Below are 115,343 nucleotides of genomic sequence, written 5' to 3'. Positions count from 1 at the left end.
GAACCTCACGCTGCGCGATGTCCGGATCGTCAAAGCTGAGCAGCACGTCTGGCCGTCCCCTCTTCGCTGGCTCCCGGCAGGAGCACGTACATGTATCCGGCCCCTCGCGGCGAGACACCGTGATCGAGCCACAAGGTGTGAAAGATCCGCCGAACCTCGACCTCGTCGCCCGCCGTGGAGGCCCCGACGTCGATCGCGTGCCAGGTCCCCGCGCGCTCCTCGCGCAGCGACACCAGATCGGCGCCGCCGGGGAACACGTAGCCGCCGACGCCTTCCAGATAAGCCCACTGCACGCCGAGGTACCGCCGCTCCACGCCCAACTCAGGGTTCTGTGGAACGCCGTCCACGACGAACCGCCGGCCCGCGTCCGTACGCAGATTCCGGTTCTCCACGATCGTCTCGATCCGGCGGCCGTCGGAGGACGAGATGTCCGTCCCGAGCGCCACCACGGCGTCGTCGAGGAAGTGCCACGTCTTGTGCGCGCGCAGCGTGCTGCCCTCGCCGTAGAGGTCGAGCTCCGCGGTACCGAACCCGCCCTCGACCGGGCTCCCGCCGGCGATCCGGTTCGGTGCCATGATCGCGCCGGTGCCCTGTCCCGAACCGCGCCCGACGTCTTCGCGGCGCCGCGTGTCGACCGTCGTCCCGGGCAGCCGGTACGGATCGACCGTCGGCCAGTACTCGTCCGTGTAGTGGCCCGGATCGTCGAGGTCGTAGATGGAGAGCATGCCGTCGCCGGTGTACCAGCCGTGCAGGTTCTCGCCGTTGCCGCACTCGTAGCGCGCGACGCGTTCCGAGGACAGGGACAGCGCGGCGGCCCAGCGCGGTCGGTGATGCACCACGCGGTCCATCGCGCCGAACACCCGAAACCCGTCCGGTCGCCGCAGCTCGCGCCACCGCGAGGCGTACTCGGCGGGAGCGCTGTCCGCCAGCAGCCGGATCGCGTCGAGCGTCGCCGCGCCGATGTCCAGGTCCCGCGAATGCTGCCGCGCGATGGCCCGGCCCCGCACCGCGTCCATCATCCGGCCCTCGAACAGGAACGGCAGGAACGACCGCTCGACCGCGTCGAAGACCACTGACACCCCGGGGCCGGTGACCTCCCAGGGCGAACCGTGCAGCAGTGCCAGGATCTCGGCGACCGAGGTCAGCAACACCACGCCGTACGATCCGGTGTACGCGACCGTGTCGTGTTGGATGAACGAGCCGTCCTCGTAGAAGCCGTCGCCGGACGTCACGTACTGGAACAGGCTCGACAAGCCGTCGCGCGCCAGCGCCACCCGCTCGGAATCGCCCGCGAGCAGCCCGGCCAGCGCCACGATCAGGGCTTTGTCGGTGCGGTTCGCGCCGGTCTCGGTGACCGGCGAAGACGGTGACCGCGCACCGGTTTTGGTCCGCCGGTCGGGGTCCGGGCAGAACCGCCGCACCGTCGCGAGGTAGTCGGCGAGGTCCGCCTCGGGAATCTCGGCGCGCAGCAGGACACAGATGTCCAGCAGGATGCGCGGCGTCCCGATCTCCCAGTGCCACCAGTTGCCGGTCTCCTCGGCGTCGGGGCGGTAGGCCTTCTCATGCAGGAAGCGCAGGGCGTCTACAACTGTGGTGGCCGCGCCGTCCTGTGCCAACGCCAGCGTCCGCAGCCGCGCGTAGCTCAAGGTGGTGCGTGCCTCGTCCGACACGTCAAGGTCCAGCCGGGTCTCGGCGACCTCGGTCCGTCGGCGGAGCAACCGCTCGTAGCGTACGAGCGGTTCCTCGAATATCGCTTCCCGCATGAGCGGCTGCATGAAGGCGGTCCGTCCTCAGCTCTTCGGCGCGCCGGCGTAGGCCTGCTCGAACTCCGAGCGGATCTGGTCGCCGCCGTTGCCGCGCCAGGTCTTCACCGCGCTGTCGAACGCGCTCATGCTCGACTGGCCGCCGATCACCTGCGTCACGGTGTCCGAGACCGCCTTGTACAGCGAGACGCCCTGCTTGCCGTACGTCGGCGAGTACAGCGTCGCGGTCGGGTCCGCCAGTGCGATCGGCACGAGCTCGGTGTAGGCCTGGTGCACCGCGTCCGTCAGAGCATTGACACCGGGGTTGTAGGTGACCAGCTGCGGCGCGGCGACGTACTTCCAGGTGACGTTCGAGTCGTTCTTGCCCTGCGCGGTCTGCACCGGGTTGTGGTTGGCGTCCAACGTGTAGTCGGTGCCCTCGACGCCGTAGGTCTTCAGCAGGTACTCCTCGGTGCCGAACGGCGCGGCGAGGAAGTCGGCGATCTTCAGCACCTCGGCCAGTTTCGCCGGGTCCGCCTTCTTCAGCATGGTGCCGGCGAAGACCACGTTGTCCTGCCAGGCGACGCCGGGGCCGCCGGTGGCGCCGAACGGGACGAACGGCATCAGCTTGGCGTTCGGGTCGATCTTCTGCGCGGTGGCCCACACGCTGGTGGACAGCGCCGGCAGGCCGTCGTAGACGAGCGCGGCCTTGCCGGACTGGAACGCGTCCTCCATCTTGGCCTTGGTCCACCCCTGCGAGCCCGGATAGAAACAGCCGGCCTTGGCCGCCTTCACCATGAACTCCAGCGCGGCCTTGAACTCGTCGGTCTCGATGTCCGCGGTCAGCTTGCCGGCGCCGTCGACCCGCCACTTGTTCGGGACCCCGAAGATCTGCTCGAAGATCGCGCCGGAGTAGCCGCCGTTGCCCGCGTTGCCGGCCAGCGCGTACCGGTCCTTGCCCGGGTTCGTCAGTTCCTTGAGAAGGGCCAGGAAGTCGTCGGCGTTCTTGATGTCCTTGGTGCTGGTGACGCCCGCGGCGGCGAACAGGTCCTGCCGGTAGAGTCCGGCGCCGGCGCTGATGCCGCGCGGGATCGGGATGAAGTACAGGCTCCCGGCGACCGTGCACTGCTCCCAGAACACCTTCGGGATGGCCGCCAGGTGCGGGTAGTCCTTGACCTTGTCGCCGCCGATCAGCGGCGTGAGGTCGGCGATCTGCGAGTCCAGGAACTGCGGCAGGTTGCTGATGGTCGGCACGCCGGCGAGGCCGTCGTACTGGATCAGGTCCGGCAGGCCGCCGCCGGCGATCAGCGTGGAGAGCTTGGTGTCGAAGTCGTCGCCGACCACCATCGTGATGTCCACGCTCGCGCCGAGCTTCTTCTCCACCGCCTGCCACGCCGGGTTCGAGCCCCGGCCCGGCGGCGGCGCGGTGAACAGCGGCGTCATCGCCGAGAACTTGCCGCCGGACAGCGGCGGGCTGGTGAAGGCGGCGGTCGGCGAGGCCGGGTAGTTGTAGAAGCCGGCCGGGACGCCGGCGTCGGTGCCCGGCAGGTCCGGCGTCGGGCCGTTGCTCAGCGGCGTGTAGGTCGGCAGCTGGACCTGCGCCGCGCTGCCGGCCTTGTTCTCGGCCGCGGCCTTGCCGCTGCCGCACGCGGCCAGCGTGGAGCCGCCCGCGGTCAGGGCCGCCGCGGCGCCGACGCCGCGCAGGAACCCGCGGCGCCCGAGGCCGAGGCTGGTGGGTGTGTGCATGCTTCTCCTTCGATGGGTGCGGTCGATGGGTGCGGTCGATGGGTGCGGTCGTGGGATGCGATGCCAGATGTGGTGCGGAACGGGCTCAGCCCTTGACGGCGCCGGTGAGCACGCCCTTGGTGAAGTAGCGCTGCAGGAAGGGGTAGACCGCGGCGATCGGCACGACGCTCACCACGACCACCGCCATCTGCACCGCCTGCTGCGGCACGACCCCCTCGTTGGCCGCGCTGGTCGCCTCGCCGCCGATCACCAGGCCGCGCAGCACCAGGGCCAGCGGCCACTTGCTGGTGTCGTTCAGGTACAGCAGGGCGTTGAAGAAGGCGTTCCAGTAGGACACCGCGTAGAACAGCGCCACCACCGCGAGCACCGCCTTGGACAGCGGCAGCACCACGCGGGTCAGGATGCCCCAGTCGCCGAGGCCGTCGATCCGGGCCGCGTCCAGCAGTTCGGCCGGCAGGTTCATGAAGAACGAGCGCAGCACCACCAGGTTGAAGGCGCTGACCAGGCTGGGCACCACGAGCGAGGCCAGGGTGTTGTACAGCCCGAGCTTCTGCACGGTCAGGAACATCGGGATGACGCCGGGCGTGAACAGCATCGTGAACAGCGCGGTGGCCAGGAAGAACCGGCCGCCGACCACGCCGCGCCGGGACAGCCCGTACGCCATCCCGATCGTGGCCGCCATGCTCAGCGCCGTGCCGACGACGGTGACCAGGAAGCTGATCCACAGCGCCTGCGAGACGATGCCGCCGCTGAAGACGTAGCGGTACGCGTCGAACGTCGGGTGCGAGGGCCAGATCACCAGCCCGCCGGAGGCCGCGATGTCGGACTCCGAGGACAGGCTGGTGGCCACCACCGCCAGGAACGGGTAGACCACCACGACGGTGATCAGCGCGACCGCCAGGATCTTCCCACCGCGTCCCAGCCGGCTCGGCCGCTCCATCCACGGCGGCCGGCCGGTGCCGCGTATCAGTTTCGCGTCCACATCAACGGTCGCCACGGCTGTAGATCCCTTCCTGTCCGAAGCGGTGCGCGAGCTTGTTGGCGCCGAGCACCAACACCAGCCCCACGACGGCCTTGATCAGGCCGGCCGCCGCGGCCGTGCCCCATTGCTGGGTGGCCACGCCGTGGTAGTACACATAGGTGTCCAGGACCTCGCCGGCCTTGGCGCCGACGGTGTCGCGCTGCAGCAGGATCTGCTCGAAGCCGACCGACAGGATCGTGCCCAGGCGCAGGATCAGCAGCAGGATGACGACCGGCATGATCCCCGGCAGCGTGACGCTGCGGAAGCGGCGCCAGCGGCCCGCGCCGTCGACCGCCGCGGCCTCGTAGAGCCCCTGGTCGATGGACAGCAGCGCGGCCAGGAAGATGATCGTGCCCCAACCGCAGTCCTTCCAGATCGCCTGGATCGCCACCAGCCACGGGAAGAACCCGGGGTCGGACATGAAGTCGAAGCGCGGCAGGCCGACCGACGACATCATGTGCTGCACCGCGCCGGTCGGGCCCAGCACCTCCTGGAAGATGGAGACGATCACCACCCAGCCGATGAAGTGCGGCAGGTAGACCACGCTCTGCACGAACTTGCGGATCCGCCCGGAGGCCACCGAGTTCAGCAGCAGCGCCAGGCCGATCGGCGCCGGGAAGAACAGGATCAGCTGGATCAGGCTGATGACGAAGGTGTTGGTCAGCGCGGACCAGAACGCCTGGTCGGCGAACAGGTCCGTGAAGTTCTGCAGGCCCACCCACGTGCTGTGGACGAAGCCGGTGTACGGCTGGTAGTCCTCGAACGCGGCCAGATAGCCGAACAGCGGCGCGTAGCTGAAGACCGCGAAGTACAGGAAGCCCGGGAGCATCAGGGCGAGCAGCACTTTGTCGCGCTTGATCCGCTGCCAGAGGGTTAGCGAGGGGCGTGCGGCGGTGCTCGCGGTCCGCCGGCCGCGCCAGGAACGGACGTGGGGACGGACGCCGGGACGGCCGCCGACTGCGGCCTGGTCAAGCACGTCAGGCACGGATCTGGGAGCCGGGCGGTCCGCGGCGCGTATTTCGGTCAACGTGCTCTCCCGCCGGTAATCGCTTACTAATGTGATGAGCTGGACAGGAGTATTCGACTGAGCTGCATCTCTGTCAACCCCCCGGTATCCGTGTAGTTTCCTCGCAGTTCCCGGCGTTGTGGTCTTGCGCCAAGACTGTAGTAAGCGTGTACCATCCCCAGCGACACACTGCGGAGGGGGAGATCATCCTGACCACGTCCCACACGGCCGCGCACTTCCCGGCCCCGGCCCTCGCGCCGGACCGTCCGACCCTGCTTCTGGCTGTGACCGCCGAGGAATCCGCGCTGGTACTGGACGCCGAGAGCCGCGAGCGCCTGGCCGCGACCGCGAGCATCCTGCCCGGCGGCGACGTCCCGAGCCTGGCCGAGCCGGCGTTCGCGGCCGCGCTGGCCGGGACCGAGGTCCTGCTGACGTCGTGGTCCTCGCCGCGCATCGACGCCGACCTGCTCGCCGCCGCGCCGCGGCTGCGCCTGGTGGTGCACGCCGCCGGCACCGTGAAGTTCCTGATGGCGCCGGAGGCCTTCGCCCGCGGCGTGCGGGTCTGCTCGGCGGCCGAGGCGAACGCCGTCCCGGTCGCCGAGTACACGCTGGCCGCGATCATCCTGGGCGCCAAGCGCGCCTTCACCGCCGCCGCCCGCTACCGGCGCGGCCTGCGCTCCTCCGACGGCACCCACCGCAACCTGGACGGCATCAGCCCGATCGGCACCCACCGGATGACCGTCGGCGTCGTCGGCGCCTCCCGCATCGGCCGCAAGGTGGTGCGCCTGGTGCGCGACGTGCTCGACGCGGACGTGCTGATCTACGACCCCTACGGTGCCGGCGAGCTGACCGCCGACCCGGGCGTGCGCCTGACCTCGCTGGAGGAGCTGCTGGCCGCCAGCGACGTGGTCAGCCTGCACGCCCCGCTGACCCCGGAGACCCGCCGCATGCTCGACGCGCGCGGCCTGGCCCTGATGCCCGACGGCGCCGTCCTGGTGAACACCGCGCGCGGCGGCATCGTCGACCAGACGGCGCTCACCGCCGAACTCGTTTCCGGTCGGATCGACGCCGTCCTGGACGTCACCGAAGCCGAACCGCTGCCGCCGGAATCGGTGCTGTTCACGCTGCCGAACGTCTTCCTGACCCCGCACATCGCCGGCGCGCTCGGCGGCGAGGTGCTGCGCTTGGGGCGCCTGGCGGTGGAAGAGGTGGAACGGTACGTAGCCGGTCTGCCACTACGGTATGAGGTGCTTCCCGACCAGCTGGACAGGTTGGCGTGAGGCCACAGCCGAAGAGCAGGACGAGAGGAGCGGTCAGGGTGCCGACGCCGCAGGGCAAACCGTCGCGGACACCACGGGCGCCACGGACGCCGCGGGAGACCGCCGGCCCCAAGCGCGCCACCGTCCAGGAGGTCGCCGAAGCAGCGGGGGTGTCCACCGCCACTGTCTCCCGGGTGTTGAACGGCAACTACCCGGTCGCCGCCGAGACCCGCCGCAAGGTGGAGCAGGCCGTGCGCACGCTGGGCTACGTGGTCAACGCGCACGCCCGCGCGCTGGCCGGCTCCCGGACCCGCACGGTCGGCATCATCGTCCAGGACATCATCGACCCCTTCTACACGTTCATCGCGCACGGCGTGCAGCGCCAGGCCGCCGAGGACGGGAAGCTGTGCCTGGTGTGCAGCACCTACGGCGTGGTCGGCGGCGAGCTGGACCTCATCGACGCCCTGCACGAGCAGCGCGCGGACGCCGTGATCCTGGTCGGCGGCGGTGTCGACGACCCCGCCTACCGGCGCAAGCTCGCCGACCGCGCGCGAGCGCTGAACCGCGAGGGCTCGTGGCTGGTGCTGTGCGGACGGCCTGCGCTGGAGTCCGGCGCCCCGGCAGGCGTGGTCGACTACGACAACACCGGCGGCGCGCACGCGATCACGGAGTATCTGCTGGGGCTCGGGCACCGGCGGATCCTGTACGTCGGCGGGCCCGAACAGCTGTCGGTCCACCAGGCGCGCGTGGCCGGATTCCGGCGCGCGCACGCCAGCCGGGGGCTGGAGGTCGACAAGCGGCTGGTCCAGCCGGGCACCTTCAGCCGCCGCTTCGGCTACGAGCGGACCGCCCAGCTGCTGCGTGACGGTTCGGCCGGGGAGTTCACCGCGGTCTTCGGCGCGAACGACGGCGTCGCCGTCGGCGCCATGCAGGCGCTGCGCGAGGCCGGGCTGCGGGTTCCGCAGGACGTGTCAGTCGTCGGCTACGACGACATCCCGCTGGCCGCCGAGGTCACGCCGACGCTGACCACCGTGCACCTGCCGCTGGAGCAGATGGGACGGGAAGCGGTGCGGCTGGCGGTCGCGCTGCGCGGGGAGTCCGACGGCCCGACCGACACCCGGCACGTCGGGACGCACGTGGTGATCCGGGATTCGACGGCGCCGCCGCCGGCTTCCGCTGTTACTTGATCGAAACCGGATCGAAAGGCTCGACCCTTGTTCTCACGCGCCGTGCCCTCCCGCGCCGACTGGGAAGCCGAAGCCGACCGCTGGCTGCTGACCGCTCGCAAGCACGCGATCCACGGCGGGGCGCTGATCTGCCCGCCGGGGCCGCCGTCGCAGAGCGGCCTGCTCAGCGACGGAATCGAAGGCTTCGCTCGCAGCTTCCTGATCGCCGGCGCTCGACTCGGCGGGGGCGAGGGCGATCCGCTCGGGCACGCCGAGTGGTACGCCGAAGGCCTCGCCGCCGCGATGGATCCCTCCGAGCCGGGGGTCTGGCCGCGGGCCGTCGGGTTCGAGGACTGGCCGCACGCCGGGATCACGCAGCCGGCCGTGGAGGCCGCGAACCTGGCGTTCGGCCTGGCGTTGTGTCGGGAGCAGGTGTGGGATCAGCTTCCTGATCCGGTGCGCGAACGGCTGGCCGAGTGGCTTGCGCACCACGCACGGCTGCGGGTGTGGCAGCACAACAACTGGCTGCTGTTCCCGGCGGTGATCGAGGCGTTCCTGGAGTCGGTCGGGGTTCCGGTCGACGGCGGGCACGGCGCGGAGAACGTCGAACGCATCGAATCCTGGTATCTCGGCGACGGCTGGTACAACGACGGACCGCCGGCTGCGCCGGGACGGAATCTCGACCACTACAACTCGTGGGTTTTCCAGCCCTTCTTATGGCAGTGGTATCTGTTGCGCGGGAACGCCGAGCCGCAGTGGCGGGTCGAGCGGTTCCGAGCGCGGTTGGCGGAGTTCGCGGCGTCGTATGCGCTGCTGTTCGGCGATGATGGCGGGCCGTTGCAGATGGGACGTTCGCTGGCCTATCGGCACGCGGTGCTCGGCGGGTTGTGGACTGCGGGGCTGGCCGGGATCGATTCCCCCGGACCGGGAGTGGTCCGGGGGATCGCCGGGCGAACGCTGGACTACTTCCAGCGGCTCGGCGTGGACGGCACCGAGGCACCGAGTCTCGGCTGGCGCGCGCGGGAGTGCCTTCCGGCAGTGCAGGAGTACAGCGGCCCGGGTTCTTCCTACTTCGCCGGGATGGGGTTCCTCGGCCTGGCGGCTCCGGCTTCCCATCCCTTGTGGTCTGCCACCGAAACGGCGGAATCGCCTACCGGGCCCTCGGTCGCGATCTTCCCCTCCCTCGGCTGGGCGGTGCAGCACGGCCGGGACGACGGGATCGTGCGCGTCGTCAACCACGGCAGCGACCACGCCACCTCCGCCGACGACCCCGGCGACCCGCACTACGCGAAGTTCGCGTACGCGACGCGCACCGCTCCCGGTACCGGCGTCGCGTGGTCGGATCGCGCGTGGGCGACCGGCGTGGACGGCCACGCGGCGCTCGTCGACGAGTGGGGCCGGGCGACGCGGCGCGGCCGGATCATGGGGAACGCGGCGGGGGAGGGGTACGTCGCGTCGTGGCATGTGCCGCGGCTCGGGGCCTCGGGGCGGGAACTCGCCGGGGCGCGGATCGTGACGGCTTCGCTGGTGACGGCCGCGTTCGAGCTGCGCTGTCATCTGGTGACGGCGCCTGCCGGGTGGTCGTTGCGGGAGGGCGGACACGCGGTCGCCTCGGATGTCGAGCTCGACTGCGAGTCCGACGCGTCCGGCGCCTGGGCGGTCGGCGACGGGGTGCGGTCGATGGTGCTTGGCGCCTTCGGATACGAGTCGGCCGGGGTCGCGCGCTATGAAGGCGCGAACGCGTTGGGGACGTACAGTGCCGCGCCGTATCTGTTCGCGCGGGCTTCGTCGGGGGAGTCGGTCCACATCGCGCTGCATGTCCTGGATTCCGGCGCCGGCATCGGACTCGCTGATGTGGTCGAGGTCGAGGTGTCCGATACCCAGGTGACGGCGCGCTGGGCTGAGGGGTCTACTGTCACGGTCAACCTGGGCGGCCTTTTCCCATCCCGGAGCACCGATGCCACACCTTGAGCTGGTCCGCGCCGACCACGCGGAGGCCCTGCTCGCGTTCGAGCGCGAGAACCGCGCGTACTTCGCAGCCGTGATCCCCGACCGCGGCGACCAGTACTTCGCCGAGTTCGCCGCCCGCCACGCCCAGCTCCTGGAATGGCAGGCCGCCGGCACGGACTACTTCCACGTCCTGGTGACCGACACCGGCGAGATCGTCGGCCGCGTCAACCTCGTCGAGGTGAAGGACGCCTCGGCCGAGCTCGGCTACCGCATCGCGGAAGCCGCAGCCGGCCGGGGCCTGGCTACCGCCGCCGTGGCCGAGGTCCGCAAACTCGCCGTGACCGCCTACGGCCTCACCAGCCTGCGCGCCAAAGTGACGCTCGACAACCCGGCCTCGCACCGCGTGCTGGAGCGCAACGGATTCGTGGCCACCGGCGAGCGGATGCTCAACGGGAAGCCCGCGGTGACGTACTTGTGCGAGCTCGGCTGACGGCTGCCGGGTGCCAGCCTTCCGGCCGGACGTTCCTGTGCGAGCTTGCCTGACGCCCGCCGGGTTCCAGCTTTCCAGCCGCACGTTCCTGTGCGAGCTTGCCTGATGCCCGCCGGGCTCCAGCCTTCCAGCCGCACGTACCTGTGCGAGCTCGGCTGACGCTCGCCGGTTCTAGCCGTCCGCCCGCACGATCCGCTCCACCATCGCCCCCACCGCCTCGCGTATCGCCGCCTGCTCCAACGTCGCGCTCGGATTCGCCGTGACGCCGAACGGGAACGCCGGCGACCAGGCCGTCGCCAGCGCCATGACTGCCATCAGCAGCAGCTCGGGCGGTACGCCGCCGTTCACCGCTCCGGCGCTCTGCTGTTCGCGGATCAGCGGGATCTTGCGGTCGTGCTCCTTCTCGCGCGCCGGGGGCCGCGCCGCCGTGCGCTCCAGGGTGGCCCAGGCCAGGAGCCGGTAGACGTCCGGGTTCGCCTGCGCGTAGTCGAAGACGCGGCGGGACAGGTCGGGGAGGTTCTCGGGGGTGAACTCCAGGCCCGCGTAGGCGTCGGCGAGGTGCTGGTCCAGGACCGTGGCGAAGAGGTTTTCCTTGCTGTCGAAGTAGACGTAGATCAGGTTCTTGTTGCAGCCGGCGTTCTTCGCGATGCGGTCCACGCGGGCACCGGCCACGCCGTACTCGGCGAACTCTTGGAAGGCGGAGGCGAGGATGCGTGCCTTGGTTTCCTGTGCGGCCATGCTGTCAGCTTATCGGTTGACTAACCGGTTAGTGAAGCCCTAGATTTGACTAACCGGATGGTTAAGCAACGATCGAAGGATCTCCCATGAACCACATCACTGCCGCCGGACGGCTCGCATGACCGGGTTGGCGCTGGTCACCGGCGCTTCCTCCGGGATCGGGCAGGCTTTCGCGCGGCGCCTCGGCGGCCTCGGGTACGACCTGATCGTCGTCGGCCGCCGCCGCGACCGTCTGGAAGCGCTCGCCGAGGAGCTGCCGCAGGTCAAGGTGCGTCCGCTGGTCGCCGACCTGGCGACCGACGAGGGCGTCGCGGTCGTCGCCGACGTCTGCGCGGCCGAGGCGCTGACGCTGCTGGTCAACAACGCCGGCGTGGCGCACTACATGCCGTTCGCCGAGCTGCCGGCCGCCAAGGCCGCGGAGCTGGTGCACGTGAAGGTCGCCGCGCCGATCATGCTGTCCCGCGCCGCCGTCCCCGGCATGCTGGCCCGCGGCGAGGGCACGATCATCAACGTCGCCGGCATGATCGCCTTCAGCGGCCCGGCCACGCTGGAGCAGACCCCGGTACGCCGTGCGGTGTACGCGGGGACGCTGGCCGGCAGCGTCGCCTTCTCCCAGGTGCTGCACGAGGAGGTCAAGGCACAGGGGCTGCGGGTGCAGGTGCTGTGCCCCGGCGTCGTCGCGACGGAGTTCCACGAGCGGCAGGGCATGGACCTCAGTGCGGTGCCGCGCATGTCGGCCGACGACGTGGTGACGGCCAGCTTGCGCGGGCTGGAGCTCGGCGAGGTGGTGTGCGCGCCCGGCGTGGAGCGGGCCGAGCTGCTGGACGCGGTGTTCGCCGCCGACCTCGCGGCGTTCGGTGCTCAGTCGCCGGAGCTCGCTCAGCGCTATCGCGACTGACGAGCGCGCGCCCGAAAACTCCTAACGCTCCAGCTGGCGAAGGCGACGAGGTCCCGTCCTGGGGCCTGTATCCCCGAGGCCTCTATCCCCGGGCCTCTATCCCTCAAGGAACTTCGCCAGCCGGAGCGTGTCGTCCAAATACCGCTCGTACGGAAAACCCGCCTCGACCAGCGCGTTCCGCAGCTCGTCGTGGAGCGGCTTCCCGCTGTCGTGGAACGCCTTGCGGCCCGCTTCGGTCGTCTCGACCAGCCGCCGCCGCGCGTGCTCGGGATCGACGCTCACCTGCACCATCCCCGCCGCCTCCAGCGGCCGCAGCGCCCGGCTGATCGCCGGATCGGACACCGACAGCGCCTGCGCCAGCTGGTGCTGCGTCGCCGGCTCGATGTCCTCCAGCGTGCCGAGCAGCCGCATCTGGCTGTAGCTCAACGCGTCGGGGCCTTCGGTCCGCTTCTTCGTGGCCTCCCCGAGCAGGTAGACCACACGATGCAACAAGTCGGGGAGCCCGTCGTCCATGGGGTGAGCCTACCAGAGAGTTGCGTGGTTAATATTAACCATGCAAGACTCGATGTCATGAGCCACACGACCTACGCGATGAAGACCGCCTTCCCCGCCATCTGGATCCTGATCGCCGTCATCGGCGCCTTCCTCCGCACCCGGCACAGCGCCGGCCGGCATGCCGCCCTGGAGACCTGGCAGCGCTGGTGGGCCGTCGCCGCCCTCGGCTGCGGCAGCCTGTGGATGACGATCAGCTTCCTGGCCGGCCAGCAGACGATGGCCGACGCGATCGGCTTCACCCGCAGCCCCTTCCAGTTCGAGATCGCCTTCGCCAACCTCGCCCTGGCCGTCATGGCCTTCCGCGTCGCCCGCCCCGGCACCACGCCGCGCGAGCGCATCACCGTCGGCCTCGGTGCCGGCATGTTCCTGTGGGGCGCCGCCTTCGGCCACGTCTACCAGTGGTTCGCCAACGGCGACCACCAGCCCGGCAACACCGGCGGCGTGCTGGCGGCCGACGTCCTGTTCCCGGCGGTGCTGATCGTCCTGGCCCGGCGCCAGCAGCGGCTGGACGCCGAATCGGTCACACATCCGATCTCTGAGACGCAGTGCGCGAGCTAATGTGGCTATTTCCGCACCCGGGGTTGACAGACATCCGAGGAATCATCAGGGTGACGCGTGATGAGTAAAGGATGTTAACGGAGGTGACGGATGATCAGGGTTCGAAGACGAGCCGGGCGCGTCGCGGCGGCGCTCGGCGCGGCCGCGGCACTCGCCGCCGGCACCACGGCGGCGGCGTCGACGGCGTCGACGGCGTCGAGTGCGGGCAGCGGCCCCGACAACCACCGGGTCACCACGGTGTTCGTCTCCCCGTGGGGCAACGACCGGGACAGCGGCACGAACCCCGGCCGCGCCGTCCACTCGCTCCAGCGCGCACAGCAGATCGTCCGGTCGCTGGACTCCGCGATGCGCGGCGACATCCGCGTCGAACTCGCCGACGGCACCTACCAGCTGGCGCAACCGCTGGCCCTGGACGCCCGCGACTCCGGGACGAACGGCCACACCGTGATCTGGACGGCCGCCCCCGGCGCGCATCCGGTCATCAGCGGCGGGACGCGGGTCAGCGGGTTCCGGCCCTCGGGCCGGACGTCGGGCGGCGCGCAGATCTGGTCGGCTCCGGCGCCGGCCGGGCTGCCATCGCGCGAGATGTACGTCGACGGGAACCGCGCGCAGCGCGCGTCCGGGGTGGTGCCGGTGACGCTGACCGCGACGCCGACCGGCTACACCGCGTCCTCGGATCTGATGGCGTCGTGGGGGAATCCGACTGACATCGAGTTCGTGTACAGCGGCGGCGACGGGTACTGGTCGCTGCACACCGGCGGGCTCGGCGCCTGGACCGAGCCGCGCTGCCCGATCGCGTCCATATCCGGCACGACGATCACCATGGCAGAACCCTGCTGGAACAACTCGACCCAGCGGGTGATGCGGACCGACGGCTCCGGACGGACCGTGAACCTCGTCGGCCCGGCCTCGGTCGGCAACCACGAACTGCCGACCTCGGTGGAGAACGCGCGCGAACTGCTGCAACAGCCGGGCCAGTTCTACTACGACGCCAAGGCCGGACGCGTGGACTACGTCCCGCTGCCGGGGGAGAGGCTGAACCACGCCGACGTCGAACTCGCGACCGCGCAGACGCTGGTCAGCGGGACCGGCACGGCTGACGTGCCGGTCCACGACATCGCGTTCTCCGGTCTACAGTTCTCCTACGGGACGTGGGACCAGCCGAGCTCTCCCGAGGGCTTCTCGGAGATCCAGGCCGGTTACACGATCACCGGCGTCGACGGATACGCCACGCAGGGGCTGTGCCAGTTCATCGCCGGCGGCACCTGTCCGTTCGGGAACTGGACCAAGGAGCCGGGCAACATCTCGTTCAACCACGACCAGCGGATCTCGTTCACCGGCGACGTCTTCACGCACCTGGGTGCCGCGGGCCTCGATCTCGGCGACGGATCGCAGAACGCCACGGTGCGGGGCTCGGTGTTCACCGACATCTCCGGCAACGGCCTGGAACTCGGCGGCGTCGACGACCCGCAGCCGGCCGTCGCGGGCGACCACACCGTCGGGAATCAGATCACTGACAACCACATCTTCTCCACCTCGGTGGAGTACCGCAGCGGCGTCGGGATCGACGTGGGCTACGCGGAGAACTCGCTGATCTCGCACAACCAGCTCGACCACACCCCCTACACCGCGATCTCGCTGGGCTGGGGCGGCTGGCCGGACAAGATCAAGGCGCCGGCGATCGCCGACTCCAGCCACGGCAACGTGGTCTCGGACAACCTGATCTTCGACGCCATGCAGTACCTCGCCGACGGCGGCGCGATCTACACGCAGGGCATCACCGGGACCTCGCTGGCCGACGGCGAGCAGATCACCGGCAACGTCATCCACGACATCCTCGACCACGGACACGCGATCTACTGCGACAACGGCTCGACGTTCATGACCATCACCTCGAACGTCGAGTACGACAACCAGAACGACTGGGGCAGCCGGCACGCCGACTACGTGCCGCCGGCGACCGGCGCGACCGACGACCCGCTGGACGTCGAGCACAACTACTGGCAGCAGGGAGACCAGGATTCGACCGCCCGGAACGTGACGGTCGCGGCCAACACGATCATCACCGGTCCGCAGGACGCGCCGAGCGCCATCGTGAACGCGGCCGGGCTGGAGCCGCGGTACCGGGGACTGCTGAGCGTGGATCCGGGACGCGGCCACGGTGCGGTGCCCTACGCCCCGCAGCAGGCGGCGGCGTTCGCGGGGGAGGGGGCGGCGTATGTGTCGTTCACGCCGACGTTCTTCGATCAGGGGCGGCCGGTGGTTTCGTACACGGTGACCGCTTCGCCTGGGGACAAGCAGGTGACGGTGGATGCTGCGGCGTATCTGAAGACGTTCTATGTGCTGGTTCCGGGGCTGACGGATGGGACGGCGTATACGTTCACTGTTACAGCCGACACGTCCGCTTGGGCTGGCACGCACAGCGCGCCGTCGCTGCCGACCGGTGCTGTGACCCCGGGACCGACGACTGCTCTGCCGGCGGCACCTGCTTCGGCTTCGCTCGATGTCGGGGTCGGGGACGTGAGCGTGCACTGGAATCCGGAAACCGTGGCGAGCGGCACGACGCCGACCCTGTCCTACGACGTGACGCTGACCGATCAGAAGACCGGCACGGTCACCACGGTCACCGAGACCGGCAAGACGGAGGTCTGGGCGACTAAGGGCCGTGACACGTTCGCGGTCGTCGGCGGGCTGGCGCATGGCGACGCGTACGCCGTGACCGTCGCGGCCCGGAACGCTGCCGGGCTCGGACCTGCGGCGTCGGCGGGGGTGGTGACGGTCGGCTAGTCGGCCGGCGTACTGGATCGCGCGGCGGTCGGGGTAGCTGGGGCGGTCGGGGCGGCCAGGGCATCCTGGTAGAGCTCCGGCCGCCTCGCTTTCATCCACCACCGTCCGACCGAGCCGGAGACCAGATCCAGATCGACGTCGGCGCTGACCATGTCGTCCCCGATCGCCCGGCTCTCGGCGATGATCCGGCCGCAGGGGTCGACGACCATCGCGGCGCCGGTGCGCACCTCGTCGTCGTCGCGCCCGACGCCGTTGCTGAACACGATGAACAGGCCGTTGTCGTGGGCTCGGGCGGGGAGGTGGAGCTGGAGCCAGTGGCGTCCGGTCGGGCCCGCGAACGCCTCGCGGACCGCGTCGGGGTCGGCGGCGCGGCTCTCCCACAGCGACAGCGGGAGCGGGTTCTCGCCGAAGGGGACGATCGTGTGCGTCCCACCGGTCTGGTGCGGCGCCAGCAGGACCTGCGCGCCGAGCAGCGCGGTGGCGCGGACGTTCTCCACGATGTTGTTGTCGAAGCAGATCAGGACGCCGAGGCGGACGCCCCAGGGGGTGTCGAAGACGGTGAAGCCGTCCCCATCGGAGATCCCGTTGTAGCCGGCGGTGTGCAGCTTGCGGTGGATGTGGACGTCGCCGTCCGGGAGGCAGACCGCGTAGGCGTTGAACAGCCGGCCTTCGCGCTCGGTGAGCAGTCCGACCGCGATGCCGATACCGAGCTGTTGTGACAGCTTTCTGATGGCGGCGATCGAGGTGCCGTCTTCGGGTTCTGCGATATCGCGCAGTTCTTCTTCCGACAGTTTGGTCAGGTGCCGGTTCCCGACCAGGCACAGTTCGGGGAAGGCGATGAGCTGGACGGCGTCTTCGGCCGCGGCGGCGGCGAAGTGCTCGACGCGGGCGAGGTTGTAGGTCTTGTCGGCGGGGCGGGGCTCGAACTGGACGGTGGCGATTCTGATCGTCATGGGTCCATCGAAGTTCCGTCGCTTCGATGCGTCCAATGAATGTTCTACGGCGATCGATAAGTGGGGGGAATGGAAAGCTCTCCCGCGTGTCGCAGCGCTCGTAGGGTTGAAGCGCCTCGCGGGGCGCAATGATCGGAGGGTGGAGAGTGCGGCGCCGCAGCGCGTGGTCGTGGTCGGCAGCATCAACGTCGACGAGGTGCTGGGGGTCGCGGAGTTGCCGGCGCCGGGGGAGACGGTGCTCGGGCGGGAGCGGGCGACCGGGCTTGGTGGGAAGGGTGCGAATCAGGCGGTGGCAGCTGCAGTTGCCGGCACTGGGGCTGGGGCCGGATCCGGGGTCGCGCTTTTCGGAGCGGTCGGCGCGGACGCGCGCGGCGCGGGGGCGCTGGAGGAGCTGGCCAAGTACGGGGTCGACACGGCGAGGGTGGCGACGCTCGACGACGTGGCCACCGGCCGTGCGCTGGTGATACTGAGTGAGGCCGGGGAGAACGAGATCATCGTGGTCGGCGGAGCGAATCAGGCCTTGGATGTCGGGACCCTGACTCGCGATGTGCTGCGCGATGCGGCGGCGGTGGCGCTGCAAGGCGAGGTGGCGCCCGAGGTGAACCGTGCCGCGCTGCGGTTGGCGGCGGAGCTCGGGGTGCGGGCGGTGGTGAACCTCGCGCCGGTTCAGGACCTGGGCGGCGACCTCGCGCAGGCGGATCCGTTGGTGGTCAACGAGATCGAGGCCGGTCAGCTCATCGGTGCCGAGCTGGCGACCGTGCAGGACGTCACCGCCGCGGCGCCGCGGCTGCGCGCGCTGGCACGCTCGGTCTTGGTGACGCTTGGCGCGTCGGGGGCCGTCCTCATCACTCCCGAAGCGCTCGACCACGTCCCCGCGCCACGGCCCGACCGGGTCGTCGACACCACCGGCGCGGGCGACGCGCTGGTCGGCGTCCTCGCCGCCGCGCTCGCGCAGGGCTTCGAACTGCGTGCGGCGGTGCAGCGCGCGGTGCGGGCGGCGAGTCTTTCGGTCACGGAGGTCGGGGCGGCCGCGAGCTACGAGGCGTTTCGGGGGCGGCTGGATGAGGGGGCTGTCACGCCTTAGCGGGCCTTAGCGGCACCTTCAGCTTGCTGGTGCCGGGTGGGACGGTGCTTGATGTCGGCGCACTGCCGGGTATCGGTTGTTCCGCTACCCCACCCGATGCAAGCTCGACGTCCGCACCACCAGCTCCGGCTGCAACACCACCGCGCGATGCTCGTGCCCACTCCTGCCGCCGCGGCCGTCGTCCCCGCCGTCCCCGCTGCCGTCGCTCCCGTCCTCGCCCGGCGCGTCGGCCTCGGCCAGCAGCATCCGCGCCGCCAGTCGCCCCATCTCTGCGGCCGGCTGCCGTACCGAGGTCAGCGGCACCGCGACCGCTGAGGCGAACTCGATGTCGTCGTAGCCGACGATCGCCACCTCCTCCGGCACCTTCACCCCCGCCGCGTACAGTGCCTGCTCCAGGCCGAGGGCCAGGAGGTCGTTCGCGCAGAACACGGCGGTCGGGCGGTCGGCCAGGCCGAGGAGGCGGGCGGCGGCGTCGCGGCCGGCGGCGATGGTCATGTGGGCCGTCGGGAGTTCGTGGAGGGTTTCCGGGGGGAGGCCGGCGGCGGCGATCGCGTCGAGGGCGCCGGTGCGGCGGTCGCGGATCTGTTGCAGGTGCGGGGGTCCGCTGATGTAGGCGATGCGGCGGTGGCCCTGGGTCAGCAGGTGCTCGACCGCGAGGCGGCCGCCGACCACGTCGTCCACCGACACCGAGCAGACCTCGGCGTCCTCGACCAGGCGGTCCACCACGACGTACGGGATCCCCTGGCGGCGCAGGGGTTCCAGCGAGTGTCCGGTCGGGTCGGCGGGGATCACCAGGACGCCGCGGACCTGCTGTTCGGTGAACAGCCCGATGTACTCCGCCTCCTCCGACGGGGACTGCGCGCTGGTGCACACCATCACGCCGAGGCCGGCGGCGCGGGCCGCGCGCTCGGCGCCGTTGGCGACCTCCACGAAGAACGGGTTCGCCAGGTCCAGGACCAGCAGGGCGACGATGCGGCTGGTGCCGGTGCGCAGCTGGCGCGCCGATTCGCTGCGGACGTAGCCCAGGCGCTCGACCACCGCCAGGATGCGCGCGCGGGTCTCCGGCGCCACCGAGTCCGGGCGGTTGAAGCTGTTCGACACCGTGCCGACGGACACGCCGGCTTCGCGGGCGACGTCCGAGATCCCGACTGTCTTCTTGGCCACTGGGTCCGCCTGCTGGTTGGGACGGGGACTGAAAGGTTTCACCGGTCGGGGTCACCTTACAACCCGGGCCGCCCACCAGGCTCACCTGGGTGTTCGTTCATGATCGTGTCAGTCGCCCGCCGATCGGCTCTTGACGTCGTCCAGACTGCCGCCTAGGGTCGGCAGCATCGAGGCATTGAATCGATTCAATACCCATCCGCCCAATGCTCAATACAGATCCGCGAGGTGGAGCCATGCCCGACCCGTCGGCTGTGAAGGCCGCTCTGCAGGCCCAGGAGATCGAGACCCCGTCCTGGGGCTTCGCGAACTCAGGCACCCGGTTCAAGGTCTTCGCGCAGGCCGGGGTACCGCGGGACCCGTTCGAGAAGCTGGCCGACGCCGCGCAGGTGCACGCCGTCACCGGGGTCGCGCCGCTGGTGTCGCTGCACATCCCCTGGGACCGCGTCGACGACTACGCCGCGCTGGCCGCGCACGCCGCGGATCTGGGCGTTCGGATCGGGATGATCAACTCCAACACCTTCCAGGACGACGACTACAAGCTGGGCTCCGTGGCGCATCCGGAACCGGCGGTGCGGCGCAAGGCCGTCGAGCACCTGCTGGACTGCGTCGACATCATGGACGCCACCGGCTCGGACAGTCTCAAGCTGTGGTTCGCCGACGGCACCAACTACCCGGGCCAGGACGACATCGTGGCCCGCCAGGACCGGCTCTTCGAGGCGCTGTCGCAGGTCTACGAACGGCTCGGCGACAACCAGCGGATGGTGCTGGAGTACAAGCTCTTCGAGCCGGCCTTCTACACGACGGACGTCCCGGACTGGGGCACGTCCTACGCGCACTGCCTGAAGCTGGGGCCCAAGGCGAAAGTCGTCGTGGACACCGGGCACCACGCGCCGGGGACCAACATCGAGTTCATCGTCGCCTTCCTGCTGCGCGAGGGGAAGCTCGGCGCGTTCGACTTCAACTCCCGCTTCTACGCCGACGACGACCTGATGGTCGGCGCCGCGGATCCCTTCCAGCTCTTCCGGATCCTGCACGAGGTGGCCAAGAACGGCGGCTTCGACCGGGCCACCGGCGTGGCCTTCATGCTCGACCAGTGCCACAACATCGAGGCCAAGATCCCGGCGATGATCCGCTCGGTGATGAACGTGCAGGAGGCCACGGCCAAGGCGTTGCTGGTGGACCTGCCCGCGCTGCGCGAGGCGCAGGCCGCCGGGGACGTGCTCGGCGCGCATTCGGTGCTGATGGACGCCTACGACACCGACGTGCGTCCGCTGCTGCGCGAAGTCCGCGAGGAGCTGGGGCTCGGGCCGGATCCGGTGGCCGCGTACAAGGCGACCGGGTACGCGGAGAAGATCGCCGCCGAGCGGGTCGGCGGCGTGCAGGCGGGATGGGGAGCTTGATGAGCGAGAGTTTCACCGACGACGCAGTGGTCGCCCTGGTCGCCCGGTCGAACCGGCTCGGCGCCGATCCCCGGAACACGAACTACGCCGGCGGCAACACCTCGGCGAAGGGCAGCGTGACCGATCCGGTGACCGGCGGCGACGTCGAGCTGTTGTGGGTCAAGGGTTCCGGCGGCGATCTGGGCACGCTGACGCCGGCCGGGCTGGCCGTGCTCCGGCTGGACCGGCTGCGCGCCCTGGTCGACGTCTACCCCGGGGTCGAGCACGAGGACGAGATGGTCGCGGCGTTCGACTTCTGCCTGCACGGCAAGGGCGGGGCCGCACCCTCGATCGACACCGCCATGCACGGGCTCGTCGACGCCGCGCACGTCGATCATCTGCACCCTGATTCGGGCATCGCGCTGGCGTGCGCGGCCGACGGGGAGAAGCTGACGGCCGAATGCTTCGGCGACGCCGTGGTGTGGGTTCCCTGGCGGCGTCCCGGTTTCCAGCTCGGTCTGGACATCGCGGCGATCAAGGCCGCCCATCCGCAGGCGATCGGCTGCGTCCTCGGCGGGCACGGGATCACGGCCTGGGGCGCGACGTCCGAGGAGTGCGAGGCCAACTCGCTGCGGATCATCCGGACCGCCGAGGCGTTCCTGGCCGAGCGCGGCGTCGCCGAGCCGTTCGGCCCGGTGGTCGCCGGGTTCGAGCCCCTGGCGCCGGACGAGCGGGGGGCCCGGGCCGCCGCGCTCGCGCCGTATGTCAGTGCCCTGGCTTCGGCGGACCGGCCGCAGGTCGGGCACTTCACCGACGCCGAGGTGGTGCTGGACTTCCTGGCCCGCGCCGAGCATCCGCGGCTGGCCGCCCTCGGCACGTCGTGCCCGGACCACTTCCTGCGCACCAAGGTGCGGCCGCTGGTGCTGGACCTGCCGCCGGCCGCGCCGGTCGAGGACGCGGTCGCGCGGCTGGCCGAGCTGCACGCCGCCTACCGGACCGAATACGAGGCCTACTACCGTCGGCATGCGAGCCCTGATTCGCCGCCGATGCGCGGCGCCGATCCGGCGATCGTGCTGGTCCCCGGGGTCGGGATGTTCTCCTTCGGGCGGGACAAGCAGACCGCGCGGGTCGCCGGGGAGTTCTACGTCAACGCGATCAACGTGATGCGCGGCGCCGAGGCGGTGTCGACGTACGCGCCGATCGAGGAGTCGGAGAAGTTCCGGATCGAGTACTGGGCGCTGGAGGAGGCCAAGCTGGCGCGGATGCCGAAGCCCAAGCCGCTGGCCACGCGGGTGGCGGTGGTGACCGGCGCGGGGTCCGGGATCGGCAGGGCGATCGCGCACCGGCTGGTCGCCGAGGGCGCGTGCGTTGTGGTCGCCGACCGGGACGGCGCGGCGGCCGAGTCCGTGGCCGCGGAGCTCGGCGGCGCGGACCGGGCGGTCGCGGTGACCGTGGACGTGACGTCCGAGGAGCAGATCGCGGCCGCGTTCGACGCGGCGGTGCTCGCGTTCGGGGGCGTGGACCTGGTGGTCAACAACGCCGGCATCTCCATCTCCAAGCCGTTGCTGGAGACCACGAGCGCGGACTGGGACCGGCAGCACGACATCATGGCCCGCGGGTCGTTCTTGGTGTCGCGGGAGGCGGCGCGGGTGATGGCGGCGCAGGGGCGGGGCGGGGACATCGTGTACGTGGTGTCGAAGAACGCTGTGTTCGCCGGGCCGAACAACATCGCGTACTCCGCGGCGAAGGCCGACCAGGCGCACCAGGTGCGGCTGCTGGCGGCAGAGCTGGGGGAGCACGGGATCCGGGTGAACGGCGTGAACCCCGACGGCGTGGTGCGCGGGTCGGGGATCTTCGCCGGCGGGTGGGGCGCGCAGCGTGCGGCGACGTACGGGATTCCGGAGGAGAAGCTGGGTGAGTTCTATGCGCAGCGCACGATTCTCAAGCGGGAGGTGCTGCCGGAGCATGTCGCGAACGCGGTGTTCGCGATCGTCGGCAGGGATCTGACGCACACCACGGGGCTGCTGGTGCCGGTGGACGCCGGGGTGGCGGCGGCTTTTCTGCGATGAGCGAGGCGATGAAGGCGGTCGCGGCGGTCGCGGCGGTCGACTTGGGCGCGTCGAGCGGACGCGTCATGGTCGGCCGCGTCGGCCGGGACACTCTGACCCTGGACGAGGCGCACCGGTTCGCGAATCGTCCGGTGCGCGTCGGGGGGACGCTGCACTGGGACGTTCTGGCGCTGTATCAGGGGATTGTCGACGGGCTGCGCTCCGCCGGTCAGGTCGCCTCGGTGGGCGTCGACAGCTGGGCCGTGGACTACGGGCTCCTCGACGCCGACGGTGCGCTGCTCGGGAACCCGGTGCACTATCGCGATGCGCGGACAGAGGGGATCGCGCATCGGGTGTGGCAGACGGTGCCGCCCGAGACGCTGTACGCGGTGACCGGGATCCAGTACGCGCCGTTCAACACGCTGTATCAGCTCATCGCGGCACAGGGTTCGGCCGCGCTGGCCGCGGCTCGGCAGGCGCTGCTGATCCCGGACCTGATGGGGTACTGGCTGACCGGCGTCGCGGGCACGGAGCTCACCAACGCCTCCACCACGCAGCTGCTCGACGCGGCGAGCAGGACGTGGTCGGCCGAGCTGGCCGAACGGCTCGGGGTGGACGTCGCGCTCTTCCCGGCGCTGCGGAAGCCGGGCTCGCGAATCGGCGACCTGCTGCCCGCGGTACTGGAGGAGGCCGGACTGCGCGGCCCGATCCCGGTGACGGCGGTGGCCTCGCACGACACGGCCTCGGCGGTGGTCGCGGTGCCGGCGGCGGGGGAACGCTTCGCATACATCAGTACCGGAACATGGTCGCTGGCCGGACTGGAGCTGGAGCGGCCGGTGCTGAGCGAGGCGAGCCGGCTCGCGAACTTCACGAACGAGGCGGGGATCGACGGCACGGTTCGGTACCTGCGCAACATCATGGGGCTGTGGCTGCTGCAGGAGTGCCTGCGGGAGTGGGAAGTCGACCTGCCGTCTCTCCTCGCAGCCGCCGCCGACCTCCCGCCCCTGCGCTCGGTGATCGACGCCGCCGATCCCGCCTTCCTCGCCCCGGGCCACATGCCCGACCGCATCCGCGAAGCCTGCCGCGCTACCGGCCAGCCCATCCCGTCTACGCCCCCGGAGATCACCCGATGCATCCTCGACTCCCTCGCCCTGGCCCACCGCCGCGCGATCGAGGACGCGCAGCGCCTCGCTGACCACCCCGTCGACGTCGTGCACATCGTCGGCGGCGGCGTCCACAACACCCTGCTGTGCCAGCTCACCGCCGACGCCTGCGGCCTCCCGGTCGTTGCAGGCCCGGCCGAGGCGGCGGCGCTGGGGAACGTGCTGGTCCAGGCGCGTGCGCTCGGCCTGGTCGGCGACCTCGCCGAGATGCGCGCGCTGCTGGCACGCACCCAAAAGCTCACCCGCTACGAACCCGCGGGCGATCGCCGGGCGTGGGACCTGGCAGCCACGCGCCTGAATTCGTAGCCTTGAGCATGGACGTCCTCGAATTCCGCGACGCGACCGAGTGGGACACCTGGCTGACCGCGCACGGCGCCGACGCCCCCGAGGCCTGGCTCCGCATCGGCAAGCGGCGCTCCGGCCTGGAGCTGATCAGCATCGAGGACGCGCTGGAAGTGGTGCTCTGCCACGGCTGGATCGACGGACTCCGCCGGTCACTGGACGAAGCGTCCTTCCTGCAACGCTACTCACCGCGCACGAAGCGCAGCCCCTGGTCCCGGATCAACGCGACGATGGCTGAGCGCCTGATCGCCGATGCGCGGATGACCCCCGCCGGGCTCGCGGCGATCGACGCGGCGCGAGTCGACGGCCGGTGGCCTGATGGAGAGGCACCAAGGCCCTAGCTTTATGCGCGGTCCCGTTGGCCTGCGGTGGCGTAGTTCATTTGTGCCCCGCAGGTTCGGCTGGCGGCTGGCGGCTGGCGGTATGGCTGTGCAAGACCGCGCGTCGGAACGCGATCAGCCGGCCACAGCGCCTACCCCGACCTCAGCTCCCGCAGCGACCGCGGCGTCCTCCTCGACCTCCACCATCTCCACATCCACCGGCAGCGTCAGCGCCACCTCGAACCCGCCGTCCGGCGTCCGCCCGGCCGACAACTCACCGCCGTACAGCGCCGCGCGCTCGCGCATGCCGGTCAGGCCCACGCCGGAGCCGCTGTGGCGCGCCGCCTGCGTGATCGCCGCGGCCGGGATGCCGGCTCGGCGGGTGGAGACGGGGTGGGTTCCCGTGTCGTTGATGGTGACGCGCACCGAGTCCACGTCGTACTCCAACCGGACCTCGACCGACGAGCCCGGCGCGTGCTTCAGCACGTTCGTCAGCGACTCCTGCACCACGCGGTAGACGCACAGCTCCTTCCCCGCCGGCAGGGAACGCTGCCGTCCGGCCACCGTGTACCGCGACGGTGTGCCGGACAGGCCGACGCGCTCGATCAGCACCGGGAGCTGCGCGATGCCCGGGGCCGGCGGGTCGGAGGTCTGGGCGCGGGCGCCTTCGTCGTCGTCGGGTCGCAGGAGGCTGATGAGGCGTCGCAGTTCCGCCAGTCCCTCGCTGCCGACCTCTGATATCGCGCGCAGTGCCTGGTCGGCGGTGTCCGGCTCCTTGTCCAGGACGAAGCGCGCGACGCCGGCCTGTACCGCGATCACCGACAGGTGGTGCGCCGTCACGTCGTGCAGCTCCCGCGCGATGCGGATCCGCTCCAGCAGCACCGCGCGCTGCTCGCGGTCGCGGTGCTTGCGCTGCTCCTGCTCCTTGTACGCGGTCATCAGCGCCCGGCTGTCCGCCAGCCGCCGCGCGCCGTCGGCGATGATCGCGACGGCTCCGACCCACATCGCGGTGCCGATGGAGATCCAGGTGTTCGAGCCCGACCACGAATAGAGGTGGTCGAACAGGAGCTCCGCGTAGGTCACCCCGGCCGCCAGTGCCGCCCAGGGCCGCCCCCGCAGTGCCCCCACCGTGAACATCGCGAGCAGCAGTCCGGCCTGCGCCAGTCCCAGGCGGTAGCCGCACGCCTCGAACACGGCGACCAGTGCCGCGCTGATTCCCAGCACCGATAAGGGGAAGCGGCGGCGGAGCACCAGGGCGACGCCCATCGCGACGATCAGGGTGACGGCGACGGCGTCGATGTGCCGGCCGGCGTGCGCGACGAGCGAGGCGTGCGGCCGGACCGCGGCCGCCACGGCGAGCCAGGTGGCGCCGGCGGCGATGGCGAGGTCGAGGACGAGCGGGGGTATCGACGCCAGGGGTTTGGCGGCGTCGTGCATGCGGAGCATCCAGCCAAACTAGGGAGCACATCCGGGCTTTGTCCTCAGTTGGAGCCCGGTTTCAGCCTAACGAGGGTAAACCTTTGCGGTATGCGTGCCTGCTGCTGTAGGTAGAGATCAGATCTTGATTGTCAACCTGTGGGTAACGCGGCGGACCGACCCCGCCTGGAACCCTAGACTTTTGCGCGGTCTGTGCGCGCCTCGCGGCGTCGCGCCTTGTAAGCGTTCGGAACAAAACTGGGTGGCAGGCGATGAGGTTCGTCCATCGGGACGCTGGCGTCGAACGCGACATGGAGCTGCGGCTCGGCCGCCGGGACGCCGTGGTGGGAGACCTTTCCACCTCGCTGGGCGGCTATGGCGGCGCCCTGATGATCGACGGCCGGATGGCCGCGCCGGCCACGCCTTTGACCGGATCGGGGCTCGTCATGGGCTCCGAGGTCTCGCTCACCGTGACCCCCGAGGCCGACACCGGCACGATGTCCGACCGCGGCTTCGTGCTGCGCGTCGTCGGCGGCCTGGACGCCGGGCTGTCGGTGCCGTTGATGCCCGGCCGCTACAAGCTCGGCCGCGGCGAGCAGGCCGACGTCCGGGTGGACAGCCCGGACCTGTCGCGGCTGCACTGCGAGATCGACGTCACCCGCGACGGCCTGGTGCGGGTCCGCGACCTCGGCTCGCGCAACGGCACCGACCTGAACGGCCAGCGGCTGACCGGGCCGGCGCGGGTCGGGCCGCAGGACATCGTCTCGGCCGCCGGCCGTGTCCCCTTCCGTGTACTGCCGGTCGCCGACCTGGGCCCGGTGCAGTACGTCAACCCGGCCCACGAGGCCGGCTCCGGCGGCACCCTGCCGTTCAACCGCGCCCCGCGCCTGGCCGCCTCCGCCGACGCCGGGCCGGTCAAGCTGCCGCAGCCGCCCAAGCGCTCCGGCTCCCAGCCGCTGCGGATCACCAGCATCGTCGCCCCGATCATCCTGGCCGCGGTCATGGTCATCATGCTCAAGAACGCGGCTTTCGCGCTGTTCGCGCTGTTCAGCCCGGTCATGATGATCGGCACCCAGCTGGAGGACCGGACCCGCGGCCGGTCCGGCTTCCGCCGGGGCAAGCGGGCCTACGCCGCGAGCCTGGCCGAGGTCCACGACGAGCTCCAGGAGCGCCGCGAGGACCAGGAGGACCGGCTGCGCGAGGAGTACCCCGACCCGGCCGAAGTCCTTTACCGCGCCTCGGTTCCGGGCCTGCGGCTGTGGGAACGCCGCCACGGCGCGGCCGACTTCCTCAAGCTTTCCGCAGGTCTGGCCAACCAGAGCTGGACCCCGCCGGTCGATCACGGCCGCCGCACGGGAACGGATCAGGAGCCTGATCCGGCGATCTCCGACGCCATCGCCGACGCCTCCTGGCTCAGCCAGGTCCCGGTCGCGGTGAACCTGGCCGACGGCGGCGTGCTCGGCTTGGAGGGCGACCGCCCCGCAGCCCTCGCCGCCGCCCGATCGCTGCTGTGCCAGGCCGTCGCCGAGAGCGGGCCGGCGGACGTCGCGGTCGTGGTCTTCGCCGACGGCGACCGCATCGCCGACTGGGACTGGACCAAGTGGCTGCCGCACGGCGCCGACCCCCGGTCCGGCGCCTCCCGCTACGTCGCCGTCGGCGCCGAACACTGCGAGACCCTGGCTCGCAGCCTGCTCGCCGAACTCGCCGAGGCGAACGCCGGTCCCGGCGGCTTCGGCGGCGGACGCCCCGCCGACCCCTCCGTCACCGGCATGCCGACCCTGCTGCTCGTCGTCGACGGCGCCACCCTGCTGGAGGGCCGGCCCTGCGCGCTGCGCGACCTGCTCGGCGGCCAGGCCGGACCGGTCGCCGGGATCGTGCTCACCCGGCGGCTGCCGGCGGTGTGCACCGAGGTCCTGTCGGTCTCGGCCGACGGCTTCGGCCGGCTGCACCGGGTCGCCTCCGGCCAGCGCGTCGACGACGTCCTGGTGGCCGGCATGACCCGGAACCGGGCCCGGGCCGTGGCCCGCGGCCTGGCCCGGTTCGAGGACCCCGAGGTCAAGGCGGCCGGCGCCGGCCTGCCGGACCGGGTGAACCTGCTGCCGCTGCTGCACCTGACCGGGGCCCTGGACGCCGCGCTGGCCGACCGCTGGCGCACCACGGTCGGCACGCTGCGGGCCCGGGCCGTGCTCGGCGTCACCGACCACGGCGAGTTCGAGATCGACCTCGACGACGACGGCCCGCACGGCCTGATAGCCGGCACCACCGGCTCCGGCAAGAGCGAGCTTCTGCGAACCCTGATAGCCGCGCTCGCGGTCGGTGCCGACCCCGAGCACCTGACCTTCGCCCTCGTCGACTACAAGGGCGGCGGCGCCCTCGACGAGTGCGCGCGCCTGCCGCACGTCGTCGGCCTGGTCACCGACCTGGACGAGCAACTCGGCGAGCGTGCGCTGCGCTGCCTGGAAGCCGAGCTGCGGCACCGCGAACACGCGCTGCGCGGTGTGGGCCTGAGCCACGTCCGCGACTACCAGCGGCTGCGCGACGCCCAGCGCCCCGAGCTGGAACCGATGCCGCGCCTGGTGGTCGTCATCGACGAGTTCGCCACCCTGGTCAAGGCGCTGCCGGAGTTCGTCGACGCGCTGGTCAGCATCGCCCAGCGGGGACGCAGCCTGGGCATGCACCTGGTGATGGCCACCCAGCGGCCCTCCGGCTCGGTCAACGACGCCATCAAGAACAACGTCAAACTGCGCCTGGCGCTGCGGCTCGAAAGCAGCGCCGACTCCGCCGACGTCATCGACTCCCCGGCGGCCGCCGGCATCGGCAGCCGGCAGTGGGGCCGCGGGTTCTACCGCGTCAGCGCCGGCGAAGTCCTCCCGGTCCAGACCGCGCTGTCCACCGGCGTCACCCCCATCGACGACGCCGCGGGCCGGCTGTCCCTGCTGCCGTTCAGGTTGACGTCGGGTGAGCGTGCCGGAGCCGTCGTGGCGCCGCCGCAGGCCGCCGCTGGCCAGCCGACCGACCTGGCGCGCCTGGTCGAGGCCGCGCAGCGGGCGAGCTACGGCGCCGGATTCGCCCAGCCCCGCCGGCCCTGGCCGGACCCGCTGCCGACGGCCATCCCGCTGCATGAGCTCGGCCCGGCGGTGAAGGGCCTGCAGACCGACGCCACCGGCCTGGCGGCGTACGCGCTGCTCGACGACCCGGACCGGCAGGCGCAGTACACCGTCGGCTGGGACCCGGCCGTCGGCAACATGCTGATATACGGCGGCGTCAACTCCGGCACCTCCACGGCGCTGGCCGCGCTCGCGCTGGCCGCCGTGTCCGCCGAGGCCCCCGACCGCATGCACCTGTACGTGCTGGACCTCGGCTCCGGCGACCTCGCACCGCTCCAGGGACTCCCGCACACCGGCGCCTACATCGGCTCCGGCGACCGGGCCCGCCAGATCCGGCTGATCAGGATGCTGCGAACCGAGCTCAACAACCGCAAGGCCGGCGGCTCCGTGCGCGACCCCTACAACCCCGGCCCGCCGCGCGTCCTGGTGCTCATCGACAACGTCGGCTCGCTGCGCTCGGAGTTGGAGAAGGACTTCGGCGGCATGCAGGTCCTGGACGACCTGGAACGCGTCTTCGCCGACGGCCCCGCGGTCGGGCTCTACATCGCCGCCACCGGCGACCGCCTCGGCGCGATCCCCGGGGCCTGGGGCGCCCTGAGCCGGCAGAAACTGTTGCTGCGCCTGGCCGACGCCGCCGACTACGGGAGCTTCGACATCCCGCGGCGTGCCGTACCCGCCGCGGTCCCGGGCCGCGCCGTGGTCGTGGCCACGCGGCAGGTCGTGCAGATCGGCTACCCCGGCGCCGACCTCGCCGCCGCCGTCAGCGGGGTCGCGCAGCGCTGGACCGGGGCGCAGCGCACCGCCAACAAGGTGCGCCTGCTGCCCGAGCTGATACCGATCGACCGGATGCATCGCGCCGGGGTCCTGGCCGACACCGGCGGCGAACCGTGGTCCATCCCGGTCGGCTTCACCGACAGCACCCTGGCCGCCGCCGTGCTCCGGCTGCACGACCACGAACACGCCCTCGTCGCCGGGCCCCCGCGATCCGGCCGCAGCAGCGCCCTGGTCGCGATCGCGCACATGGTCCTGAACGGGGCGCGGCCGCCGGCGCTGGTGACCTTCGCGCCCCGGCGCTCGCCGTTGCGTGACCTGCCGCCGACGGTCATCGGCTGCACCGAGTACGCAGATCTCGAACGTGCCCTGAACTCCGCAGGAGACCGGTCTCTACTCCTGGTTGACGACGCCGACACGGTGACCGACACCCTGGGGGTACTCGACCGGTTCATCGCCAAGCCCGGCCGGCATGTGATCGCCGCCGGCCGCAGCGACGGAATCCGCCGGCAGTTCGGGCAGTGGACGCAGAAGATCCGCGAGGCGCGCTGTGGTGTGCTTCTGGTCCCCGACCACAACCAGGACCACGACCTGCTCGGGACCCCGCTGCCCCGGCACAACCCGATGGCGCCGCTGCCCGGCCGGGGCTACCTGATCTGTGACGGGACGATCGAGGGAGTGCAACTCGTGCTGGCGACACCCGGCGATTTCTATAACGAACGCGGTAGTAGCGAAATACACCGCTCGTTAGACGACCGGACGAGCCGCTGACCGTAACGTTTTCGTCGTACCGCCGAGGGATTCCCCGGCGCACCAATAGCCACTCGGCGGGTCCGTCCCAATACGGACCCGCAGAACGCAAAGAAAATGGAGCACCATGATGGCTGACGGCACCGTCAAGGTCACTGCCGAAGCGCACCTGCACATCGGTCAGCTGATGAACCTCCTGCAGGGTCCGCTGGGCGACGTGCTGTCCCAGATCACCTCGCACGGCCTGGCCCTGACCGACCCCGCGGTCTGGGAGGGCCCGGCGGCGTCGCTGTTCAGCAGCAGCATCTGGCCGGCCGCCCAGCAGCAGCTGGACACCGTCCGCGCCACCCTGATGGAGCTGCAGCAGCAGGTCGGCGGCGTGCTCGGCAACGTCACCCAGGCCGGCAGCGGCCTGCCGGTCGTGGGCCAGCTGCCGGTGGTCGGCGGCCTGGTCAACGGCCTCACCGGCGGTCTGTAGGACTTCCGGCCGACGCGCCGGATGGAGCGAGCGAGCGGACTGAACTGAACAGCAAGCACCCACCCGGCGACGGCGGTGGTGTGGCGGCGCGGAAAGAGCGTGCCGCCCCACCACCGCCCCGTCGTGCTTTGCCGGGCATATCGCGGATGTCGCTGATGTCGTGGAACGGACGGGAACGCAGGTCATGACACGCCATGGTGGTTCGATGGGTACGACGCCGCAGGGGACTCAGGTCATGGAGTCCCCTGAGCACGTCCCGGGATATCGGGACTTAACGCGCATCGGGCACGGCGGCTTCAGCGTGGTCTACCGGGCCGTGCAGGAGTCGTTCGAGCGCGACGTCGCCCTGAAGCTGCTGACCATCGTCGGCCCGGACGAGGACGCCCGGCGCCGGTTCGTGCGCGAGGTCCGGCTGGCCGGCCGGCTCAGCGACCATCCGCACGTGGTGACCGTGCTGGACACCGGGACGACGGCCTCGGGCCGGCCGTACCTGGCCATGGACCTGTACGACGGCGGCTCCATGAAGCAGTGGCTGAACCGGCGCGGCCCGCTGCCCGGGGCGCAGGCCGCCGGGGTCGGCGCGAAGATCGCCGACGCGCTGCACGCCGCGCACGCGCTCGGGGTGCTGCACCGGGATGTGAAGCCGAACAACATCCTGGTCTCCCGGTACGGCGAGCCGGCGCTGGCCGATTTCGGTGTGTCGTGGCTGCTAGACGCCAGCAACTCCAGCTCGGTGCTCGATGTCTTCTCGCCGCAGCACGCCGCGCCGGAGCTGATGACGCGGGGCGTGCCGACCGCGTCTTCCGATGTGTACGCGCTCGGTTCGACGCTGTACGAACTCGTCGCCGGGCACCCGCCGTTCGGCGGTCCTGGCCAGGACGTGCGCCGGACCATATATCTGGCGTTGAGCGAGCCGGCTCCGAGGCTGGAGTGCCCTGATCTGCCGGGCTTCGCCGAGGTCATCGAGCGGGCCATGGCCAAGGAGCCTGCCGACCGGTTCCCGGACGCGGCGTCGTTCGGGCGTGCGCTTCGTGCCCTGATACCGGATGGTGCCGCGACCGCGCTGGTGATGCCGGACGCGTCGGCCACGGCCACGGCCACGGTCGCGATGCCGCTGGATGTGGGGTTCCCGGCGCCGGACTACCCGGACCACCTGGACCACCTGGACCACCTGGACGACCCGGCCTACTCCGGGGACGACTATTACGTCGCGCGTCCGGACGACACGATGGTCCGTCCGGACCGGGTGGACGGCGACGCGCCGATTCCGGCTCCGCGCACCTCCGGCGGCAGGCGCCGTCCGGAGGATCGCCGGGGATCGGATGACCGCCGAGGACCGGATGACCGGCGGGGGCCGGACGGCGGGCGGGGCGCGCGCGGCGGCGGGTACGGCGCCCGGGCGGTCGCGGACGACCGTGACAAGCGGGGCGTGGGCAAGCCGTTGGCGCTGGTCGCGGCCGTCGCCCTGGTCCTCGTGGGCGCGTGGGCGCTGGTGACGTCGCAGGGCTCTGCCTCGAAGAACAAGGACACCACGGCGGCCGGGCAGACGCCGGGGGTGTCCAGCTCCGCCTCGGCCGGCGCTTCGTCGGCCGCGCAGAGCACGCCGTCCGCCACCCCGACGCACTCCAGCTCCAGTAGTTCGCCGTCGGCGACGCACCACACGTCCACGTCCGCGGAGCCGACGCACACGGTCACCACCACGGCGGCGTCCTCCAGCGCGGTGGTGCCGCCGCCGTCGGCGTCGAGCTCGTCGACCGGACCCCTGCTCCCGTCGAGCTACCATCGGTTCCAGAACTCGGGCAGCGGGAGCTGCCTGGCCGGGGGCCCGGGACTCCAGGCCTGCGCCGACAGCAAGACGCAGGGCTGGCAGTCCAAGGCGTCGGGGATCCTCGGGCTCGGTGCGGTCACCGGGCAGGAGGAGTTGGTCAACGGCGACAGCAACGACTGCTTGTCGGGCGGGCCCGGCGGGCTCAGCGTGAAGTCCTGCAGCGGCGACCCATCGCAGGTGTGGTCGAAGACCGGCGGTTCCGGCGGCGCCACAGAGCTGCAGAACGGCGCCGACTTGCTGTGTCTTCAGGCCTCCGGCGGTTCGGTGGTGGAGGCGGCGTGCAACGGCGGCCCGAACCAGCTGTGGTCCGAGGACGGGAACGTCTGAGAACTTCAGCCATTTGTTAACAACCGAGTATGCATGGTCCGGTAGCGTCGGGGTACACGAGTGCGGCGACGGTCGCCGGTGGGAACAGAAGGCGGCGGACGGTATGGTCAAGGTTCTGATCGTCGACGATCAGGTGCTGATCCGTGCCGGGATGGCGGCCATACTGCGGGCCGCCCCCGGCTACGAGGTGGTCGGTGAGGCGTGCAACGGCGCCGAGGCGGTCACGATGGCCGCGCTCACCGAGCCCGACGTGGTGCTGATGGACATCCGGATGCCGGACCTGGACGGGATCGCCGCGACCCGCGCGATCCTGGGCTCCGGCCGCGAGAACCTGCCGCGCATCCTGATCCTGACGACCTTCGACATGGACGAGTATGTGTACGAGGCGCTGCGCGCCGGCGCCGACGGCTTCGTGCTGAAGGACACACCGCCCGAACGACTGCTCGCGGCGCTGAAGGCGGTCGCCGACGGCGACACCCTGTTCTCCTCGGCGGTGACCCGCCGCCTGGTCCAGGCCTACGTCACGGCCTCCGGCCTGCAGGACGTGGCCCCGGCCGGCCCGGGCCCCGGCGCCGGCGCGGTGCCCGGCGGCGCCGCGGACTGGCCGACGGCGGGCCTGGTGCCGCGCTCGCGGCGCCCGGAAGGGCCGTCCTCGGCCGAGCGCGCCGCCCTGGCCGCGCTCACCACGCGCGAGACCGACGTCTTGCGCCTGGTCGCGACCGGCCTGTCGAACGGCGAGATCGCCGAGCGGCTGGTGGTCAGCGAGGGCACGGTGAAGACGCACCTGAACCGCGCGATGGCCAAGCTGAACCTGTCGAGCCGGGCCCAGGCCGTGGTGCTCGCCTACGAGTCGGGTCTGGTGGTGGCGGGGCAGCCGCAGGCTCAGGTATAGCCGTGGTTGACACCCGATCGGCGATCCCGTGCCGGTCCGGCGGCAGTCGCAACACGCAACTCCGCTGATAACCCCTCGACCTGTCAGTGCCGGGCATCAGAATATTGGTGTTCCTCAACACGGGCGTCCGGGGACCAGCGGGGAGCTGTTTCGAGCCCCGCGCGATGGGGATGGGGTACGGGAAATGGTCAATGGTCTGATATCGAGATCTCCGAGCCGGGGTGCCTGCGCCCTGGCCGGTGTGCTTCTGGTCGCGTCGTTGGCGGCCTGCGGGGGCGGGAGCAGCGGTACCACCACCTCCAACCAGTACACGGACACGAACTCGTCCGACACCTCCGCCGGGTCGGACTCCGGCGGGATCACGGCCACCACGTCGGCCAGTCCCACGACCATGAGTTCCGCGGACTACGGCCAGAGCCTGTCCTCGGTGAACTCGCAGCTGGCGCCGGACTTCCAGGCGGTCGTCAGCGCCGAGTCGCAGGATGCTGTGAAGAGTGCGTTGAGCAAGCTTTCCTCGGACGCGCAGAGCCTGTCGAACGGGCTGCCCACCGACCCGCCGGACGCGCTGTCCGCGCCGACGTCGCAGCTCTCCCAGGCCCTCAGCAGCCTGTCGTCCTCGGCGAACTCCACCGCCGGCGACGTCGGGTCGGGGGTGTGCACCTCGGCTTCGGCGCTGGCCGAGTTCACGCGCTCGGACGGGGCCAAGGCCATGCGGTCCGCCGCGACCGCGCTGTCCGCGATCGACGCCTCCTACGGCAAGGACGTCGCGGCCTTCCTGCCGGCGCCGATCGCCGACCAGACCCGGCAGCTGCCCAACGGCGACGTGCTCCGGCATTCCGACGGTCCGGGCTCGCTGACCATCAACAACTCCGGCACCGACGCCATCGTCACGCTGACCAAGACCGGTACGAAGACCCCGGTCGCCTCGGTCTACGTGCGGGCCAACGCCGACACGACGCTGAGCGGCATTCCCGGCGAGGCCTTCGACATCTTCGTCTCCTCCGGGACCGACTGGGACAGCGCGGCGCAGAAGTTCACGCGGCAGTGCTCGTTCAGCAAGACCGACAAGACCTGGGACTTCACCGACTCGGACTGGTCGCTGACGCTGACCCCGCAGGTCAACGGCAACCTGTCGTCGTCCACGCTGAACCCCGGCGACGCGCCGAACCCGTGATCGTGGACGAGCACTGATTCAGGAACCACCCGACCGAACCACCCGACTGAACCGACTGAACCGACAGACCCGACCGACCCGACTTCCCCGACCGGCAGAACGGTGGGACGACATGGCTACTTGGACACTGCGCGGGGTCGTCACCGGCCGGCGCCGCCTGGTCGGCGCGGCGACGGCCGCCATCCTGGCCGCCGCGGTCGGGATCGGGACGTGGAGCTGGGCCGCCGGCGGCGGCGCGGGACCCGCCGCGCCGCAGACCGTCGGGTCCCGCACCGACTTCCTCGTCTCCTACTCCGCCGCCGCCTCCCGGCTGGCCGGCCTCAACCCCGCCGACACCGCCGACCAGGTCCGCGACTGGATCCGGACCGCGCTGGCCGCGCACCTGGGCATGAGCACCGCCGCCGTCCGCGACGCCTCCTACGACACCCTGCCGGTGCGCGACCAGGGCTTCACCGACCTCGCCGACCAGCAGGTCGGCCCGGGCCGGGAGATCGCGGACACCAGCGGCGTGCTGCACCTGCTGGTCCCGCGCGGCGATCCGCACGAGAACCGCACCGTCGGGCTGCTGCTGGACCAGTACCGCACCGACCACGGCGCCGACCCCGAGCTGGTCCAGATCCACCACTACGCGATCGACCAGAACGCGCAGACCGCCGACGTCGTCGCCGATCCGGTGAGCACCCCCGACCAGGTCCGCACCGCGCACGGCTACGTGGGCATGGCGATCACCAGCCTCAGCGATCTGTCGTCCTTTCTGTCCAAGACCCAGTCGCTGTCCGAACTGTCGGTCCAGAACAGCCAGGTCTGGGCCTACGGCTGGTCCTGGCCCGGCGTCCCCTCGGTCCCGATGACCGTGGACGATGTCAGCGTCCTGCAGAACGGCTACGAGGCGCACGTCGCCGGCAACGGCCTGGCGCCGGGCTTCTCGCTGGACCCGCTGTCGGCGCAGAGCGTCGCCGACATCAAGGCGATGGCCCCGTCGGTGAGCTCCGACTTCGCCGCCCGCCTGCTGTCCAACAACTGGGCCGGCTCGGCCTTCGCCTCCGCCGCCGACGCCAAGACCCAGGTCGACGACGAGCTCGACGACCCCGGTCCGGACCAGGACGCCGCGATGGTCGCGCTCGGCCTGCCCACCGACCGCGCGCAGCTGTGGGCGCTGGACGCGGCGCTCGACGGCCAGACCACGATGAGCCAGGCCCGCTACGACGGCGGCCTGGCCGGCACCGCGGTCGGCGACTCGCTGGCCTACGTCGACTACGTGACCAAGAACTGGGTCGCCGGGGTCGGCCAGGGCGTGCCCACCAGCGCCGTCGGCGGCTTCCTGCCGGACCCCTCGGCGGTGACGCCGTGGAGCCAGTGCGCCGGCCCGAACGACCCGACGAGCGAGTCCGGCCGGCTCTGGTTCGGCCGCAACGATGGCGCGTTCGCCTCCACGTCCGACCACATCGACGTCGGCGCCCAGGCGGCCCGGCTGTTCGTCCGCGACAACGGCCCGAACGGCACCGAGGTCGAGCCGAGCTACGCCTTCGGCCGGGCCCTGCAGTGGTGGGACGTGCACCAGCAGGACATCGAGGACTACGAGCCGCAATACCAGCGCCTGGACCAGATCATGCGCTGGAGCGGCGCGCTGGAGTGGCTGACCCACCAGGGCACGGCGCTGCTGCCGACGGAGGCGCAGAGCCCCGCGCCGGTCTCGTTCAAGGACTGGTACGCCGCGCACAACGAGCTCAAGGAACGCGCCCCGATCGACTTCGTGACGCCGCCCTCGGCCAAGCAGGAGGCGCTGATCGTCAACCCCAGCCGGGACTACCAGGACTGCGGGTTCCTCGAGATCGAGGGCGGGGTGTCGCTCAGCGACCTCTACGACCGCACCAACGGCCAGGACTACCGGCCGGACCTGCCGACCTCGGTCACCCGCGCCGGGCTGTTCGACCAGAAGTCGACGTACGACGACACCTCCGGCACCGGCGAGATCAGCAGGCTGTCGATCGACGACTCGGGGAAGGTCTCCGAGCGCGTCGACCGGACGCTGTCGATGAACGGCGACACGGCGACCGTGGACATCAAGGCGACCGGCCGGAAGGTCATCCCGCTGGGCGACCTGAAGGTCTGGCGCTCGTCGGACGCGGACCGCGAGCTGACCTACGGCGTCGACGCCACAGGGCACAGCGTGCACGAGGACCTGACGTACCAGGGCAAGGATTTCGGCTCGCTGGACACCACGGACACGGCGAACATCGTCACGGTCCAGTGGCGCTCCGGCGTAGTGGACAAGCTGCGGCAGGCGCTGTCCTCGGTGCAGGCCAAGCTGTCCCGCGGCGTCTCCGGTTCGGTCCCGGCGGCGACGGACGGCGTCCTGTACGAGATGAAGAACGCCGACGGGACGGTCAGGGACCGGCTCGGCGGCCCTGGACAGCCGTGGCTGGCCCTGGCCGGCACGGTGCCCGCCGCCGGGGACTCCCTGACCTTCCGGATCGGCGGCCCGGACCCGTCCACCGGCGCCCCGTCGTTCATGTCCGGGAGCTTCACCGCCGGGCCCGGACCGCCGACCGGCAACGGCGGCGGCAACGGCAACGGCAACAGCGACCAATATCTCAGTGTTCTGCCGCCCTCGGGCGGAAACCCCGCGGTGGCCACGTTCACGGGCCCGCCGGACCGGACGGATCCCACCGTGACCATCAGAACCCTGACGGGTCAGACCGCTACGCTCTACGAGGCCGGATCCGGGGTCGTGGTCTCGGCGGCCGATCCGGTGCTGGGAGTGGACGGTTCGGTGGAAGGTGCCGCGTTGCTCAGTGACTTCCCGAAGATCAGGCAGCTGATCGAGACCGCGGAGGCGGCCAAGGACGGCCGGCTTCGGGCCGCCGCGCTCGGCGCCGACGGCGAGGACGGCGTCGCGCTCGCCGCCGCCGACGGCACGGTGACGATCGCGCCGGTGGACAGCTTTGTCGGCGACCGCGTGCTGCGCGCGCTTGGACCGGAGATGGACGGCACGGCGGTCTTCGACGTCCTGAAGGAGCACGGCGGCATCCCGGACGAGATCGAGCAGGAGGACTCCAGTCCTCTGACACCCATCGGCGCGCCGGTCACGATGTACCTGGGCAGTGTGCTGCGGATGCCGGGCGTGGACGCCGTGTACCTCAGCCCCGGTATGCGTACCGCGCTGCACCTGGCGGCCGGCCCGATTGTGCCGGAGCCGTTGTCGCCCAGGACCGAGGTGACCGTGCTGCCGGTGACGGCCGGCCACGATCCGCGGGCCGAAAGCACCACGGCCCAGCCGGACATCCGGGACTTCGAGGGCGTGTCCTGGTGGGCGGTGAGTACCGCAGGGCTCATCGACTCCGTCGGACAGTCGTCGTGCCCGCCGTTCGGCGGGACGCCGGTGGCGATCGCGCCCGGGGGCGGCGCGCCGTCGACTCCCTCGCCGTCGGCCTCGGCGGGTGCGCCGGCCGGATCGCCGGTGACCGCCGGCACGCTCCTGCTCGTCACCCCGGTCAGCACGGGGCAGCCGGTGTGCTGACCGGGACAGGGACCGAACGGACTGATCGGGCTGGTCGATTGTGAGCGAGAGCTACGTCCTCGACGGCGGGGAGCCGCTTGCCGAAGCCCTGGGGAAGGCGCGCGCGGTTGCCCGGCAGGCGGATGCGAGCGCGAGTGTGGGGGCCGCCGCCAGCCTGGTGGAGCAGGTGGACGCCGCGTACGGCCACGTCCTGGAGCTGGTCCATGCCGACGACGCGGGGCTGTGGGCGGTGCTCGCGGCCGAGCACGTCGGCGCCGTCCGCGCGATCGGCGCGTTGACCACCGCGGCCTTCCGGTGCGACCGCTACCTGCCGGAAGTCCGGGTCCTGAGACACCGCCTGCCGCTGCTGATCGAGCGCGCGCAGGTGCGCTCCGAGTCCGGGGCACACGCGAGCGCCGCCTCCGACGCGGCCGAGATCCGCAAGGCACTCGACAACGATCCGGGCGCCGGCCTCGACCTCGCCGACCAGGCCCGGCTGCGGCGGGTGGAAGGCCTGGCCGCGGCCGCCAGGGGAGACGGCGTCACGGCCGACCGCTTTCTGATCGAGGCGCGCGGCGCGTTCCAGTCCCTCGGTGACTCGGCCGCCGTGGCCGTCATCGACCGCGATCTGCGGCTGATCCGGGCACGCGGCGGTTCCGATCAGGCCTCTGCGGCGATCCTCGCCGAGGACGCGCAGGCCGAGGCGATGTCGGCCCCGCGCGCCCTGGCTCACGCGCTGGCCCTGAAGAACCAGCACCGGTATGAGGAGGCACTGCAGGTCGTGGTGGCGCTGCTGGCCGCGGACCACCTTGACGACGCGCTGCGGCTGCCGGTGCTGGAAGAGCTGGTCGGCCTGCTGGTGGCGCTGCGCCGCGGCAAGGCGTTGAAGGCGCTCAGTGCGGAACTGCCACAGACTTTGGTGACGCAGACCTTGGTGACGCAGACCTTGATGACACAGACATCGGTGAGGGCCGGCGGTTCGGTGGAGGGGACCGAACCGCCGGCGGTACGTTTCATCAGGGTCCTGTTGAGCTGCTTCCGGCTGCTCGACGCGGGACAGGCCGAGCGGGCCCGGACCGAGCTGAACGCGGTCCGCGCGTCGGCCGTCTCCGACCGGGACCGGGCGCACTGGCACGTGGCGTCCGGGGAGGTCTCGATCGCGGTGTTCAAGCGCCGGAAGACGCAGTCGGACCTCGACGAGGCGGTGTGGGATCTCGGCGCGGCCTGCGAATACGCGGTCGCCGACCAGCTTCTCGAGGTGCGCATTCGAGCTCTGCGACTCCTCGGGGAGGCGTTCGAGCTGCGCAAGGAGCCCGATCAGGCGTCGGACCGCTGGGCCCGGGCGCACGCGCTGGAGGAGGACCTCGTCGCCCGGCAGGTCAGCGACGAGGTGCGGTCGACCCTGCTGGAGGACATCCCCACCGAGCACGACGAACGGGTCCGGGTCGCCGCCGAGCTCGCGGTGGCCGGGCCGGGCGACGCCGCGGCGGTGACCGGTGTCGCGTCGGCGATCGTGGCGATGGAGTCGGCGCGCGGTGCGGCGATCCTGGGGCGGATCGCCCCGGACGCGGAGAGCTCGCTGCGACGGCTGCCGCCGGCCGGCGACGGGGCCGCGGCGTGGGAGTGGCTGCGGGGGATCGCCGACGCGACGGCGCGCGACGAGGCGATCTGGATCATGCACGCTCGGCCGGACCGTGTGCACCACGGCATCGTCGGACGCGGCCTGGTCCATCACGTCGATCTCCCGGCCGACCGGGGCGAGTTGGAAAAGCTCGTCAAGGCACTGCGCAAGGAGTGCAACGAGTACCGGCTGGCACAGGCCGCGGGACGTGCGCAGGTGTCCCGGCTGATCGAACGGCTCGGGGCGGCCATCGGTGCCGAGACGGTGCTGGAGCTGGTGCCGCGGCGGGTCAAACGGTTGGTGGTGATCGCCGGCGGGGTGCTGTCCGAGATTCCGGTGGCCGCGTTGCCGATCAAGGCCGGCTCATCATCAGTGCCCATCGTTTCCCGGTTCGCGGTGTCCGATCTGCCGTGCCTGTCCGCGCGTCCGCTGCTCCACCAGAGGTCTGTCGGGAACCGGGGCGGTCGGGCGTTGCTGGTCAACGCTTTCGAAGCCACGCCCGAGGATTTCGAACGAGAGCTCCGACGGGTCCACTACCGGCGCGTGCGCATCCTCGGCCACGGCCAGTCCGACGCCGAGGACGCCTCCCAGACCTGGCTTCAGTTCGCCGGCAAGAAGAGCGATCGGGACGGCCGGATCCACCCGGGACGGTTCCAGCAGGCGGATCTGAGGGCCTGCGGGACGCTGATGCTCGGGGCGTGCGAGTCGGGGATGGCTCAACGCGTGGGACGTGACGAGCGGACCGGTTTCGTCCGGGCCGGACTGCACGCCGGCGCCGCCTCGGTGGTGGCCGCCCGGTGGATCGCAGAGGTCTCCGTCACCACTGCTCTGCTGGACCGGTTCGAGCACTACCTGCGATTTCTGCCCCGCGACGTCGCGCTGCAACGCGCGCAGCTCGACGTCCGCGCCGGGCGGGTGGCGCCGGCCGCGGCCGTGCCGGAGCCGGAGCATCCGGCTTGGTGGGCCTGCTGGACTTTGTACGGGGATTCGGGGCATCAGGTCAGGGCGCCTATATTGCGTGCGTCGGCTTGTCGGCCGGCGCTGCTTTTCCGCCGCCTGTTCCGCACACCCTGAGACCGAATGAGACAACATGCCGCATCATCGTGAGGGGCGCGGTCCCGCCGTCTTCATCTCCTACGCGACGGCCGACCGCACCGAGGTGCTGAAGTTCCACCAGGACCTGCTGGAGCGGGGGATCGACCCGTTCCTGGACATCATGGACATCCTGCCCGGCGACGACGTGGTGATGAGCATCAACGGCGCGCTGGAGCGGTCGGACTTCTACGTGCTGGTGTGGTCCGCGGCGGCACGCGACCGGTACTGGGTGAACAGCGAGATCTCCGCGGCGATGGTGCTGGAGCAGCGGCGCGCGCGGCCGTTCGTGTTCATCGTGCGCCTGGACGACAGCGAGCTGCCGCCGGTGCTGGCGCCCCGCCGGTACCTGGACGCGTTCGGCGGACGGCGCGCGGCGGCCGCGGACCAGCTGGCGGCGGTGTGGACGCGCGACCGCGCGGTCGGGACGAAGGTGCTGCCCGCGCCGGCGCCGGTGGCCGAGCCCGCGTCGGCCGACGCGGCGCTGCTGCACCTGTACGCGCGCAACCAGTCGCTGAACGTCTCGCACGAGGTCAGGATCCACGCCGGTGCCACCGCACAGGAGCTGGTCGGGGCGCTGGCCGAGCAGCTGGCGCTGCCGACCGAGGCGTCGGAGTACGGCGGCGCGGTGGGCGTCCGCTTCAGCTACCGGTACCAGCTCGGCGGCGAAGCGCTCGCGGCGGCGCCCGACTCCGACGCCCCGCTGGCGCTCGCCGAGGGCGACGTCGTGGACATCGAGGTGGTCGTGGAGCCGTTCGGCCCGGATGGCGCGCTGGCCGATCCGGTGTCGTTCCTGCCGGAGCGCGACTACGCGATCCCGCCGGAGATGATCAGGGAGCTGTGTCAGAAGGCGATCGAGCATCTGCTCGCGGAGGATCCGGACACTGATCAGGACACTGACGAGTTCTGAGCAGCCCTCGCACTCACACTGTTCGCCGGTGCAGCCACTTGTGCCACTCAGTCGCCTCCGAGCTGTGGCCGTTGCGGCGGAAGGCCTGCCGCATCGGGACGTTCAGGGTGTCGGTGTCCGAGAGCATGGCGTGGAAGCCGAGCTCCCGCGCCGTGTGATTGGCCAGCTTGAGCAGCGCGTCCACGTGGCCCCGGCCGCGATGTCCCGGTGCGACGCCGATGTAGGTGATGGTTCCCACGCCCGGATCGAACTCGCCGACGGAGACGAAGCCCACGGCCTGGCCGCTCGCGATGTCCTCGGCCACCAGCCAGGTCGATTCGGTCGTGCTGTCCAGGAACGCCTTGGCCCAGTTCGCCGGACCCATCGCGACCGCCGCGTCGGTGTCGACGCGGTCCAGCGTCTCGGCCGAGCACGCGGCGATCAGCTGGACGAACCGGTCGGTGCCGACCTCTGCCCGGCGCCGCACGGTGATGCCTTCGGGCAGCGGCAGGTCCTGGCCCTCGTCGGTCCACCAGAACCCCTCCTTCTCCTGCCACAGCTCGAAGCCGAAGGACTCCAGCAACGCGACGCGCTCGGCCGGGGCCCGGTGCACGGCCACGTTGGTCGAGGCGTTCAGCACGTCGCCGGGGCGGGCCGCGGCGATCACCGCCTCGATCACGAGCCGCGCGGCGTCCCGGTGGCCGGGCCGCCAGCGGAGATTGACCAGGCGGCCGGTCTCGTCCCCCATCCAGGACTTCGCCATGAGGTCGCCCTCGGCGACCTGGACGCCGTCGGCTTCGGCGATGAAAGGGGTGCGTGGGCCCAGCGGGTTCGCGTCGGCGATGTCGGCGAGGCGGGTTACTACTGTCAATTCGGTCCCTGATTTCGGTGCTGCGGTTCTGCCACGTCACTGTCCGGGGCACGTTACGGCGGCCGCGCAGCGGCGTTCAAGCCGATAAACGCTCGCTGAGGTGTCCGAACGAGAGCAGCGCGTAGGCGCTGCCGGCGTGCCGGATCTGCCCGGACCACACCAGTTCCAGGGCCTGTTCGTAGCTCAGCCAGCACAGCGCCATGTCGGCCTCGCCGCCTTCGCGCGCCGCCTCGCCCTGCGTCAGCCCCTGCGCGGCGAAGACGTGGTCGACGTGGTTGGTGAGGCTGTCGGCGCCGTTGACCGCGCCGATCGCGGACCAGCGGGTGGCGCGCAGGCCGGTCTCCTCGGCCAGTTCGCGGCGGGCGGCGGCGACCGGGTGCTCGTCGTAGGGTTCGATGGTGCCGGCGGGCAGCCGCCACTGGACGCCGCCGTGCGTGTAGATCCACTGGCGGGTCAGCAGGACCCGGCCGTCGTCCGCGACCGGCAGCACGGTCACCGAGCCGGGGGTGGCCACGTGGTGGTAGACGTCGGCCGCGCCGTCGGGGCGGATCACGGCGTCCTGGCGGACGTCGAACCAGGGCGTGGCCAGGACGACGACGCTGTCCAGGCGGCGCCAGTCGGTGGTTTCGGTTTTCCCGGTGGTTTCCACGGTTTCCGTGGCTTGTGCGGGTCCTGCAGCTCTTGTGACTCGTACTTCTCGTTCCTCGGCGGCGCCGGTTCCGCTCGCGCCCGCGCTGTCAGTGCTCATCAGGCACGTCGGGTGTCGACGAGCGCTTCGTCGAGGCAGTTTCGCAACTCTCGCAAGGCACGGACATTGTGGTGGCGCATCAACGCCCGGGACAGGCCGCGCAGTTCGGCGTTGGCGCCCGCGGAGCGGACCAGGCCGACGTCCTCCAGGACCTGGAGCGTCACGACCTGCATCTCGTCCAGCTCGCCCGCGGCCTCGTAGGCGAGCGCCAGCCTGGCTCCGAACAGCGCCCGGGAGCGGTGCGCCTCGGTGGGCGTCCGGTCCAGCGCGTCGGCCAGGAACTCGCTGGCGCGCTGCGGGCGTCCCAGGTCGTAGTGGCACCAGCCGGCTATCGCGTTGTCCAGCCCGCCGACGGTGACCGAGCCGACGACCGGCTCGTCCTGCGCGACGCGTTCGGGGTGCAGCAGGTCGCGGGCGTGGTCCAGGGAGCTGAGACAGCGTGCGTGGTCGCCGCGGACCGCGAACGCCTGCGCCTGCCGGTGTGCGGCCAGGCCGCGGCTGCGGGCCCGGGCCCGGGGGTCCTCCAGGACCCGGCCGGCCAGCTCCATGGCGGTCGTCGGATCCCCGTCGTACAGCGCCAGTTCCGCCTCCCGGACCAGCGTGTACACGGCCAGGTCCTCGGCCTCGGCGCGGGTCGCCAGGTCCGCGGTGCGGCGGGTCCAGGCCAGCGCGTGGTCCAGGCGTCCGGCCTCCTGGCACATCCAGCCGATGAACTCGGCGTAGCGGGCGGCCAGCAGGCACAGCTGCGGCGCGGCCGTCGGCGAGGTCTGCTCCAACTCCATCAGGGTGTTGAAATCGACGATCAGCCGGCGCAGCACCAGCTCCGGCGGCAGCTGCTGGCTGAGCTTGCGGTGCCGGTCGAACTCCTCGCGGTAGTGCGCCAGCAGCCGCAGCTCGTCGGCCTCGGCGCGGGCCGCCGACGAACGCAGCGCGAGCGGCACGGACAGCGCGTCGCCGAACGCGACCAGCTCGCGTCCCCAGTCCGGTTCCCCGTCCGGACCGGCCGCGGCGCCGGATCCGCCCCGACGCCGCGGCTCTTCGGGCACCAACGCGACCAGGTCTCCGTCGGCACCCAGCTCCACATCGATCAGGGTGGCCAGCCTCCGGTTGGCCGGCAGCCGCCCCGTCTCGATCTTGCTCAGGTAGCCCTTGTCGTAGTGCACGCTCTCAGCCAGCGCGGCCAGCGACTTCTCGCGGCGCATGCGCAGGCGGCGCATCTCGATCCCGAACTCGGACACGTTTCCACCATAGCCATCGTTGAGCTTGTGAAAGAGGTCTGAGACTGCTTTGTTGCCAGGTTGCGTGTTGTACGTATCCGACGGAGGTCGCGTGGCCGACGACATCGAAGCGCTGGAAGCGGAATTCCGGCACGCATTGCGGCAAGTCGACGAAGAGCTCCTGTTCGCCATGAGCGAGGTGGCGCCGGAACTGCTGGAGCGGGCGCATCTCGATCCGCCGCCGACCTTGCGGGCCCGTCCCACCATCGACGACTACGACCGCGATCTGGCGCGCGTGCGGCGTCCGGGGCTGGACGCCTTCGGGCACTTGCGGGATCTGGTGCTGATCGGGATCCGGGTCGGCACGATCAGTGTCGAGGACGTCTATCTGCGGGTGCGTCCGGCGACGGTCGCGTTGACCGTGCTGCTGGATCCGGGGTCCGGGGCTGGGGCTGGGCCTGGGGCGACGGCGCCGGCGTTGGCCCGGCGGATCCGGCGGGGCGCCGGGCGGGGTCTCGGGCGGTGGGTCGAGGCGATCGTCGCGGTCGACCACTGGCCCGGGAGCCTTCACAGCCTGCTGCGACAGGAGCCGCAGGACGAGGACGGCTGCCCGCCGCACACCCTGCTGGGCATGGACGACCACCTGTGGCGGGGCGGGAACATCCTGCTCGCGCTGGCGCCGCCGGGGACGCTGGCGCGCATCGCGTCGGAGGCGGCGCCGATGGGCGTCACCGGCCGCATCGTCGGTGAGGCGCAGGCCGTCCGATATGCCAGGACGCTGTTACGCCTCGCCAGCCACGCGCCGCTGTCGCGGACGTTCGTCGACTACGCGCTGACCGGGCAGGCCAGCGCGCGGGTGCGGATCGCGCTGGCCTCGAACCCGCTCACGCCGAACGCCACGCTCACCAGACTGTTGACGGACGCGGTCGCGGACGCCGAGCCGGGGGTCGCCGCGGCGATCAGCCTGCACGAGTGCGCTCCGCCGGCCGTGCGGCTCGCCGCGTTCCGGAAGGTCCGGGACTCTGCGGTCCTGACGGAGGCGCGCGAGAGGCTGCGGCGCGACGTCGACGTGGTTCGCCGGATCCAGCGGATCGCGACGGCCTCCGCCGACGAGGCGGACCTGGTGCACGCCCTGCTTCGGGACGCCGGTCCGGAGCTGCCGTTCCAGGCCCGGCTGTTCGCCTACGCGCAGCTGGCGCGGATGTCAGGGCCCGAAGCGGCCTGGATGCTGGAGATGGGCCGGGCCGGCAGCCTGGAGGCGATGCATCCGGCGGTGCGGGCGTCGATGGCGGCGGGATCGGCTCTGCCGCTGCTGGAGGCGGCGGTGGCCGATCCGTATCGGGGGATGCATCAGGACGCTGTCAGTTCGGTGGCCGCGTTGCGGCGGGAGGAGCTGCTGGACTGGCCGTTCCCTTGGCAGGGCTCTGAAGAGCTGTCCGATCCCGCCGACTCGGATCGGCTCGGCTAGGCCGCCAGAGGTCATAACTCCCCACATAAGAGTGATCAATCGGCGATTCGTCCTGTGACCAGACCGCTACAGCACTAAGGTGCGCCGTGTGGAGATCGGAAGTCCGCGGCGTGAACTCGCCGACCAGAAGATGGCCGAGCTGACGAGGCTCGCCGCGCTGATGCTGGAGCGGGCCGACGAGATCACCGACACGGTGGTGACCCGCGTCTACGAGCAGTTCCCCGTCTACGCCGGCATGGTCCGCCGCGACCTGCTGCGCGAATCAGTCCACGACCACGTGGTCTCGGCGTTCGACCCGATGGCCCGCAGCCAGAAGGCCGACCTGCGCGCGGCCGGGCCCACCGGCCGGATAGGGGCCGCCGACGGCATCCCGCTGACCGTGGTGATGGACGGCTACCGGGTCGCCTTCCGTGTGGTGTGGTCGGCGATCGTCGAGACGGCGCGCGGCATGGGCATGTCGGCCGACGCCTGCCTGGACGCCGCGACCATCTTGATAGCGTCCCTGGAGGCCTTCACCCGCGAGATGTCCACCGGCTACCGCGAGGAGCTGAGCCGCCAGATCCGCAGCGAGGAACAGCGCCGCGCGGCGGTGGTGCAGGCGCTGCTGGAGGGACGGCTGGCGGACACGAACGTGTGGGAGGCCGCCGAACTCCTCCGGCTGCCGGCCAGCGGACCGTTCGTGGTGATCGCCGCACGCGTCCCGGAGATAGGGCGGCACGCACTGCCGCACATCGAGCAAGGCCTCGGCGTCCTCGGCATCGACTCCGCCTGGCGGCTGATGCACGACGTCGAGATCGGCGTGGCGGCCCTCCCGGGCCCGAACGCCCAACTCGACCGCCTGGTGACGGCCCTGCGTGCGGGTGAGGGCGCCCGCGTCGGCGTCTCCCCGCCCTACGACGACCTCCGCTCGACCTCCCTGGCCCTGCGCCTGGCCCGCATCGCCCTGCACGGCGCCGCCGACCGCCGCCGCGTGGTGGTCTTCGGCAGCGACCCCCTGTCCGCCGTGGCGGGCAGCGCCCCGGACATCATGACGCGCGTGGCCCGCGGCATCCTCGCAGGCCTCGACGAACTGACAGTCCAGGACCGCACACTGCTCCTGGACACCTTCGGCGCCTGGTTGGACGCCGACGGCTCGGCCGGCGAGGCCGGCGCGCGCCTGTTCGTGCACCCGAACACGGTGCGCAACCGCCTGCGGCGGCTGGAGAAGCAGACGGGGCGCTCGCTGTCGAACCCGCGGGCCATCGCGGAGCTGATTCTGGCGTACGAGATCGATTCCGGGGCTCGGGCGAAGGTGGCTGACGCGGCGGCTGGGTAGGCGGCGCGGGGCTGGCGGCGGGGCAGCCAGCTGCCTAGCGGGCTAATCCCTGCTCCAAGACAGCGGCGGCGCGCCGCACATCCTCGGTCACCGCCGCAGCGAGCTGATCCACCGACTCCGCCCCGTCCAGCCGTCGCTCCAGACTGCGGAACTGCACCCGCCACAGCGCCAGCAGCGCCGCCGCCGTGATCTGCGGCTCGGGATCCGCCGGATCCTGCCCGTCCCGCTCGGCCAGCACCTTCGCCGCCTCGGCGGTCACCCGCTCGGTGACAGCGTTCTGATGCGCCCGCAGCGCCGGCGTCGACCACAGCAGTGTGCTGAATCGCCGATACAGCTCCGCACCCTCCCGGAAGCTCCTCTGTCCGGCCAGCTGCCCCATCATCATCGCCAGCTCGTCGCCCAACACGTCCACCGCCGCCTGCACCGGCGCCACGTCCGGATCGGCCAGCGCCGCCAGGAGCGCGTCGGACGCGCCGTCGAGGCGGTCCATGACCAGGGCTTCCTTGGTGGGGAAGTAGTTGAACACCGTCTTCTCCGAGACCCCGCACGCCTCGGCGATCTCGCTCACCCGCACCCCGTCGAAGCCTCTGGCCAGGAACATCTGCGTGGCGGTGTCGGCGAGGAGCTGCCGGGTCTGGCGCTTCTTGCGCTCGCGCAGGCTCTCGGTCGGGCTCATGGCGGCCAGTCTAGTGCCGTCACGGAAAAGTTTCTGTTACAGTAATTTTTCAGTGACGGTAAACAACTTCCGGAGGCCCGCATGAGCGCCATCCATCTCGTCAACGACTACCCGCACCCGGCCGACCAGGTCTGGCGTGCCCTCACCGATCCGGAGCTGATACCCCGCTGGACCGCGACCGGGGCCGGCGGCCGTCCCGTCGGGTTCGACACCGTGGTCGGGACGCGCTTCCAGTTCGTCGCCAAGCCCAAGCCCGGGTGGGACGGCATCGTCGACTGCGTCGTGCTGGAGGCGGACGCCCCCAGGCTGCTGCGCTTCTCCTGGGCCGACAGCGGCGGCGGCGACCAGTCCGAGGTCGCCTACCGCCTGTCGGCCACCGCCGAGGGGACCCGTCTGTACTACGACCACACCGGCTTCACCGGGCCCAGCGGCTTCTTCATGGCCCGGCTGCTCGGACGCGTCCGGCGCCGGATGCTGACCGTCGGTCTGCCGCCGGTCCTGGCCGAGCTGGAGCGCACCGCCCAGCGCTAAACCCGGCCGCTGGCCTTCTGCGTCCGCCGCGCCACCGAGTCGATGACCACCGCGGCCAGCAGCACCGCGCCGGTGACCATGAACTGGATGCTGTTCGCCAGGCCCTGGATGTTCATGCCGGACTGGATCGAGCCGATGACCAGCGCACCGAGCAGTGCCGACCAGGTCTTGCCGCGTCCGCCGAACAGGCTGGTGCCGCCGATGACCGCGGCCGCGATCGCGTTCATCAGCAGGTTGCCGCTGCCGGAGGTCTGCGAGGCGGACTCGATCTGGCCGGCCAGGAACATGCCGCCGACCGCCGACATCAGGCCGCAGATCATGAACACCGTGATCCGGATGAACGGCACGCTGATACCGGCCCGGCGCGCCGCCTCGATGCTGCCGCCGACGGCGAAGATGCGGCGGCCGTAGACCGTGCGCCGCAGGATGAAGTCGCCGACCACGATGAAGATCAGGAAGATCAGCGGTGCCAGCGGCAGGCCCTTGTACTGGTTGAACACGTACGCCACCACGAAGGCCACGATCGCCAGCAGGATCACCCGCGCCGCGATCTCGCCGATCGGCTGCGCCGGCACCCCGGCCCGCTGCCGCCGCAGCCGGCCGTAGAGCGCGACCAGCGCGTAGAGCACGACCGCGATCGCCGCGGCGCCGTAGCCGGCGATCTGCTGGCCGTAGATCGTGGTGTAGAGCTTGGAGACGATGCCGTTGTTCGGCAGGTTGACGGTGCCGGTGGCGCCCAGCACCTTCAGCATCAGACCGTTCCACGCCAGGTTGCCCGCCAGGGTGACGACGAACGCCGGCACGCCGATCCGGGCGAAGAAGAAGCCGTGCACGAACCCGGTGGCCGTGCCGGTGGCCAGCGCGAGGATCAGCGCCAGCCACTGGTTCACGCCATGGTTCACCGACGTCACCGCGAACACCGCCGCGGCCAGTCCGGACACCGAGCCGACCGACAGGTCGATCTCGCCGAGCAGCAGCACGAACACCACGCCGAGGGCGATCATGCCGGTGCCGACGATCTGCTGCGAGAGGTTCGACAGGTTCTGCGCCGACAGGAACGTGCTGTTCAGGCTCCAGAACACGATCCAGATGATCGCCAGGGCCACGATCACCGGCAGCGAGCCCAGCTCACCGCCCTTCACCCGGCGCATGAACTCGTTCCAGTAGCCGCCCACGCCGCTCTGGCGCTGCAACAGCCGCGGGTCGGCGGCCGAGCCGGCCGCCGGGACCATGGTCTCGACGATCTCCCGGACCACGTCCTTGGACTCGCCGGTCGCCTTCGCGGCCTGGGCCGTGGCCTCGGCCGGGGTGGCGCCGGCGGCCAGCAGCTCCTCGACCTTGTCACTGACCGAGCCGCCGCCGGCCGGCGCCGGCCGGTCCTCGCCGCTGTAGTCGCCGGCGCCGGTGGGGATCGGCGGCTGGATCCGACCGCCCTCGTCCTCGCGGTCCCCGCGCATGCCGCCGCTGTTCGGGTCCTGGCTCATTCCTGTCCCTCCGGGTGCCGGGCCGCCCGCCGGGTGACGGCGTTGTCGGTGGCGCCGGTGATCGCCGAGATGATCTCCTGCTCGTTGGTGTGGTGGCCGTCGAAGAACCCGTTGTTGCGGCCCAGCCGCAGCACCGCCACGGTGTCGGCGACGGCCATCACGTCGACCATGTTGTGGCTGATCAGGATCACCCCGAGGTTCCGGTCGCGCAGCCGCTCGACCAGGTCCAGCACCTGCGCCGTCTGCTCGACGCCGAGGGCGGCGGTGGGTTCGTCGAGCAGCACCACCTTGGGGTCGCCGATCAGCGAGCGCGCGATGGCCACGGTCTGCCGCTGGCCACCGGACAGCGAGGCGACCGGGATGCGGACGCTGGGGATGCGGATCGACAGCGTCTGGAGCAGTTCCCGGGAGCGGCCCTCCATGGCGATCTCGTCCAGGATCCCGGCCCTGCGGATCTCGCTGCCCAGGAACAGGTTGCCGACCACGTCCAGGTTGTCGGCCAGCGCGAGGTCCTGGTAGACGGTCGCGATGCCGAGCTTCTGGGCGTCGTGCGGGCCCTTGATGCCGACCGGGCTGCCCTCCCAGACGATCTCGCCGTCGTCCGGCTGGTTCACCCCGGCGATGGCCTTCACCAGGGTGGACTTGCCGGCGCCGTTGTCGCCGACCAACGCGACGACCTCACCGGCGTGCACCGCCAGATCGACGCCGGTGAGGGCCTGCACGGCGCCGAACCGTTTGGAGACACCGCGCAGTTCCAGCACGGGTTGCGAGGTCGTGTCGGGCATGGGGGTACCTCCGCGAGGACTCGGGGCTTCGGCTTCTTCTGCTGCTCTGTGTTCTCAGGCGGGCCTCGGGGAGGGCGCACCCGGCGAGTGCGCCCTCCCTCCGGCGGACCCGGAAGGGATCAGGGGGATCAGCAGGATCAGCAGGTGATGCCGATCTGCGCGGCGGTGTACAGGCCGTCCTTGACGACGGTGGTGCAGACGTTGCTCTTGTCGACCACGGTCGGCGTGATCAGCTTCGAGGGCACCGACTGTCCGGAGCCCGACGTCTGCTTGTCCGGCAGCAGGTCCGTGCCGGGGGTCTTGCCCTGCGCGAACTCCACGGCCACGTCGGCCGCGGTGGTGGCTTCCGGCTTGTACGGCTTGTAGATGGTCATGGTCTGGGTGCCGGCCTCGATCCGCTGGATGGCGTCGAGCTGGGCGTCCTGGCCGGTCAGCGGCACGTGCAGGCCGCTCGCGCTCAGCGCGGTGGCGATACCGGCGGCCATCCCGTCGTTGGCGGAGTAGACGCCGTTGATGCTGGCGGCCCCGAGCGCCGTGATCGCGCCGGACATCTCCTGGTTGGCGGTGTTCGGGTCCCAGTTCGGCGTGTCGTACTCCTTGCCGATCTTCACCTTGCCGTTCAGCACCGACTGCGCGCCGGCCTTGAACTGCGCGGCGTTCGGGTCGGTGGGGGAGCCGTTGATCATGACGATCTGCTTGCTCGCGGCGTCCGACCCCAGCGCGGTCAGCAGGGCGGTGCCCTGCAGCTCGCCGACCTTCATGTTGTCGAAGGAGACGTAGGCGTCGACCGGGCCCTGCGCGAGCCGGTCGTAGGCGACGACCTTCACCCCGGCGTCATGCGCCTTCTGCACGGAGGCCTGGATGGACTTGGAGTCCACGGCGTCCAGGATGAGGACCTTGTCACCCTTGGTCAGGGCGGTGTCGACCTGGGTCTGCTGGACCGTGGCGTCCTGGCCGGCGTTGTAGTAGTCGATCTGCACGCCGGGCATCTTGGCGTTCAGCTCGGCCTCCAGCAGCGGCTTGTCGAACGCCTCGTACCGGGTCGTCTTCGACTCCGGCAGCAGGATGCCGATCCGCGTGCTCGAGTTCGAGCCGGTCGCACCCCCGCTGCCGCTGGACGAACTGGACTTGCTGCTCTTGGCGCTGCCGCAGCCGGCGGCGGTCGCGGCCAGCACGGCCGCGGCGAAGAATATCCCGGCGGCGCGGGCCGGACGCAGGTGCTGCATGGTGCGCTCATTCCTCTCGCGGCCCCCGGGCTCGGCGGCCTACTGCTTCCCCACTAGAGATCCACTAGGCGTGGGGCGCCAGTTGGAGAGGGCCATAAGGGTTGTACGCGCGGCGCGGGAGGCGGGTGGGTGGTTGCGGGGCGGGCGGAGCGGCGGGCGGCGCTCCTGGAACGCGGCGACGCCGGCCGCGAGTGCGGCCGGCGTCGGGTGCGGTTTTGGGGAGGTCGGGCGAGGTCAGGGGCTGGTCATGGGGTTCGTTGCGGCCTCGTCAGGGCTTCGGCACGGGCTTTGTTCACGGCCTCGTCAGGGCCTCGTCACGGCCTCGTCGAGGCGGCTGCGCGCGCAAACTTGTCGCGGCGGGCCTGGAGGAAGTCGTCGAGGAATTTCTCGTTACCGTCCCAGGGCGCGACCAGCAGCTGCGCCTTGGTGTTGGTCAGCGGATCGACGTAGACGGCACGCGGCTTGGCCAGCCCCGAGGTCGCGGGACTCCACAACTCCCGGAACACGGCGCGGATCTCGTCATCGGTGACGTTGAAGGGGGAGTCGATCTCGCTTCCGCCGTCCAGGAGGTACAGGTAGTCGGTACGGATGCCCCGCTTGACGCAGGCGTAGACCATGTCCCGCATGAGGGCGGGGGTGTGGTTGACGTTCTTGAGGATCACGGCCTGGTTGACGATCGGGACGCCGGTCCGACGGACCGCGGCGACGGCCTGGTCCACGACGGGGTGGAACTCGGCGGCGGAGTTGATCTGACTGTAGAGCCAGACTTTGCCGTCGGCCGCGCTCATGGCGTCGAGGACTTCTGGGCTGTTCGTCACTGACGACGGCTTGACCGTCAGCACTCTGGTGTCCAGGCGGATCTCGTTGACCGTGGGGATCGCGGCCAGGGACCGCACGACACCGGCGAGTTCGCGGGGCGGGAGGGTGAAGGGGTCTCCGCCGGTCACGACGACGGTCGCGATGTTCTCGTGTGCGGAGATCCAGTCGATGCCGGCGGCGGTCGCCTCGGCGTCGTAGGTCTGCGTCGGGGTGATGAGGTCGCCGCGGAAGCAGTAGGTGCACTTGACGTGACACGTTCTGGTCACCGACAGGGTGACCGAGTTCGGATAGCTGTGATTGATGGCGGGGAAGCCGCTGACGATGTGCGAGCGCTCGTTGGTGGGGTCGACGTTCGCGTAGAGCCCCGCGAACACGAACTGCGAGAGCGCTTCGCGTGTCAACGAATCGCGACCGTCAAGGCTCTCTCTCATCCGCTGTTGGAGGAAGTGCGAGACGAACAGTCCGCCGACTTGCTGGTCGATGGCCTCCACTTTGGCCCGGTCCATCTTCATGAACGAGCTCACCAGATCGATGAGGGCCTGGTTGCCCATTCGTTCTCCCTGTGACAGTGCACAGAGCACGCCTCAGCCCCGCACCTGCGCGCGAGGCTGAGGCGGGTGGGGTTCGGAGCCGGTCCTCAGGCTCCGGATCGTTGGCAGAACTCTGATGATGTGGATGGCGTTTCGCGGGGAAGAGCACAGTGTACGCGGGACGGGCTCATGCGGTGCCCGGACCTGCGTCCCACAGGTTTGTGCCCGCAACCGCTGTATGGATGCAGCCGGATGTCGACGCAAATTCCCTGAACCGTCTCCACGGCCGTCGTCGCGGTGGGCGCCTGTTTCGCCGGTGCCCGAAGGGGTACGGCGTCGTTCCGTTTGGCGGACTCGGTGCTCCGTTCGCGGATGGTTGCCAAGGCCGTCCAGACCATCAGGCCGAACGCGGCGATCAGGATCCGGAGCCATTCGAGCGGCAACACGGTCGCGACCCCGGCCAGGACGATCGGATACACCTGGATCAGCTGGAGCGCCAGTGAGTAGCGGTCGATCGCGTTGGCGCCCCGCACTACCGGATCGTGCTGAGTGCCCGGTGCCGATGGGATCTCCCGCGCGTTGTGGTTTCGCATGAATGTCCCTTCTCCCGCCGTGACGGCGACGTGTCTGCTCCCAGGTGTATTTGAAATCAAGACTCTGCTCTTCCCAGGATGGTCGAAGAGTCTCAAGCGACGTTCTTCCGCCTTGTGCCCGACAGAGGTTTACTGTCGGCTGTAGTGGTTTTGCCCGGTATCAGAAAGCGGGTAACCAGTGCTCGTCTCAGCAATAAGATCCACACTATTCAGGATCATCGACAATCCGAGTGTCAGGGCTCTAGCGGCGCCGGGAGGCAGCGGAAATGGTTGTGACTGAGCGTGAGGTAAAGTTTGAGGAGATTCTGCGGACGTTGCTGGACCGCGAGAAGACGACTGTCACTCAGAAAAAACTCGCCAAGGCGCTTGGAGTGAGCGGTACGACGGTCTCGCACTACGTGACTGGTCGTATTCGCCCTAGCTTCCATGCCCTCGTCAGTATCGCTGCGTTCTTCAACGTCACCCTGGACTACCTGGTGTTCGGCGAACGAGTGCACCTGCCGTCGACAGCCGACCCGGGCAACCTGCGGGCCGACGTCATGCGGGCCCTGGCTGAGTCCAATGCCTACCAGGGGCGCCAGCGCGACCTTATTGTGCGAGTCAACCGTCGGCTTTCCGAGCAGGTCGAGCGGGTCGCGCGTGAGTTGTTGGACGACCCCCGGACCGCCAGTCCGCCGGAGTTCTTCAGCGACGCGGACGCGCTCCCGATCGAGGCGTGTGCGAACCGCACCCGGGTGACTACCAGCAGGCCGCCCGCCGACCTCGCCTTCGGCCCCGAGGGAGAAGTCCGTCGCGGCACTTTCTTCGATGTCTTCGTCAGCAACATCCTGGCCGGCCGCACCTACCAATACCTCTTCCACGGGACTCGCGCCAGGTTCGAACCCTACGTCCGCGGCTATCGTGACCTGCTCACCGGGGCGGACCTTCCGTCGGACATGGTCGGCGAACGTGTCGAGTTCCGCGTCGTCGGCACAGAGCTGCCCGTCTGCATCGTCATCCATGATCTGGATATCAGCTTGCTCGAACGCCGCGAGCCCGTGTTGTGGGAGCGTTTCAACGACGACGGGATCGTCGACGGGGTGTTCGCCTACGTTTCCATCCGCCACGAGGAGGAGCGCGGAGGCATCGTGCTGTACGACGAGTACTTCGAGTCGGCGCTGCGGATATTTCACCGCGAGTGGGCTGCGGCCGAGGTGCTGTAGCCCCCCTCAACTGAACGTCCGCCGGTAAGCGTTCGGGCTGATCCCCGTCGTCCGCTTGAACCGGTCCCGGAAAGCCGTCGCCGACCCGAACCCCACCTGCGCCGCGATCCGCTCCACCGAGTGCTGCGTGGTCTCCAGCAGGTGCTGCGCGCGGCGGATGCGGGCTCGGTGCAGCCACTGGAGCGGGGTGGTGCCGGTCTGGTCGCGGAAGCGGCGGATGAGGGTGCGGGTGCTCAGGCCGGCCTCGGCGGCGATGTCGGGGAGGGCGAGGTCGCGGCCGAGGTTGGCGTCGAGCCAGGTGAGCAGCGGCTCCAGGGTTCCGCCCTGCGGGGCCGGGGTGTGGTCCTGGACGATGAACTGCGCCTGGCCGCCCTCGCGCTCCAGCGGCATCACCGACAGGCGCGCGCAGTGGGCGGCGACGGCGGAGCCGTAGTCCTTGCGGATCATGTGCAGGCACAGGTCCAGGCCCGCGGCGGCGCCGGCGGAGGTGAGGAACTGGCCGTTGTCGACGTACAGGACGCGCGCGTCGACCTCGATCGCGGGATGGGCGGCGGCGAGCTGCTCGGCGGCGATCCAGTGCGTGGTGGCGCGCAGGCCGTCGAGCAGGCCGGTCGCGGCCAGGGCGAAGGTGCCGACGCAGATCGAGGCGATGCGCGTGCCGTTCGCCGCGGCGGAGCGCAGGGCGTCGCGGACGGCGGCGGGGAGCGGCGTGAGCGGCTTCTCGACACCGGGGACGATGATCGTGTCCGCGTCGCGGAGGGCTTCCAGGCCGTAGGGCGCGCGCAGGGCGAAGCTTCCGGCGTCGAGCTCGGGACGCTCGGCGCAGACGCGGACCTGGTAGCCGGGGCGGCCGTCGGGGAGGCGGGCCCGGTTGAAGACTTCGATCGGGGTGGCGAGGTCGAAGGGGATCACGCCGTCCAGGGCGATGATGGCGACGGTGTGCATGGCGAGAACATACCTTGGCGGGGCGGGTTCGGTGGCGGTTTCTCGCTTGGTTATGGGGAGTTGTTGCTGCTCAGCACCCTTTTCATCGCGATGGCGTTTTTCCGTTGAAACCTGGCACTATTGCCACTGGGGATCGGGTCGGCGGCTGGATAGCGTCGCGAGGTGACCAAATTCTTGCTGTCGCTGCATGTTCTGGCGGCGATCATCGCGGTGGGGCCGGTGGCCGTCGCCGCGAGTATGTTTCCCAAGGCTCTGCGACGGGCTCATGAGGATGCCGAGGCTGCGGCTTGGCCTCGGCTGCTGTATCGGGTTTGCCGTGTGTACGCGGGGGTCGGTATCGCTGTTCCCGTCTTCGGGTTCGCCACGGCGAGCAACATGGGGGTTCTGGGGAGCGCGTGGCTGATCACGGCCATCGGCCTGACGGCTGTGGCGGCCGGTGTTCTTGCGCTGTGGATTCTGCCGGCGCAGCAGGCGGCTCTTGAAGGTTTGGACGGTGCTGACGGTGGTGGCGTTGGCGTCGGCGTTGCCAAGGTCGCCGCCCGGCTCGGCGCCGCGACCGGCGTCTTCAACCTGCTGTGGGCGACTGTCACGGTTCTGATGATCGTGCGTCCCGGTTCGACGACGGGAGCGTGACGGTGCCTGCTCGCTTCTTCCGTATCGCCGCGTTCGTCGAGCTCGTCACGCTGATCGTGCTGCTGGGGAACCTCGCGACGTTCCACGCGAAGCCGGTGACGTCGCTGATCGGTCCTACGCACGGCTGCGCATACCTCGTCATCGTTGTTGCGACGTGGCGTAACGATCGCGCTGTGCTTGCCGCCAAGCTGGCAGCGCTGCTGCCCGGCATCGGGGGGTTCCTGGTGCTTCGGTTGCTGGGTCAGCACGAGGCCGCCGACGTGGAAGCCCTCTGAATATCAGAGGCATGAATCCGAGGCGTGAATCCGGGGCGCCCCCTGCTGGGAACGCCCCGGATCGGCTTGCGGAATCAGCCGTCAGGCCTGGTTGTCAGAACCGGCCTTCGCCGTACTTTTCGTTACTGGCGTGCGGCTTCGCGCTGCTCCATCGGCGCGGCCCCGGCCGGCGCACGGCCTGCGAGCTGCGCGTTCTGCGCGGCGCTGAGCGTGTCCGAGCCGCCTTCGCCGCCGGCCCCGGCGCCGACGACGTTGGTGATGCGGAACTTCACCGGCGGGCCGTCGCCCTTGTTGGGCTTGTCGTGGGCGCGGCACATCACGACGGAGCCGACTTCCAGCGGTTCGTCGAGGTTGCCCGGGACGTAGGCTCGGACCTGTTTACCCCCGTTCATCGGGGTCAGGACCGCGACTCGGGGCATGAGCTTCTCCGAGCCGTCGGGCTTCATCTCGCGCCGGGTGAAGTCGGCGAACTCCGTCACCTTGTAGCGGTGGCGCACGTCGGACTTCGCGACGTGGTCACCGCTCCCTTCGTTCTTCTTGCCGGACTTGGACATCGCCTCGGACCTCCTTCGGTCGACCGGACCCCCACCCCAGCAACTCATCGGAGGCGGCGGCGTGTCCTGTCGGTCGCGGTCATCCGGGTGATTTCGAGGACGGATCGTGCGGCGCGGCCGCCGTGCCGCCGGCAGCGGGGGAGCGGTGCGGGTCGTGGTCGAGGTGCACGGTGACTGTGACCTGGAGCTGGGGGCTCACAGTGACGGTCACGTCGATGTCGTGGTCCGGCTTGCTCGGCGAGGTCGAAGGCGGCGGGGTAGTGGGCGTGGTGGGCGTGCTTGAGGGCGGCGGCGTCGGTGTGGGCGTCGGGGGCGGTGTCGACGGCGCGGGCGTGGTGGGCGTGCTGGAAGGCGGCGCGACCGGAGGTGTGCTCGGCGGCGGTGTCGCAGAGGACTGTGTTGCGACCGGCGTGGGCTGCGGTGTCGCAGGGGCCTGAGCGGCGGGAGCTTGCACCGGAGCTGGTGTCTGAGCCGGCGCCGGGACGACGGTCTTGGGAGCAGCGTGGCGAGGCGTGTATTGGACCGGTGCCACGGGCTGTTGCGGAGGCGCGGTCGACGGGGCAGGTGCTGGAGTCGAGGGCGTGGTCTTGGCCACGGGTGCCGTGGACTTGGCGGGCTGCGTGTCGACGGGAGGTTGCGGGGTGGCGCTCGAATGTGCGGCACCGCCGGTCAAGGCCACCGCCGCGACAGCAATCGCCGCCGAACCCATCACGCCCGCCGACACCACGGCCGCCTTGCCGGCGCCGCTCGAAACCCCATGCCGCAGCTTGCCGCCGACGTGGCGAAGGTGGCGCGTTGCGCCGACCGCGCCAGCAGCCCCGCCGGCTTTCGCCCCGCCAACTGCACCAGCTGCTTTTCCGCCAGCAGCAGCGCCGCCAGCCACCGTGCCTTTCGCGCCGACCGCGCCACCAGCCCCGCCAGCCTTCGCCCCGCCGACCACACCAGCAGCCTTCGCGTCAGCAGCGCCGGCAGCTTTTCCGCCAGCCACCGCGCCCTTCGCGCCGACCGCGCCGCCAGCCCCGCCAGCAGCCTTCGCGCCAGCAGCGCCGGCAGCTTTTGCGCCGGTAGCAGTGCTGCCAGCCATCGCGCCGTTCGTCCCAGCCGCAGCTCCGCCTGCATTTGCGCCAGCCGCCCCGCCAACCGCGCCAGCCCCAACGCCAGCGCCCGCCCCCACCGCAACCAGCCACCGCGCCCCGCCGCCCAGCCCGAGCAGCAGCAGCGCCGGTCCGAGCAGCACCGGCAGCCGCAGGTTCACCTGCTGCAGCGCGGCCATCCGCGCCCGGCAGTCGTCGCACTGCTCCGCGTGCGCGCGCAGTGAGTCCGTCTGCCGCGCCGACAGGCCGCCACGTACCAGCGACGGCATCTTCTGCCAGTGCTTCGCGCACGCCTCCGCCGCCGGCGCTCCCGGGTAGCCGCGCAGGAATGCCTGGCGCAGCCCTTCCCGCGCGCGGTTCAGCAGCACTGCTGTCGCGTTGCTGTTCGCGCCGATGTGCCGTCCCACCGTCTCCAGCGGGAGGTCCTCGACCTCCGACAGCCACAGCGCCTGGACCCAGCGCTCCGGCAGGTCCTTCAGGAGCCGCGTGATGAAGTCTACGTGGGCGATCCGCTGCGACAGGTCCTCCGTAGTAGCAGCGCTCGCGTGCGAGCTGCCGAATGCCGCGGCCGCCTCGGCGGATTCCGTCGGCAGCGGGATCTCGGTCGTGGCGCGGTGGAGGGTGTTCGCGAGGTTGCGGATCGTCGTCGCCAGGTACGCCGGGACGTTCTCCACCGCGTGGCCGGCCGCGATGCGGCGCCAGACGCGGAAGTGGGCCTCGGCGACCAGGTCCTCGGCGGTGGAGGGGTTGCCGGTCAGGGTGCGGGCGTAGGCCGTCAGGCGGGCGTTGTGTTCCTCGTAGACGCGGGTGTACGCGGCGAGGTCGGCGCCCGGCACGTCCGGTGCGCCGGGCGCACCCGGTTCCGGCTCCGCGTCGTCGCCGGGCTTTTGGTCGTCTACGGCCGCTTCGGTCACGATCGCACCCCAAGTCGTCGCTGTGCGTACCGATGGTACCGAAGATCCGTTTTGCTCCCGGTGTGGCGTAGATCACAGAGATTCCGGGCGAAAACGGCGTAAGGTCAGGCTCCCTTCACAAGTCCTTGTTGTGATAACGCCAGTACAGCGGCCTGACGGTGACGCCTGTCAGGCCGGCCGACAGCAAGGAGTGACAGCGATGCTCGCCACCCACGAACAGCCGCTCAAGACCCACGTGGTGACCTCCGACACGCGGATGGCCGGAGTGCCCGCGGTGCTCCGCTTCCGTTCCGACGATCCGTTCGCGGTCCGGCTGGCGTTCCTGGACGTCGACCCCGACCGGGACGGGGACGGCGGGGACGGCCGGGTCGTCGACGGCATCGAATGGGTCTTCGCCCGCGATCTGCTGACCGACGGCCTGCACACCCCGACCGGCGAGGGCGACGTGCACGTCTGGCCGTTCGGACCCAGCGACCTGATGATCGAGCTGCGCAGCGGCGCCTCGACCGCCCTGGTCATCACGCCGCAGGTCGCGGTGCGGATGTTCCTGTGCCACGCCTACGCGATCGTCCCGGCCGGCTCCGAGCCCCGGCACCTGGACCTGGACCGCGCGCTGGCCCGGCTCGTCGGCCAGGGGTGAGGCAGAAGCAGGCGCCGGCGCCGGATCAGCAGGCTGCCATCCACGCGGCCGGATCGCCGTGCACGCGCCGGATGACGGCCGTCGCCGCGCCGGTCACCGCCGCCGCCGTGCCGCGCCGGGACACGCGCACCGCGACCGGGGCCCAGGCCGCGGAGACCACGTGCTCGGCCAGCGCCTTCTCCACGCCGGGCACTAAAGCGGCGAACTCCGGCCGGGCGTACGCCCCGCCGAGCACCACCGCGGGCAGGTCGAGCAGGTTGACGGCGGCCGCCGCCGCGCGGCCGAGTGCGGACGCGGCGACCTCGGGTCCGTCCCGGCGCAGTGCCTCCAGGCCGGCGACGGTCTCCAGACATCCCCGGGCACCGCACCGGCACCGAACGCCGTCGGGCACGACCGTGACGTGCCCGATCTCGCCGGCCCAGCCGCGCGCGCCCCGGAAGAGCTCGCGGTCCAGGATCACGCCGGCGCCGACGCCGATCTCGCCGGAGACGTAGAGAAAATCCGTCAGGGGCAAGCCCCCCACGTCAGGTGCCCCATGAGCCTCGGCCAACGCCGCGAAGTCGGCCTCGTTCCCGATCACCGGCTCGAACGGCAGGTCCGGCAGCGCCCGCCCCAACGCCGCCCCGATCTCCACGTCCTGCCACACCAGGTTCGGCGCCCGCCGGATCCGGCCGTGCGGCGCCTCGACCAGACCCGGCACCGCCAGCGCCGCGCCGGCGACGGTCAGCCGGGCCTGCGCCGCCGCCTCGCCGGCCGCCCCCGCCAGATCGGCCAGCACCTCGGCCACCGCGCGCCCGCGCTGGTCGCCGTGCCGGATGACGGTCGCGTGCACCGCGCCGGTCAGGTCCACCACGCAGGCCGCCAGGTAGTCGACGTTGATCTCCAGCCCCAGCCCCGCCGGTCCGTCCGCCGACGGCACCAGCCCGGCGGCCGGCCGGCCCGCGCCGGTGGCCGGCGGCGGTGAAACTTCCACGATCAGCCCGGCCTCCAACAGCGCGTCGGCCAGCGCCGACGCGGTCGCCCGGGTCACCCCGGTGGCCGCCGCCAGCGCGGCGCGGGACAGTGGGGCCGGAGCGTCCAGGATCAGGCGGTAGACCAGCGCCAGGTTGGCGTTGCGGATGCTGGCCTGGCGCGCCGGGTTGGGGATCGCGCGGTCGGCGGGGCCGGCCGGGCGAACCGGTTCGGCGGCCGTCCGGCCGGCGTGGCCGGCGCGGCCATCCCGGTCGTCGGAGGCAGCGGAGGCAGCGGCTGAGTCAGCGGCTGAGTCGGCGGAATCAGCGGCGTCGGCGGGGCTGGTGGGCGCGGGCATGTCTTGACAATGCCACAGCCGGACCATAAGTTCATCCATTAAACAATTCCCCTCGATCGTGCCAGGAGCCGGCCATGACCGTCGCACCGTCACCCGCGGACAAATTCACCTTCGGCCTGTGGACCGTCGGCTGGCAGGCCCAGGACCCGTTCGGCGACCCGACCCGGCCCGCGCTGGACCCGGTCGAGACCGTGCACCGGCTGGCCGAGCTCGGCGCGTACGGCGTCACCTTCCACGACGACGACCTGATCCCCTTCGGGTCCGTCGACGACGAGCGCGCCAAGCACATCGCCCGCTTCCGCGAGGCCCTGGACGCCACCGGCCTGAAGGTGCCGATGGCCACCACCAACCTGTTCAAGCACCCGGTGTTCAAGGACGGCGCGTTCACCAGCAACGACCGCGACGTCCGGCGCTACGCGCTGCGCAAGGTCATGCGCAACCTGGACCTGGCGGCCGAGCTCGGCGCCCACACCTACGTCTTCTGGGGCGGCCGCGAGGGCTCGGAGTCGGACGCGGCCAAGGACGTGCGCGCCGCGCTGGACCGCTACCGCGAGGGCCTGGACCTGCTGGCCGAGTACGTCATCGACCGCGGCTACGGCATCCGCTTCGCCCTGGAGCCCAAGCCGAACGAGCCGCGCGGCGACATCCTGCTGCCCACGATCGGCCACGCGCTGGGCTTCATCAGCACCCTGGAACACCACGAGATGGTCGGCCTGAACCCCGAGGTCGGCCACGAGCAGATGGCCGGCCTGAACTTCGCGCACGGCATCGCGCAGGCGCTGTGGCAGGGCAAGCTCTTCCACATCGACCTCAACGGCCAGCGCGGCATCAAGTTCGACCAGGACCTGGTCTTCGGCCACGGCGACCTGCTCAACGCCTTCTTCCTGGTGGACCTGCTGGAGACCGGCGGCTACGAGGGCCCCCGGCACTTCGACTACAAGCCGGCCCGCACCGAGGACATCACCGGGGTCTGGCAGTCCGCCGCCGCGAACATGAGCACCTACCTGCTGCTCAAGGAGCGCGCCGCGGCGTTCCGCGCCGACCCCGAGGTCGCCGAGGCGCGCGCGGCGGCCCGCGTGGACGAGCTGGCCACGCCGACCCTGGCCGCCGGCGAGACCTACGCCGACCTGCTCGCCGACCGCACCGCCTACGAGGAGTTCGACCCCGACGAGGCCGCCGAGCGCGGTCTGGGCGCGGTCCGCCTGACCCAGCTCGCCGTCGAGCACCTGATGGGCGCCCGGTGACGCACCCCGCGAACGAGCACCGAGGACTCGGCGCGGTGAGGTCCCGGTGAGCCTGGTCGCCGGCGTCGACTCCTCGACGCAGTCGTGCAAGGTCGTGATCCGCGACGTGGACAGCGGAGCCCTGGTGCGCCAGGGCTCCGCTCCGCACCCGCCAGGCACCGCGGTCGACCCCGAGGCGTGGTGGCAGGCGCTGCACGCCGCCATCGAGGAGGCCGGCGGCCTGGACGGCGTCGAAGCGCTCGCGGTCGGCGGCCAGCAGCATGGCATGGTGTGCCTCGACGAGCACGGCCAGGTGATCCGGCCGGCGCTGCTGTGGAACGACACCCGCTCCGCGCATGCCGCCGACGAACTCGTGCGCGAACTCGGCGCCGAGGCCTGGGCCCAGGCCGTCGGCTCGGTCCCGGTGGCCTCGTTCACCGTGACCAAGCTCCGCTGGCTCGCCGAGCACGAGCCCGAGAACGCGGCGCGCGTCGCAGCGGTCTGTCTTCCGCACGACTGGCTCACCTGGCGGCTGCGCGGCAGCACCGACATCAGTGAGCTGACCACCGACCGCAGCGACGCCTCCGGCACCGGCTACTGGTCGCCGAACACCGGCGAGTACCGCCCCGACCTGCTCGCCAGGGCGCTCGGCCGGGAGGTCGCCGTGCCGCGCGTCGCCGGGGTCCGCGAGGTCGTCGGGCACTACGGCGACATCGCGCTGGCCCCCGGCGCCGGCGACAACGCCGCCGCGGCGCTCGGCCTCGGCGCGCGCGTCGGCGACGTCGTCGTGTCGATCGGCACCTCGGGAACCGTGTTCGCGGTCAGCGACCTGGCGACCGCCGAGGCCACCGGCACCGTCGCGGGCTTCGCCGACGCGACCGGCCGCCACCTCCCGCTGGTCTGCACGCTCAACGCCGCGCGCGTCCTGGACGCCGCCTCGGCGATGGCCGGCGTCGACCTCGACGAGCTCTCCCGGTTGGCGCTGTCCGCACCGCCCGGGGCCGACGGCCTCACGCTGATCCCGTACCTCGAAGGCGAGCGCACCCCGAACCTGCCCGACGCCGCCGGCTCGATCCACGGCCTGCGGCTGGCCAACGCGACCGCCGCGCACCTGGCGCGCGCGGCGGTGGAGGGCATGCTCTGCGGCCTGGCCGACGGTCTGGACGCGCTGACCGAGCTCGGCGTCCCGGTCGGGCGGGTCCTGCTCATCGGCGGCGGTGCGCGCTCGGAGGCCGTCCGGGCCGTCGCCCCGTCGATCCTCGGCTATCCGGTGACCGTGCCGCCCCCGGGCGAGTACGTGGCCGACGGCGCGGCGGCGCAAGCGGCCTGGGCCCTGGCCGGCTCCGACGACCCGCCCCGGCGCGTGACGCAGGGCACTGAAACGTACGACGGCAAGCCGCTCCCGGAGATCCGGGAGCGCTACCACGAGTTCCGCGATCGCGCCGCCTGACCGGCGAGGACGCGGAGGAACAGCCCGGTGCCGCCGGTGAGGGTCGGCGGCACCGGGCATTGAGCGCTCGCGTCACCGACCGCTGAGCCGACCGCTGAGCCGACCGCTGAGCCGACCGCTGAGCCGACCGCGGATCGACCGGTTCAGCAGTGGCTCAGCAGCGGCTCAGAACGTGGCCAGGTGCGCCTTGTACCCGGCGCCGTAAGCCGTCGGCGTCCCGTCGTAGGCGCTGATCAACGAAGGACCCTGAGAACAGTCCCAGGTGTTCCACGTCCACGCCGAGTACCCGGTGTGGTGGCTGTCCAGCCACGCCATCAGCGTGTCGATGTAGGAGTGCCCGCAGTCGTTCTCCCCGATCTCCCCGGGGATCACCGGCACCTGCGCGATGACCGGCGCGACCTGGGAGTCCCAGCACGACGAGGACGAGCACGAGTTGAAGTTGTACGAGTGCCACGAGGCCGCGAGGTTGTGCAGCGGGTCCGTCGGCTCGTGCGCCAGCCACTGGCTCAGGTCGTTCGAGTAGGCCACCCCGCCGAGCATCAGGACATTGTTCGCCCCGGCGCCCCGCACCGCGTTCACGAGCGACTGCATCCCGGCGACCTGGTATGTGATGCCGGTGCAGGTGCCGCCGTTCTGCCAGCACGACCAGCCGGCCGCGGAGTTGAAGCCGGCGGCGAAGTCCGGGTACGGCTCGTTGAAGAGGTCGAAGACCGTCGACTGGTCGTTCTTGAACGCGCCGGCCACCGAGGCCCAGAACGCCGGGGCTTTGGCCGCGTCCGGCATCGGCTTCTGGCAGGTCGCGGTGGCCACCGAACAGGCCGAGGACTGGCCGGTGTAGACGCCGTCGGTCCAGTGCAGGTCGAGGATGACCGCCAGGCCGTGCTGGTGCAGCAGGCTGACGAAGCCCTCGATCGCGGCCTGGTACGTCGCGCCGCCGTACTGCGGCAGCACGTTCGACTCCCCGAGCCAGCAGTCCTCGTTCAGCGGCACCCGGACGATGTTCGCCTTCCAGGACGCGATCGCGGCCACCGAGGCGTCGTCGACCGGACCGTCGAAGATGCTCTTGCCCTGGACGCACGCGAACTCCGCGCCCGAGCGGTTCACCCCGTGCGGGACGAAGACCTTCCCGGTGCCGTCCACGAGCTGGTTGCCCGAGACGTGCAGCGCCGGGGCGCCGGACGACGGGGGAGTGGAGCTCGGGGTTGTGCTGGGCGTCGTGCTCGGGGTCGTGCTCGGCGTCGTACTGGGGGTCGTACTCGGCGTCGTGCTGGGTGTGGTGCTCGGCGTCGAGGACGGCGAGCCCACGCCGTTGCACGCGGTGCCGTCGACGCTGAACACGGTCGGCGCGGCGTTGCTGCCGGTGTAGGTGAAGTTGGCGCCGATGCTGGTGTTCGCGCCGGCCGCCACCGAGCCGTTGTAGGAGGCGTTGGCGACCGTCACGGCGTGGCCGGACTGCGACCACGTGCCGTTCCAGCCGTTCTGCAACGTCTGGTTCCCCCCGTAGGAGTACCCCAGCGTCCAGGACGACCACGCGCTGGCGCCGACGTTCGCGATCGTGACGTTCGCGGTGAAACCCGTCCCCCAATCGCTGCTGATCGAATACGTGACCTGACACTGGACCGCCGTGGCGGCGCTCGCGGTTCCGGGCACGAGCACCGCGGCGGTCGCCGAACCCGCCGCCAGCGCCACCCCGGCCACGGCGCCGAGCGCCGCCCTCAGTCGCGGGGACATAAGCCTCCTCCATCGCTTTGACACATCGCCGCGGAACGTAGGAAGCCTTTCCACCGCAACGCAAGGACGGGTTTTCGAAACCCCAGGAAGGCGCGGGGTCCGCGATGAAACTTTCACGACGAAATCGTTATCGACCCTCGTCGTACCGGGCCCCGCGCGGATCCGACAGCCGTGCCCTTGACAACTCCGGGCACTGAGACGACTTTGCATGAGAGCGCTCTCATGAACCAGACGTGAGCTGTCCGACATCCGGTGTTCACCCGCCCCCCCACGAGTCGGAGAACTTAGAGATGACCCGTTCCGCCACCCCGGGTCCGCGCCCCACCCTGGCCGACGTGGCCGCGATGGCCGGCGTGTCCCCGGCCACCGCCTCGCGTGTGCTCAACGGCACCGCGGGCGTCAGCGGCACCGCCCGCACCGAGGTGCACAACGCCGTGTCGCGGCTGTCCTACGTCCGGCAGCGGGCCCGTGCCTCGCGCCGCTTCAAGGTCAGCTCGATCGCCGCGGTGGTCTGCGAGGACGGCGTACGCCTGTTCGCGGACACGTTCTTCTCCCGGATCCTGCTCGGCGCCGGCCAGGCGCTGCGCTCCGGGGACATCCAGCTGGTGCTGCTGGTGGTGCGCGGACCGGCCGACCACGGCTCGGTCGAGCGCTACCTGTCCAAGGGGCTCGCCGACGGCGTCCTGCTGATCAGCGCCCACGACCGGGACCCGCTGGTCCCGATGCTGCGGGCGATGCGCGTGCCGACGATCGCCGCCGGCCGGCCGATGACGCCGGGGGAGATGCCCTACGTCGACGCCGACAACCGCTCGGGCGCGCACGAGGCCGTCCGGCACCTGCTGAACTCCGGGCGCCACAAGGTGGTCTCCATCGCCGGGCCGCCCGACATGGCGGTGGGCGCCGACCGCCGCGCCGGCTACCGGGACGCGATCTCCGAGGCCGGCGCCGTCGGCAACATCGTCTACGGCGACTTCACCCCGACCTCCGGCGAGCACGCGATGCAGCGGCTGCTGGAGCACCACCCCGACCTCGACGCGGTGTTCGCCGCCTCCGACCTGATGGCCCTGGGCGCCCTGCGCGCCCTGCGGCGGGCCGGCCGGCGGATCCCGGACGACGTCGCGGTCGTCGGCTTCGACGACGCCCCGCTGGCCCTGCACACCGATCCCCGCCTGACCACCGTCCGGCAGCCCGTGGAGGACATGGGCGAGGCGATGGCGCGGCACCTCACCAGGCGGCTCATCGGGGAGGTCGACATGCCTCCGGCGACGGTGTTCCGCACCGAGCTGGTGACACGCGACTCCGGCTGAGCGGCGCCCCACGAACCTCCGTCCCGCGTCGCGGGACGGCCATCTCGCCCTGCGTCCACGGACAGCTCTTCGGGGCCTGACACAACACACAGAGAGGAGAAGTTCATGGAACATGGCAATGATCGCAATGACCGCAAGGCTCGACGGCTCACCAGCGCGTTCGTGGCCGCGACCGTGACGCTCGGGGTCGCGGGCGGGCTCGCCGCGCTCACGACGGCGAGTTCGAACGCCGCGACGACGCCCGGGTGCACCGCCGTGTACTCGACGACGTGGGACTCCGGGAGCGGCTTCGGAGCGCAGGTGGTCATCACGAACAACGGCCCCGCGTGGACGAACTGGACGCTCACCTATTCCTACGCCGGGAACCAGACGCTGCAGAACGGCTGGAACGGGACCTGGTCGCAGTCGGGGAGCAACGTCACCGTCGCCAACGCCTCCTACAACGGCGCGGTGGCCTCCGGCGGGTCCGTGACCCCGGCGGGGAACTTCACGTACTCCGGGACCAACGCGGCGCCGACGTCGTTCGCGGTCAACGGGATCACCTGCGGCGGGACGACGCCGCCGACCACGACGCCGTCGACGACCCCGTCGACCACGCCGTCCACCACCCCCTCGACGACGCCGTCCACGACGCCGTCGACCACCCCCTCCACGACGCCGTCCACGACGCCCAGCACCGGCGGCGGCGGGGGCGGCCACGTCGCCAACCCGTTCGTCGGCGCCTCGCAGTATCTGAGCCCTGACTACACCGGCGAGGTCAACGCCCAGGTGGCCGCCGACCAGTCGTCGAACCCGACGCTGGCGGCCTCCGAGGCGAAGATGGCCGGCTACTCGACCGCGGTGTGGATGGACCACATCGGCGCGATCGCCGGCGACCCGGGCAGCGTGCACCACGGCCTGCAGTGGCACCTGGACCAGGCGCTGAGCCAGCAGAAGGCGGGGACCCCGATCACCTTCGAGGTCGTCATCTACGACCTGCCGGGCCGGGACTGTGCCGCGATCGCGTCCAACGGCGAGATCCCGGCGACCGCGGCCGGCCTGACGGAGTACGAGTCGCAGTACATCGACCCGATCTCCACGATCCTGGCGAACCCGAAGTACGCCGGCATCCGGATCGTGGCGGTCATCGAGCCGGACTCGCTGCCGAACGCGGTCACCAACCAGAGCAAGCCCGCGTGCGCGACCGCGACGCCGTTCTACGAGTCAGGGGTCGAATACGCGCTGAACAAGCTGCACGCGATCTCCAACGTCTACAACTACGTGGACATCGCGCACTCGGCGTGGCTGGGCTGGTCCTCCAACATGGGCCCGGCGGCGCAGGAGTTCGCGAAGGTGGCCCGGGCCACGACCGCCGGCCTGAGCAGCATCGACGGTTTCATCTCGGACACCGCGAACTACACCCCGACCACCGAGCCGTTCCTGCCGAACTCCACCCTGCAGGTCGGCGGCAACCCGCTGGACTCGGCGAAGTTCTACCAGTACAACCCGTACTTCGACGAGTACGACTACGACCAGGCGATGTACAGCCAGCTGGTCGGCCAGGGCTTCTCGCCGAACATCGGGATGCTCATCGACACCTCGCGCAACGGCTGGGGCGGCCCGAACCGCCCGACCGCGCTGAACTCCTCCCCGACGACCGTCGACACCTACGTCGCGGCCAACAAGGTCGACCAGCGCCCGTTCCGCGGCGACTGGTGCAACCAGGCCGGCGCCGGCATCGGGGCCCGGCCGACGGTCCTGCCGTACGGCTCGTCCAACCACATCATCGCCTTCGTGTGGATCAAGCCGCCGGGTGAGTCGGACGGCGACTACGTGACCGCCACGCACCCGCACGGCGACCCGCACTGCGACCCGAACGGCACCAACACCGACGGCAACGGCGGGACCTACTCGACCGGCTCGCTGGCCAGTGGCGACGTGCCGGCCGGGCAGTGGTTCGCCGCCGAATTCCAACAGGAGGTGGAGAACGCCTACCCCGCGCTGTAGGCAGTGTGAACCTGATGGTGCTGACCGAGTGTTGACAACTCACTGAGATAGCGCGGTTGATGCGGGAGGGCCCGGTGCCAGGTGGCACCGGGCCCTTTCCGGCAGCCTCACGACAGCGCCATCCCGGGAATGCGCCGGCGGATGGCTTCCATCTCGGCCTCGTCCGAGATGCCCTGCCAGTCGTACCGCGGCGTGTAGGGAGCCTGCAGGGCGCGTGCCTCCTCATCGGTGAGGTCCACGCCCAAGGAGGCCACGGCCTCGTCGATCTGCTGGATGGTGCCGGCGCCGACCAGCGGAGCCGTGACGACCGGCTGGCGGCGCAGCCAGGCCAGGGCGATCTGTGCGCGGCTGACGCCGTGCGCGTCCGCGACCTGGCCGACCGCGTCGGTGATCGCACGGTTCGACGCTTCCTGCTCGGGGGAGTAGAGCAGGTCCGCGAAGGCGCCGTCCGTCTCGGAGCGCGTGGTCGACCTGCCGTCGTCCCAGGCGCGGGCGAGGCGGCCGCGGGCCAGCGGCGACCAGACGATCGTGCCGACGCCTTCGTCCAGGCACAGCGGGATCATCTCGCGCTCCTCCTCGCGGGCCAGGAGGTTGTAGTGGTCCTGCATGGACACGAAGCGCGCCCAGCCGTGCTGCTTCTGCAGGTGCAGTGCCTTCGCGAACTCCCACGCGGCCATCGACGACGCGCCGAGGTAGCGCACTTTGCCCGCCTTCACCAGGTCGCTGAGCGCTTCGAGCGTCTCCTCCCACGGGGTCGCGTGGTCGTTGCGATGGATCTGGTACAGGTCGATGTAGTCGGTACCGAGGCGGCGCAGCGAGTGGTCCACCTCGGTCATGACCGCCTTGCGCGACAGGCCGCGGCCGTTCGGGCCGGGCCGCATCGGGTGGCGCAGCTTCGTGGCGATCACCACCTCGTCGCGGTCGGCGAAGTCCTTGAGCGCGCGGCCGAGGATCTCCTCGCTGGAACCGTTCGAGTACATGTTCGCGGTGTCGAAGAAGTTGATCCCCGCCGCGAGCGCGTGCTTGATGAGCGGACGCGCCTCCTGCTCGTCCTTCGACCACACGGGGTGCCCGCGGTGGGGCTCGCCGTAGCTCATCGCGCCGATGGCGATCGGGGAGACGTCCAGGCCGGTCGTGCCGAGCTTGATGTACTGCATGATGCACCTCTAGGCTATGTGGAGAACTCTCCATTTACCGTAGTGGAGAGCTCTCCACTTAGCAACCCGAGGGCTGACCGGGGCGACCCGAGGGTCCGAGAAGTGAGGTCCAGTGGTTCGTTCAGACGCTCGCGAGAACCGCGCGCGCATCCTCGCCGCCGCCCGCGAGTCCATCGCCACGGACGGCGACACGTCGATGAACCAGATCGCTCAGCGCGCCGGCGTCGGCGCGGGCACGCTGTACCGCAACTTCCCGACCCGCGAGGCGCTGATCCTGGCGGTCTACCAGGAGGAGGTCGACCGCATCACCGGTACGGTCCCGGCCCTGCTCGGGCAGATGCCGCCGGTCGAAGCGCTCCGGCACTGGACGACGGACCTGGTGGCGGCCATGCGCCGGAAGCACGGGCTCGGCGACGCGCTCAGCGCCGCCGGGCACCAGGCGATCACCGAGCAGACCTACGGACCCGTCATCGCCGCGATCAAGGAGTTCCTCGATGCCGGCAAGCGGGACGGCAGCATCCGCGAGGACGCGGACCCCGGCGACTTCCTCCAGCTCACCGGGGCGCTCTGGCGTGCCGCATCCGGGCCCGAGGACCGGTCGCCGCGGATGCTCGCGCTCATCCTCGACGGCCTTCGCGCGGGTGCGCGGCCGTCGGGGGCGGGGTCATAGGAGCACGGCCGTACGGGGCTACGGCTCGCCCGCGCCCGGCTGGCTGAGCGGCCCCGTCAGATACCGCTGAAAAGTCTCCGCCAAATCCGCGGCCAGATCCTCCACCGGCCGCGAAGCCAACGGCTCGATCCGCAGGATGTACCGCCCCATCGCCAGGCCGAGCAGCTGCGTGATCACCAGCATCGCGCGGTACTCCGGGTCGTCGCCGCCGGCGGCGGTGGCCAGCGGGATCACCAGCGGCTCCGCCATGCGTTCGCGCACGACCGCCGCGACCTCCGGTTCGGCCGTCGCGGCGCGGACCATGGCCACGATCCACTTCTGGCTCTCGGGGTTCTCCAGCGTGCGCAGCACGAAGCGTGCCAGGCGCTCGCCGACGTGGTCGGGGCCTTCGGCGAGGACGAAGTCGATCGCCACCTGCGGGTCGACCGGCGGCTGCACGACAGCGGCGAACAGGCCCGCCTTCGACTTGAAGTAGTGCGTCACCAGCATCGGGTCGACCTGTGCGGCCAGTGCCACCTGGCGGACCGAGGTGCGGTCGAAGCCGTGCTCGGCGAACAGCTGCCGGGCGGCCTGCTGGATGGCCTCCTTCGCCCGGCCGGCGTCGGTTCGGCGGCCGCGCTTGGCGCCGGCCGTACCCGTTTCCACCATGGGTTCCTCCGAAATTCTTGACGTGCAGAATTCTGTGGGTGCAGAATTCTATACGTACAGAATACCTGTCCCGGTGCGTCCCGGCTCCACCTGGCCCCACCCGGCTCCGCCTTCCCCTGTGAGGACGTCATGACCCCCGAGCTCACCAAAAGAGGCCGCACGCTGGTGCTGGCCGTCGTCGCGCTGGCGCTGATGATGGTCGTGTCCGCGGTCAGCGGTCTGAACGTCGCGCTGCCCGACCTGTCCGCCGCCACCGGTGCCTCGCAGACCCAGATCATCTGGATCGTCGACGCGTACACGCTGGTCTTCGTCGGCTTCCTGCTCCCGGCCGGCGCCATCGGAGACCGCTACGGCCGCAAGGGCACGCTGGTCGCCGGGCTGACGATCTTCGGCGGCGCGGCTGCGTGCGCGCTGTTCGTCTCCTCGCCGAGCACGCTGATCGCGCTGCGCGGGGCGATGGGCCTGGGCGCCGCCGCGGTGATGCCGACGACGCTGTCGGTCATCACCACCTCGTTCCCGCCGGCCGAGCGCGGCCGGGCGGTCGGGGTGTGGGTCGGTGTGGCCGGCGGCGGGGCCGTTCTGGGCCTGCTGGCCTCCGGCGCGCTGCTGGAGTTCTTCGCCTGGAACTCGTTCTTCGCGCTCAATGTGGTGCTGGCGGTCGTCGCGCTGATCGGCACGCTGCTGTTCATCCCGAACTCGCGGGACGCCGACGCGCCGCGGCTGGATCCGCTGGGCGGGCTGTTCTCGCTGCTGGCGGCCGTGGGCATCGTGCTCGGCATCGTCGAGGGCCCGGACCGGGGCTGGGGCGACGCGCTGACCGTCACCGGGTTCGTGGTCGGGGCGCTGGCGCTGGCCGCGTTCGTCGGCTGGGAGCTACGGCGGGACGAGCCGCTGCTGGACGTGCGGCTGTTCCGGCTCAAGGGGTTCGGCGCGGGCTCCGGCGTGATCACGATCCAGTTCTTCGGCAGCTTCGGCCTGTTCTTCATCCTCCTGCAGTACCTGCAGTACGTCGCGGACCTGTCTCCGTTCCGCGCCGCGATCTGCCTGATCCCGCTGCCGATGTTCGTGGTGCCCACGGCCCGCAACGCGCCGAAGGTCGCGGCCCGGCTCGGCGCCAACCGCGTGCTGCCGCTGGGGCTGCTGCTGAGCGCGTCGGGGCTGGCGGTCATGACGACGCTGGGCGCGCACCTCGTGTACTGGCACCTGGCGGTCGGCCTGGCGCTGTTCGGCGCCGGCATGGGACTGGCCGGGACGCCCGCGACGACCGCGATCGTCTCCTCGCTGCCGACCGCCAAGCAGGGCGTCGGCTCGGCGATGAACGACCTGTCGCGCGAACTCGGCAGCGCGCTGGGCATCGCGGTGCTCGGCAGCACCCTGAGTGCCACGTACCGTTCGCACGTCGCCGCCGCGACCACCGGGCTGCCGCGGCCGGCCGCCGACGGTGCGCAGTCGTCGATCGCCTTCGTGAAGCAGGCTTCCGGCCGGCTCGCGCAGTACGGGCCGAAGGGGCAGCACTTGCTCAGCAGCGCTCAGAGCTCGTTCGTCGACGCGGCGCACGCGGCGTTCGTCACGGCGATCGTGGTGCTGCTCGTCGGCGCGGTGTTCGCCGCGATCCGGGCGCCGCGCAAGGGGGATGGTGCAGAAAACGGTGCAGAGAATGCTGCAGAGAACCCCTCCCGGACCGCGAGCGCGCTGCCGGGAGAGGTTCGTGCTTGAGGTGCGACTGCGACCTGTCGTGCTACTTGCCGCCCTCGAACGCCACCCCGGACATGGACCCGACGCGGGAGCCCGAGGAGTCGAAGAACGACAGGGCCCCGGTCTGGCATCCCGAGCCGTTCGGGAGCGTGAAGGAGTAGTAGGCGACGTTGTCCCCGGACGGCTGGAGCGGCTTGCCCGTGAACGACTTCGCGCCGCACTGCGCCGTCACGGACTTGGTCAGAGGACTGATATTCCCGGCCACGACCGCGCCGAGCCGGACGTGCTGCGGGGTCAGGATGACGATGGAAGTGAATCCGGGGTTCGTCAGCGACGGCGCCCCCTCCTGCTGCCCGATGGGCACGCAGGATCCGCCGCCCACGCCGCCGTTGGTCCAGACGCCGTCCACGATGACGTTCAGGCTGGTGCACCACTGCGGCTTCGGGTGCGGCGCCGGGTCGCCGGGCACGCTGGTGATGCCGGGCGGCGGGCCCGGGTCGACCTTGTACTCGCGGACGAGCTCCCAGGTGTGGCCCTCGAGGGTGCCCGAGGTGATGACCGCGTCCGGGAGATGGGCCGGCGAGGACGAGGTGGTCGGGGCCGCCTTGCTTGTGGTCGCCGGAGAAGCAGTGCTCGGCGCGGAGGTGCTCGGGGCGGTCGTCGTCCCGGCCGCCGCCGGAGTGGTGTTCGTGGGGTTCGCGCTCGCGTTCACGTTCTGCGACGCGCCGCCGCCGGTGGCGATGACCGCGGTGGCCACCGCGGTCACGCTGGCCGCCGCGAACGTCGCGCCGACCGTCACCCGGCGCCGCCGCAGCCGGGCGGTGCCGCTGCGCAGCACCGCGTCGTAGGAGGGTCCGTCCAGCCCCGGCCGGTCGATCTCCTCGGCGAAGGCCTCGTGCAGCCGCTCGCCGTCCGGGAACGCCGCGTCCCCGGGGTCGTTCGTGGTCCTGGTCATCGTCCCAGCCTTTCCGTCACTTCGGAGTGATCGAACAAGCGGGACAGCTCCGGGCTCGCGCGCAGCTTCGCCAGGCCCCGCGAGGCCTGGCTGCGCACGGTGCCGACCGAGCAGCCGAGCAGGTGCGCGACGTCGCTCTCGCTGCGGTCCTCCCAGAACCGCAGGATGACGACGGCGCGCTGCCCGGGCGCCAGCGAGCCCAGCGCGGCCATCAGGGCACTGCGATCAACCACAGCCTCCGCCCGATCGGCCACCGCGGACTCCGGCACGGTCCCGGGAAACCACTCCCGGACCCGCTTGCGCCGCCGCTCGGAGGCGTGCGCGTTGATCAGGATGCGCGCCACGTAAGCGTCCGGGTCCTCGACGTCCCGCACCCGCCGCCACGCCGCGTACGCCTTCGCCAGTGCGGTCTGCACCAGGTCCTCCGCCCGCCCGGCGTCCCCGGTGAGCAGATAGGCGGTGTGCATCAGTGCTCTGCGGCGGGCCAGGACGAAGTCCTGGAACTCGCTTTCGTTTCGGTCACGCTGGTCAACGACTCCCATGCCGTCCCCCTTTCACCTCCCTAGACGCGGGGAAGGGTTCAGAACTATGGCAGGAAGGTCGGATGGATGTGGCGTGGCCGCTGTGCGCGGGACGCGGAGCTCCACGTCCCGCGCACAGCCGTGACATCCGATCAGAACCGGCGCTCGATCAGAACTGGAACGGCCCGGGACTCTGCGCCGACGTGGCCGTGCACGTCACCGAGATCCCGAAGACGACGACGTTCAGCGACTTCCCTTCCAGGCTGTCTCCGGCGTTGACCGCGCCGGTCAGCGGACCGGTCGAGATCGGCTGGCCCGCGGTGATGGCGGGGTTCGAGCTTCCGGTGAACGTTTCCGTCCCGCTGCCGTTGGCGGTCATGGTCAGCGTGGAGCTGACCGAGTCGGCGGCGACGTCGACCGGGCTGGTGATGGCCGAGGTGGTGAGGGCGAAGGTGGCGGCCGTGCCGTTCTGGGCGGCGGTGATGGTCGCCGTGCCCGAGCCGAAGAAGCCGCAGTTGAACGAGACGGTCGCGCTGTCCGGGGTGACCGCGTTCGCGGCCGGTGCCAGGGCGAGCGCACCGGCGATGGCCAGGCCGGCGACGGAGGCCGTGCCGATGCGGAGTTTGGCGAGCTGCATGAGTGTTCCCTTCCGGGATGCGGTGGATTGGCGGGCCGGACCGCCGGCCGCCGCGCGATGGACGCGCCGCGCGTCGGGGAGCCGCCGACGCACGCGGGAACCGGCTCCAGTCCCGCGCCTGGCGCGCGGAATCTGACGGTCAGTCAGCGATCGGAACCGTTGTTCATTCATGCACCGCGCGCGTGAGATGACAAGGGGCGAATTCATGATTCTTGGTGCCTCGTGGTCAATAGGCAGCCAAAAATCGATCAAGTGGGCGATATTGATGCAAGAGGTGCGGCTGTTGCCCGCGTCTTCGTCGACGCCGCCCCGCCCCGCCCCGCCCCGCCGCGGCTCGGCGCGGCGCGGCGCGGAGCCGGCGCCGAGCCCCACGGCCCCGCAGCCCCACTTACCCCATTTGACCGCTCGGGTCGCTGACACCACTCCCGAGAGCTTTCATGGGAAAGCGGCTTTCATCCGTACTTCGGAGGTGTGCAGTGACAGTACCCGCGGCTCGCATCGTGTTCGACGCCGACGACCGCGCCGCGGTCGCCGCGGCGGTCGCCGAGAGCCTGGCCACCGGCGCCCTGACGCTCGGTCCCCAGACCGAGCGCTTCGAGACCGCCTTCGCGGCGGCGCACCGCGCGCAGCACGCGGTGGCGGTGGCGACCGGGACCGCGGCGCTGGAGATCGCGCTGAGGGTGGTCGGCGTCGCCAACCACGACGTGGTGCTGCCGTCGAACACCTTCTACGCCACGGCCGCCGCCGTCGTGCACGCGGGCGGCCGGCCGGTGTTCGCCGACGTCGAGGCCTCGACCTTCGCGCTCACCCCGGAGACCGTCGAGGCGGTGCTCACGCCCTCGACCAAGGCCGTGGTGCTGGTGCACATCGGCGGGCTGATCACGCCGGAGGTGGACGCGATCCGCGCGCTGTGCGACCGGCGCGGCGTGGCGCTCGTCGAGGACGCGGCGCACGCGCACGGGTGCAGCCTGGACGGCCGGATGGCCGGAACCTTCGGGCTCGCCGGGGCCTTCTCGTTCTATCCGACCAAGGTCACCACCAGCGCCGAGGGCGGCATGATCCTCACCGCCGACACCCAGGTGCGCGACGAGGCCCGGATCTACCGGGACCAGGGCAAGGGCGCGTTCACCGCCAACCACCACGTGCGCGACGGCGCGTCGTGGCGGCTCTCGGAGCTGAACGCGGCGGCTGGCGCGGTGCACGTCCAGCACCTGGGCGAGTTCGTGAAGCACCGCCGCGGCGTCGCCGCGCGCTACACCGAGGCGCTGGCCGGCATCGACGCGCTCACGCCGCTCACCGAACCGGCCGGCTGCGTCAGCAACTTCTACAAGTACATCCTGCTGCTGCCGGCCGGCGCCGACCGCGCCCGGTTCAAGGCCGAGGTCGCCGACCGGTTCGACGTGCGGCTCTCCGGCGAGGTCTACGACCTGCCGCTGCACCAGCAGCCGGTGCTGATGAAGTACGCCAACGGCTCGCTGCCGGTCGCCGAGGACGTCTGCGCGCGGCACGTCTGCCTGCCGGTGCACTCCGACATGCGCGACGACGAGGTCGACCAGGTCCTCACCGCGGTGACCACGGTGTCCCGCGAGATGTTCGGCTGAAAGGAGTCCGCTGATGCGCACGGTCGTCACCGGGGGCTGCGGTTTCATCGGCTCGCACGTCGTGGACGCGCTGGTCGAGGCCGGCCACGACGTCGTGGTCGTGGACAACGTGATCACCAAGCTCAACCCGTCCGCCGAGTACCGCCAGGCCGACATCCTGGACCTGGCGCAGCTCACCGGCGCGCTGGACGGCGGCGAGGCGGTGTTCCACCTGGCCGCCGCCGCGGACGTCAACGAGGTCGCCGCCGATCCGGTGCGGGCGCTGCGGCTGAACGTCGAGGGCACCGGCAACGCGCTGGAGGCCGCGCGGCGCACCGGGATGAACCGGTTCGTGCTGGCCAGCACGGTGTGGGTGTACGGGGCGGCGCACGCCGACGGCGAGGGCGGCGACGCCGAGCTCACCGAGGACGTGCCGTTCGACCTGCGGCGCAGCGGGCACCTGTACGTCGCGACGAAGCTCGCCGCGGAGATGGCGGTGCAGAGCTACCGCGAGCTGTACGGACAGCACTTCACGATCCTGCGCTACGGCATCCCCTACGGCCCGCGCATGCGCGACGCCCTGGTCGTGGCGAAGTTCGTGCAGGCCGCGCTCGCCGGACAGCCGATCACCATCGCCGGCGAAGGCCGCCAGACCCGCAACTACGTCTACGTCCGGGACCTGGCCGCCGCGCACGTGCTCGCACTGTCCCCGACCGCCGAGGACGAGACCATCGCACTGGAGGGCACCACGCCGATCTCGGTCCGGCAGATCGCCGACACCGTGGACGGCCTGCTCGGCCCGATCACCGTGCAGCAGGTCCCGGCCCGCGCCGCGGACTACGACGGCACGCGCATCTCCAACGCCAAGGCCAAGCGGCTGCTGGGCTGGTCGCCGACGACCGGGTTCACCGAGGGCGTGCGGCGCTACGTCGAATGGTTGCGGGCCGGCCAAGAACATCGCGTCGGCTGAGGCGGAGGCTCGCGACCATGCCGCACGCGCTGCTTCTGAGCGGGTCCCTGGGCCAGGGACACGACGTGATGGCGGCAGCCTGCGCGGATTCGCTGCACGACCGGGGCTGGACCACGGCCACCGTGGACGCGATGGCGCTGCTCGGCCGCCGCTCCGGCGCGGCAGGCGAGGCGGTGTTCCGCCGGCTGCTGGCGGTACCCGGGGTGTACGACGCGTTCCACTTCTCGGCACTGCGCCCGGGCAACCGCCTGGCCCGCTACACCGAGAAGGCGGCGGTATCGCGGCTGGCGCCACGGGTGCGAGAGCTGCTGGAAGGGTCGCCGGCGGACCTGGTGGTGTCGGTGTTCGCCACCGCCGCCGGCGCGGTCGACGCCGTGCACCGCGAGGGCGGCAACGTCCCGCCGCACATGGTGTTCTGCACGGACGTCACGCCGCACCGGCTGTGGGTGCACGACAGCACCGACCTGTTCCTGGTGACGTCGGAGGCTGCGGCAGCCGGCGTGCGGCGCTACCGGCCGGACGCGAGGATCGCGGTGGTCCCGGCGCCGCTGCGGCCGGCGTTTTACGCGCCGCCGACCAAGGAGGAGGCGCGCAAGGAGTTCGGGGTCCCGGCCGACGCGCGATGCGTGCTGCTGATGTCGGGGGCCTGGGGGCTGGGGCCGGTCGCCTCCGCGGCGGCCGCTTTGGGCGAGGCGGGGGTGCACGTGCTGGCGGTCGCCGGACGCAACCGCGAGCTGGAGGCACGACTGCGGGCCGTGGAGCGGTGGGAGCCTCGCGTGCACGCACTCGGCTACTCCGATCGAGTGCCCGCACTGATGGCGGCGGCGGACCTCGTGGTCACCAGCTCGGGGGACACCTGCAGCGAGGCACGAGCCATCGGCCGCCGCCTCCTCCTGCTGGACGTGGTGCCCGGCCACGGCCGCGACAACCTGCAACACGAACTGGAACTCGGCCACGCGGACGTCACGAGCGCAGCCCCCCGCGCCCTGGCACGCGCGGCACTGGCCGCATTGGAAAGACCCACGCCGCCACCCTCGATCGGCGCCGAGCGCGGGCCGTGGGAGGCGGCTTTCGGCGCGGCGCTGAGCGGCGTGGGGCTGAGCTGATGCGGGGCGCGGCGGTTGCTCTGTGGGAGTTAGCGCCTCGCGATGCAATGGCGCTCGCCGCGCTGCTGCAGGGCCCGGGCACCGCCGCTGCGCCGAAGGAGTTAGTCCTTCGCGATGCGCTGCTGTCCGCGCACGCGTGTGTTGCCGCTTGCTGCTGCGGTGCCGCTGTGCCGCTGTGTCGGGGGAGTTTGTGCCTCGCGATGCACCGGCTCTCGCCGTGCCGTGGTCCGCGCACACGCGTGTTGCCGCTAGCCACCGGGGCGCGGCTGTTCCGGCGGAGTTCGCGCCTCGCGATGCACTGGCTCTCGCCGCACTGCTGCACATGTGCCCGGGCACCGCCGCTGCTCCGAAAGAGTTACTGCCGCGCGACAGCGATGCTCGGTGCGCTGTTGCCTGTGCGTGCGCGGGCCGCATGTCGTTCAGCGTCGCGGCTACTCCAAAAGAGTTAATCCCGCCGGAGCCGCTCTCAGAAGTGCTCCGCCAAAGCACCCACATCCCACCCCGCGCGCCGGCAGCTCTCCACGATCCCCGGTACCGCCTCCAGCGTCGTCCGCCACGCCTCGCCGCGGCCGTCCGGCGTGGTGTCGTGCAGCAGTACCGTCGTGCCGCCGCCGAGCGTGCCGAGCACCGTGCGCTGCACCTCGGCGGCCGTGCGCTGCTCCTCCCAGTCCTTCCCCCACGCGCCCCACAGCACCGGTCGCAGCTCCGCGCGGCGGGCTGCGCGCCAAAGTCCCGTGGTCAGCACGCCGAACGGGGGCCGGAACCATACCGGCCGGGTCCCGCTCGCCTGCTCCACCACGTCCCTGGCCAGTCGCAGTTCCGTCACGTCCCGGCCGAAGCGCGGCAGCCACTGCGGGTCGTGCGTCCATCCGTGGACCGCCACCTCGTGTCCCCTTGCCGCGGTCTCGGCGACGACATCCGGGTGCCGTGCCACGCGCGAGCCGAGGACGAAGAACGTCGCGCGTACCTCCAGCTCGTCCAGCAGGTCCAGGAAGTGCGGGGTGCTGATCGGGTCGGGGCCGTCGTCGAAGGTCAGGGCCACGTGGTCGCTGCGGCCTCGGGCCGCCAGGCCCGGCATCAGCCGGTCGCGGACCGGCGGCAGCCAGCTCGCGGCGGGGCCGATGTGCGCCAGGGCCAGCCCGGCCACGCCGATCGCCGCGCCCGTTGTCGCGACAGCCGCCGAACGCATGCCGGGGACTTTCCCGGGCCGGGGCCGATCACACCCCGGTCGCCGATCACACCCCGGCGCGGACCCCCGAATGATCCCCGAACACCCCCGAACGACCCCCGAATCAACACCTTTCCGCCTACCGGGCGGTTGAGGACCCTCGAATGGATCAGGAAAAGGGGACGGGAGGGCCGAGTGCTGATTGCGTTGCTGGAGAGGCGAAGGGATTCCACTGATGCTGAAGGCCAGCCGGCTCGACACCCCTGGCGGCCCCGGTCCGCGGGCGGCGGGTGCCACGCGTCCTGGTGCCACGCGTCCCGGTACCGGCGACCCGGCCATGCCGCCCGAGCGGACCATCCGGGAGAACTTCCCGGTGGCGCTGCGCATCCTCCCGGCCCGGCACCGGGTCGCGCTCGGCGCCGTCTACCGGTACGCCCGCCTGATCGACGACATCGGCGACGAGGCGCCGCCGGCCGAGCGCGGGCGGCTGTTCGACCTGGTGGACCGGGACATCGACCGGATCTTCGCCGGCACCGCCCCGGAGCTGCCGGCGCTGCGCGCCATCGGGCTGGTGGCGCGCGAGCACGGCATCCCGGAGGCGCCGCTGCGCAAGCTGGTCCAGGCCAACCGCCAGGACCAGGAGATCCACCGCTACGCCACCTGGGACCAGCTCGTCGAGTACTGCGCGCTGTCCGCCGACCCGGTCGGGCACCTGGTGCTGCACGTCTTCGACGCCGCGTCCCCCGAACGGCTCGCGCTGTCCGACCACATCTGCACCGCGCTGCAGGTCATCGAGCACTGCCAGGACGTCGCCGAGGACTTCGCCGACGGCCGGGTCTACCTGCCGGCCACCGACCTCAAGCTCTTCGGCTGCACCGACGCCGACCTGGGCGCCGCGACCACCCCGACCAGGCTGCGCGGCGTGGTGGCCCGCAACGCCGACCGGGCCGCCGAGCTGCTGGACGCGGGCGCCCCGCTGATCGGCAAGCTCGACGGCTGGGCCCGGGTCGCGGTCGCCGGCTACCTGGCCGGCGGCCGCGCCACCCTGGCGGCGCTGCGCGGCGGCGCCTACGACGTGCACGCCGCCCGCCTGCGCCCGAGCCGCGCCCGGACGCTCGGCGAAGCTCTGCTGATCCTCGGAAGGGACGTGGCCAAGTGACCCGAGTGACCCCGTTGAATGCCGGGCCGCAGGAGGCCTACGAATACTGCGAACGGGTGGTCCGCGCCCGGGCCCGGAACTTCGCCTACGGGATCCGCCTGCTGCCCACCACCAAACGCCAGGCCCTGTCCGCGGTCTACGCCTTCGCCCGGCGCGTCGACGACATCGGCGACGGCTCGGAGACCCGCGGCGAGCGCCTGGCGCGGCTGGCGGTGGCCCGCGACGACCTGCACCACCTCACCGAGCGCCCCGAGGACCCGGTGCTGGTGGCGCTGGCCGACGCCGCGCAGCAGCACCCGATCCCGCTGGCCGCCTTCGACGAGCTCATCGACGGCTGCGAGGCCGACGTCCGCGGCACCGACTACGCCACCCCCGACGAGCTGACGTTCTACTGCCGCTGCGTCGCCGGCTCCATCGGCCGGCTCTCGCTCGGCGTCTACGGCGTCGACCCCGCGCGCCAGGAGGAGGCCTCCGGCTACGCCGACTCCCTCGGCGTCGCGCTCCAGCTCACCAACATCCTGCGCGACGTGCGCGAGGACGGCCTGATGGGCCGCGTCTACCTGCCGGCCGACGAACTGGTCCGGCACGGCTGCACGCTCAAGATCGACGAGCACGGCCGCTTCGTCGACGCCGACACCGACCTCGCCGCCCTGGTCCGCGACCAGGCCGCGGCCGCCCGCGGCTGGTACGACGCCGGCCTGAAGCTGCTGCCGCTGCTGGACCGCCGCAGCGCCGCCTGCACGGCCGCGATGGCCGGCATCTACCGGCGCCTGCTCATCCGCATCGCCGAGCAGCCGATCAGCGCCCTGAACTCCCGGATGTCGCTCCCGGCCTGGGAGAAGGGTGTCGTCGCGGCCCGCGCGCTGGCGGGGGTCACCCCGTGAGCGTCGCGATCGTCGGCGGCGGCCTGGCCGGGATCTCGGCGGCCGTCGCCCTGCAGGAAGCCGGGATCGACGTGGAGCTGTACGAGGCGCGCCCGCGCCTCGGCGGCGCCACGCACTCCTTCCAGCGGGCCGGCTCCGACGGCGGCCCGGACCTGACGGTCGACAACGGCCAGCACGTCATGCTGCGCGCCTTCACCGCCTACCGGGGCCTGCTCGACCGCCTCGGCACCGGCGACGGCATCGACATCCAGGACCGCTTCGATCTGCGGGTCCTGACCCCGGACGAGCGGCCCGCGGCCCGGCTGCGCCGCACCGGTCTGCCCGGCCCTCTGCACCTGCTCCCGGCCCTGGCCAAGTACTCCCTGCTCACCCCGGCCGAGCGGCTGCGCGCCGCCTCGGCCTCGCTGGCGATGGGCAAACTGGACCCCGCCGACCCGGCCCTGGACGCGATCAGCCTCGGCGACTGGCTCGACCAGCACGGCCAGGACGACCGCACCCGCCGCTACCTGTGGGAGCTGTTCGTCACCGCCGCCCTGAACTGCGGTGTCGACGAGGCCTCGCTCGGGCTGTCGGCGATGGTGATCCAGACCGCGCTGCTCGGCAGCTCCACCGCCGCCGACATCGGCGTCCCCCGCATCCCCCTCGGGGAGCTGCACGGCCGCGCCGCCGAGAAGAAGCTGCGCGGCGTGCACCTGAAGACCAAGGTCGAGCAGGTCGTCTCCGGGACCCGGCTGGTCGTCGACGGCTTCCCGGTGGACGCCGAGGCGGTGATCGTCGCGGTGCCGCACCCGGCCGCCGCCGCGCTGGTGCCGCAGGCCGCGTGCCCGGACCGGGAGCGCTGGGCCGGGCTGGCGTCCTCGCCGATCGTCGACGTGCACGTGCTCTACGACCGGCCGGTGATGGACACCTCCTTCGCCGCGGTCGTCGACTCGCCGGTGCAGTGGGTCTTCGACCGCACCGCCGCCGCCGGACTCGGCCAAACCCACGGCCAGTACGTCAGCAGCGTCGTCTCGGCCGCCGGGCAGTGGATCGACGCGCCGGTCGCGCAGATCCGCGAGACGTTCCTGCCGGCGCTCGCCGAGGTGCTGCCGCGCACCCGGCGCGCGGAGGTCACCGAGTTCTTCGTCACCCGGGAGCGGCACGCGACGTTCCGCCAGGCCCCGGGCTCCGCGGCCCTGCGCCCGCCGGCCGCGACCGGCGTACCAGGGCTTTTCCTCGCCGGCGCGTGGACCGCCACGGGCTGGCCCGACACCATGGAGGGCGCGGTGCGCAGCGGGCTGACGGCCGCCGCCCTGTGCCGTCGCCACCTGCAGAAAGGCACCGACCGATGACAGTCGTCCCGCACGCCGTGACCGCCGGCCGCGAAATGGTGGAGGCGGCGATGCGCGCCGCCGTCGAACGGCTGGACCCCCGGATGCGCCGGGTCGCCGCCTACCACTTCGGGTGGGTCGAGGCCGACGGCTCGGCGCCGCAGGGCCCGACCGGCGGCAAGGCCCTGCGACCGGCGATGGCGCTGCTGTCCGGCCGCGCCGCCGGCGCCGACATGGCGCGCGTGGTGCCGGCCGCGGTCGCGGTCGAGTTCGTGCACGCCTTCTCGCTGCTGCACGACGACGTCATGGACAACGACCGCATGCGCCGGCACCGCCCGGCCGCCTGGACCGTCTTCGGCGTCCCGGCCGCGATCCTGGCCGGCGACGCGCTGCTGGCGCTGGCCGAGGAGGTGCTGCTGGACCGCGGCACCGCCGGCGCGCACCGCGCCGCCCGCCACATAGCCGCCACCACCCGCAAGCTGATCGCCGGCCAGGCCCTCGACCTGGGCTTCGAGACCCGGACCGACGTCACCCTCGACGAGTGCACCGTGATGTCGATGGACAAGACCGCGGCGCTGTTCGCCTGCTCCTGCTCGATCGGCGCGGTGCTGGCCGAGGCCCCGAACCGGCTGGCGCTGGCGCTGTCCGGGTTCGGCGAGGACCTGGGCCTGGCCTTCCAGCTCGTCGACGACCTGCTCGGCATCTGGGGCGAGCCGGAGGTGACCGGCAAGCCGGTGCTGAACGACCTGCGCTCGCGCAAGAAGTCGCTGCCGGTGACCGCGGCCCTCGGGTCCGGCACCCCGGCCGCCGGGCGGCTGGCGCTGCTGTACACGCAGTCCGAACCGCTCACCGAGCCGCAGCTGGTCGAGGCGGCTTCGCTGATCGAGGAGGCCGGAGGCCGGGCCTGGGCCGAGAACGCCGCCGACGCCCGGATCGCCGCCGCCCAGGACCGGCTGGCCACCGCCGACATCCCCGACGACGTGCGGGACGAGTTCCTCGCCGTCGCGCGCTTCGTCACCCATCGGGACAACTAGGTAGGGATACCTGTGACAGACGTCATCGACAAGGCCGTGAGCGCGAGCGGGTCCTCCGACTCCTCCGGTTCCCCCGGAGCCTCCGAGGCCGCCGCGACGCTCAAGGCCGCCGCCGACCACCTGCTCGGCCTGCAGAACGCCGCCGGCTGGTGGAAGGGCGAACTCGAGACGAACGTCACGATGGACGCCGAGGACCTGCTGTTGCGCCAGTTCCTCGGGATCCGCACCGCCGAGGAGACCGCCGAGGCCGCCGCCTGGATCCGCTCCCAGCAGCGCGCCGACGGCACCTGGGCCAACTTCTTCGACGGCCCGGCCGACCTGTCGACGACCATCGAGGCCTACGCCGCGCTGCGGATGGCCGGCGATCCGCAGGATGCCGCGCACATGGCCGCCGCACGCACTTTCATCCTGGAGTCCGGCGGCATCGAGGCCAGCCGGGTCTTCACCCGGATCTGGCTGGCGCTGTTCGGCGAATGGCCGTGGTCGGACCTGCCGGTCATGCCGCCGGAGCTCATCTACCTGCCGAAATGGTTCCCGCTGAACGTCTACGACTGGGCCTGCTGGGCCCGGCAGACCGTGGTGCCGCTGACCATCGTCAACGCCCTGCGTCCGGTGCGCGAGCTCGGCTTCGACCTCAGCGAGCTGCGGACCGGCCGCCGCACCCCGGCCAAGCGCGGCTTCTTCACCACGCTGGACCGCGCGCTGCACGTCTACGAACGGCGCCCGCTGCGCTCCGTCCGCGACGCCGCCCTGCGCCGTTCCGCCGAGTGGATCATCGCGCGGCAGGAGGCCGACGGGTCCTGGGGCGGGATCCAGCCGCCGTGGGTGTACTCGCTGATGGCGCTGAACCTGCTCGGCTACGGCGTCGACCACCCGGTGATGCGCAAGGGCATCGAGGGCCTGAACGGGTTCATCATCCGCGACGAGCGCGGACGCCGCCTGGAGGCGTGCCAGTCCCCGGTGTGGGACACCGTCCTGGCGATGACCGCGCTGCGCGACGCCGACCTGCCCGAGGACCACCCGGCCCTGGTCAAGGCCGCCGACTGGGTGCTCGGCGAGGAGATCACCAACCCCGGCGACTGGTCGGTGCGGCGCCCCAAGGTCGCCCCCGGCGGCTGGGCCTTCGAGTTCGACAACGACGGCTACCCCGACACCGATGACACCGCCGAGGTGCTGCTCGCGCTGAACCGCGTCGCGCACCCGGACGCGGCCCCCGCGATCCGCCGGGGCGTCGAATGGCTGGAGGGCATGGCCTGCAAGGACGGCGGCTACGGCGCCTTCGACGCCGACAACACCCGCACCCTGGCGCTCAAGCTGCCGTTCTGCGACTTCGGCGCGGTCATCGACCCGCCGACCGCCGACGTCACCGCGCACACGCTGGAAGCGTACGCGGCGCTGGGACGCGGCGGCTCGACCGCCTCGCGGCGCGCGCTGGACTGGCTGGTCAGGGAGCAGGAGAGCGACGGGTCGTGGTTCGGGCGCTGGGGCGCCAACCACGTCTACGGCACCGGCGCCGTGGTCCCGGCACTGGTCGCAGCTGGCGTCGATCCGGAGGACGAGATGATCCGCCGGGCCGTCCGCTGGCTGGAGGAGCACCAGAACGACGACGGCGGCTGGGGCGAGGACCTGCGTTCCTACCGCGACAAGCGGTGGGTCGGGCGCGGGGTGTCGACCGCGTCGCAGACCGCGTGGGCGCTGCTGGCGTTGCTGGCGGCGGGGGAGGAGCGAGGGATGGCGGTCGAGGCCGGAGTCCGGTTCCTGACTCGCACGCAGCGCGCGGACGGGACCTGGGACGAGGACCACTTCACCGGCACCGGCTTCCCCGGCGACTTCTACCTGAACTACCACCTGTACCGGCTGGTGTTCCCGATCAGCGCGCTGGGCCGCTATGTGAAGGCCCTGTCATGACTGATCTCCTTGTCTGCGCGGCACTCGGCATCGAAGCCCGGGCCCTGAAGACCGACGGCCTGCGGGTCGAGCGCGTCGGCATGGGCATCCGGCGCGCCGAGGAGTTCGCGCAGCGGGACCCGGCCTTCGACGTGCTGGCCGTCGCGGGGTTCGGCGGCGCCACCGACGGCTGCCTGAAGCCGGGGGACGTGGTCGTCGCCGACGAGGTGCGGCGCGGGGAGCGGGTGATCGAGTGCCCGTGGGCGGACTCGATCGCGTTCGCGCTGGAACAGCACCTGATACTGGAGCCCGAACTCGACGAGGCGCCGGAGCCGCACACCGCGCACGCTCTGATCACCGCCGGGCGGAAGACGCCCGCGGTCGTCACCGGCCCGATCGCCACCGTCGACCACGTCGCGAACTCCGAGGACCTGACCCGGCTGGCCGGACAGGGCGTGACCACGGTGGACATGGAGTCGTTCCCCCTCGTCGCGACCGCCCGCGGCCGGCCCTTCGCCGTCATCCGGGTCGTGGTCGACACTCCGGACCACCCACTGGTCCGTCCCTCGACCCTCCGCGCGGGCCTGATCGCCCGCAAAAGACTCCAAGCCATCGGCACCGTGCTGCGGCACTGGGCCACAGCTCTCGAACACGTCTGAGAAGAACATCCGCACAACCAGCAAGGAGGCGCGGAACATGGGAATGCCGGTCCGCCAGAGCGTCCGCATCGGAAGCTACATCCTGGGCAACAAACTGCGCCGCCGCGAGAAGTTCCCCCTCCTGGTGGAGCTGGAACCGCTGTTCGCCTGCAACCTGGCCTGCGCCGGCTGCGGCAAGATCCAGCACCCCGCGGCGGAGCTGAAGAAGCGCATGCCGATCGAGCAGGCGCTCGCCGCGATGCGCGAATGCGGGGCGCCGATGGTCTCCATCGCCGGCGGCGAGCCGCTGATGCACCCGCAGATCGGCGAACTCGTCGACGAACTGGTGAAGATGAAGCGCTACGTGTTCCTGTGCACGAACGCGCTCCTGATCCCGAAGAAGCTGGACCGCTTCAAGCCCTCGCGCTACTTCACGTGGGTGGTCCACCTGGACGGCCTGCGCGAACGGCACGACGAGTCGGTCTGCAAGGAAGGCGTCTTCGACGAGGCCGTGGCCGCCGTCCGCGAACTGCGCCGCCGCGGCTTCCGCGTGACGACGAACACGACCATCTTCGACACGGACTCGCCCCAGGACGTGATCGACATCCTGGACTACCTGAACGACGACCTGCGCGTCGACCAGATGATGATCAGCCCCGGCTACGCCTACGAGAAGGCCCCGGACCAGGAGCACTTCCTGCCGGTGAAGCAGACCCGCGAGCTGTTCCGCAAGGCGTTCGCCGACGGCAACCGCCAGCGCTGGCGCCTGAACCACAGCCCGCTGTTCCTGGACTTCCTGGAGGGCAAGACCGACTTCCCCTGCACGGCCTGGGCCATCCCGAGCTACTCGCTGTACGGCTGGCAGAAGCCCTGCTACCTGATGTCGGACGGCTACGCGGCGACGTACAAGGAGCTGCTGGAGGAGACCGACTGGGACAGCTACGGCCGCGGCAACGACCCGCGCTGCGCGAACTGCATGGCGCACTGCGGGTACGAGCCGACCGCCGTGTTCGCCACGCTCGGCTCACTGCGCGAGTCGGTGCGGGCGCTGCGGGAGGGTTAGGCGCGGCGGCCGGGAGCTGCGGCGCGCCGTGTGAAATGCCGGGTGTCGGCGGCGGCGAGCACGCGCCGCACCGCACCGCATTGCACCGCAGGATGCCAGGCCCCGGTGGCGGCGGACACGCACCGCACTGCCGGAACTAGACCTCGGCGGCCGGGAACATGCGCTGCACCGCGGCGATGATCGCCGCGCGCCGGGCCGCCGGCGAAGGTTCGCGCACCAGCCCGGCCTCCGCCGAAGCGAGGCCGAGCTGCCCGGCCCAGGCGGTGGCGATCTGGTGCACGAAGATCAGGATGTCGAGGGGCTCCCAGGCGGGATCCAGCTGCCCGGCCTCCTGGGCCCGGCGCAGCTGCTCCACCTTGAACCGGATGGTCTTGTGCATGGGGCTGTCCAGATCGGGGGTTCCGGGGAACTCCAGCCGGCCCCAGTCCATCAGCCGGTGCCGGTCGGGGTGTCGGACGAAGTAGTCGTGGATCCGTCCGGCGTACTCGGGCAGGTCGGCCGGGTCCATGCGGGCCGCCTCGGCCACCGCGGCCAGTTCCCGGTCGGCGACGTACCGGTAGAGCGCTTCCTTGCTCCGGAAGTGCGCGTAGACGCGTTCCTTGCTCGTCTTCGCCGCCTTCGCGATCCGTTCGATGCGGGCGCCGGCGATCCCGTGCTGCGCGAACTCGGCCGTGGCCGCCGCGACGATGCGGTCGCGGGTGGAGTCGCCGCCGGGGTCGGTGGCGTCTGCGCCGGTCTGTGCGCCAGTCTGTGCGCCGGCCTGAGGGGGCATCCGCCAAGTCTAGCCGGGCCGAACCGTTCGGTTTGGCCGGCGGCCGGGTTCCGGATAGAGTCCAAACCGAACCGTTTGGTTTGGACTAAGGAGCACGGTATGCGACAGCGGACACTCGGTACCCAGGGACTGGCGGTCTCCGAGCTCGGCTACGGCGCGATGGGCCTGACCATGGCCTACGGCCCGGGCGACGAGCCGGAAGGCGTCGCCGCCCTCCAGCGCGCCCACGACCTGGGCGTCACCTTCTTCGACACCGCCGAGCTCTACGGCTACGGCACCGGGTCCAACGAGATCCTGGTCGGCGCGGCGGTCAAGGGCTTCCGCGACGAGGTGGTCCTGGCCACCAAGTTCGGCTTCGACCTCTCGACCCGGCCCGCGCCGGGCACCCCGATCGGCCTGAACAGCCGGCCCGACAACATCCGCCGGGTCGCCGACGCGAGCCTGCGCCACCTCGGCACCGACCACATCGACGTCCTCTACCAGCACCGCGTCGACCCCGGCGTGCCGATCGAGGACGTCGCCGGCACCGTCAAGGAACTCATCGACGCCGGCAAGGTCAAGTACTTCGGCCTGAGCGAGGCCGGACCCGAGACGATCCGCAGGGCGCACGCCGTGCAGCCGGTCTCCGTCCTGCAGACCGAGTACTCCCTGTTCGAGCGGGACGCCGAGCAGCTCTTCCCGACCCTGGACGAACTCGGCATCGGCTTCGTCGCCTACTCCCCGCTCGGCCGCGGCTTCATCACCGGCGCCGCCAAGCCCGCCGACCAGTACGACGAGACCGACATCCGCAACATCGACCCGCGCTGGCAGCCCGGCAACTTCGAGAAGAACGTCGAGGCCGTCGACCGGCTCACCCGGCTCGCCGCGGGCAAGGGCAGCACCGTGGCGCAACTCGCCCTGGCCTGGCTGCTGACGCGCGGCGAGCACATCGTGCCGATCCCCGGTACCCGCAGCCGCGCGCGGATGGAGGAGAACATCGGCGCCGCGGACGTCGTCCTGTCCGAGGCCGACCTCGCCGCCGTCGACGAGATCCTGCCGCACGGCGGGTTCGGCGCGCGCTATCAGGAAGCTTCGCTCCCCACCTGGATCTGAGTGTCCTGCAGGCGCGCGAACCGGTTCGGGCGGGGCATTGCTCACCCCTGCCCGAACCGGCCTTCCAACCACCGATAGACCCCCGGCGCCACGCCCTGCACCGCCACCGGCACCCGCAACCACCGTGGCACGAACACCTCCGCCGCCCCCCGCTCCACGCACCGCACGACCGCATCAGCCGCCGTCTCCACGGGAATCGGCTTCGGCCACCGCCGCGCGTAGGGCGCCCCGCGCCGCTCGAAGAACGGCGTCGCGATCACCCCCGCCACGACCACCCCGACGTCGACCCGCGTGCCGCGCAATTCCGCACGCAAGCTGTCCGCGAAACAGCCGAGCCCCGCCTTGCTCGCCGCGTACACCGCCTCGCCCCCCACGCCGACCCGCCCCGCGATCGAGCTGACGAACACCAGCCGCCCGGCGTCCCGCTCCCGCATCCCCGGCAGCAGCGCACGCGTCAACGCGATCGGCGCCGCCAGATTCACCGCCAGCAGCCGCTCCGCCGTCCCCGCCGGCATCGCCCCGAAGCTTCCCTCCCACCCGAACCCCGCGTTGTTCACCAGCACCTCGACCCGCCCCGCCCCGACCTGCAGAGCCCGCTCCGCGAGTCGTTCGGCCTCGCCCTCGCGTGCCAGGTCCGCGCACACCGGCACGCCGTCGACCGCCATCGCCACCGCAGCCGTCGCCTGCTCATCGCGGCCGTGCACCACCACGCGGTAGCCGCGCTCGGCCAACGCCGCAGCCGTCACCGCGCCGATGCCCGACGACGAACCGGTCACGAGCGCGACCCCCCGGTGCGCGTGCCCCCCGCTCATGACCCCTCGGACAGCGCCAGCGCCTCCTCCACCAGCGCCTCGACGATCTGCCCCTCGGGCACCGTCCGCACCACCTCGCCGCGCACGAAGATCTGGCCCTTGCCGTTGCCCGACGACACCCCGATGTCCGCCTCGCGCGCCTCCCCGGGCCCGTTCACCACGCACCCCATCACCGCGACCCGCATCGGATGCGGGAACCCCTCGAACGCCGCCTGCACCCGCTCGGCCAGCTTGTACACGTCCACCTGCGCGCGCCCGCACGACGGACACGACACGATCTCCAGATGCCGCCGCCGCAACCCCAGCGATTCCAGAATGCTGATACCGACCTTGACCTCTTCGACCGGCGGCGCGGACAGCGACACCCGGATCGTGTCCCCGATCCCCTCCGACAGCAGGATCCCGAACGCCACCGCCGACTTCACCGTCCCCTGCATCAGCGGCCCGGCCTCGGTGACGCCGAGGTGCAGCGGGTAGTCGCACTGCTCCGACAACAACCGGTACGCGGCCACCATCACCAACGGATCGTGGTGCTTCACCGAGATCTTGATGTCCCGGAACCCGTGCTCCTCGAACAGCGAGCATTCCCAGAGTGCTGATTCGACCAGCGCCTCGGGCGTCGCCTTGCCGTACTTCTCATAGAGGCGCTTGTCCAGGGATCCGGCGTTCACTCCGATCCGAATCGGGATCCCGGCATCCTCGGCGGCGCGCGCGATCTCGCCGACCTTGTCGTCGAAAGCCTTGATATTGCCCGGATTCACGCGGACCGCCGCGCAGCCGGCGTCGATCGCCGCGAACACGTACTTCGGCTGGAAGTGGATGTCGGCGATGACAGGGATCTGCGACTTCTTCGCGATCGCCGGCAGCGCGTCGGCGTCGTCCTGCGACGGCACCGCGACCCGCACGATCTGGCAGCCGGCCGCCGTCAGCTGCGCGATCTGCTGCAGCGTGGCGTTCACGTCGGCGGTGAGCGTCGTGGTCATCGACTGCACGGACACCGGCGCGCCGCCGCCCACCGGCACGCCGCCGACGTCGAGCTGCCGACTGATCCTTCGTCGCTCGCGGGTTCCCGCGCTCGGGAAGGCAGGCAGTCCGAGGTCGATGGCGTTCACAGTGTTCTCCTCGTTCTCCACATCGGAAAAGCGGCGGCCGGAGCGGCGTCAACCGCGCGGAACCTGGGGAATCTGTGGAACCCGTGGAATCTCAGGGATCTCCATCAGCTCCAGGCTGTCCGGCACGCTGATCCGAGGCCCGACCCGAGGCCCGGCCCGCAGCCCGTCGACCACCGTCGCGACGATGTCCCGCACCGCCATCCCCGCGCTCTCCAGAATCTCCTCGCGCCCGCCGGCCGCCAGGAACTCCTGCGGGAGTCCCATCACCCGGACCGGCGTCGTCGACTCCGCGTCCGCGCACGCCTGCGCCAACGCCGTCCCCATCCCGCCGCTGCGCACACTGTCCTCGACGGTCACCACCAGCCGGTGCCGGTCGGCCAGATGTGCCAGATGCGGGTTGATCGGCAGGATCCACCGCGGGTCGACCACCGTCGCCCCGATGCCCAGCCGGTCCAGTTCCTCGGCGGCGGCCAGGCAGGTTCGCGCGGTCACGCCGGCCGCGACGATCAGCACGTCCAACGGCCGTCCCGCCGCGCGGTACAGGATGTCGACGCCGTTCATCCGAGCGTGCGCCTCGATATCCGGCCCCGCTTCGGCCTTCGGGAAGCGGACCACGGTCGGCGCGTCGTCGACGGCCACCGCCTCCCGCAGCAGTTCCGCCAGCCGCGCCGGGTCGCGGGGCGCCGCCAGCCGCAGGCCCGGGACCACGCCGAGGATCGCGCTGTCCCACATCCCGTGGTGCGAGGCCCCGTCCGGCCCGGTGACCCCGGCCCGGTCCAGGACGAACGTGACGCCCGCCTTGTGCAGGGCCACGTCCATGACCACCTGGTCGAAGGCCCGGTTCAGGAACGTCGAGTACACGCACACCACCGGGTGCAGCCCGGCGGCGGCCAGCCCTGCCGAGGAGCACACCGCATGCTGCTCGGCGATGCCGACGTCGAAGATCCGCTCCGGGAACCGGCCGGCGAACTCGCCGAGGCCGACCGGCAGCACCATCGCCGCGCTGACGCACACGACGTCGGGCCGCTCGGCTCCGATCGCGCCCATCTGCTCGCCGAACACCTCGGTCCAGCTCTTCTTCGGGGCCTTGGTCGGCGTCCCGGTGTGCGGGTCCACGACGCCGACCGCGTGCATGCGGTCCGCCTCGTCGCACTCCGCGGGGGCGAAGCCGCGGCCCTTGGTCGTGATCACGTGCACCAGCGACGGCCGGCCGAGCGCCGCCGCCTCGCGCAGCGCCTGCTCGGTGGCGGTGATGTCGTGGCCGTCGACCGGGCCGACGTAGGCCAGGCCGAGGTCGCCGAACAGGTGCCGGGCGCGGTGTTCTGCGTGTTCTGCGTGCTCTGCGGCCTCGTCGTGGTCTCGGTGCTCTCCGCGGTCTCGGCGCTCTCCGTGCTCTCCCTGCTCCGCGCGCAGGCCGCCCAGGTGGGTCGCGATGCCGCCGACCGTCGGCGCGTAGGCGCGGCCGTTGTCGTTCAGCACGATCACCACCGGCCGGTCACTCGCCCCGGCCAGGTTGTTCAGCCCCTCCCAGGCCAGCCCGCCGGTCATCGCGCCGTCGCCGATCACCGGCACGACGTGCCGCCGGGCCGGGTCACCGGAGCCGTCGGCCAGCTCGCCGCGCAGCTGGAACGCCTTGGCGATGCCGTCGGCGTAGCTCAGCGCGGTCGAGGCGTGCGAGTTCTCGATCCAGTCGTGCGCCGACTCGGTCCGCGAGGGGTAGCCGGACAGGCCGCCGCGCCGGCGCAGGGTGTCGAATCCGGGCGCGCGGCCGGTGAGGATCTTGTGGACGTAGCTCTGGTGCCCCGTGTCGAACAGCAGCACGTCGTGCGGCGAGCGGAACGCCCGGTGCAGCGCGATGGTGAGCTCCACCACGCCGAGGTTCACCCCGAGGTGACCGCCGACCGCGCACACCTTCTCAATTAAGAAGCCGCGGATCTCCTCGGCCAGCGCGGCGAGCTCGACGGAGTCCAACCCCGCCAAGTCCTCCGGACCCAATACCCGCTCCAACACCGGGCCGGCGCTCCGCCGCCGAGGTGCCGAAGACGACGACGAAGACTTGGCGGTCGTCCGCATAGGGACTCCTAACACTCGCCTACCATCGCGGCGCGGGAAACAACTTGTGTGACTCCCACCGCACCAGGGTGGTCGCGAACGGCTCGCCGCGCGTGCCCGGCGGGGCTGGTGCGATCACCGTGATTCGGGTGTCGTGCCTGGTCAGAACTCTGTGCCCGAGGCCGGCGGGATTCTGCTCGGGTTGGCCTGTTCGGGCGAACCGGGGGCGCGTAAACCTCTTTGCACGGCTGCGGAAAGTGTCAGCGCAACTACGCAGAGGCCCAGATTGCGGCCGAGGACTTGCAAAAGAGTAAGAATCACAAGATCGATGCGTGAAACGGCGTCCATGTGCTACACACTGGGAATCCACGCGCAGTCCACCTATGTCGGACAGCGAAGGCGACAGCCGATCCGGCAAGGCAGGGAAGATGCAGGTTGAGCTCGAAGACCGCCCCGAGGCGGCAAGGACCACCAGCACGGCCGTGACCCCCGTTCCGGCGCTGACCCTGACCGCTACGGAGGTAGCGGTGGAGGTCGGGACGACGATGGCGCTGCCCGCCGGGGTGGCCTTGGCGGCGTCGATGGCCGCGGCTACGGAGACCGCCACGGCGGTTCCGGTGGCCGCGGCGCCGGCTCCCACACCCGCACCGGTTGCGGTGCGCCCCCCGATCGCTCCTGTCGCCCCGGGCACTCCCGCCGCCCTGTCCACCCGCGGCCTGACCGTCACCGTCAAGCACCGCGGCGTGGTGAAGACCCTGCTCGACGACGTCGGCTTCGACGTCCCCGAGCAGGCCCTGGTCGCCGTCATCGGCCCCTCCGGCTCCGGCAAGTCGACCCTGCTGCGCGCGCTGACCGGCTCCCGTCCCGCCGACTCCGGCTCGGTCCGCTACGCCGGCCACGAACTGTGCGCCGAGTACTCCGTGCTCCGCCACCGAATAGGCCTGGTCCCGCAGGACGACGTCCTGCACGCCCAGCTCACGGTGAAGGCCGCGCTCCGCTACGCCGCCGCCCTCCGCTTCCCCCAGGGCACCACCGCCGAGCAGCGCGAGCGCCGCATCGACGAGGTCCTGACCGACCTGCGCCTGACCGAGTTCGAGGGCAACAAGGTCGCCACCCTGTCCGGCGGCCAGCGCAAGCGGGTGTCCGTGGCGCTGGAGCTGCTGACCAAGCCCTCGGTCCTGTTCCTCGACGAGCCGACCTCCGGCCTGGACCCGGGCATGGACCGCGACGTCATGCGCATGCTGCGCTGCCTGACCGACGAGGGCCGCACGGTGCTCGTGGTCACGCACTCGGTCGCCGAGCTCCAGGCCTGCGACCTGCTGCTGGTGATGGCGCCCGGCGGGGGAGTGGCGTACTACGGGCCGCCGCAGGAGGCGCTGGCGTTCTTCGAGTGCGAGACGTGGGCGGACGTGTTCCTCGCGTTCTCGTGCCGGCGCGGGTACGACTGGGCCGGGGCGTATCGCTCGTCCGAGTACCACCTCACGTACTGCGCGGAGTCGCCTGGCGCGACGACGCTTCCTTCACCGCGGTCTTCGAGCGAGGACTTTGGTCCCGGAGAGTCCCGGGATTCTGACGCTGCGTCGACCATCACCGCGACCGGCGCCGCCCCGACTGCGACCCTGACTGCGACCCCGACTGCGACTCCGGCGCCCTCCGCCGCAGCTCCCGACTCCTCCGCCGCCGCGCCGGCCAAGGCTGCCGTCGCCCCGTCCTCCTGCTACTCCTCGCCCCGCGCCTCCCAGAGCTGGGGCTCACAGCTCCGCACCCTCATCCGCCGCTATCTCGCGGTGATCTCCGCCGACCGCGGCCACCTGATGCTCCTCGCCGCCCTCCCGATGATCATGGGCGTCCTGAGCCTGGCCATCCCGGCCTCCTCCGGCCTGGCCGCGGCCTCCGGCGGCGACAAGAACACCGACGCCCCGACCGTGCTCCTGGTCCTGGCCGTCGGCGCCTGCCTGACCGGCGCCGCCAACGCGGTCCGCGAGCTGATCAAGGAACGCGGCGTCTACGACCGAGAACGTGCCGCAGGGCTATCGCGCTCGGCGTACGTGATGTCCAAAGCGATCGTTCTGGGCGTGATCACCGCGACCCAGACCATCGTCCTGTCGGCGGTCTGCCTGCTGCCCCGCCGCCTGCCGGCCCACGGCCTGCTCATCTCCGGCACCGCGGTCCCCGAACTGATGCTGGCGGCCGTCCTGCTCGGCGTCACCTCGATGCTCCTCGGCTTGGTCGTCTCCGCGGTCGTCCGCACCACCGAGAAGACCATGCCCCTCCTGGTCCTGATCACGATCGTCGAAGTCGTCTTCTGCGGCTCCCTGTTCCCCCTCTTCCACAGCCCGGCCCTGGAACAACTGGCCTGGCTGTCCCCCTCCCGCTGGGCGGTCGCCGCCGAGGCCGCGACCATCAACCTGCCGACCATCATGGGCCCGCCCCAAGGCCGCACCACCACCGACCCGCTCTGGCAGCACTCCGTCCTGCAATGGAGCGCGGACATCGGGATGCTCGTCGTCCTCGGTGCGGCCTGCCTCGCCCTGGTGCTGCGGCTGCTGCGGCGGCACGAGTCCTCGCTGCTGCGCGGCTGCTGACCGGCGCTCCTGGCCTGCGCCCTTGCCTGCGCTCCTGACCTGCGGTTTCTGGCCCATGGCGGCGTTCGCTCGCCGATCATGGGATATTGACGGGCAGCGATCACATCCCTGACCCGGAGGCGACAGTGGCCGAACCGAAGGCACCGATTTCGGACCTGCCGCCAGCTCCCGGTCTGGCAGTGCGTTCGGACCGGTCGTGGAGCCCGAACCTCACCCTCCACTGCGCCGCCTGCGACACCCACCACCCCCTGCCTTCCCTCGCCTGGCGCTGCGCCAAGTGCCACGGCATCCTCCACCTGGCCGGCTTCACCCCCGCGTTCCCGACCGCGGCCGACCTGGCCCGCCGCCCGGCCACCCTCTGGCGCTACGCCGAAGCCCTCCCGCTCGCCGAGCCCGCCGCCATCACCCTCGGCGAGGGCATGACGCCGCTGGTCACCGCGCCCGGCCGACCGGACGTGCGGCTCAAGGTCGACTACCTGATGCCCACCGGCTCGTTCAAGGACCGCGGCGCCGTTCTCCTCGCCTCGCTCGCGAGCGGTCTGGCCGTCGATCGCATGGTCGCCGACAGCAGCGGCAACGCCGGCACGGCCGTCGCCGCGTACGCCGCCCGGGCCGGCATCGCCTGCGAGGTCTACGTCCCGGCCACGACGTCACCCGGCAAGGTCGCGCAACTCCGGGCCTACGGCGCCACCGTCCACCAGGTCCCCGGTTCCCGCGAGGACACCGCCGACGCAGCCGCCGAGGCCGCCGACACCCCCGGCACCCTCTACGCCAGCCACGTCCACAACCCCTTCTTCTTCCACGGCACCAAGACCTACGTCTTCGAGCTCTGGGAACAACTCGGCGGACGCCTCCCGGAGACCCTGGTCCTCCCGCTCGGCAACGGCACGCTCGTCCTCGGCGCCTACCTCGGCGCGCGCGAATTGCTCGCCGCCGGCCTGATCGACCACTTGCCGCGCATCGTCGCCGTCCAGGCCGCCCCCTGCGCACCCCTGGCCGCCGCCTTCCGGAACGGCCAGAACGAGCCCGCGACGATCACGCCCGAACCCACCGTCGCCGAAGGCATCGCCATCGCCCGCCCGGCTCGCGGCGCGCAGATCCTCGAAGCGGTACGCAGTACCGGCGGCACCATCACTACGGTTACCGACGACCAGGTCAGCTCAGCCCACGCCACCTTGGCCCGCGCCGGCCTTTACGTGGAGCCGACCGGCGCCGCGTGCTGGGCCGCGATCAGCGCCGGCCTCACCGCCGACGATGCCGACGGTCGCGACAACAAGCACGACCTACCTCTAGCGGTAGCGCCCCTGTGCGGCAGCGGCCTGAAATCCAAGCCACCGGCTGACCCACGTACATAAGTGCTTTGATTGCCCTGCCCTGCTTTGCCTTACCTTACCTCGCCTCGCCTCGCCTTGCCTCGCCTCGCCTCGCCTCGCCTCGCTTTACCTCGACTTGCTTCGCCTCAGCCTCGGATCGCGTCGACCAGGCTGATAGCCGCCAGCACTCCCATAATCGCCGCCGCGATCCGCGTGATCACCGTGATCGGCACCACCTTCAGCAGCCCGCGCCCGCCGACGATCGCCAGTCCGGCCACCGCCCACAGTCCGAGCGTGGCTCCGATGCCGACCGAGATCGGGTCGTGGTACTTGGCGGCGAGGTTGGCGGTGACGATCTGCGTCAGGTCCCCGAACTCGGCGACCAGGATCACGCCGAAGCTCATGCCGGCGACCCGCCGGAACGTCGCGGGCTTGTCCCCGCGCAGCTCCAGGTGCTCCTCTTCTTCCTCCTCCCCATGGCGTCCCCGCAACAGCAGGATGGCGCCCATCAGGAACAACGCGCCGACCACGGCGTGCAGCACCCGTCCGGGCAGCAGCGTCAGCAGGCTCCCGGCGGCGATGGCGAGCACGACGTGCACCAGGAACGCCGCGGCCGTGCCGACGAAAACCTGCGAAGGGCGATAGCGGGTCCCGAGCACCAGGGAGGCAAGAGCGGTCTTGTCCGGCAACTCGGCCAGGAAGACGATCCCGAACACGGTCAGGATGATGATCAAATCCACGCGAGGTGAGTCCTTCAAGTCGGGCCGCATCCGAGGCCCGATTTCGGGGAGGCTTCGGCGCGGCAGCTGTCGCTGCGGGCCGAAGGTCTTGCTCAACACCCTCGCGGGCATCCCGGGGGCCGGGCCCAGGCGGGCCAGTATGTCGACGTCCCGGCGTTGGAGCTACTCCCCTTCGCGGTGACCCCAGGATACCAGGATCACCCGCAGTCCCCGGCGCTGGCCGCCTGCTCCACCCACCCGGCCAGATCGATGATGTCCCGCGCGACGTCCACCGCCGCCCGCCCATCGGTCTTGACCCGCTGAACCCCCGCCGGCGCGACAGCCTCCAGATACGCGGCCATCGTGCCGCTCCGCAGAACGTGCGCCTCCAACTGACTCCCGACCTCGCGCCGCCCGAGCCGCCGCCGCGCCGTGTCATCATCCGCAGTCAGGAGCACGGACGTGATGCGCGCCCCTCCACCCACCGCGCGGTCGATGAGGTCGGGCTCAAGGACGGACACGGTGTTCGTATATATGAGCCTCCGGCACCCCAACGCGGCGTAGTTACGCCACATCGCCGCCAGATTCGCCTCGGTGATCGCACTCCGATCCGGATCACCCGCCGGCGCCGGAAAGATCTGGTCCAGGTTGTCCCCCTCAACCAGCGCATGCCCCACGCCAGCGACCCTGAGCTGGGCCGACACCTCCCACCCCGCAGTCGTCTTGCCGACCCCGGAGCGTCCGCCGATCAAGAGGACATCCGGCCCACCGCCCAGCCCCGCACCCAACCCCACAACCAACCACTCCTCGCCAAGTCCCCAAAGACCCCACCACCCGCCCCACCAGCACCATCAGAACACAAGCCACCCCAGACTTGCGCTCCGCAAGTTAGCGATATATCGTTAACGTATCGACAGCAACCAAAGACTGTCGCACACAAGCCAAAGACAGATCGGAGACGATCGTCACCCCCGAAAGAGGACACCATGAACACCCCCACCAGAACCCCCAACCCCGGCTCCCCGAACGAGCCCACCCCCCGCCGCCACCCCCGCGCCCCGCGCGCCCTCACCGCGGCCCCCCGCCCGGAGTTCGCCCCGCGCGACTCCCACATGGAGTGCGGCCCGGAGCGCCGTGGCCACTTCGGCCCGCGCGACTTCGGCGAGCGCGGCCCCCGTGAGCGCGGCTCCAGCGAGCGCGATTCCGGCCGCCGCGGCTCCGACCGACGTGGCCGTGACCGCCGCGACTCCCGCGACCGCAACTTCGACCGCCGCGGGTTCGACCCGCGCGAGTTCGGCTCCGCCCGCCGCGGCCCCAGCCCCGAAGCCTTCGCCCGCCCCGACTTCGCCGACCCCGACTTCGCCCCCGGCCACCGCTCCCGCGGTCACTTCGGCCCTTCTCGTCGCTCTCGCGGCGACTCCGCCGACCGCGACTTCGGCCCTGGCCGCCGCTCCCGCAGTGAGTTCGGCTCTCTTCGCCGCACCGGCGGTGACTTCGGCCCGTCCCGCCGCTCCCGCAGCGATTTCGCCGGCCCCGACTTCGGCCCCGGCCACCGCTCCCGCGGTGAGTACGGTTCTCCCCGCCGCACCCGCGATGACTTCGGCCCGTCCCGCCGCTTCCGCAGCGACTTCACCGGTCCCGACTTCGCCGACCGCGACTCCACCCCCCGCGGCACCCGCCGCCCCGACCTCGACCCCCGCACCACCCCCGACCCCAGCGCCCACTGCCACCACCACCACCACGCCGAGCACCGCGCCCCCCACCACGAGGAGCGCCACGCCGCCCGCCGTGACCAGCGCCGCGCCGAAGCCCGCGCGTACCGCGAGGAGCGCCGGTCCACCCACCGCGACCAGCACCACGCCGAGTCCCACGCCCAGCACCGCGCCGCCCGCCACGAAGCACGCCGAGCCGCCCGCGACTCCCGCGACCTCACCCCCGAGCAGCGCACCCGCCGCACCAACCTCCGCGCCACCCAAGAAGCGCTGAACGGCGCCGACCGCGCCCTCCGCAAACTCACCAACGCCTACCAGTCGGCCGTGAACACCCCCGACCCCACCCACCGCGACCAGGCCCGAGCGATCCTCGCCGCCGCCCGCCGCGACCTGCACACCATCCTCACCCCCGAAGCCTGACCACCCACCGGCCCCGCCACCAAGCGGGGCCGCACACCACCCGGAAACGTCAAGCTGGAACCCACCCCCGACCCGCTAAGATGAGCCCGCGTCGCCGCCAGGCCCTCGTAGCTCAGTGGATAGAGCACCGGACTTCTAATCCGATGGTCGCAGGTTCGAATCCTGCCGGGGGCACAGATCGAGTCGTTTCGACTATGTCGTTGACCTGGTGTTTTGTAGATTCGCTACTCGACTGGTCTGGACATCTTGACGGACCGTCAGGTGAATGGTCCAGGGATGGTCCAGGGTGGGCTCAAAGTGGGCTCGGAAGCGCCGTCGTCGGGTATTGATCAGGCCGCTCACCTGGGCCTCGATCAGCCGATGGATCGGCGAAGATGCCGTGGAACACGAAAACCGGCCGCAGGGACGATACGTCCCTGCGGCCGGTTTCTCGTTCGTGCCCGTCGGCGTTTAAGTCATGTGGCGGTGTTGATGGCTTGGGCGATGGCGTTGGCGGCGGCGTGCTTCAACTCGTCGAAGACGCTGGTGTAGGTGTCGCGGGTGATCGTTGTGGTGGAGTGCCCGAGCATCTCGGAGACTACTTTGACGTCGATGCCAGCCGCGAGTGCCAGGGTCGCGGCGCCGTGTCGGAGGTCGTGAAGTCGGATCGGTGGCAGGTCGGCTTCGGTGATCAGTAGCCGGAACTGGTCGCTCACCCATGACGGCGTGAGTTCGCCGCCGTCGGCGGTGGTGAAGACGAGCCCGGTGTCCTTCCAGCCTGTCCCAGCGGCAAGCCGTAGTTCGGCTTGGTGCCGGCGCCAGGCCTTGATCGCGGCGACGGTGGTGTCGTCCAAGGCGACGTCCCGCTCGCCTGCATCGGATTTCGGAGTGCTGGTGTGGATTACGCCGTCGACCTCGGTGACCTGCTGCACCACGCTCATGGTCTTTGCAGACGAGTCGAGGTCGATCCAGCGCTGGCCGAGGGCCTCGCCCCGCCGCAGTCCGGTGAAGGCGATCAGGTGGAATAGGGCGTAGAGCTCGTGACCTTTTGCCCGGTGCAGGAACGCTGCGGTTTGGCTTCGGGTCCACACCATTACCGGTGACGGTATCTGCCCGTTCTCGCGCCATCGTGTTTCCCGGACCGGTGTCCAGACCAGGGCTTTCGGTCGCTTCCCTGGCTCCAGGTCGGCCAGGGCGGCGACGTTCACGGTGATCAGCTGCTGGGTGCAGGCGGCGGACAGTCCCGAGCGTAGTGTCGCGCGGATCCGTTGCCGGGTTGCGGCGTTTGCTGGTCTTCGGAACGGCGGCATGGATGCCAGCTTTGTCTTCAACTCCCGTACCACCGCCCGATCGCCTCGTTTCCGGGCGGCCTTGATCTGGTTCTCGACTTCGCGGCGGGCGGTGTTCGCGGCTGGGATCGCTTCGGCCTCGCTAGCGATCGCGGTGAACATGGCATGCACGTGCGCGACTCGAAGCCGGTCCAACGGGATGTCTCCGAGGTGGGGGATGAGGTAGTTGTCGATGTGGGTCTGGTAGCTGACCACGGTGCCGCGCGACAGGCTGTTCTTGGCGCCGATCCACTCGGTCAGCCACTCCCCGACGGTGAGCTTGTTCATCACCGGCTGACCGAGCCGTGCGGCCTTGCGGATCTCCTCCACCTCCGGAAGCGGCATCTTCGCCTTCAACGCCACCCGGATCCGCTCCACGATGTCTGCCCGCAGCTTGTCGGCGGCGCCGGGCACGTCGTCCAGCTCGTCGGCGACGGCGACCAGCGCTCGGATCCGTTCCACGGCTTCCTGGGCCTTGTCGAAGGTGGCGATACCGCCCTGGGTCAGATGCGCGCGCGGCGCATCCGGTGCGGTGGCCACTTCCATCTGGAAGTGCCAGCTGCCGTGGTTGGAGTTCCAGCGCCCATTCGTCCGCCGCAGCTGGGGGCAGCCTGAGCCCAGCCGACGCATCCGCGGCTTCCCATCGGCTCCGAGCACCGGGTGCCCGTCGGGGTCGGTGACCGGGCCACGGCAGCCGCACTTCTTGAAGATCGGATTGTTGGCCATGCAGGCCCCCCTTGTCAGTAGCGAATGAGTTAGGCGTGGTCTGGCCTGCGCGGGACGTGCAGGCCGAGAAGTGAATCGTTAGCAGTTGACGTCAAGGCATCGGATCGCCCGCGGGCGAAATCCGATGGATCATTCGGTGCGGCATCCATGGACGCTCTGCATGGGCCCATCCGTCAAGTACTTGATGCAGAGTTGAAATCGACGTTACTGCGAGCGATTTCGCTGATGCTGGGCGCGATTGTGGGCTGTTCGGAGCAATCGGCCACCGGGGCAGGGTGAGGTTCGGGTCCCAGACGACAGTTGCGGGGTCTGGCCGGGGATCGCTGTTCTGGCGCGGCGATCGCCGCGCCGACATTCGCTCGGGAAAGGTCGGTGATCCTCGCCATGTCTTCGGTATCGCAGGGTTCTGTATTCAAACGGTGTGGCTGTCGCATACCGGGCTCGTCGACGAAGTGGGGCTTGCGGTGTCCGCGGCTTGGTGAGCGGGGGCACGGTTCCTGGTACGTGGCGGTGGAGCTGCCTGCTGGCGCCGCGGGCCGGCGTCGGGTGCGCCGTGGTGGGTTCGCCTCCAAGGCGGCAGCTTGTGAGGCGTTGGAGGAACTGCTCGGCCCTGCCTCTGCGGCATCGGCCGGTGTCCTGGTGCGGGAGTGGCTCAACACCTGGCTGGACACACGAATCACCGTGCGGCCCTCGACGCTGCGTTCCTACCAGGCGATCTGCACCAACCACCTGATCCCGTATCTGGGTGCGGTTCCGCTGGCTGCGCTGAGCCCGAGACAGGTGGAGACGATGCTAGCCGGGGTGAGGCGGCATTCTGCGGTGTGGGGCCGTCCGGTCACCGATGCCACCGTGCAGCGGATCCACGCGACGCTACGCACCGCGCTAAACGCCGCGTTGAGGGAGCAGCTGATCGACGCGAACCCGGCGAAAGCGATGCGGCTGCCGAGGATCCGCCGTCCGCTGGCGGTGGTGTGGACACCGGATCGGATCGCGGTGTGGCAGGCCACGGGGGAGCGGCCGACGGTGGCGGTGTGGACGGCGGGGCAGACCGCCGCGTTCCTGGCCGGGATCCGGGAGCATCGGCTGTATGCGGTGTTCCATCTGATCGCATTGCGCGGGCTGCGTCGCGGTGAGGCTGCTGGGTTGCGGTGGTGCGACCTGGACTTGGACTCGGCCACCATGTTCGTGACGCATCAGGTGCAGAACGTCGGCGGCCGGGTGGTGCAGTGTCCCACCAAGACCCCGACGTCTCGGCGGGTGGTGGCGCTGGACCGCACCACCGTGGCGGTGCTACGTCGGCATCGAGTGCGGCAGCAGGCCGAGTATCAGCAGCTCGGAGTGGAGCCGTCAGGGTACGTGTTCACCACCACGACCGGCACGCCGCTGACACCGGACCGGCTCACCAGGGTCTTCCTGAAGCTTCTCGACGCGTCCGGTCTGCCACCGGTGCGGCTCCACGACCTCCGACACGGCGCGGCGTCGCTGGCGCTACAGGCCGGAGCGGATCTGAAGGTGGTACAAGACCAGCTCGGCCACTCCTCCATCGTCACCACCGCCGACACCTATGTCAGCGTCCTGCCGGAGGTGGCACGCAAAGCCGCCGAAGACACCGCTGCGCTCGTCCTCAAGGCCGGGCGCCTGGTACCCGGCACCCGACGGATCCGCCGCCCCGACAAACCTGACCACCGGGCGCATCGCGGCAACGTCAACACTGGTAGGCGAACTCGGGGGCAACGAACCTCGATGGATGCCCCACAGGGCCGGCCGATCAAACATCGCGATGAGGGTCCGGAGTCGACGATGGCCGCTGTATAGCAGGAATCTGATACAGGAACCTCGCTATTTGAGACAACTGGTCTCGGGTGGCGCGCTGGCGCACCTCGGCCCCACCCGGGACCCACCGGCCATCAGGAGAGTAGTGCGATTAGTGCGAAACGCCCAGTTCGGGCGTGGAGGCTCCGGGGGAGACTTGGACTCGAGACCCGCGGATTAAGAGTCCGCAGCCCCGCCATTCGAGGTACAAGGCGTGATCCACAACATGCACGATGCGTGAAATTCCGCATCGTAATGGGGGAGGGGTTCGTGGTCGCGCCGGGGTTGCGGGAAGGATTCGGCTGTTCGAGGTAACCGCGACGAATCTTGCAGCGGCCCAGGTCGGCACCGGTGTTTCCTGTGGCTTGCCGGATCAGCGCCTCGACCACCCTGGGCCATCTCCCTGGACCATCCTGGACCATCGAGATCACGCCGACTTCGACCGCCGGACTCAACGCGATTGTGGTCCAGGGAAGGTCCAGGGAGAGTTTCTGGCCCTGGTTGGCATCTGGCAGCACGAGTTGGCATCGGGTTCTTGTTTCTCGTGGTGCTTCCACTACCTGCTCGACGCACGCATGTCACATGGCCACCAGAAGGATCGTCGAATGGAATGTGGGCCGACCTCAGCGGCTACCCGGTGTACGGGCCCTGGATGCCAAAACCTCGCACCAAGAATTGCCGACCAGCTTCTTGATAGAAATTTGCGGTCGGAGAGCTATGGTTGTGCACGGTAATTGGAGCAACGGTGCCGCGATGCATGGACGCGCGAGGCATCGGCGGTCCAACTGGCCCGAGCCGCCCACCCAGAGGGTGCCTCAGCCCACGGCAATGAACGTCCGAGGCCAGGGTGCTATCCGGGAAGGTCACGAGTGCTTCACATGTATCAAGCCACTGACCCCACGGCCAAGCTCGGTGAGCCTTCACTACTTGACAGCATGTCACGACCAGAAGCTGACCTGCTGTAACGCGGGGAGAGCATGGTCAGAAGTCGGAGCGGGTCAGCTATGACAGGCCAGGCCGCTGCCGGACTCGCGAGCACCGAGGCTGTCTGCCCGATCGGCTGTGAGACCGAGTGCATACTCGACTATGTACGCGGTTGCCGGAACCGTGCTGCAGAGCACCGGTCATGAGGGCCCCTAAGAGGTGGGTCGACACCATTGCGGCTTTACAGTGTTTCCTTGCCTTGAACGGTGCGGCGCGCTGACGATCGCGGTGCTCATTCGGTGGCTTGCTCCGGCTGGGCGAAAATATTGCTGAGCAGTGCCTCGCGTTCCGTCGGTCCGCATATCCGGCGCAATCCTCGCCCATCAAGGACCGCGGTATCAGGTATTTCGCAGGCCCAGGATTATGCGTAGTTTACGATCTAAGCACCGCAGTTCAATAGCAGCAGGAGGATCGCGGTGTCGAATCGGGGTAGACCGATGTCTCGGTTCCGAGCATGGCGAACAGCCCGTGGATGGAGCCTACGCGCCTGGTGTCGCTTGATTGTATGCCGCGGCATAGCTCAGTGCGGAATTTACCAGATATGGGTACGGTATGGCGAAGTAGCGCGACTTCCGTAAGAAGCGCCGGACGGAATCTGACGGCGAGAGCGCACCCGTACGCAGGATCGTGACAGACCTTGCGGCGCCATTCGAGGGGCGTACTGGGTCATGAAGCTCCGTAGCTTATCGCAGAAGAGGGATGGCTCGTCGAGGAATGGCAAATTCCCACTATTTGGAATTACGATGAGCTCTGTTCCTCGAGCTGGATCGATAATCTGCGCTTCGCTTCCGAAGGGCAATGCGGAAGTGTTGGCGCCACGAACGAAGAGCGTCGGTACTTTGATGGTGGACCAGTCTTGTCGGCCACGAACGCGTGCCTCTGCCAGGAGGGACTGAAGAGCCCTGGGATCGCACGCCAGCGCGTCACTCTCCAGTTCAGCGAGCATTTTGGAGTCCAGATTTCTCGCAGTCCTTAGGGTGCGAATCAGTTTCCTGGTGATTTCGACGGCCTCTGATCTCGTTGCCTGCGCATCTCCTGTTCCGGGTGTGAAATCTTCTTGCCGGCCGTTAGCCCGGGCGCTTCCTCCCGCAATATGGGCACTCTCTTCCATCGAGATGACCGCCGAAACTTGGTCGGTGCCGAAGAGTTGGAGAAACGTGTAAGCCACATCCGATCCGAGCTCCCACCCGACCAACACCGCGTTCCGAAGAGACAAGGTGTCGATCACCGCCCGGACGGCGTCGGCCGCCGCTGCCAGAGATGCCAGCTCCGCGTCCTGCCTATATTCTCCATGGCCCGGCAAATCGACCGTTACGACGCGGTGGTCGCGTGCGAGGTTGGCTGCGACGATCGAAAAGAGCCGACTCGTCGTGGCGAGGCCTGGAACGAACACCAGGGAACGCTCACCTTGAACTGATCCAGCGTATGGCACTCTGGCACCTCTTATTCTGAAAGGTTTTGTATCGATACGGCTGCCTTTGATCGCCCCAGCTAGCCTCGGTCGTTTTAGAACCATCGGCGGCGATCCGTCATGGGGCGATCGCCATCCACACAAGCAGGATGCATTGCTCGGCTACTCGTTCCCTACTGCTTACACCAAGACAGCAGTAGGCAGATGGGGCGCTGTTACACAGGGCCCTGTGTTCAAAACCGCCAACCAAGCGCAAGGCCGGACTCTGGAGCGCTCCAGGGCTGTGGCGAGCTTGAACCATGGGAGAGCGAGGTATTTCGTCTGGCGTCGCGGCCAGTCGTAGTGGGCTAGGGCTCCAGGTGCGGCGGCGAGGGCACAGAGCGTCCAGCGGTAACCGGCGATCGCCAACCGGTCGTCTCTTGACCTGGCGAGGCATTCTCGCCGGAGACACGGGTCACGGCCCGCACCAGCGTGGGGACTTCAGCGCCTGTGTGTCAGCGGAGTGTTAGTGGCCGTCGTCGACCTTGGCCAGGACTCGGGCGCCGAGCAGCGGATCGCGCAGACGCGCCGTCCGACGGCGCAAAGGCTGGCTACCAGCAGGACGCGAGCGGTCTCGATGGGCACCAGGACCGGCACATCGAGGCTATCGCCGTGCTCCGTTGGCAGGCGAGCAGGCTGGTCAAGCTGGCGCGGCCCTCGCTGAGCAGGGTTTGGCCAGCCCAAGACCTCGCTCACCAAGGCTGGGCGAACGGGGTCATGTGCCTCCTGATAGCAAGGGCCGCGGCCTTGCGAAGAGATTAACCCATAGCAGAACCACCAACGTCATCGAATCGATCAACTTTCGGCTCCGAAGCATGTCCGGCGACTGCGCGACCGACGACGCCGCAGTCACGCCGCTTGACGGCCGCCATATCGAAAGCGACGACACCATTACCGCCGGCCGCCTACCTGACACCGAACCGCGGGCTGGATTCACGCCCCCACACCACGTCGCGATCGCCTTCCCCTCCCTGTCTGGCATCGGGCCCGAGGCGTATTGCGGCGGCACTCCCATGGGTCAAGTCGCCGTTGAAAACCCTGACGGCCCGACCGGCAAGAAGCACCCGGTTCCCCACTACTTCGGTTTCGACCAGGCCGCCTCTGGCTGAAACCTGCAGCCCTTTTAGCGCTCCGGCACCCAGTCGCCGACTCCAGAACGGTGCAAGAGCGGTGTGGGCGCTGCCGGTGACCGGGTCTTCCGGGATGCCGATTCTTGGTGCGAAGAAGCGGGAGACGAAGTCATAGCCACAGTTCGGCTGGTCCGCGCGGGCCGTGGCGATCAAGGCCCGCTCGGGTAGGGCCATGATCATGGCCGGGTCGGGGGTGAGCCCCCGTACTGAAGCCTCATCGGGTAGCTCCGCGAGAAGATGCGACAGCTTGTCGACCTTGTAGACGCCGGTCGGATTGATTCCCAGCGCTGACGTCAAAGTCGCGTGGCTATCGGTGGGGGTAGGTGTGTTGAGTGGGAAGTCCAAACGTATCAAGCCATCCGGTTGCGCCTCCGCTGAGAGTAGACCGCTGCGTGTATTGAACACTATCAAGCCTACGGCGTAGCCGTCGGACGCCAATACGTGGGTGGCCGCCAGAGTTGCATGCCCGCATAGTAGAGACTCCGTTGCGGGCGTGAACCAGCGCAGCTCCCACTCGCTCTCAGGCCGTGCTGGAGAAGGCTTGAGGAACGCGGTCTCGGACAAATTCATCTCCGCGGCGACGGCCTGCAGCCAGTGCTTCGGTGGCCAGGTGCCTTCTGGCAGGACGCAGACCGCAGCAGGGTTGCCTGTGAACGGCCGGTCGGTGAAGGCATCAACGATGCTGATCTTCATGTTCGCCGCCAGGGTCGGGGAGTGAAAACGGGGGCATCGAGGATCGATCGCGGCTTGTCAGTCGCCGATGCGATGCGGCACCGGGGTACGCGGAACTGCGGCGGCTGTCCGGGCCGCTTCTCATGCGTAACAAAGGCTTCAGCCAGGCGTGTGCGATACCTCTGCCCCGGCGTCGCCTCTGGTCATCGGCAACGTACACCTGGGCGGTAGCCTGCGCCAGAGTCTTCACAGTGAAGACTTTTCGGGCTTCCTTAGAGACTGTACTGTAGTGTGTTGGCTGCCGTCTGAAGTGTCTACAGTGGGGATTGCAGAACCATGAAGATGTCTTGCGCGGATCAGCTTCCTTCCTCAGCTCCGCTCTCGGCCGGGCAGGGCCGCCTGTGGTTCCTGCAACAACTTGATCCCGACAGTCCCGCATACAACATCGCGCACATCGTCTGGCTTCACGGCGTGCTGGATGCCACACTGCTCCAACAGTCGGTCGATTCGGTGGTGAGTCGGCACGCCGCTTTGCGGACGGTCTTCCAGTCGATCGATGGCGAACCCCGGCGTGTGCAGGGGAAGGCTCCGGCTGTCGCGTTCGTCGATGTCGGGGCCCGGCTTGAGGCCGATAAGCGTGCTGAAGTGCGAAAGCTGGCTCGAGCCGCTGCTCAAAAGGCCTTCGACCTCGCAGGTGAGCCGCCGTGCCGGTTTGTGCTGGCCCGCCTAGACGAAACGCATCACGCTTTGATCTTCGTCGTGCATCACATAGCGTGCGACCCCCCGTCGATCAGGCTGGTCCTGGACGCGATCGCGGCAGACTATGACGCCGCGGTGGCAGGGGAGGATCTGCAGGTCTTTGATCCGGGCGCGCGTGAAGGGTTCCAGGAAGCTGTCGATCTCGAAGCGGGAACTTCCAACGCAGAGTCTCTGGATTACTGGGTCCACAAGCTTCGTGGCGTGCCGGAACCGGAGCAGTTGCCCATCGGGTGGGGGGCTTCCGGAGAAGTCGGCCGATCTGCGGCTGGTTCCAACACGCCGTTCGATTTCGGTTCCGAATGGTCGGGCGCGGTGACCGAACTCGCGCAGGCGGAGCGGGCTACTGCCTACGTGATCGCGGTCGCTGCGTTCAAGGTGCTGTTGAGCCGCTACACGGGCCGCAAAGATGTCGTCGTTGGGACCTTCTTCAGCACGCGTGACCGGCCGGAGCTGTCCGACGCGGTCGGCTTCTTCGTGGAGACGATCGTTCTGCGAACTGATCTGGCTGCGTGCCGGACGTTTCGCGATGTGGTACGCGCTGTTCGTACCAGCTTCGTCGAGGCCTACGAACACCGCGACGTGCCTTTCGACAAGCTCGTCGAAGAGCTGAAGCCGCGGCGTGTACCCGGGACTACGCCCTTTTTCAGCATTGCTTTCACCATGGGCGGCAAGAGCCCTGTGCCGCCGGCTGTAGCGGGAATCGTGGTGGAAGTGGAGGAGATCGAGAACGGTGCGTCGCCCTTCGACCTCGACTTGTTCGTCGATGTCGAGGAGTCGGTGCACGGTTCGGTCACGTTCAGCGATCGATACGACGAGCAGGCGATCCGTCGGATGATCGCGCACTACGGCACCTTGCTGTCCGCCGCTGTTTCGCAGCCGGACGCCGCCCTCGAGGAGCTACCCGTCGTCACTCCCGGTGAGGTGGCGTTGTTGGGGGGGTGGAATGCGACGGGGGTTGAGTTCGGTGGTGGGGTGTTGGTGCATGAGTTGGTGTCGGAGCAGGTGGCGCGGACTCCGGATCGGGTGGCGTTGCGGTTTGGTGGGGAGGGTTTGAGTTTTCGGGAGTTGGATGAGCGTTCTGCGCGGGTGGCGCGCTTGTTGGGGGATTCGGGGGTGGGTCCGGAGTCGCGGGTGGCTGTGTGTGTGGAGCGTTCGTTTGATCTTGTGGTGGCGTTGTTGGGGGTGTTGAAGGCCGGGGCGGCTTATGTGCCGTTGGATCCGGGGTATCCGGCGGAGCGGTTGGAGTACATGTTTCAGGACAGTGGGGCTTCGGTGGTGTTGACGCAGGAGTCTTTGCTGGGGCGGGTGCGGGGGTTCGGTGGTTCGGTGGTGTGTTTGGATCGGGATTGGCCGTTGATCGCGGCGTTGCCAGCTCAGGCGCCGCGGGTGCGGGTTCATCCGGACAATCTGGCGTATGTGATCTATACCAGCGGGTCGACAGGACGGCCCAAGGGCTCGATGAACACCCACCGCAACGTCGTCAACTTCCTGAATCACATGCAGCGCCTGTATGACCTCGATGGTCATGACACTGTCCTGCAGCGGACGCCGACCAGCTTCGACGTGTCAGTGTGGGAGTTGTTCTGGCCTTTGTCGGTGGGGGCCCGACTGGTGCTCGCCCGGCCACGCGGTGATCAGGACCCCGAATACCTTTCGAGCCTGATCGATGCCGAGGGTGTCACAGTAGCCCACTTCGTGCCATCGGCGTTCGGTCCGTTCCTCGACAGCCGCACGCCCGCCAGTTCCGGTTCTCTGAGAAAGGTGATGTGCAGCGGCGAGGCCTTGTCGCCGCAGCTTCGTGACCGCGCGCTCGGAGAACTGACCGCGATCGACCTTCACGACCTTTACGGCCCGACGGAGGCCGCAGTGGACGTGACGGCCTGGCAGTGCACGATGGAAGACGGGTCCTCGGCACCCATCGGCCGGCCGTTCGCGAACACCACTGTGCACGTCCTCGACGCGGACATGCTCCCGACGGGCGTTGGCATCCCCGGCGAGCTGTACATCGGCGGCGTCCAGGTGAGTCGTGGCTATTTGAACCGGGCGGGGCTGACAGCCGAGCGCTTCGTGCCGGATACCGGCGGGGCGACGGGCGCTGTGCTTTACCGGACCGGTGACCTGGCCGTGTGGCGAGAAGATGGCGTCCTGGAGTATCTGGGGCGGCTCGACCACCAGGTCAAGATTCGCGGATTCCGGATCGAGGTGGCCGAGATCGAGGCCGCGCTGGCCGAGGTCGCCGGGGTGCGGGAAGCCGCAGTCGTCGCGGTCGACGCGGGAACACAGCATGCACGACTCGCCGCCTACGTGACGCCGCTGTCACCGGGTGGCAAGCTCGATCCCGAGGTCTTGCGGACTGCTCTGGCCCGGACGCTGCCCGACTACATGGTGCCCAGTTTTTTCACCGTCATGGAGGCTTTGCCTCGCACCCCGAGTGACAAGCTCGATCGGAAGGCCTTGCCCAAGCCGCAATTCACGCGTGCAGTGGCGACGGAGTTCGTTGGGCCGAGGAGCGCGACCGAGCACCAGGTCGCCGCGATCTGGCGGCAGGTGCTCGGCGCCGCCGAAATCGGGGTCGACGACGATTTCTTTGCTCTCGGTGGGCAATCGCTCATGGCGGTGCGTGTTGTGACCGCATGCCGCAGCGGATTCGGGGTCGACCTTCCGATCCGGTCGTTCTTTGAGGACCCCACGGTTGCCGCTCTGGCCTATCGGATCGACACGCTGGTCGCCATCGGGCAGGAAAGCGATGAGATCATGCCGGTGTCCGGCGACCGGGCCCGCGGCGGCGTGCTGTCGTTTGAGCAGGTCCGCCTCTGGTTCCTTCAGCAGTTGGACCAGCACAACCCGTTCTACAACGTAAGCCACTTGGCGGAGCTGACGGGGGAGCTCGATTTCGACCGCTTCTCATCGGCCCTCGACAGCCTGGTGGAACGGCACGAGATCCTTCGCACCACGTACGCGATGGTCGACGGTTCGCCAGTCCAGCGGGTGCGACCTGCCGGCCCGATTCAACTGGGCACGGTCGATTTGCGTGGGCATCCACTGGTCGAGCGGCCCGGACGGGTCCAGGACGTCGTGCGTGAGGAAACCCGACGTCCATTCGACCTGGAGACCGGTCCGGTGGTCCGCGCCACCCTCATCCGGGCTGGTGAACGAGAACACTTGCTTCTTCTGGTGACGCCGCACATCGCCAGCGACGCGGCATCGTATGGCATCTTGCTCGACGACCTTGGAGCGCTGTACGCCGGGCGGACGCTTCCTCCGCTTTCGATCCAGTATCTCGATTACGCAGCCTGGCAGCGTGACCGCAGTGAAGGCGGCGCTTACGCGGCCGAACTCGCCTACTGGCAGAAGCATTTGGACGGGGCGCCCGCCTACCTGGAACTACCGGGTGATCGACTGCGGCCGGCCTACCCGTCGTATGAAGGCGGGCTGTACAGGTTCAGTCTTCCTAAGACGGTCCTCGACCGGTTCCACGAGCTGGCAGCACACATGCAGGCGTCGATGTTCATGACCGTGCTGGCCGCGTTCCAGATCTTCTTGGCCCGGCAGTCCGGACAGACCGACTTGGTCGTCGGCGTTCCGATGACGGTTCGTACGCGGGCTGAGCTCGACCGTCTGGTTGGTTGCTTCCTCAACTCTCTGGCCCTCCGCGTCGACCTTAGCGGTGATCCGACCTTTCGCGGAGCGGTGGCGCGGGCCCGGAAATCGTCGCTCGGCGGTTTCCAGCATCAGAGCCTCCCGTTTGAGCGCCTGGTCGAAGTCATGGATCCACCGCGCGATACCAGCAGGAACCCCGTCTTCCAGGTGATGTTCGTGTACCAGGAGGCGGGCACGGTTCGTCGTTTTGGCGGCCTGGAGATGACTGATCGGCTGGTGTACAACGATACCGCGAAACTGGATCTGACTCTGTTCGTCGACGAATCGCCGGACAGTTTGGGCTGCTCCATCGAGTACGCGAAGGACCTGTTCTCGGCCGAAACGATCTCGCTGTTCGCCGAGCGGTTCCAGACTCTCGTCGAGTCGTTGCTCGACGACATCGACACCCCGATGTCCCAGATCCAGTCCATTTCCCCCGGTGAGGTGGCGTTGTTGGGGGGGTGGAATGCGACGGGGGTTGAGTTCGGTGGTGGGGTGTTGGTGCATGAGTTGGTGTCGGAGCAGGTGGCGCGGACTCCGGATCGGGTGGCGTTGCGGTTTGGTGGGGAGGGTTTGAGTTTTCGGGAGTTGGATGAGCGTTCTGCGCGGGTGGCGCGCTTGTTGGGGGATTCGGGGGTGGGTCCGGAGTCGCGGGTGGCTGTGTGTGTGGAGCGTTCGTTTGATCTTGTGGTGGCGTTGTTGGGGGTGTTGAAGGCCGGGGCGGCTTATGTGCCGTTGGATCCGGGGTATCCGGCGGAGCGGTTGGAGTACATGTTTCAGGACAGTGGGGCTTCGGTGGTGTTGACGCAGGAGTCTTTGCTGGGGCGGGTGCGGGGGTTCGGTGGTTCGGTGGTGTGTTTGGATCGGGATTGGCCGTTGATCGCGGCGTTGCCAGCTCAGGCGCCGCGGGTGCGGGTTCATCCGGACAATCTGGCGTATGTGATCTATACCAGCGGGTCGACAGGACGGCCCAAGGGCTCGATGAACACCCACCGCAACGTCGTCAATCTCATTCGCTCTTTCCAAGAGGAACCGGGACTGTCAGCCGACGATCGACTGACCGCGATCACCACGGTGTCCTTCGACATCGCGGGACTGGAGCTGTTCCTCCCTCTGGCCGTCGGTGGCACGCTCGTGCTCGCGGCGGCTGCGGAAGTGCTTGATCCCAAGGAACTCGGGGCTCTCATGGATCGTGAGGAGTCGACTGTCCTGCAGGCCACGCCGACGGTGTGGCGCCTGCTTATCGAGTCCGGCTGGCGCGGCCGACCGGGCATGCAGGCCTGGACGGGCGGCGAGGCGCTGCCGGCGGCCGTGGCCGAAGCCCTGATTCGGCTGGGCCTGCGGGTATGGAACGTGTATGGCCCGACCGAAACGACGATTTGGTCGAGCCGTGGCGCGGTTACGGGCCGTGAGACCGGCGTGGGCACGCCGATCGCCAACACGGCGATTTATGT

Annotated in this window: 88 protein-coding genes and 1 tRNA gene (2 of these 89 only partly in view); 50 read left to right on the top strand and 39 right to left on the bottom strand. The window is 70.5% G+C overall.

Annotated elements, in window-relative coordinates:
* The 5 genes from ABH920_RS15705 to ABH920_RS15685 form a co-directional block, all read right to left on the bottom strand.
* Positions 1 to 46, bottom strand: partial view of a right-handed parallel beta-helix repeat-containing protein gene (locus tag ABH920_RS15705; RefSeq protein ID WP_370349706.1) — the 5' end (the start) only. Its footprint begins 1,697 nt before the window's first position; only the first 46 of its 1,743 coding nucleotides appear in the window; it begins with the start codon at positions 44 to 46; its stop codon lies beyond the left edge, outside the window.
* A complete protein-coding gene (locus tag ABH920_RS15700; protein WP_370349704.1) occupies positions 30 to 1,763 on the bottom strand; it encodes a polysaccharide lyase 8 family protein in 1,734 nt (577 codons plus the stop codon). Before ABH920_RS15700 ends, ABH920_RS15705 begins: the two co-directional genes overlap by 17 nt.
* A 27-nt stretch (positions 1,764 to 1,790) precedes the next feature.
* Complete coding sequence (locus tag ABH920_RS15695) at positions 1,791 to 3,488, bottom strand: hypothetical protein (protein WP_370349703.1); 1,698 nt, start codon at positions 3,486 to 3,488, stop codon at positions 1,791 to 1,793.
* Positions 3,489 to 3,573: 85 nt separating this feature from the next.
* Complete coding sequence (locus ABH920_RS15690) at positions 3,574 to 4,428, bottom strand: carbohydrate ABC transporter permease (protein ID WP_370349889.1); 855 nt, start codon at positions 4,426 to 4,428, stop codon at positions 3,574 to 3,576.
* A 43-nt stretch (positions 4,429 to 4,471) separates the two neighbouring features.
* Complete coding sequence (locus ABH920_RS15685) at positions 4,472 to 5,350, bottom strand: ABC transporter permease (RefSeq protein WP_370349888.1); 879 nt, start codon at positions 5,348 to 5,350, stop codon at positions 4,472 to 4,474.
* Positions 5,351 to 5,682: 332 nt separating this feature from the next.
* Between ABH920_RS15685 and ABH920_RS15680 the strand changes: the two genes are divergently transcribed.
* Genes ABH920_RS15680 through ABH920_RS15665 form a run of 4 tightly spaced genes read left to right on the top strand, consistent with a single transcriptional unit; the run spans position 5,683 to position 10,380 of the window.
* On the top strand, positions 5,683 to 6,795 hold the full coding sequence (locus ABH920_RS15680) for a hydroxyacid dehydrogenase (RefSeq protein WP_370349702.1): 1,113 nt from the start codon (positions 5,683 to 5,685) through the stop codon (positions 6,793 to 6,795).
* Between the two features lie 38 nt (positions 6,796 to 6,833).
* Entirely contained in the window at positions 6,834 to 7,961 is a 1,128-nt protein-coding gene (locus ABH920_RS15675) for a LacI family DNA-binding transcriptional regulator (protein ID WP_370349701.1), read from the top strand.
* Positions 7,962 to 7,988: 27 nt separating this feature from the next.
* Positions 7,989 to 9,911, top strand: a complete 1,923-nt coding sequence (locus ABH920_RS15670) for a DUF2264 domain-containing protein (RefSeq protein WP_370349700.1) — start codon at positions 7,989 to 7,991, stop codon at positions 9,909 to 9,911.
* Entirely contained in the window at positions 9,898 to 10,380 is a 483-nt protein-coding gene (locus ABH920_RS15665) for a GNAT family N-acetyltransferase (RefSeq protein ID WP_370349699.1), read from the top strand. Before ABH920_RS15670 ends, ABH920_RS15665 begins: the two co-directional genes overlap by 14 nt.
* A 171-nt stretch (positions 10,381 to 10,551) precedes the next feature.
* Here ABH920_RS15665 and ABH920_RS15660 read toward each other — a convergent pair whose 3' ends face one another.
* Positions 10,552 to 11,118 carry a TetR family transcriptional regulator gene (locus ABH920_RS15660; RefSeq protein ID WP_370349698.1) on the bottom strand — a complete coding sequence of 189 codons (567 nt, stop codon included), beginning with the start codon at positions 11,116 to 11,118 and terminating at the stop codon, positions 10,552 to 10,554.
* Between the two features lie 118 nt (positions 11,119 to 11,236).
* Here ABH920_RS15660 and ABH920_RS15655 point away from each other — a divergent pair, with 118 nt between their 5' ends.
* Positions 11,237 to 12,016 (top strand): SDR family NAD(P)-dependent oxidoreductase, encoded by a 780-nt coding sequence (locus ABH920_RS15655; protein ID WP_370349697.1) that lies wholly within the window; start codon positions 11,237 to 11,239, stop codon positions 12,014 to 12,016.
* 96 nt (positions 12,017 to 12,112) lie between these two features.
* On the opposite strand, the gene ABH920_RS15650 is transcribed toward ABH920_RS15655, so the two are convergent.
* Positions 12,113 to 12,529, bottom strand: a complete 417-nt coding sequence (locus ABH920_RS15650) for a MarR family winged helix-turn-helix transcriptional regulator (protein WP_370349696.1) — start codon at positions 12,527 to 12,529, stop codon at positions 12,113 to 12,115.
* Positions 12,530 to 12,586: 57 nt separating this feature from the next.
* Here ABH920_RS15650 and ABH920_RS15645 point away from each other — a divergent pair, with 57 nt between their 5' ends.
* Positions 12,587 to 13,129, top strand: coding sequence for a DUF6790 family protein (locus ABH920_RS15645; protein WP_370349695.1), 543 nt, complete (start codon positions 12,587 to 12,589; stop codon positions 13,127 to 13,129).
* A 90-nt stretch (positions 13,130 to 13,219) separates the two neighbouring features.
* Positions 13,220 to 15,916: a right-handed parallel beta-helix repeat-containing protein gene (locus tag ABH920_RS15640; protein WP_370349694.1), complete on the top strand. Its 2,697-nt coding sequence runs from the start codon at positions 13,220 to 13,222 to the stop codon at positions 15,914 to 15,916.
* On the opposite strand, the gene ABH920_RS15635 is transcribed toward ABH920_RS15640, so the two are convergent.
* The gene (locus ABH920_RS15635) at positions 15,913 to 16,869 is read right to left on the bottom strand and encodes a nitrilase-related carbon-nitrogen hydrolase (RefSeq protein WP_370349693.1); all 957 of its coding nucleotides are present in this window, start codon (positions 16,867 to 16,869) and stop codon (positions 15,913 to 15,915) included. The two genes, ABH920_RS15640 and ABH920_RS15635, sit on opposite strands and share 4 nt — an antisense overlap.
* A 139-nt stretch (positions 16,870 to 17,008) precedes the next feature.
* On the opposite strand from ABH920_RS15635, the gene ABH920_RS15630 reads away from it, so the two are divergent.
* A complete protein-coding gene (locus tag ABH920_RS15630; protein ID WP_370349692.1) occupies positions 17,009 to 17,953 on the top strand; it encodes a PfkB family carbohydrate kinase in 945 nt (314 codons plus the stop codon).
* An 84-nt stretch (positions 17,954 to 18,037) separates the two neighbouring features.
* Here ABH920_RS15630 and ABH920_RS15625 read toward each other — a convergent pair whose 3' ends face one another.
* The gene (locus ABH920_RS15625; RefSeq protein ID WP_370349691.1) at positions 18,038 to 19,117 is read right to left on the bottom strand and encodes a LacI family DNA-binding transcriptional regulator; all 1,080 of its coding nucleotides are present in this window, start codon (positions 19,115 to 19,117) and stop codon (positions 18,038 to 18,040) included.
* Between the two features lie 233 nt (positions 19,118 to 19,350).
* Here ABH920_RS15625 and rhaI point away from each other — a divergent pair, with 233 nt between their 5' ends.
* The 4 genes from rhaI to ABH920_RS15605 are packed head-to-tail and all read left to right on the top strand — an operon-like array spanning position 19,351 to position 24,390.
* On the top strand, positions 19,351 to 20,517 hold the full coding sequence (gene rhaI, locus ABH920_RS15620) for an L-rhamnose isomerase (protein WP_370349690.1): 1,167 nt from the start codon (positions 19,351 to 19,353) through the stop codon (positions 20,515 to 20,517).
* Entirely contained in the window at positions 20,517 to 22,565 is a 2,049-nt protein-coding gene (locus ABH920_RS15615; protein WP_370349689.1) for a bifunctional aldolase/short-chain dehydrogenase, read from the top strand. Before rhaI ends, ABH920_RS15615 begins: the two co-directional genes overlap by 1 nt.
* Complete coding sequence (locus ABH920_RS15610) at positions 22,562 to 24,013, top strand: rhamnulokinase family protein (RefSeq protein WP_370349688.1); 1,452 nt, start codon at positions 22,562 to 22,564, stop codon at positions 24,011 to 24,013. Before ABH920_RS15615 ends, ABH920_RS15610 begins: the two co-directional genes overlap by 4 nt.
* Before the next feature lie 8 nt (positions 24,014 to 24,021).
* Positions 24,022 to 24,390: a YdeI family protein gene (locus ABH920_RS15605; protein ID WP_370349687.1), complete on the top strand. Its 369-nt coding sequence runs from the start codon at positions 24,022 to 24,024 to the stop codon at positions 24,388 to 24,390.
* A 114-nt stretch (positions 24,391 to 24,504) separates the two neighbouring features.
* Here the strand turns inward: ABH920_RS15605 and ABH920_RS15600 are convergent, their stop codons facing one another.
* Positions 24,505 to 25,815 (bottom strand): sensor histidine kinase, encoded by a 1,311-nt coding sequence (locus tag ABH920_RS15600; protein ID WP_370349686.1) that lies wholly within the window; start codon positions 25,813 to 25,815, stop codon positions 24,505 to 24,507.
* A gap of 242 nt (positions 25,816 to 26,057) precedes the next feature.
* On the opposite strand from ABH920_RS15600, the gene ABH920_RS15595 reads away from it, so the two are divergent.
* The 8 genes from ABH920_RS15595 (at position 26,058) to ABH920_RS15560 (ending at position 42,234) form a co-directional block, all read left to right on the top strand.
* The gene (locus tag ABH920_RS15595) at positions 26,058 to 30,434 is read left to right on the top strand and encodes an FtsK/SpoIIIE domain-containing protein (RefSeq protein WP_370349685.1); all 4,377 of its coding nucleotides are present in this window, start codon (positions 26,058 to 26,060) and stop codon (positions 30,432 to 30,434) included.
* A 109-nt stretch (positions 30,435 to 30,543) separates the two neighbouring features.
* Positions 30,544 to 30,891, top strand: a complete 348-nt coding sequence (locus ABH920_RS15590; RefSeq protein WP_370349684.1) for a hypothetical protein — start codon at positions 30,544 to 30,546, stop codon at positions 30,889 to 30,891.
* Positions 30,892 to 31,096: 205 nt separating this feature from the next.
* On the top strand, positions 31,097 to 33,046 hold the full coding sequence (locus tag ABH920_RS15585; RefSeq protein ID WP_370349683.1) for a protein kinase: 1,950 nt from the start codon (positions 31,097 to 31,099) through the stop codon (positions 33,044 to 33,046).
* A gap of 103 nt (positions 33,047 to 33,149) precedes the next feature.
* On the top strand, positions 33,150 to 33,938 hold the full coding sequence (locus ABH920_RS15580) for a response regulator (RefSeq protein WP_370349682.1): 789 nt from the start codon (positions 33,150 to 33,152) through the stop codon (positions 33,936 to 33,938).
* 241 nt (positions 33,939 to 34,179) lie between these two features.
* Positions 34,180 to 35,112 (top strand): hypothetical protein, encoded by a 933-nt coding sequence (locus ABH920_RS15575; RefSeq protein ID WP_370349681.1) that lies wholly within the window; start codon positions 34,180 to 34,182, stop codon positions 35,110 to 35,112.
* 112 nt (positions 35,113 to 35,224) lie between these two features.
* Positions 35,225 to 38,632 (top strand): acyl carrier protein, encoded by a 3,408-nt coding sequence (locus ABH920_RS15570; RefSeq protein ID WP_370349680.1) that lies wholly within the window; start codon positions 35,225 to 35,227, stop codon positions 38,630 to 38,632.
* Between the two features lie 40 nt (positions 38,633 to 38,672).
* The gene (locus ABH920_RS15565) at positions 38,673 to 41,306 is read left to right on the top strand and encodes a CHAT domain-containing protein (RefSeq protein WP_370349679.1); all 2,634 of its coding nucleotides are present in this window, start codon (positions 38,673 to 38,675) and stop codon (positions 41,304 to 41,306) included.
* A gap of 16 nt (positions 41,307 to 41,322) precedes the next feature.
* Positions 41,323 to 42,234 (top strand): toll/interleukin-1 receptor domain-containing protein, encoded by a 912-nt coding sequence (locus ABH920_RS15560; protein ID WP_370349678.1) that lies wholly within the window; start codon positions 41,323 to 41,325, stop codon positions 42,232 to 42,234.
* A 13-nt stretch (positions 42,235 to 42,247) separates the two neighbouring features.
* Here ABH920_RS15560 and ABH920_RS15555 read toward each other — a convergent pair whose 3' ends face one another.
* The 3 genes from ABH920_RS15555 to ABH920_RS15545 form a co-directional block, all read right to left on the bottom strand.
* Positions 42,248 to 43,084, bottom strand: coding sequence for an N-acetyltransferase family protein (locus ABH920_RS15555; RefSeq protein ID WP_370349677.1), 837 nt, complete (start codon positions 43,082 to 43,084; stop codon positions 42,248 to 42,250).
* Positions 43,085 to 43,160: 76 nt separating this feature from the next.
* Complete coding sequence (locus ABH920_RS15550) at positions 43,161 to 43,733, bottom strand: NUDIX domain-containing protein (RefSeq protein ID WP_370349676.1); 573 nt, start codon at positions 43,731 to 43,733, stop codon at positions 43,161 to 43,163.
* A 98-nt stretch (positions 43,734 to 43,831) separates the two neighbouring features.
* Entirely contained in the window at positions 43,832 to 45,070 is a 1,239-nt protein-coding gene (locus tag ABH920_RS15545) for a helix-turn-helix domain-containing protein (protein ID WP_370349675.1), read from the bottom strand.
* Between the two features lie 91 nt (positions 45,071 to 45,161).
* Between ABH920_RS15545 and ABH920_RS15540 the strand changes: the two genes are divergently transcribed.
* Entirely contained in the window at positions 45,162 to 46,517 is a 1,356-nt protein-coding gene (locus ABH920_RS15540) for a hypothetical protein (protein ID WP_370349674.1), read from the top strand.
* 88 nt (positions 46,518 to 46,605) lie between these two features.
* Complete coding sequence (locus ABH920_RS15535; RefSeq protein WP_370349673.1) at positions 46,606 to 47,832, top strand: PucR family transcriptional regulator; 1,227 nt, start codon at positions 46,606 to 46,608, stop codon at positions 47,830 to 47,832.
* Between the two features lie 34 nt (positions 47,833 to 47,866).
* Here the strand turns inward: ABH920_RS15535 and ABH920_RS15530 are convergent, their stop codons facing one another.
* The gene (locus ABH920_RS15530) at positions 47,867 to 48,508 is read right to left on the bottom strand and encodes a TetR family transcriptional regulator (protein ID WP_370349672.1); all 642 of its coding nucleotides are present in this window, start codon (positions 48,506 to 48,508) and stop codon (positions 47,867 to 47,869) included.
* An 81-nt stretch (positions 48,509 to 48,589) separates the two neighbouring features.
* Between ABH920_RS15530 and ABH920_RS15525 the strand changes: the two genes are divergently transcribed.
* Positions 48,590 to 49,039, top strand: a complete 450-nt coding sequence (locus ABH920_RS15525; protein WP_370349671.1) for an SRPBCC domain-containing protein — start codon at positions 48,590 to 48,592, stop codon at positions 49,037 to 49,039.
* Here ABH920_RS15525 and ABH920_RS15520 read toward each other — a convergent pair.
* The 5 genes from ABH920_RS15520 to ABH920_RS15500 all read right to left on the bottom strand — a co-directional run bounded on the left by ABH920_RS15520 (position 49,036) and on the right by ABH920_RS15500 (position 54,476).
* On the bottom strand, positions 49,036 to 50,271 hold the full coding sequence (locus ABH920_RS15520; RefSeq protein WP_370349887.1) for a sugar ABC transporter permease: 1,236 nt from the start codon (positions 50,269 to 50,271) through the stop codon (positions 49,036 to 49,038). The genes ABH920_RS15525 and ABH920_RS15520 overlap by 4 nt on opposite strands.
* Positions 50,272 to 50,519: 248 nt before the next feature.
* On the bottom strand, positions 50,520 to 51,308 hold the full coding sequence (locus ABH920_RS15515) for an ATP-binding cassette domain-containing protein (protein WP_194921338.1): 789 nt from the start codon (positions 51,306 to 51,308) through the stop codon (positions 50,520 to 50,522).
* Between the two features lie 137 nt (positions 51,309 to 51,445).
* Positions 51,446 to 52,534, bottom strand: a complete 1,089-nt coding sequence (locus ABH920_RS15510; RefSeq protein WP_370349670.1) for a sugar ABC transporter substrate-binding protein — start codon at positions 52,532 to 52,534, stop codon at positions 51,446 to 51,448.
* Between the two features lie 314 nt (positions 52,535 to 52,848).
* On the bottom strand, positions 52,849 to 53,904 hold the full coding sequence (locus ABH920_RS15505; protein WP_370349669.1) for a radical SAM protein: 1,056 nt from the start codon (positions 53,902 to 53,904) through the stop codon (positions 52,849 to 52,851).
* A gap of 86 nt (positions 53,905 to 53,990) precedes the next feature.
* Positions 53,991 to 54,476 carry a hypothetical protein gene (locus ABH920_RS15500; RefSeq protein ID WP_370349668.1) on the bottom strand — a complete coding sequence of 162 codons (486 nt, stop codon included), beginning with the start codon at positions 54,474 to 54,476 and terminating at the stop codon, positions 53,991 to 53,993.
* Positions 54,477 to 54,748: 272 nt separating this feature from the next.
* Between ABH920_RS15500 and ABH920_RS15495 the strand changes: the two genes are divergently transcribed.
* Complete coding sequence (locus ABH920_RS15495) at positions 54,749 to 55,678, top strand: helix-turn-helix domain-containing protein (protein ID WP_370349667.1); 930 nt, start codon at positions 54,749 to 54,751, stop codon at positions 55,676 to 55,678.
* Between the two features lie 6 nt (positions 55,679 to 55,684).
* Here the strand turns inward: ABH920_RS15495 and ABH920_RS15490 are convergent, their stop codons facing one another.
* Positions 55,685 to 56,623: a GlxA family transcriptional regulator gene (locus ABH920_RS15490; RefSeq protein ID WP_370349666.1), complete on the bottom strand. Its 939-nt coding sequence runs from the start codon at positions 56,621 to 56,623 to the stop codon at positions 55,685 to 55,687.
* A gap of 162 nt (positions 56,624 to 56,785) precedes the next feature.
* On the opposite strand from ABH920_RS15490, the gene ABH920_RS15485 reads away from it, so the two are divergent.
* Both ABH920_RS15485 and ABH920_RS15480 read left to right on the top strand, forming a co-directional pair.
* Entirely contained in the window at positions 56,786 to 57,256 is a 471-nt protein-coding gene (locus ABH920_RS15485; protein ID WP_370349665.1) for a hypothetical protein, read from the top strand.
* Positions 57,253 to 57,531, top strand: coding sequence for a DUF3817 domain-containing protein (locus ABH920_RS15480; protein WP_370349664.1), 279 nt, complete (start codon positions 57,253 to 57,255; stop codon positions 57,529 to 57,531). The genes ABH920_RS15485 and ABH920_RS15480 overlap by 4 nt, the downstream gene beginning before the upstream one ends.
* A gap of 122 nt (positions 57,532 to 57,653) precedes the next feature.
* On the opposite strand, the gene ABH920_RS15475 is transcribed toward ABH920_RS15480, so the two are convergent.
* Positions 57,654 to 58,085 (bottom strand): hypothetical protein, encoded by a 432-nt coding sequence (locus ABH920_RS15475; RefSeq protein WP_370349663.1) that lies wholly within the window; start codon positions 58,083 to 58,085, stop codon positions 57,654 to 57,656.
* A 79-nt stretch (positions 58,086 to 58,164) separates the two neighbouring features.
* Entirely contained in the window at positions 58,165 to 60,093 is a 1,929-nt protein-coding gene (locus ABH920_RS15470; protein ID WP_370349662.1) for a sigma factor, read from the bottom strand.
* Between the two features lie 199 nt (positions 60,094 to 60,292).
* Between ABH920_RS15470 and ABH920_RS15465 the strand changes: the two genes are divergently transcribed.
* Positions 60,293 to 60,733, top strand: a complete 441-nt coding sequence (locus tag ABH920_RS15465; RefSeq protein WP_370349661.1) for an SsgA family sporulation/cell division regulator — start codon at positions 60,293 to 60,295, stop codon at positions 60,731 to 60,733.
* Positions 60,734 to 60,758: 25 nt separating this feature from the next.
* Here ABH920_RS15465 and ABH920_RS15460 read toward each other — a convergent pair whose 3' ends face one another.
* Positions 60,759 to 62,042, bottom strand: coding sequence for an ROK family protein (locus tag ABH920_RS15460; RefSeq protein ID WP_370349660.1), 1,284 nt, complete (start codon positions 62,040 to 62,042; stop codon positions 60,759 to 60,761).
* Positions 62,043 to 62,116: 74 nt separating this feature from the next.
* Between ABH920_RS15460 and xylA the strand changes: the two genes are divergently transcribed.
* Positions 62,117 to 63,286 (top strand): xylose isomerase, encoded by a 1,170-nt coding sequence (gene xylA / locus ABH920_RS15455; protein WP_370349659.1) that lies wholly within the window; start codon positions 62,117 to 62,119, stop codon positions 63,284 to 63,286.
* Between the two features lie 46 nt (positions 63,287 to 63,332).
* Complete coding sequence (gene xylB / locus ABH920_RS15450; RefSeq protein ID WP_370349658.1) at positions 63,333 to 64,715, top strand: xylulokinase; 1,383 nt, start codon at positions 63,333 to 63,335, stop codon at positions 64,713 to 64,715.
* 165 nt (positions 64,716 to 64,880) lie between these two features.
* Here xylB and ABH920_RS15445 read toward each other — a convergent pair whose 3' ends face one another.
* Positions 64,881 to 66,446 carry a cellulase family glycosylhydrolase gene (locus ABH920_RS15445; RefSeq protein WP_370349657.1) on the bottom strand — a complete coding sequence of 522 codons (1,566 nt, stop codon included), beginning with the start codon at positions 66,444 to 66,446 and terminating at the stop codon, positions 64,881 to 64,883.
* A 290-nt stretch (positions 66,447 to 66,736) separates the two neighbouring features.
* On the opposite strand from ABH920_RS15445, the gene ABH920_RS15440 reads away from it, so the two are divergent.
* Together ABH920_RS15440 and ABH920_RS15435 are read left to right on the top strand one after the other, a co-directional pair.
* The gene (locus ABH920_RS15440) at positions 66,737 to 67,753 is read left to right on the top strand and encodes a LacI family DNA-binding transcriptional regulator (RefSeq protein WP_370349656.1); all 1,017 of its coding nucleotides are present in this window, start codon (positions 66,737 to 66,739) and stop codon (positions 67,751 to 67,753) included.
* 105 nt (positions 67,754 to 67,858) lie between these two features.
* On the top strand, positions 67,859 to 69,739 hold the full coding sequence (locus ABH920_RS15435; RefSeq protein WP_370349655.1) for a glycoside hydrolase family 6 protein: 1,881 nt from the start codon (positions 67,859 to 67,861) through the stop codon (positions 69,737 to 69,739).
* 107 nt (positions 69,740 to 69,846) lie between these two features.
* On the opposite strand, the gene ABH920_RS15430 is transcribed toward ABH920_RS15435, so the two are convergent.
* The gene (locus ABH920_RS15430) at positions 69,847 to 70,896 is read right to left on the bottom strand and encodes an aldo/keto reductase (RefSeq protein WP_370349654.1); all 1,050 of its coding nucleotides are present in this window, start codon (positions 70,894 to 70,896) and stop codon (positions 69,847 to 69,849) included.
* Between the two features lie 112 nt (positions 70,897 to 71,008).
* Here ABH920_RS15430 and ABH920_RS15425 point away from each other — a divergent pair, with 112 nt between their 5' ends.
* The gene (locus ABH920_RS15425) at positions 71,009 to 71,566 is read left to right on the top strand and encodes a TetR/AcrR family transcriptional regulator (protein WP_370349653.1); all 558 of its coding nucleotides are present in this window, start codon (positions 71,009 to 71,011) and stop codon (positions 71,564 to 71,566) included.
* Between the two features lie 18 nt (positions 71,567 to 71,584).
* Here ABH920_RS15425 and ABH920_RS15420 read toward each other — a convergent pair whose 3' ends face one another.
* Positions 71,585 to 72,214, bottom strand: a complete 630-nt coding sequence (locus ABH920_RS15420; RefSeq protein ID WP_370349652.1) for a TetR family transcriptional regulator — start codon at positions 72,212 to 72,214, stop codon at positions 71,585 to 71,587.
* Between the two features lie 129 nt (positions 72,215 to 72,343).
* On the opposite strand from ABH920_RS15420, the gene ABH920_RS15415 reads away from it, so the two are divergent.
* Complete coding sequence (locus ABH920_RS15415) at positions 72,344 to 73,930, top strand: MFS transporter (RefSeq protein WP_370349651.1); 1,587 nt, start codon at positions 72,344 to 72,346, stop codon at positions 73,928 to 73,930.
* 22 nt (positions 73,931 to 73,952) lie between these two features.
* Here ABH920_RS15415 and ABH920_RS15410 read toward each other — a convergent pair whose 3' ends face one another.
* The 3 genes from ABH920_RS15410 to ABH920_RS15400 form a co-directional block, all read right to left on the bottom strand.
* A complete protein-coding gene (locus ABH920_RS15410; protein WP_370349650.1) occupies positions 73,953 to 74,864 on the bottom strand; it encodes a hypothetical protein in 912 nt (303 codons plus the stop codon).
* Positions 74,861 to 75,406 carry a SigE family RNA polymerase sigma factor gene (locus ABH920_RS15405; RefSeq protein WP_370349649.1) on the bottom strand — a complete coding sequence of 182 codons (546 nt, stop codon included), beginning with the start codon at positions 75,404 to 75,406 and terminating at the stop codon, positions 74,861 to 74,863. The genes ABH920_RS15410 and ABH920_RS15405 overlap by 4 nt, the downstream gene beginning before the upstream one ends.
* A gap of 148 nt (positions 75,407 to 75,554) precedes the next feature.
* On the bottom strand, positions 75,555 to 76,022 hold the full coding sequence (locus ABH920_RS15400; RefSeq protein WP_370349648.1) for a hypothetical protein: 468 nt from the start codon (positions 76,020 to 76,022) through the stop codon (positions 75,555 to 75,557).
* A 476-nt stretch (positions 76,023 to 76,498) separates the two neighbouring features.
* On the opposite strand from ABH920_RS15400, the gene ABH920_RS15395 reads away from it, so the two are divergent.
* From ABH920_RS15395 to ABH920_RS15385, 3 genes are read left to right on the top strand one after another with little or no spacing between them, the layout of a single operon-like run.
* Positions 76,499 to 77,623 (top strand): DegT/DnrJ/EryC1/StrS family aminotransferase, encoded by a 1,125-nt coding sequence (locus ABH920_RS15395; protein ID WP_370349647.1) that lies wholly within the window; start codon positions 76,499 to 76,501, stop codon positions 77,621 to 77,623.
* Positions 77,624 to 77,636: 13 nt separating this feature from the next.
* Positions 77,637 to 78,572, top strand: a complete 936-nt coding sequence (locus ABH920_RS15390; RefSeq protein ID WP_370349646.1) for an NAD-dependent epimerase/dehydratase family protein — start codon at positions 77,637 to 77,639, stop codon at positions 78,570 to 78,572.
* Positions 78,573 to 78,589: 17 nt separating this feature from the next.
* A complete protein-coding gene (locus ABH920_RS15385) occupies positions 78,590 to 79,678 on the top strand; it encodes a glycosyl hydrolase (protein ID WP_370349645.1) in 1,089 nt (362 codons plus the stop codon).
* 466 nt (positions 79,679 to 80,144) lie between these two features.
* On the opposite strand, the gene ABH920_RS15380 is transcribed toward ABH920_RS15385, so the two are convergent.
* The gene (locus ABH920_RS15380; protein WP_370349644.1) at positions 80,145 to 80,867 is read right to left on the bottom strand and encodes a polysaccharide deacetylase family protein; all 723 of its coding nucleotides are present in this window, start codon (positions 80,865 to 80,867) and stop codon (positions 80,145 to 80,147) included.
* A gap of 214 nt (positions 80,868 to 81,081) precedes the next feature.
* On the opposite strand from ABH920_RS15380, the gene hpnC reads away from it, so the two are divergent.
* From hpnC to hpnH, 7 genes are read left to right on the top strand one after another with little or no spacing between them, the layout of a single operon-like run.
* Positions 81,082 to 82,005, top strand: a complete 924-nt coding sequence (gene hpnC, locus ABH920_RS15375) for a squalene synthase HpnC (protein ID WP_370349643.1) — start codon at positions 81,082 to 81,084, stop codon at positions 82,003 to 82,005.
* Between the two features lie 5 nt (positions 82,006 to 82,010).
* A complete protein-coding gene (gene hpnD, locus ABH920_RS15370) occupies positions 82,011 to 82,889 on the top strand; it encodes a presqualene diphosphate synthase HpnD (protein ID WP_370349886.1) in 879 nt (292 codons plus the stop codon).
* Complete coding sequence (gene hpnE / locus ABH920_RS15365; RefSeq protein ID WP_370349642.1) at positions 82,886 to 84,220, top strand: hydroxysqualene dehydroxylase HpnE; 1,335 nt, start codon at positions 82,886 to 82,888, stop codon at positions 84,218 to 84,220. Before hpnD ends, hpnE begins: the two co-directional genes overlap by 4 nt.
* Positions 84,217 to 85,233 carry a polyprenyl synthetase family protein gene (locus ABH920_RS15360; RefSeq protein ID WP_370349641.1) on the top strand — a complete coding sequence of 339 codons (1,017 nt, stop codon included), beginning with the start codon at positions 84,217 to 84,219 and terminating at the stop codon, positions 85,231 to 85,233. Before hpnE ends, ABH920_RS15360 begins: the two co-directional genes overlap by 4 nt.
* 12 nt (positions 85,234 to 85,245) lie before the next feature.
* Complete coding sequence (gene shc / locus ABH920_RS15355; RefSeq protein WP_370349640.1) at positions 85,246 to 87,141, top strand: squalene--hopene cyclase; 1,896 nt, start codon at positions 85,246 to 85,248, stop codon at positions 87,139 to 87,141.
* Positions 87,138 to 87,779 carry a hypothetical protein gene (locus tag ABH920_RS15350; protein ID WP_370349639.1) on the top strand — a complete coding sequence of 214 codons (642 nt, stop codon included), beginning with the start codon at positions 87,138 to 87,140 and terminating at the stop codon, positions 87,777 to 87,779. The genes shc and ABH920_RS15350 overlap by 4 nt, the downstream gene beginning before the upstream one ends.
* A gap of 37 nt (positions 87,780 to 87,816) precedes the next feature.
* Positions 87,817 to 88,821: an adenosyl-hopene transferase HpnH gene (gene hpnH, locus ABH920_RS15345; RefSeq protein WP_370349638.1), complete on the top strand. Its 1,005-nt coding sequence runs from the start codon at positions 87,817 to 87,819 to the stop codon at positions 88,819 to 88,821.
* A 136-nt stretch (positions 88,822 to 88,957) separates the two neighbouring features.
* On the opposite strand, the gene ABH920_RS15340 is transcribed toward hpnH, so the two are convergent.
* The gene (locus ABH920_RS15340) at positions 88,958 to 89,593 is read right to left on the bottom strand and encodes a TetR family transcriptional regulator (protein WP_370349637.1); all 636 of its coding nucleotides are present in this window, start codon (positions 89,591 to 89,593) and stop codon (positions 88,958 to 88,960) included.
* A gap of 99 nt (positions 89,594 to 89,692) precedes the next feature.
* Here ABH920_RS15340 and ABH920_RS15335 point away from each other — a divergent pair, with 99 nt between their 5' ends.
* Positions 89,693 to 90,685, top strand: coding sequence for an aldo/keto reductase (locus ABH920_RS15335; protein WP_370349636.1), 993 nt, complete (start codon positions 89,693 to 89,695; stop codon positions 90,683 to 90,685).
* Between the two features lie 41 nt (positions 90,686 to 90,726).
* Here the strand turns inward: ABH920_RS15335 and ABH920_RS15330 are convergent, their stop codons facing one another.
* Genes ABH920_RS15330 through dxs form a run of 3 tightly spaced genes read right to left on the bottom strand, consistent with a single transcriptional unit; the run spans position 90,727 to position 94,619 of the window.
* Positions 90,727 to 91,497, bottom strand: coding sequence for an SDR family NAD(P)-dependent oxidoreductase (locus ABH920_RS15330; protein ID WP_370349635.1), 771 nt, complete (start codon positions 91,495 to 91,497; stop codon positions 90,727 to 90,729).
* Positions 91,494 to 92,609 (bottom strand): flavodoxin-dependent (E)-4-hydroxy-3-methylbut-2-enyl-diphosphate synthase, encoded by a 1,116-nt coding sequence (gene ispG / locus ABH920_RS15325; RefSeq protein ID WP_370349634.1) that lies wholly within the window; start codon positions 92,607 to 92,609, stop codon positions 91,494 to 91,496. The genes ABH920_RS15330 and ispG overlap by 4 nt, the downstream gene beginning before the upstream one ends.
* A gap of 48 nt (positions 92,610 to 92,657) precedes the next feature.
* Positions 92,658 to 94,619, bottom strand: coding sequence for a 1-deoxy-D-xylulose-5-phosphate synthase (gene dxs / locus ABH920_RS15320; RefSeq protein ID WP_370349885.1), 1,962 nt, complete (start codon positions 94,617 to 94,619; stop codon positions 92,658 to 92,660).
* A gap of 470 nt (positions 94,620 to 95,089) precedes the next feature.
* On the opposite strand from dxs, the gene ABH920_RS15315 reads away from it, so the two are divergent.
* Complete coding sequence (locus tag ABH920_RS15315) at positions 95,090 to 97,246, top strand: ABC transporter ATP-binding protein/permease (RefSeq protein ID WP_370349633.1); 2,157 nt, start codon at positions 95,090 to 95,092, stop codon at positions 97,244 to 97,246.
* A 179-nt stretch (positions 97,247 to 97,425) separates the two neighbouring features.
* Positions 97,426 to 98,601, top strand: a complete 1,176-nt coding sequence (locus ABH920_RS15310; protein ID WP_370349884.1) for a pyridoxal-phosphate dependent enzyme — start codon at positions 97,426 to 97,428, stop codon at positions 98,599 to 98,601.
* Positions 98,602 to 98,705: 104 nt separating this feature from the next.
* Here the strand turns inward: ABH920_RS15310 and ABH920_RS15305 are convergent, their stop codons facing one another.
* Together ABH920_RS15305 and ABH920_RS15300 are read right to left on the bottom strand one after the other, a co-directional pair.
* Positions 98,706 to 99,329, bottom strand: a complete 624-nt coding sequence (locus ABH920_RS15305; protein ID WP_370349632.1) for a TMEM165/GDT1 family protein — start codon at positions 99,327 to 99,329, stop codon at positions 98,706 to 98,708.
* 167 nt (positions 99,330 to 99,496) lie between these two features.
* Complete coding sequence (locus tag ABH920_RS15300; RefSeq protein WP_370349631.1) at positions 99,497 to 99,982, bottom strand: hypothetical protein; 486 nt, start codon at positions 99,980 to 99,982, stop codon at positions 99,497 to 99,499.
* Positions 99,983 to 100,264: 282 nt separating this feature from the next.
* Between ABH920_RS15300 and ABH920_RS15295 the strand changes: the two genes are divergently transcribed.
* Together ABH920_RS15295 and ABH920_RS15290 are read left to right on the top strand one after the other, a co-directional pair.
* Entirely contained in the window at positions 100,265 to 101,410 is a 1,146-nt protein-coding gene (locus tag ABH920_RS15295; protein WP_370349630.1) for a hypothetical protein, read from the top strand.
* A gap of 101 nt (positions 101,411 to 101,511) precedes the next feature.
* Positions 101,512 to 101,584: transfer RNA gene (locus ABH920_RS15290), tRNA-Arg, on the top strand.
* Between the two features lie 281 nt (positions 101,585 to 101,865).
* On the opposite strand, the gene ABH920_RS15285 is transcribed toward ABH920_RS15290, so the two are convergent.
* Entirely contained in the window at positions 101,866 to 103,263 is a 1,398-nt protein-coding gene (locus tag ABH920_RS15285; protein WP_370349629.1) for a tyrosine-type recombinase/integrase, read from the bottom strand.
* A 552-nt stretch (positions 103,264 to 103,815) separates the two neighbouring features.
* Here ABH920_RS15285 and ABH920_RS15280 point away from each other — a divergent pair.
* Complete coding sequence (locus tag ABH920_RS15280; protein ID WP_370349628.1) at positions 103,816 to 105,258, top strand: tyrosine-type recombinase/integrase; 1,443 nt, start codon at positions 103,816 to 103,818, stop codon at positions 105,256 to 105,258.
* Positions 105,259 to 106,771: 1,513 nt separating this feature from the next.
* Here the strand turns inward: ABH920_RS15280 and ABH920_RS15275 are convergent.
* Positions 106,772 to 107,632: an alpha/beta fold hydrolase gene (locus ABH920_RS15275; protein WP_370349627.1), complete on the bottom strand. Its 861-nt coding sequence runs from the start codon at positions 107,630 to 107,632 to the stop codon at positions 106,772 to 106,774.
* 962 nt (positions 107,633 to 108,594) lie between these two features.
* Positions 108,595 to 109,512, bottom strand: coding sequence for a PhzF family phenazine biosynthesis protein (locus tag ABH920_RS15270; protein ID WP_370349626.1), 918 nt, complete (start codon positions 109,510 to 109,512; stop codon positions 108,595 to 108,597).
* Between the two features lie 315 nt (positions 109,513 to 109,827).
* On the opposite strand from ABH920_RS15270, the gene ABH920_RS15265 reads away from it, so the two are divergent.
* Positions 109,828 to 115,343: the 5' portion of an amino acid adenylation domain-containing protein gene (locus ABH920_RS15265; protein ID WP_370349625.1), read on the top strand. Its footprint extends 883 nt past the window's final position; 5,516 of the gene's 6,399 nt are visible here — the first part of the coding sequence; it begins with the start codon at positions 109,828 to 109,830; its stop codon lies off the right edge, out of view.

It is taken from the genome of Catenulispora sp. EB89, assembly GCF_041261445.1.
Classification (GTDB): domain Bacteria; phylum Actinomycetota; class Actinomycetes; order Streptomycetales; family Catenulisporaceae; genus Catenulispora.
This window is presented reverse-complemented; position numbering and strand designations above follow the sequence as displayed.

Bases quoted from the DNA above. Each gene is read 5' to 3' on its own strand.
- ABH920_RS15295 (WP_370349630.1), top strand. From the start codon at position 100,265: ATGAACACCCCCACCAGAACCCCCAACCCCGGCTCCCCGAACGAGCCC.
- ABH920_RS15430 (WP_370349654.1), bottom strand. From the start codon at position 70,896: ATGCAGTACATCAAGCTCGGCACGACCGGCCTGGACGTCTCCCCGATC.
- ABH920_RS15380 (WP_370349644.1), bottom strand. From the start codon at position 80,867: ATGCGTTCGGCGGCTGTCGCGACAACGGGCGCGGCGATCGGCGTGGCC.
- ABH920_RS15400 (WP_370349648.1), bottom strand. From the start codon at position 76,022: ATGCAGCTCGCCAAACTCCGCATCGGCACGGCCTCCGTCGCCGGCCTG.
- ABH920_RS15410 (WP_370349650.1), bottom strand. From the start codon at position 74,864: ATGACCAGGACCACGAACGACCCCGGGGACGCGGCGTTCCCGGACGGC.
- xylA (WP_370349659.1), top strand. From the start codon at position 62,117: ATGACCGTCGCACCGTCACCCGCGGACAAATTCACCTTCGGCCTGTGG.
- ABH920_RS15305 (WP_370349632.1), bottom strand. From the start codon at position 99,329: ATGCGGCCCGACTTGAAGGACTCACCTCGCGTGGATTTGATCATCATC.
- ABH920_RS15360 (WP_370349641.1), top strand. From the start codon at position 84,217: ATGACAGTCGTCCCGCACGCCGTGACCGCCGGCCGCGAAATGGTGGAG.
- ABH920_RS15655 (WP_370349697.1), top strand. From the start codon at position 11,237: ATGACCGGGTTGGCGCTGGTCACCGGCGCTTCCTCCGGGATCGGGCAG.
- ABH920_RS15515 (WP_194921338.1), bottom strand. From the start codon at position 51,308: ATGCCCGACACGACCTCGCAACCCGTGCTGGAACTGCGCGGTGTCTCC.
- ABH920_RS15420 (WP_370349652.1), bottom strand. From the start codon at position 72,214: ATGGTGGAAACGGGTACGGCCGGCGCCAAGCGCGGCCGCCGAACCGAC.
- ABH920_RS15490 (WP_370349666.1), bottom strand. From the start codon at position 56,623: ATGCACACCGTCGCCATCATCGCCCTGGACGGCGTGATCCCCTTCGAC.
- ABH920_RS15615 (WP_370349689.1), top strand. From the start codon at position 20,517: ATGAGCGAGAGTTTCACCGACGACGCAGTGGTCGCCCTGGTCGCCCGG.
- ABH920_RS15335 (WP_370349636.1), top strand. From the start codon at position 89,693: ATGCGACAGCGGACACTCGGTACCCAGGGACTGGCGGTCTCCGAGCTC.
- ABH920_RS15415 (WP_370349651.1), top strand. From the start codon at position 72,344: ATGACCCCCGAGCTCACCAAAAGAGGCCGCACGCTGGTGCTGGCCGTC.
- hpnH (WP_370349638.1), top strand. From the start codon at position 87,817: ATGGGAATGCCGGTCCGCCAGAGCGTCCGCATCGGAAGCTACATCCTG.
- ABH920_RS15390 (WP_370349646.1), top strand. From the start codon at position 77,637: ATGCGCACGGTCGTCACCGGGGGCTGCGGTTTCATCGGCTCGCACGTC.
- ABH920_RS15440 (WP_370349656.1), top strand. From the start codon at position 66,737: ATGACCCGTTCCGCCACCCCGGGTCCGCGCCCCACCCTGGCCGACGTG.
- hpnC (WP_370349643.1), top strand. From the start codon at position 81,082: ATGCTGAAGGCCAGCCGGCTCGACACCCCTGGCGGCCCCGGTCCGCGG.
- ABH920_RS15650 (WP_370349696.1), bottom strand. From the start codon at position 12,529: ATGGACGACGGGCTCCCCGACTTGTTGCATCGTGTGGTCTACCTGCTC.
- ABH920_RS15560 (WP_370349678.1), top strand. From the start codon at position 41,323: ATGCCGCATCATCGTGAGGGGCGCGGTCCCGCCGTCTTCATCTCCTAC.
- ABH920_RS15270 (WP_370349626.1), bottom strand. From the start codon at position 109,512: ATGAAGATCAGCATCGTTGATGCCTTCACCGACCGGCCGTTCACAGGC.
- ABH920_RS15645 (WP_370349695.1), top strand. From the start codon at position 12,587: ATGAGCCACACGACCTACGCGATGAAGACCGCCTTCCCCGCCATCTGG.
- ABH920_RS15340 (WP_370349637.1), bottom strand. From the start codon at position 89,593: ATGCCCCCTCAGGCCGGCGCACAGACTGGCGCACAGACCGGCGCAGAC.
- ABH920_RS15500 (WP_370349668.1), bottom strand. From the start codon at position 54,476: ATGCGAAACCACAACGCGCGGGAGATCCCATCGGCACCGGGCACTCAG.
- ABH920_RS15505 (WP_370349669.1), bottom strand. From the start codon at position 53,904: ATGGGCAACCAGGCCCTCATCGATCTGGTGAGCTCGTTCATGAAGATG.
- ABH920_RS15330 (WP_370349635.1), bottom strand. From the start codon at position 91,497: ATGAGCGGGGGGCACGCGCACCGGGGGGTCGCGCTCGTGACCGGTTCG.
- ABH920_RS15665 (WP_370349699.1), top strand. From the start codon at position 9,898: ATGCCACACCTTGAGCTGGTCCGCGCCGACCACGCGGAGGCCCTGCTC.
- ABH920_RS15695 (WP_370349703.1), bottom strand. From the start codon at position 3,488: ATGCACACACCCACCAGCCTCGGCCTCGGGCGCCGCGGGTTCCTGCGC.
- ABH920_RS15520 (WP_370349887.1), bottom strand. From the start codon at position 50,271: ATGGTCCCGGCGGCCGGCTCGGCCGCCGACCCGCGGCTGTTGCAGCGC.
- ABH920_RS15475 (WP_370349663.1), bottom strand. From the start codon at position 58,085: ATGTCCAAGTCCGGCAAGAAGAACGAAGGGAGCGGTGACCACGTCGCG.
- ABH920_RS15700 (WP_370349704.1), bottom strand. From the start codon at position 1,763: ATGCGGGAAGCGATATTCGAGGAACCGCTCGTACGCTACGAGCGGTTG.
- ABH920_RS15585 (WP_370349683.1), top strand. From the start codon at position 31,097: ATGGGTACGACGCCGCAGGGGACTCAGGTCATGGAGTCCCCTGAGCAC.
- ABH920_RS15315 (WP_370349633.1), top strand. From the start codon at position 95,090: ATGCAGGTTGAGCTCGAAGACCGCCCCGAGGCGGCAAGGACCACCAGC.
- ABH920_RS15690 (WP_370349889.1), bottom strand. From the start codon at position 4,428: ATGGAGCGGCCGAGCCGGCTGGGACGCGGTGGGAAGATCCTGGCGGTC.
- ABH920_RS15285 (WP_370349629.1), bottom strand. From the start codon at position 103,263: ATGGAAGTGGCCACCGCACCGGATGCGCCGCGCGCGCATCTGACCCAG.
- ABH920_RS15580 (WP_370349682.1), top strand. From the start codon at position 33,150: ATGGTCAAGGTTCTGATCGTCGACGATCAGGTGCTGATCCGTGCCGGG.
- ABH920_RS15640 (WP_370349694.1), top strand. From the start codon at position 13,220: ATGATCAGGGTTCGAAGACGAGCCGGGCGCGTCGCGGCGGCGCTCGGC.
- ABH920_RS15605 (WP_370349687.1), top strand. From the start codon at position 24,022: ATGGACGTCCTCGAATTCCGCGACGCGACCGAGTGGGACACCTGGCTG.
- ABH920_RS15600 (WP_370349686.1), bottom strand. From the start codon at position 25,815: ATGCTCCGCATGCACGACGCCGCCAAACCCCTGGCGTCGATACCCCCG.
- ABH920_RS15350 (WP_370349639.1), top strand. From the start codon at position 87,138: ATGACTGATCTCCTTGTCTGCGCGGCACTCGGCATCGAAGCCCGGGCC.
- ABH920_RS15445 (WP_370349657.1), bottom strand. From the start codon at position 66,446: ATGTCCCCGCGACTGAGGGCGGCGCTCGGCGCCGTGGCCGGGGTGGCG.
- ABH920_RS15590 (WP_370349684.1), top strand. From the start codon at position 30,544: ATGGCTGACGGCACCGTCAAGGTCACTGCCGAAGCGCACCTGCACATC.
- ABH920_RS15385 (WP_370349645.1), top strand. From the start codon at position 78,590: ATGCCGCACGCGCTGCTTCTGAGCGGGTCCCTGGGCCAGGGACACGAC.
- ABH920_RS15530 (WP_370349672.1), bottom strand. From the start codon at position 48,508: ATGAGCCCGACCGAGAGCCTGCGCGAGCGCAAGAAGCGCCAGACCCGG.
- ABH920_RS15595 (WP_370349685.1), top strand. From the start codon at position 26,058: ATGAGGTTCGTCCATCGGGACGCTGGCGTCGAACGCGACATGGAGCTG.
- ABH920_RS15460 (WP_370349660.1), bottom strand. From the start codon at position 62,042: ATGCCCGCGCCCACCAGCCCCGCCGACGCCGCTGATTCCGCCGACTCA.
- ABH920_RS15405 (WP_370349649.1), bottom strand. From the start codon at position 75,406: ATGGGAGTCGTTGACCAGCGTGACCGAAACGAAAGCGAGTTCCAGGAC.
- ABH920_RS15465 (WP_370349661.1), top strand. From the start codon at position 60,293: ATGCTCGCCACCCACGAACAGCCGCTCAAGACCCACGTGGTGACCTCC.
- ABH920_RS15510 (WP_370349670.1), bottom strand. From the start codon at position 52,534: ATGCAGCACCTGCGTCCGGCCCGCGCCGCCGGGATATTCTTCGCCGCG.
- rhaI (WP_370349690.1), top strand. From the start codon at position 19,351: ATGCCCGACCCGTCGGCTGTGAAGGCCGCTCTGCAGGCCCAGGAGATC.
- ABH920_RS15525 (WP_370349671.1), top strand. From the start codon at position 48,590: ATGAGCGCCATCCATCTCGTCAACGACTACCCGCACCCGGCCGACCAG.
- ABH920_RS15435 (WP_370349655.1), top strand. From the start codon at position 67,859: ATGGAACATGGCAATGATCGCAATGACCGCAAGGCTCGACGGCTCACC.
- ABH920_RS15660 (WP_370349698.1), bottom strand. From the start codon at position 11,118: ATGGCCGCACAGGAAACCAAGGCACGCATCCTCGCCTCCGCCTTCCAA.
- ABH920_RS15635 (WP_370349693.1), bottom strand. From the start codon at position 16,869: ATGACGATCAGAATCGCCACCGTCCAGTTCGAGCCCCGCCCCGCCGAC.
- ABH920_RS15610 (WP_370349688.1), top strand. From the start codon at position 22,562: ATGAGCGAGGCGATGAAGGCGGTCGCGGCGGTCGCGGCGGTCGACTTG.
- ABH920_RS15570 (WP_370349680.1), top strand. From the start codon at position 35,225: ATGGCTACTTGGACACTGCGCGGGGTCGTCACCGGCCGGCGCCGCCTG.